Source organism: Portibacter lacus (assembly GCF_021533215.1).
Lineage (GTDB): Bacteria > Bacteroidota > Bacteroidia > Chitinophagales > Saprospiraceae > Portibacter > Portibacter lacus.
Genome location: NZ_JAJNKA010000008.1, coordinates 1 through 115,343, shown reverse-complemented (window position 1 = coordinate 115,343; position 115,343 = coordinate 1). Strand labels below are relative to the sequence as shown.

106 protein-coding genes and 2 pseudogenes (1 of these 108 running past the window's edge) are annotated in these 115,343 nt (G+C 36.0%); 36 read left to right on the top strand and 72 right to left on the bottom strand.

Features of this window, described 5'->3' with window-relative positions; all coding sequences use genetic code 11:
* From L2586_RS14890 to L2586_RS14870, 5 genes are all read right to left on the bottom strand, one after another.
* Nucleotides 1-502, bottom strand: partial view of a FecR family protein gene (locus L2586_RS14890; protein ID WP_235293716.1) — the 5' portion only. It extends 446 nt beyond the left edge of the window; 502 of the gene's 948 nt are visible here — the first part of the coding sequence; it begins with the start codon at nt 500-502; its stop codon lies beyond the left edge, outside the window.
* 67 nt (nt 503-569) lie between these two features.
* Nucleotides 570-3,218 (bottom strand): TonB-dependent receptor, encoded by a 2,649-nt coding sequence (locus L2586_RS14885; protein ID WP_235293715.1) that lies wholly within the window; start codon nt 3,216-3,218, stop codon nt 570-572.
* Nucleotides 3,219-3,231: 13 nt separating this feature from the next.
* On the bottom strand, nt 3,232-4,173 hold the full coding sequence (locus L2586_RS14880; RefSeq protein ID WP_235293714.1) for a FecR family protein: 942 nt from the start codon (nt 4,171-4,173) through the stop codon (nt 3,232-3,234).
* The gene (locus L2586_RS14875) at nt 4,160-4,684 is read right to left on the bottom strand and encodes an RNA polymerase sigma-70 factor (RefSeq protein WP_235293713.1); all 525 of its coding nucleotides are present in this window, start codon (nt 4,682-4,684) and stop codon (nt 4,160-4,162) included. Before L2586_RS14875 ends, L2586_RS14880 begins: the two co-directional genes overlap by 14 nt.
* A 56-nt stretch (nt 4,685-4,740) precedes the next feature.
* Nucleotides 4,741-5,559: a beta/alpha barrel domain-containing protein gene (locus L2586_RS14870; RefSeq protein WP_348535564.1), complete on the bottom strand. Its 819-nt coding sequence runs from the start codon at nt 5,557-5,559 to the stop codon at nt 4,741-4,743.
* Nucleotides 5,560-6,044: 485 nt separating this feature from the next.
* Here L2586_RS14870 and L2586_RS14865 point away from each other — a divergent pair, with 485 nt between their 5' ends.
* Entirely contained in the window at nt 6,045-6,254 is a 210-nt protein-coding gene (locus L2586_RS14865; RefSeq protein WP_235293711.1) for a hypothetical protein, read from the top strand.
* 67 nt (nt 6,255-6,321) lie between these two features.
* Here L2586_RS14865 and L2586_RS14860 read toward each other — a convergent pair whose 3' ends face one another.
* Complete coding sequence (locus L2586_RS14860) at nt 6,322-7,326, bottom strand: glutamine synthetase beta-grasp domain-containing protein (RefSeq protein WP_235293710.1); 1,005 nt, start codon at nt 7,324-7,326, stop codon at nt 6,322-6,324.
* Between the two features lie 218 nt (nt 7,327-7,544).
* Here L2586_RS14860 and L2586_RS14855 point away from each other — a divergent pair, with 218 nt between their 5' ends.
* On the top strand, nt 7,545-9,587 hold the full coding sequence (locus tag L2586_RS14855) for a ComEA family DNA-binding protein (protein WP_235293709.1): 2,043 nt from the start codon (nt 7,545-7,547) through the stop codon (nt 9,585-9,587).
* A gap of 209 nt (nt 9,588-9,796) precedes the next feature.
* On the opposite strand, the gene L2586_RS14850 is transcribed toward L2586_RS14855, so the two are convergent.
* Nucleotides 9,797-11,035 carry an exo-beta-N-acetylmuramidase NamZ family protein gene (locus L2586_RS14850; RefSeq protein WP_235293708.1) on the bottom strand — a complete coding sequence of 413 codons (1,239 nt, stop codon included), beginning with the start codon at nt 11,033-11,035 and terminating at the stop codon, nt 9,797-9,799.
* Nucleotides 11,036-11,088: 53 nt separating this feature from the next.
* On the opposite strand from L2586_RS14850, the gene L2586_RS14845 reads away from it, so the two are divergent.
* Nucleotides 11,089-12,477 (top strand): exonuclease domain-containing protein, encoded by a 1,389-nt coding sequence (locus L2586_RS14845; protein WP_235293707.1) that lies wholly within the window; start codon nt 11,089-11,091, stop codon nt 12,475-12,477.
* Here the strand turns inward: L2586_RS14845 and L2586_RS14840 are convergent.
* The gene (locus L2586_RS14840) at nt 12,474-12,905 is read right to left on the bottom strand and encodes a YybH family protein (RefSeq protein ID WP_235293706.1); all 432 of its coding nucleotides are present in this window, start codon (nt 12,903-12,905) and stop codon (nt 12,474-12,476) included. The two genes, L2586_RS14845 and L2586_RS14840, sit on opposite strands and share 4 nt — an antisense overlap.
* Nucleotides 12,906-12,921: 16 nt before the next feature.
* Here L2586_RS14840 and L2586_RS14835 point away from each other — a divergent pair, with 16 nt between their 5' ends.
* Nucleotides 12,922-13,455, top strand: coding sequence for a GNAT family N-acetyltransferase (locus L2586_RS14835; protein ID WP_235293705.1), 534 nt, complete (start codon nt 12,922-12,924; stop codon nt 13,453-13,455).
* Nucleotides 13,456-13,490: 35 nt separating this feature from the next.
* On the opposite strand, the gene pyrF is transcribed toward L2586_RS14835, so the two are convergent.
* Genes pyrF through L2586_RS14820 form a run of 3 tightly spaced genes read right to left on the bottom strand, consistent with a single transcriptional unit; the run spans nt 13,491 to nt 15,660 of the window.
* Nucleotides 13,491-14,318, bottom strand: coding sequence for an orotidine-5'-phosphate decarboxylase (gene pyrF / locus L2586_RS14830; protein WP_235293704.1), 828 nt, complete (start codon nt 14,316-14,318; stop codon nt 13,491-13,493).
* On the bottom strand, nt 14,305-14,562 hold the full coding sequence (locus L2586_RS14825; RefSeq protein WP_235293703.1) for a NifU family protein: 258 nt from the start codon (nt 14,560-14,562) through the stop codon (nt 14,305-14,307). Before L2586_RS14825 ends, pyrF begins: the two co-directional genes overlap by 14 nt.
* 9 nt (nt 14,563-14,571) lie before the next feature.
* Complete coding sequence (locus tag L2586_RS14820; RefSeq protein WP_235293702.1) at nt 14,572-15,660, bottom strand: Mrp/NBP35 family ATP-binding protein; 1,089 nt, start codon at nt 15,658-15,660, stop codon at nt 14,572-14,574.
* Nucleotides 15,661-15,768: 108 nt separating this feature from the next.
* On the opposite strand from L2586_RS14820, the gene L2586_RS14815 reads away from it, so the two are divergent.
* Nucleotides 15,769-17,751 carry a bifunctional riboflavin kinase/FAD synthetase gene (locus tag L2586_RS14815; RefSeq protein ID WP_235293701.1) on the top strand — a complete coding sequence of 661 codons (1,983 nt, stop codon included), beginning with the start codon at nt 15,769-15,771 and terminating at the stop codon, nt 17,749-17,751.
* Nucleotides 17,748-18,464, top strand: coding sequence for an RluA family pseudouridine synthase (locus L2586_RS14810; protein WP_235293700.1), 717 nt, complete (start codon nt 17,748-17,750; stop codon nt 18,462-18,464). Before L2586_RS14815 ends, L2586_RS14810 begins: the two co-directional genes overlap by 4 nt.
* Here L2586_RS14810 and L2586_RS14805 read toward each other — a convergent pair.
* Genes L2586_RS14805 through L2586_RS14785 form a run of 5 tightly spaced genes read right to left on the bottom strand, consistent with a single transcriptional unit; the run spans nt 18,447 to nt 22,815 of the window.
* Nucleotides 18,447-20,342, bottom strand: a complete 1,896-nt coding sequence (locus L2586_RS14805; protein WP_235293699.1) for an ABC-F family ATP-binding cassette domain-containing protein — start codon at nt 20,340-20,342, stop codon at nt 18,447-18,449. The two genes, L2586_RS14810 and L2586_RS14805, sit on opposite strands and share 18 nt — an antisense overlap.
* A gap of 1 nt (nt 20,343) precedes the next feature.
* A complete protein-coding gene (locus L2586_RS14800) occupies nt 20,344-20,895 on the bottom strand; it encodes a YqgE/AlgH family protein (protein ID WP_235293698.1) in 552 nt (183 codons plus the stop codon).
* A gap of 18 nt (nt 20,896-20,913) precedes the next feature.
* A complete protein-coding gene (fabD, locus tag L2586_RS14795; RefSeq protein WP_235293697.1) occupies nt 20,914-21,789 on the bottom strand; it encodes an ACP S-malonyltransferase in 876 nt (291 codons plus the stop codon).
* Nucleotides 21,790-21,798: 9 nt separating this feature from the next.
* Nucleotides 21,799-22,395 carry a GTP cyclohydrolase I FolE gene (gene folE, locus L2586_RS14790; protein WP_235293696.1) on the bottom strand — a complete coding sequence of 199 codons (597 nt, stop codon included), beginning with the start codon at nt 22,393-22,395 and terminating at the stop codon, nt 21,799-21,801.
* Nucleotides 22,396-22,404: 9 nt separating this feature from the next.
* Nucleotides 22,405-22,815 carry a 6-pyruvoyl trahydropterin synthase family protein gene (locus tag L2586_RS14785; protein WP_235293695.1) on the bottom strand — a complete coding sequence of 137 codons (411 nt, stop codon included), beginning with the start codon at nt 22,813-22,815 and terminating at the stop codon, nt 22,405-22,407.
* A gap of 149 nt (nt 22,816-22,964) precedes the next feature.
* On the opposite strand from L2586_RS14785, the gene L2586_RS14780 reads away from it, so the two are divergent.
* Entirely contained in the window at nt 22,965-24,014 is a 1,050-nt protein-coding gene (locus tag L2586_RS14780) for a sensor histidine kinase (RefSeq protein ID WP_235293694.1), read from the top strand.
* A gap of 10 nt (nt 24,015-24,024) precedes the next feature.
* Nucleotides 24,025-24,741 carry a LytR/AlgR family response regulator transcription factor gene (locus tag L2586_RS14775; RefSeq protein WP_235293693.1) on the top strand — a complete coding sequence of 239 codons (717 nt, stop codon included), beginning with the start codon at nt 24,025-24,027 and terminating at the stop codon, nt 24,739-24,741.
* On the opposite strand, the gene L2586_RS14770 is transcribed toward L2586_RS14775, so the two are convergent.
* Nucleotides 24,738-27,203, bottom strand: coding sequence for an Ig-like domain-containing protein (locus tag L2586_RS14770; RefSeq protein WP_235293692.1), 2,466 nt, complete (start codon nt 27,201-27,203; stop codon nt 24,738-24,740). The two genes, L2586_RS14775 and L2586_RS14770, sit on opposite strands and share 4 nt — an antisense overlap.
* 387 nt (nt 27,204-27,590) lie before the next feature.
* Here L2586_RS14770 and L2586_RS14765 point away from each other — a divergent pair, with 387 nt between their 5' ends.
* The 12 genes from L2586_RS14765 (at nt 27,591) to L2586_RS14710 (ending at nt 40,075) form a co-directional block, all read left to right on the top strand.
* Nucleotides 27,591-29,024, top strand: a complete 1,434-nt coding sequence (locus L2586_RS14765) for an outer membrane protein assembly factor BamD (RefSeq protein WP_235293691.1) — start codon at nt 27,591-27,593, stop codon at nt 29,022-29,024.
* Nucleotides 29,021-30,136, top strand: a complete 1,116-nt coding sequence (locus tag L2586_RS14760; protein ID WP_235293690.1) for an LOG family protein — start codon at nt 29,021-29,023, stop codon at nt 30,134-30,136. Before L2586_RS14765 ends, L2586_RS14760 begins: the two co-directional genes overlap by 4 nt.
* A 443-nt stretch (nt 30,137-30,579) precedes the next feature.
* Entirely contained in the window at nt 30,580-32,712 is a 2,133-nt protein-coding gene (locus L2586_RS14755; RefSeq protein WP_235293689.1) for a nitrite reductase, read from the top strand.
* A 34-nt stretch (nt 32,713-32,746) separates the two neighbouring features.
* Nucleotides 32,747-33,535 (top strand): uroporphyrinogen-III C-methyltransferase, encoded by a 789-nt coding sequence (gene cobA, locus L2586_RS14750; RefSeq protein ID WP_235293688.1) that lies wholly within the window; start codon nt 32,747-32,749, stop codon nt 33,533-33,535.
* On the top strand, nt 33,492-34,094 hold the full coding sequence (locus L2586_RS14745; protein ID WP_235293687.1) for a precorrin-2 dehydrogenase/sirohydrochlorin ferrochelatase family protein: 603 nt from the start codon (nt 33,492-33,494) through the stop codon (nt 34,092-34,094). The genes cobA and L2586_RS14745 overlap by 44 nt, the downstream gene beginning before the upstream one ends.
* Complete coding sequence (locus L2586_RS14740; protein ID WP_235293686.1) at nt 34,094-34,843, top strand: phosphoadenylyl-sulfate reductase; 750 nt, start codon at nt 34,094-34,096, stop codon at nt 34,841-34,843. Before L2586_RS14745 ends, L2586_RS14740 begins: the two co-directional genes overlap by 1 nt.
* Nucleotides 34,830-35,849 (top strand): NAD(P)/FAD-dependent oxidoreductase, encoded by a 1,020-nt coding sequence (locus tag L2586_RS14735; RefSeq protein ID WP_235293685.1) that lies wholly within the window; start codon nt 34,830-34,832, stop codon nt 35,847-35,849. The genes L2586_RS14740 and L2586_RS14735 overlap by 14 nt, the downstream gene beginning before the upstream one ends.
* Before the next feature lie 4 nt (nt 35,850-35,853).
* Nucleotides 35,854-36,180: a 2Fe-2S iron-sulfur cluster-binding protein gene (locus L2586_RS14730; protein WP_235293684.1), complete on the top strand. Its 327-nt coding sequence runs from the start codon at nt 35,854-35,856 to the stop codon at nt 36,178-36,180.
* A 63-nt stretch (nt 36,181-36,243) separates the two neighbouring features.
* Nucleotides 36,244-36,978, top strand: coding sequence for a uroporphyrinogen-III synthase (locus L2586_RS14725; protein WP_235293683.1), 735 nt, complete (start codon nt 36,244-36,246; stop codon nt 36,976-36,978).
* On the top strand, nt 36,962-37,927 hold the full coding sequence (gene hemB / locus L2586_RS14720; protein ID WP_235293682.1) for a porphobilinogen synthase: 966 nt from the start codon (nt 36,962-36,964) through the stop codon (nt 37,925-37,927). The genes L2586_RS14725 and hemB overlap by 17 nt, the downstream gene beginning before the upstream one ends.
* Nucleotide 37,928: 1 nt before the next feature.
* A complete protein-coding gene (locus L2586_RS14715) occupies nt 37,929-39,476 on the top strand; it encodes a sulfatase family protein (protein WP_235293681.1) in 1,548 nt (515 codons plus the stop codon).
* The gene (locus L2586_RS14710; RefSeq protein WP_235293680.1) at nt 39,473-40,075 is read left to right on the top strand and encodes a methyltransferase domain-containing protein; all 603 of its coding nucleotides are present in this window, start codon (nt 39,473-39,475) and stop codon (nt 40,073-40,075) included. Before L2586_RS14715 ends, L2586_RS14710 begins: the two co-directional genes overlap by 4 nt.
* Nucleotides 40,076-40,219: 144 nt before the next feature.
* Here the strand turns inward: L2586_RS14710 and L2586_RS14705 are convergent, their stop codons facing one another.
* Entirely contained in the window at nt 40,220-42,637 is a 2,418-nt protein-coding gene (locus tag L2586_RS14705) for a GDSL-type esterase/lipase family protein (protein WP_235293679.1), read from the bottom strand.
* Between the two features lie 220 nt (nt 42,638-42,857).
* Between L2586_RS14705 and L2586_RS14700 the strand changes: the two genes are divergently transcribed.
* A complete protein-coding gene (locus L2586_RS14700) occupies nt 42,858-43,397 on the top strand; it encodes a pyridoxamine 5'-phosphate oxidase family protein (protein WP_235293678.1) in 540 nt (179 codons plus the stop codon).
* A 67-nt stretch (nt 43,398-43,464) separates the two neighbouring features.
* On the opposite strand, the gene L2586_RS14695 is transcribed toward L2586_RS14700, so the two are convergent.
* Nucleotides 43,465-44,139 (bottom strand): DUF3108 domain-containing protein, encoded by a 675-nt coding sequence (locus tag L2586_RS14695; protein ID WP_235293677.1) that lies wholly within the window; start codon nt 44,137-44,139, stop codon nt 43,465-43,467.
* A 9-nt stretch (nt 44,140-44,148) separates the two neighbouring features.
* Entirely contained in the window at nt 44,149-45,762 is a 1,614-nt protein-coding gene (locus tag L2586_RS14690; RefSeq protein WP_235293676.1) for a tetratricopeptide repeat protein, read from the bottom strand.
* An 87-nt stretch (nt 45,763-45,849) separates the two neighbouring features.
* On the opposite strand from L2586_RS14690, the gene L2586_RS14685 reads away from it, so the two are divergent.
* Both L2586_RS14685 and L2586_RS14680 read left to right on the top strand, forming a co-directional pair.
* Nucleotides 45,850-46,485 carry a hypothetical protein gene (locus L2586_RS14685; RefSeq protein ID WP_235293675.1) on the top strand — a complete coding sequence of 212 codons (636 nt, stop codon included), beginning with the start codon at nt 45,850-45,852 and terminating at the stop codon, nt 46,483-46,485.
* 1 nt (nt 46,486) lies between these two features.
* Nucleotides 46,487-47,062: a peptidoglycan-binding domain-containing protein gene (locus L2586_RS14680; protein ID WP_235293674.1), complete on the top strand. Its 576-nt coding sequence runs from the start codon at nt 46,487-46,489 to the stop codon at nt 47,060-47,062.
* On the opposite strand, the gene L2586_RS14675 is transcribed toward L2586_RS14680, so the two are convergent.
* On the bottom strand, nt 47,054-48,373 hold the full coding sequence (locus L2586_RS14675; protein ID WP_235293673.1) for a cryptochrome/photolyase family protein: 1,320 nt from the start codon (nt 48,371-48,373) through the stop codon (nt 47,054-47,056). The two genes, L2586_RS14680 and L2586_RS14675, sit on opposite strands and share 9 nt — an antisense overlap.
* A 148-nt stretch (nt 48,374-48,521) precedes the next feature.
* Here L2586_RS14675 and L2586_RS14670 point away from each other — a divergent pair, with 148 nt between their 5' ends.
* Nucleotides 48,522-49,400, top strand: a complete 879-nt coding sequence (locus L2586_RS14670) for a tetratricopeptide repeat protein (protein ID WP_235293672.1) — start codon at nt 48,522-48,524, stop codon at nt 49,398-49,400.
* Here the strand turns inward: L2586_RS14670 and L2586_RS14665 are convergent.
* The 4 genes from L2586_RS14665 to L2586_RS14650 form a co-directional block, all read right to left on the bottom strand.
* Nucleotides 49,394-49,855 (bottom strand): hypothetical protein, encoded by a 462-nt coding sequence (locus L2586_RS14665; protein ID WP_235293671.1) that lies wholly within the window; start codon nt 49,853-49,855, stop codon nt 49,394-49,396. The genes L2586_RS14670 and L2586_RS14665 overlap by 7 nt on opposite strands.
* A gap of 54 nt (nt 49,856-49,909) precedes the next feature.
* On the bottom strand, nt 49,910-50,389 hold the full coding sequence (locus tag L2586_RS14660; RefSeq protein WP_235293670.1) for a hypothetical protein: 480 nt from the start codon (nt 50,387-50,389) through the stop codon (nt 49,910-49,912).
* Nucleotides 50,390-50,393: 4 nt separating this feature from the next.
* Complete coding sequence (locus tag L2586_RS14655) at nt 50,394-51,173, bottom strand: (Fe-S)-binding protein (RefSeq protein ID WP_235293669.1); 780 nt, start codon at nt 51,171-51,173, stop codon at nt 50,394-50,396.
* A gap of 69 nt (nt 51,174-51,242) precedes the next feature.
* Entirely contained in the window at nt 51,243-52,595 is a 1,353-nt protein-coding gene (locus tag L2586_RS14650) for a (Fe-S)-binding protein (RefSeq protein ID WP_235293668.1), read from the bottom strand.
* A 137-nt stretch (nt 52,596-52,732) separates the two neighbouring features.
* On the opposite strand from L2586_RS14650, the gene L2586_RS14645 reads away from it, so the two are divergent.
* Entirely contained in the window at nt 52,733-53,227 is a 495-nt protein-coding gene (locus L2586_RS14645) for a phosphoribosyltransferase family protein (RefSeq protein ID WP_235293667.1), read from the top strand.
* Nucleotides 53,228-53,288: 61 nt separating this feature from the next.
* Here the strand turns inward: L2586_RS14645 and L2586_RS14640 are convergent, their stop codons facing one another.
* From L2586_RS14640 to L2586_RS14625, 4 genes are all read right to left on the bottom strand, one after another.
* Nucleotides 53,289-56,126, bottom strand: a complete 2,838-nt coding sequence (locus L2586_RS14640) for a lamin tail domain-containing protein (RefSeq protein ID WP_235293666.1) — start codon at nt 56,124-56,126, stop codon at nt 53,289-53,291.
* Between the two features lie 140 nt (nt 56,127-56,266).
* Nucleotides 56,267-58,906 carry a TonB-dependent receptor gene (locus L2586_RS14635; protein ID WP_235293665.1) on the bottom strand — a complete coding sequence of 880 codons (2,640 nt, stop codon included), beginning with the start codon at nt 58,904-58,906 and terminating at the stop codon, nt 56,267-56,269.
* 180 nt (nt 58,907-59,086) lie between these two features.
* Complete coding sequence (ctlX, locus tag L2586_RS14630) at nt 59,087-59,998, bottom strand: citrulline utilization hydrolase CtlX (protein WP_235293664.1); 912 nt, start codon at nt 59,996-59,998, stop codon at nt 59,087-59,089.
* Nucleotides 59,999-60,028: 30 nt separating this feature from the next.
* Complete coding sequence (locus L2586_RS14625) at nt 60,029-60,808, bottom strand: queuosine precursor transporter (RefSeq protein ID WP_235293663.1); 780 nt, start codon at nt 60,806-60,808, stop codon at nt 60,029-60,031.
* Nucleotides 60,809-61,052: 244 nt separating this feature from the next.
* On the opposite strand from L2586_RS14625, the gene dnaK reads away from it, so the two are divergent.
* The gene (gene dnaK / locus L2586_RS14620; RefSeq protein WP_235293662.1) at nt 61,053-62,894 is read left to right on the top strand and encodes a molecular chaperone DnaK; all 1,842 of its coding nucleotides are present in this window, start codon (nt 61,053-61,055) and stop codon (nt 62,892-62,894) included.
* Nucleotides 62,895-63,692: 798 nt separating this feature from the next.
* Here dnaK and L2586_RS24495 read toward each other — a convergent pair.
* The 5 genes from L2586_RS24495 to L2586_RS14600 form a co-directional block, all read right to left on the bottom strand.
* Entirely contained in the window at nt 63,693-63,821 is a 129-nt protein-coding gene (locus L2586_RS24495; protein WP_262914166.1) for a hypothetical protein, read from the bottom strand.
* A gap of 185 nt (nt 63,822-64,006) precedes the next feature.
* On the bottom strand, nt 64,007-66,280 hold the full coding sequence (locus L2586_RS14615; protein WP_235293661.1) for a T9SS type B sorting domain-containing protein: 2,274 nt from the start codon (nt 66,278-66,280) through the stop codon (nt 64,007-64,009).
* A gap of 112 nt (nt 66,281-66,392) precedes the next feature.
* Nucleotides 66,393-66,617 carry a T9SS type B sorting domain-containing protein gene (locus tag L2586_RS14610; protein WP_235293660.1) on the bottom strand — a complete coding sequence of 75 codons (225 nt, stop codon included), beginning with the start codon at nt 66,615-66,617 and terminating at the stop codon, nt 66,393-66,395.
* Nucleotides 66,614-66,850 carry a hypothetical protein gene (locus L2586_RS14605; RefSeq protein WP_235293659.1) on the bottom strand — a complete coding sequence of 79 codons (237 nt, stop codon included), beginning with the start codon at nt 66,848-66,850 and terminating at the stop codon, nt 66,614-66,616. The genes L2586_RS14610 and L2586_RS14605 overlap by 4 nt, the downstream gene beginning before the upstream one ends.
* Nucleotides 66,851-66,867: 17 nt before the next feature.
* Nucleotides 66,868-68,076: a bifunctional alpha/beta hydrolase/OsmC family protein gene (locus L2586_RS14600; RefSeq protein WP_235293658.1), complete on the bottom strand. Its 1,209-nt coding sequence runs from the start codon at nt 68,074-68,076 to the stop codon at nt 66,868-66,870.
* 415 nt (nt 68,077-68,491) lie between these two features.
* On the opposite strand from L2586_RS14600, the gene L2586_RS14595 reads away from it, so the two are divergent.
* The 4 genes from L2586_RS14595 to L2586_RS14580 all read left to right on the top strand — a co-directional run bounded on the left by L2586_RS14595 (nt 68,492) and on the right by L2586_RS14580 (nt 72,936).
* Nucleotides 68,492-69,094 (top strand): OmpA family protein, encoded by a 603-nt coding sequence (locus L2586_RS14595; protein ID WP_235293657.1) that lies wholly within the window; start codon nt 68,492-68,494, stop codon nt 69,092-69,094.
* Between the two features lie 93 nt (nt 69,095-69,187).
* Nucleotides 69,188-71,002 (top strand): translational GTPase TypA, encoded by a 1,815-nt coding sequence (gene typA, locus L2586_RS14590; protein ID WP_235293656.1) that lies wholly within the window; start codon nt 69,188-69,190, stop codon nt 71,000-71,002.
* Between the two features lie 503 nt (nt 71,003-71,505).
* A complete protein-coding gene (locus L2586_RS14585; RefSeq protein WP_235293655.1) occupies nt 71,506-72,561 on the top strand; it encodes a serine hydrolase domain-containing protein in 1,056 nt (351 codons plus the stop codon).
* 3 nt (nt 72,562-72,564) lie between these two features.
* A complete protein-coding gene (locus tag L2586_RS14580) occupies nt 72,565-72,936 on the top strand; it encodes a translation initiation factor (RefSeq protein WP_235293654.1) in 372 nt (123 codons plus the stop codon).
* A gap of 119 nt (nt 72,937-73,055) precedes the next feature.
* Here the strand turns inward: L2586_RS14580 and prmC are convergent, their stop codons facing one another.
* The 4 genes from prmC to L2586_RS14560 are packed head-to-tail and all read right to left on the bottom strand — an operon-like array spanning nt 73,056 to nt 77,825.
* A complete protein-coding gene (prmC, locus tag L2586_RS14575; protein WP_235293653.1) occupies nt 73,056-73,889 on the bottom strand; it encodes a peptide chain release factor N(5)-glutamine methyltransferase in 834 nt (277 codons plus the stop codon).
* Nucleotides 73,886-74,869 carry a sulfotransferase family protein gene (locus L2586_RS14570; RefSeq protein ID WP_235293652.1) on the bottom strand — a complete coding sequence of 328 codons (984 nt, stop codon included), beginning with the start codon at nt 74,867-74,869 and terminating at the stop codon, nt 73,886-73,888. The genes prmC and L2586_RS14570 overlap by 4 nt, the downstream gene beginning before the upstream one ends.
* 2 nt (nt 74,870-74,871) lie before the next feature.
* Nucleotides 74,872-76,170 (bottom strand): oligosaccharide flippase family protein, encoded by a 1,299-nt coding sequence (locus L2586_RS14565; protein WP_235293651.1) that lies wholly within the window; start codon nt 76,168-76,170, stop codon nt 74,872-74,874.
* Nucleotides 76,167-77,825, bottom strand: coding sequence for an asparagine synthetase B family protein (locus L2586_RS14560; RefSeq protein WP_235293650.1), 1,659 nt, complete (start codon nt 77,823-77,825; stop codon nt 76,167-76,169). Before L2586_RS14560 ends, L2586_RS14565 begins: the two co-directional genes overlap by 4 nt.
* Nucleotides 77,826-77,879: 54 nt before the next feature.
* Between L2586_RS14560 and L2586_RS14555 the strand changes: the two genes are divergently transcribed.
* Entirely contained in the window at nt 77,880-78,371 is a 492-nt protein-coding gene (locus tag L2586_RS14555; protein ID WP_235293649.1) for a cytidine deaminase, read from the top strand.
* Here the strand turns inward: L2586_RS14555 and kdsB are convergent.
* The gene (gene kdsB, locus L2586_RS14550; protein WP_235293648.1) at nt 78,343-79,071 is read right to left on the bottom strand and encodes a 3-deoxy-manno-octulosonate cytidylyltransferase; all 729 of its coding nucleotides are present in this window, start codon (nt 79,069-79,071) and stop codon (nt 78,343-78,345) included. The genes L2586_RS14555 and kdsB overlap by 29 nt on opposite strands.
* A gap of 114 nt (nt 79,072-79,185) precedes the next feature.
* Between kdsB and L2586_RS14545 the strand changes: the two genes are divergently transcribed.
* Complete coding sequence (locus L2586_RS14545; protein ID WP_235293647.1) at nt 79,186-80,379, top strand: LysM peptidoglycan-binding domain-containing protein; 1,194 nt, start codon at nt 79,186-79,188, stop codon at nt 80,377-80,379.
* Nucleotides 80,380-80,413: 34 nt separating this feature from the next.
* On the top strand, nt 80,414-81,772 hold the full coding sequence (locus L2586_RS14540; protein ID WP_235293646.1) for a pyridoxal-phosphate dependent enzyme: 1,359 nt from the start codon (nt 80,414-80,416) through the stop codon (nt 81,770-81,772).
* A 1,942-nt stretch (nt 81,773-83,714) separates the two neighbouring features.
* Here the strand turns inward: L2586_RS14540 and L2586_RS14535 are convergent.
* The 9 genes from L2586_RS14535 to L2586_RS14495 all read right to left on the bottom strand — a co-directional run bounded on the left by L2586_RS14535 (nt 83,715) and on the right by L2586_RS14495 (nt 89,006).
* Complete coding sequence (locus L2586_RS14535; RefSeq protein ID WP_235293645.1) at nt 83,715-84,368, bottom strand: SCO family protein; 654 nt, start codon at nt 84,366-84,368, stop codon at nt 83,715-83,717.
* Entirely contained in the window at nt 84,358-84,966 is a 609-nt protein-coding gene (locus L2586_RS14530) for a toxin-antitoxin system YwqK family antitoxin (RefSeq protein WP_235293644.1), read from the bottom strand. Before L2586_RS14530 ends, L2586_RS14535 begins: the two co-directional genes overlap by 11 nt.
* On the bottom strand, nt 84,953-85,774 hold the full coding sequence (locus L2586_RS14525; RefSeq protein ID WP_235293643.1) for a YHYH protein: 822 nt from the start codon (nt 85,772-85,774) through the stop codon (nt 84,953-84,955). Before L2586_RS14525 ends, L2586_RS14530 begins: the two co-directional genes overlap by 14 nt.
* Before the next feature lie 41 nt (nt 85,775-85,815).
* A complete protein-coding gene (locus L2586_RS14520) occupies nt 85,816-86,295 on the bottom strand; it encodes a hypothetical protein (RefSeq protein WP_235293642.1) in 480 nt (159 codons plus the stop codon).
* Nucleotides 86,295-86,594: a hypothetical protein gene (locus L2586_RS14515; RefSeq protein WP_235293641.1), complete on the bottom strand. Its 300-nt coding sequence runs from the start codon at nt 86,592-86,594 to the stop codon at nt 86,295-86,297. The genes L2586_RS14520 and L2586_RS14515 overlap by 1 nt, the downstream gene beginning before the upstream one ends.
* Before the next feature lie 31 nt (nt 86,595-86,625).
* Nucleotides 86,626-87,171 carry an RNA polymerase sigma factor gene (locus tag L2586_RS14510; protein WP_235293640.1) on the bottom strand — a complete coding sequence of 182 codons (546 nt, stop codon included), beginning with the start codon at nt 87,169-87,171 and terminating at the stop codon, nt 86,626-86,628.
* A 197-nt stretch (nt 87,172-87,368) separates the two neighbouring features.
* Nucleotides 87,369-87,722, bottom strand: coding sequence for a tRNA-binding protein (locus tag L2586_RS14505; protein WP_235293639.1), 354 nt, complete (start codon nt 87,720-87,722; stop codon nt 87,369-87,371).
* 51 nt (nt 87,723-87,773) lie between these two features.
* Nucleotides 87,774-88,157 carry a hypothetical protein gene (locus L2586_RS14500; RefSeq protein WP_235293638.1) on the bottom strand — a complete coding sequence of 128 codons (384 nt, stop codon included), beginning with the start codon at nt 88,155-88,157 and terminating at the stop codon, nt 87,774-87,776.
* A gap of 3 nt (nt 88,158-88,160) precedes the next feature.
* Entirely contained in the window at nt 88,161-89,006 is an 846-nt protein-coding gene (locus L2586_RS14495) for an alpha/beta hydrolase (RefSeq protein WP_235293637.1), read from the bottom strand.
* Nucleotides 89,007-89,179: 173 nt separating this feature from the next.
* Between L2586_RS14495 and L2586_RS14490 the strand changes: the two genes are divergently transcribed.
* Nucleotides 89,180-89,830 (top strand): hypothetical protein, encoded by a 651-nt coding sequence (locus L2586_RS14490; RefSeq protein WP_235293636.1) that lies wholly within the window; start codon nt 89,180-89,182, stop codon nt 89,828-89,830.
* 25 nt (nt 89,831-89,855) lie between these two features.
* Here L2586_RS14490 and L2586_RS14485 read toward each other — a convergent pair whose 3' ends face one another.
* The 9 genes and pseudogenes from L2586_RS14485 to L2586_RS14450 all read right to left on the bottom strand — a co-directional run bounded on the left by L2586_RS14485 (nt 89,856) and on the right by L2586_RS14450 (nt 99,459).
* Complete coding sequence (locus tag L2586_RS14485; protein ID WP_235293635.1) at nt 89,856-90,548, bottom strand: hypothetical protein; 693 nt, start codon at nt 90,546-90,548, stop codon at nt 89,856-89,858.
* Nucleotides 90,549-90,627: 79 nt separating this feature from the next.
* Nucleotides 90,628-90,734, bottom strand: a pseudogene (locus tag L2586_RS24845) (glyoxalase); the annotation flags it as partial.
* Nucleotides 90,735-90,884: 150 nt separating this feature from the next.
* Complete coding sequence (locus L2586_RS14480) at nt 90,885-94,448, bottom strand: choice-of-anchor I family protein (protein ID WP_235293634.1); 3,564 nt, start codon at nt 94,446-94,448, stop codon at nt 90,885-90,887.
* A gap of 285 nt (nt 94,449-94,733) precedes the next feature.
* A complete protein-coding gene (locus L2586_RS14475; RefSeq protein WP_235293633.1) occupies nt 94,734-95,069 on the bottom strand; it encodes a hypothetical protein in 336 nt (111 codons plus the stop codon).
* Nucleotides 95,070-95,107: 38 nt separating this feature from the next.
* Nucleotides 95,108-95,401: an EF-hand domain-containing protein gene (locus L2586_RS14470; protein ID WP_235293632.1), complete on the bottom strand. Its 294-nt coding sequence runs from the start codon at nt 95,399-95,401 to the stop codon at nt 95,108-95,110.
* Between the two features lie 405 nt (nt 95,402-95,806).
* Complete coding sequence (locus L2586_RS14465; protein WP_235293631.1) at nt 95,807-97,510, bottom strand: chondroitinase-B domain-containing protein; 1,704 nt, start codon at nt 97,508-97,510, stop codon at nt 95,807-95,809.
* 176 nt (nt 97,511-97,686) lie between these two features.
* On the bottom strand, nt 97,687-98,247 hold the full coding sequence (locus L2586_RS14460) for a helix-turn-helix domain-containing protein (protein WP_235293630.1): 561 nt from the start codon (nt 98,245-98,247) through the stop codon (nt 97,687-97,689).
* A 7-nt stretch (nt 98,248-98,254) separates the two neighbouring features.
* Complete coding sequence (locus tag L2586_RS14455; RefSeq protein WP_235293629.1) at nt 98,255-98,596, bottom strand: type II toxin-antitoxin system HigB family toxin; 342 nt, start codon at nt 98,594-98,596, stop codon at nt 98,255-98,257.
* 383 nt (nt 98,597-98,979) lie between these two features.
* Entirely contained in the window at nt 98,980-99,459 is a 480-nt protein-coding gene (locus tag L2586_RS14450; RefSeq protein ID WP_235293628.1) for a hypothetical protein, read from the bottom strand.
* 172 nt (nt 99,460-99,631) lie between these two features.
* Between L2586_RS14450 and L2586_RS14445 the strand changes: the two genes are divergently transcribed.
* Nucleotides 99,632-99,817, top strand: coding sequence for a hypothetical protein (locus L2586_RS14445; RefSeq protein WP_235293627.1), 186 nt, complete (start codon nt 99,632-99,634; stop codon nt 99,815-99,817).
* A 51-nt stretch (nt 99,818-99,868) separates the two neighbouring features.
* On the opposite strand, the gene L2586_RS14440 is transcribed toward L2586_RS14445, so the two are convergent.
* The 4 genes from L2586_RS14440 to L2586_RS14425 form a co-directional block, all read right to left on the bottom strand.
* Nucleotides 99,869-100,450, bottom strand: coding sequence for a YdeI/OmpD-associated family protein (locus L2586_RS14440; protein ID WP_235293626.1), 582 nt, complete (start codon nt 100,448-100,450; stop codon nt 99,869-99,871).
* 1 nt (nt 100,451) lies between these two features.
* Nucleotides 100,452-101,423: an alpha/beta fold hydrolase gene (locus L2586_RS14435; protein ID WP_284284456.1), complete on the bottom strand. Its 972-nt coding sequence runs from the start codon at nt 101,421-101,423 to the stop codon at nt 100,452-100,454.
* A gap of 235 nt (nt 101,424-101,658) precedes the next feature.
* Complete coding sequence (locus tag L2586_RS14430) at nt 101,659-102,384, bottom strand: hypothetical protein (RefSeq protein WP_235293625.1); 726 nt, start codon at nt 102,382-102,384, stop codon at nt 101,659-101,661.
* A gap of 477 nt (nt 102,385-102,861) precedes the next feature.
* On the bottom strand, nt 102,862-104,136 hold the full coding sequence (locus tag L2586_RS14425; RefSeq protein WP_235293624.1) for a glucuronyl esterase domain-containing protein: 1,275 nt from the start codon (nt 104,134-104,136) through the stop codon (nt 102,862-102,864).
* A gap of 508 nt (nt 104,137-104,644) precedes the next feature.
* Between L2586_RS14425 and L2586_RS14420 the strand changes: the two genes are divergently transcribed.
* Nucleotides 104,645-107,281, top strand: a complete 2,637-nt coding sequence (locus tag L2586_RS14420; protein ID WP_235293623.1) for a DUF7133 domain-containing protein — start codon at nt 104,645-104,647, stop codon at nt 107,279-107,281.
* 157 nt (nt 107,282-107,438) lie between these two features.
* Here L2586_RS14420 and L2586_RS14415 read toward each other — a convergent pair whose 3' ends face one another.
* The 11 genes and pseudogenes from L2586_RS14415 to L2586_RS14370 all read right to left on the bottom strand — a co-directional run bounded on the left by L2586_RS14415 (nt 107,439) and on the right by L2586_RS14370 (nt 115,145).
* Nucleotides 107,439-107,636, bottom strand: a complete 198-nt coding sequence (locus tag L2586_RS14415; RefSeq protein WP_235293622.1) for a hypothetical protein — start codon at nt 107,634-107,636, stop codon at nt 107,439-107,441.
* A gap of 413 nt (nt 107,637-108,049) precedes the next feature.
* Nucleotides 108,050-108,346, bottom strand: a complete 297-nt coding sequence (locus L2586_RS24840) for a type II toxin-antitoxin system RelE/ParE family toxin (protein ID WP_394804410.1) — start codon at nt 108,344-108,346, stop codon at nt 108,050-108,052.
* On the bottom strand, nt 108,337-108,570 hold the full coding sequence (locus tag L2586_RS14410) for a hypothetical protein (protein ID WP_235293621.1): 234 nt from the start codon (nt 108,568-108,570) through the stop codon (nt 108,337-108,339). Before L2586_RS14410 ends, L2586_RS24840 begins: the two co-directional genes overlap by 10 nt.
* A gap of 351 nt (nt 108,571-108,921) precedes the next feature.
* A complete protein-coding gene (locus L2586_RS14405) occupies nt 108,922-109,392 on the bottom strand; it encodes a helix-turn-helix transcriptional regulator (RefSeq protein ID WP_235293620.1) in 471 nt (156 codons plus the stop codon).
* A 6-nt stretch (nt 109,393-109,398) separates the two neighbouring features.
* The gene (locus L2586_RS14400) at nt 109,399-109,884 is read right to left on the bottom strand and encodes a hypothetical protein (protein WP_235293619.1); all 486 of its coding nucleotides are present in this window, start codon (nt 109,882-109,884) and stop codon (nt 109,399-109,401) included.
* Between the two features lie 331 nt (nt 109,885-110,215).
* Complete coding sequence (locus L2586_RS14395) at nt 110,216-111,214, bottom strand: VOC family protein (protein ID WP_235293618.1); 999 nt, start codon at nt 111,212-111,214, stop codon at nt 110,216-110,218.
* 154 nt (nt 111,215-111,368) lie between these two features.
* Nucleotides 111,369-111,707 carry a toxin-antitoxin system YwqK family antitoxin gene (locus L2586_RS24690; RefSeq protein WP_235293617.1) on the bottom strand — a complete coding sequence of 113 codons (339 nt, stop codon included), beginning with the start codon at nt 111,705-111,707 and terminating at the stop codon, nt 111,369-111,371.
* A gap of 70 nt (nt 111,708-111,777) precedes the next feature.
* Complete coding sequence (locus tag L2586_RS14385; protein WP_235293616.1) at nt 111,778-112,173, bottom strand: VOC family protein; 396 nt, start codon at nt 112,171-112,173, stop codon at nt 111,778-111,780.
* A gap of 177 nt (nt 112,174-112,350) precedes the next feature.
* A complete protein-coding gene (locus L2586_RS14380; protein WP_235293615.1) occupies nt 112,351-113,490 on the bottom strand; it encodes a T9SS type A sorting domain-containing protein in 1,140 nt (379 codons plus the stop codon).
* Nucleotides 113,491-113,809: 319 nt separating this feature from the next.
* A pseudogene (locus tag L2586_RS14375) lies at nt 113,810-114,767 on the bottom strand (NAD(P)-dependent alcohol dehydrogenase).
* Nucleotides 114,768-114,791: 24 nt separating this feature from the next.
* On the bottom strand, nt 114,792-115,145 hold the full coding sequence (locus L2586_RS14370) for a hypothetical protein (protein WP_235293613.1): 354 nt from the start codon (nt 115,143-115,145) through the stop codon (nt 114,792-114,794).
* Between the last annotated feature and the right edge of the window lie 198 nt (nt 115,146-115,343).

Sequence of the window (115,343 nt, the reverse complement as noted above, 5' to 3'; positions counted from 1 at the left end):
GGTGCTGCTTATCATGAGCAACATGTACAAAATAATTTCCTTCTGTAAATAATGCTCTTGACGATTTAGAAAAACCATCAATTTTAATCCTAGAATCATTGGTTAAAAACAACTCCGTACCATCCTCCAAAATCGAAAAACTTTGTTGACTCCCAGTCAAATACTCTGAATTCTCTGCATTCCATTCACCGCCAAAATTTGTATATGTCGTGGCAAACACTAAAAGCAGAATTGCAGCAGCAATCGAGAGCATCCAAGATATTTTCAGCGGTTTTTTCTCAATTCTGTCTTGTAATTTGTCCCAAGCATTAGATTTGTCAAACTGTTTCCAATCTTTTAGATTCTGAACTAATTCTAATAATTGAATCAATTCATCATACAGCTTGACATTTACTTGTGAAGCACCTTTCCATTCATGAAGCATGGCCACCTCCTCCGTGGACGCTTGTCCCGAATGGAATTTATCTATTAAGATATAGGTGCTGTCTTTTAACTTGTTCATGAATTATATACTATCGTTCGCATAATATGACGAATAAAATAATATATACCCCTAAGGCAATTTAACTTTATATCTTCAATCTGACATTTAAATAGGGCAAAATAGGAAAAACACTGATCTGCCTGAGGTTATATTCTTCTGTTCTTGGATTCTGAAACAGGTATATATAGTAGGGATTCTGGCGATTATAAGCATTATATGCACCGACATTCGCATTTAATAAAAACCTTCCTAATCTTTTATTATAATTTAAACTAATATCAAACCTATGATATGATGGCAATCTGAAATTATTCCGCGTATCATAGTTTAATACTTCCTGACCATTGACATCAAAATATCCCTCGATAGGTAAAGTAATCGCATTTCCAGTTCCGTAAATCCAGAGCATACCTAAATTAAATTCTGGATTTAATTTATATACAGCCGATGCACTAATATCATGTTTCCGATCATAACGATAAGGAAATCGAACAGATCTGTTTATATTCTCAAATGTTCTAAAACTCCTACCATAGGTATAGGAGAAACTTCCTGTAAACCTACCCTTTCGCTTTTTTATTTGCGCTTCCCAACCAAATGCCTGGCCTTTTCCAGAATCTACCCTAGATTCCCAGTCCTTAGATTCCACGAAAACAGGAGTCTGCGAGATATCGTTGATTACTGGACTGAACAGATCATAAGCAGAGCTAAATTCTATTAGGTTATTGAAGTCCTTATAATACACTGCTGTATGAAATCTGATTTCATCAGAGAGATCCATATTGTAATTTAGAGCAAACTGGTCAGATGTTTCTGGTCGAAGATCAGCGGTACTCGGTACCCATAAATCGGAAGGTAGACCTAAACCCGGATTCGCTAAGAGATGTATGAACTGATTCATCCTAGAATATGAAATCCCAAAAAATCCGTGCCATGGTAAACCAAGATTCACTGATAGCCTTGGTTGTAAAGAATGATAAACTTCCTGTTCTACGGAATAAGCCGCATAATGTAAGCCTGTATGAATGCTAATATTAGAAAAAGGTCTGTAATAACTCTCAGCGTATAAGGTATATTCTCCGGCATTCGTTGCGATAATATCACCAAAGATTTCTTTAATATTATTCCCAAGTGACTTAGTGGCCTGCTTTACAGCTGGATTATAGGTATGGAGTGTGTAACCACCACCAAACTTAATATCAAGTTTATTAGTCTTAAAATAATCAAAATCTAACTTCACTATTCGATCAAAAATTTGACTTGTCGTCGCAACACTAAAGTTCTTATCCTCTATATCTGGATTCGGATTATTTCCTAACTGATGTTCTACATTGTACAAATAATTATAATCCACAAAACCAACTGTAAGATTAGAAAAAACCTTAGGACCAAGTAGCCTAGACCATCTGATCGACGCCACATCTGTCCCCCAATTCAATTTATTATCAGTCTTCAAATCAAAATTCTCAATTTTCTGCGTCTTATCATTATACGACACATTATCTCGTCCTGAGTAAGCACTAAATGTCAGTGAATTAGTAGACTTAAACTCTCGTTTAATTTTCAAGTTAAAATCCCGATATCCAAATTTAGTACCATCTACATCTAGGAAGTTATTTACTGTCGGCCCAATTAACTCACCGATCCAAGAGGTTCTCCCTGCAATATTGAACGAAGATTTCTCTTTCTGAATAGGCCCTTCTAGATTCATTTTGCCTCCCAGAATACCTAATGTAGCAGATCCTTGGTAATCTTTGTAATTCCCATCCTTTAGTTGGATATCTACTACGGAGGAAAGTCTGCCGCCATATTTAGCTGAAAAATCACTTTTATATAGATTAACATTATTTACTGCATCCTCATTGAATATCGAAACCAAGCCAAATAAATGATTGACTTCGTACAATGGAATACCATCTAACATGATTAAGTTTTGATCTGGGCTTCCTCCTCTGACCAATAAACCACCCTGAGCTTCATTTCCTGATTGGACTCCTGGAAGTAAGGCAATGGACTTAATGATATCTACTTCCCCGAATACAGAAGGTAAGTTCCTGATTTCATCCAGATTTATTTTCTCTCTTCCACGCCATATCATTGAACTGTCTTGGTCGATCACTATAATTTCCTCAATTTCCAAATTGGTCTTTAGGAAAATATCAGAACGTAATCTCTTATTGAGTTGAAAGGTCTTCGATACTGGTTTAAAACCAACAAATGAATAATTCGTTGTTTGTTTACCTTCAGGCATTGTGAAACTATAGTAGCCGAATTCATTGGTTATGGTTCCTCTATTCGTCACTGGATTATATACGGATGCTCCTACCAGCGCCTCACCGGTTTCAGCGTCTTTCACATAACCATTTACCGTGTAATAGTTTCTAGCTCTTAATCTTGAAAATGAAATGTTTTTACTTGGATCTGGGATGACCAATATTTTCTGGCCTCTAGATATTGCTCGAACAGCTTGCTCTTCTAAAAGATAGGAGAACAGTTCCCCACAAATGAAAGAGGTTGTATCTACTTCTTTGACAATTGATATGTCGACAATGCTGGAAGAATAACTAACGATGACATTATTATTCTTTTCAATGTTATCAAAATAGTCCTTTAGGTTTCCTTTAGAAATGTCAATATTTACTTTTTTATCAAGAATATCCTTCTGTGCAGAAATGTTATTGCAGAAAAGTAACATGCACAACAAGGCACATGTTAAGTGAAGGAGTTTATTCATGCAAAGTAGAATTTTACTGTATAACGTATTTTTGTCCTTCTTTATGATATTTTAAACCAGTAATTAAAACTAAAGTTTCTAATACACTTTCGAAATCTTCACCTTCAAAAGTAGCAACAACAGGCTGGTTCATAGCTTTAGAGGAACTCGCAAAGGTCAATTTTTTATTAAAATGTCTCGTCAAGTCTTCTACAACCTTATGTAGCGGAGTTTCAGAAAATTCAAGCTTCCCCGTTTTCCAGCTCAAATAATTTCTTCCAGGTCTTGATAGTTTTGAAATTTTTCCATTGCTACAAGTCACCATTTCATTTTTAGTAAGAATAACTTCTTCGTCACCAGAAACAACTTTTACCTTTCCAGAAGTAACGTAAACATCTACGTAATCACCATGTTCTTCTACGTTAAAGCTAGTTCCTAATACAGTAATTTGTGCATGATCGGTTTCAATCTCGAATGGCTTACTCTCATCTCGAGCAACATCAAAATAAGCTTCACCATCTAGGATAATCGTTCTATTTTCGTTAAAGTTGCTTGCATAATCAAGTCCGGAATTTTTATTCATAAAAATATTAGAACCATCAGGAAGGGTAACATTTTCGATAATACCTGTAGCAGAAATATGGTTAAATCCATCAGGCACACCAGAACTGAAAGTAAATACTGAAACCATAATGATGGTCACAGCTGCAGCTATTCCTGCTGCCCACTTCAAGTTTAAGAATTTTGTTTTTTGAACCGGAGCTTCATCTAATTGATTATCAATTAAATCCCAAGCAGACTTTTTATCAAATTGCTTATAGTCTTTTAGATCAACAGAATTGTTCCAAATGGACTGCATTTCCAAAAGTTCATTTAGATTCGTCTGTGATTCCTGTTTCCAGGATTCGAGGGTGTCCCATTCTTCCTTTGTCGTTTTATTAACTAGGAAGCGTGCAATTAGGTTATTTATTCTCATTGTCCGATCTCATTTTAGTTAGCATGCCTCTCAACAATTTCAATCCTCTTCCTATCTGATTTTCTACAGTTTTCACTGAGAGATTAAGCTCTTCGGCAATTTCTCCGTAAGTTAAGCCATTCATTTTGCTTAACACAAAAATTTGCTGGCATTTTGGAGGCAATTGTCGGATAGACTTATTTAATTGTTCTTTTAAAAGATAGTTATCTGCTTCAACTTCAATTTCATATGATTTCTCACTTTTATATAATTCTTCATTGACATAGTCATTTTTCAGCTTGCTTCTTCGAATGGTTTCGATCGCTTTATTACGGGTAGACTGGAAAAGATAACTCTTTATTCCTGATTTGATATTTATCTGATTTCGCTTCTGCCACATTTGTACAAATACCTCTTGCACAATATCTTCAGCAGCATCAGCGCTGTTCACAAACTTGAACGCAAAATTACACAGAGGATTATAATACTCTTCAAAAACTTCCTTATATTCTTCTTTGGACGAAAAAATCAATTCATTACTTATTTATATTGTTTATCAACTATAAAGCAATAAGGCAAATATTTATTTTACAAAGGAAATATTCCAGCAGACATTTCTAATGCCTTTTCAAAAGCACTATCATTCAAGTTCAAATCTTTTCCTTGCTCTTTAAAATAAGAAAGTACATTCTCTGTTGCCATATTTCCAGTTAAATCATCCTTAGCCATTGGACATCCACCATAACCCTTGATCGCAGAATCAAACCTTTTACAACCCGCAAGATCTGCAGCTTCTACTTTCTCATGCCAGTTATGTGCTTGGGTATGTAGATGTGCTCCAAATTCAACATCTGGATACGGAGGAATAAGATTAGAAAACAAATATTTGATGCTATTAGGATTTGCTACGCCTATCGTATCAGATAATGCAATAATCTTAATATCCATATCAGCTAAAACATCTACCCACTTCTGACATATTTCAACATTCCACGGATCACCATAAGGATTCCCAAAACCCATAGAAATATAAATGACTACAGATTTATTATGCTTCGATGCTAAGGATTGTATTTGTTCTACTCGAACTAAGGATTGCTCTATACTTGAATTCGTATTTCTTTGTTGGAAAGTTTCAGAAATAGAAAAGGGATAACCTAAAAAATCAATTTCTTCAAATGTACATGCATCTCTAGCACCTCTTTCATTCGCAACAATAGCAAGTAACTTAGATTTAGTCTTTTCAAGATCTAACATTCCTAGCACCTCTGCGGTATCTCTCATCTGAGGAATGGCTTTAGGCGACACAAAACTCCCAAAGTCTATGGTGTGATATCCGACCTTCAACAACTGATTTATATACGCTGCCTTTAACTCAGCTGGGATGTAACCCTTCATTCCTTGCATGGCATCTCTCGGACACTCAACTATTTTATACACCTTTTTTGCTTTACTTTTCAAAGTAACGAAATAAGGACTTAAAATCTGATTTATTAAGGAAAAATAAAGATGGAAATTGAATAGTTTTCTAATATAAGCTTGAATAATCGATAGTAGAGCAAGCTAAAATGGTTTTACAGAAATAATATGAATGAAATTCAATGTATTAATGCTCCAAGAAAAATAAGGTTGGAACCCGAATAAAAAACCTGAATGTTAAGCATTCAGGTCTTAAAGATGTTTAGGCAATTACATAGAAAGTGAGCCGTTTTAGAACTGGTACAATAAAATATAAAAGGTGTAAAATTGTATTCGTCCTTTACTCAAAGACACATTATTATCATTGCACCCCTACAACCTATGAAAGTTTTTCATATATGAAATTTTTCATTATGAAATAGAAACTCTATGCTAATAATCATTTAGAGTTTGAAGAAATGTATATTTGCAAAATGAAAAATACGATATTGACAGTAGTAGGGTTCGCCCTAATGATTCTAGGCTTCCTTTCTTTATTATTGATGGGACTTGGCTTGCGCCTCAGCTATCTTTCCTTTATTGACAATCTTGGTAATCTAGCTGGTTTCGTTGTTAGATTAGTAATGATTATGGCAGGAATCATTATTATTTATATGTCAAGAACAAGTATTAAGAACTCATAAAAAAGGGCTTGAGTAAAACCCAAGCCCATTAGTATTAATTAACGTATCTGTACCTTTAATATTAATCTTAACTAGTAACTGTATCAATAATCACAGCTGCCACTTTATATGGATCTGCTGCTGAGTTAGGTCGTCTATCTTCTAAGTATCCACTCCAGTCATGCTCTACTGTATACAATGGAATTCTTATTGAAGCTCCTCTATCAGACACTCCATACGAAAAGTCATGTATAGAAGCTGTTTCATGAAGACCTGTTAACCTCTGTTCATTATCGTGACCGTATACTGCAATATGTTCTTTTACTTTTCCTCTGAACTTCTCACATACTGCGTGGAAAGTTTCTTTAGAATTCGCTGTTCTCAATAATTCATTAGAGAAGTTAGCATGCATTCCTGAACCATTCCAGTCTCCTTTAACTGGCTTACATTCCCAGTTGATCTTTAAACCGTATTTTTCAGCTGTTCTTTCTAACAAATATCTTGCAACCCAAATTTCATCACCTGCTTTCTCTGCACCTTTTGCAAAAATCTGGAATTCCCATTGGCCTGCCATTACTTCAGCATTAATTCCTTCTATATTAAGCCCTGCATCTATGCAGATATCCATATGTTCTTCTACTAACTCTCTTGCTACAGCTTTCCCTGTCCCTACTCCACAGTAGTAAGGTCCTTGTGGTGCTGGATATCCATTTTTAGGAAATCCTACTGGTAATCCAGTCTCCGGATCTTCTATTACATATTCTTGCTCAAAACCGAACCAGAACTCATCACTCTTATCGTTGATCTGCGCTCTACCATTACTTTCATGTGGTGTTCTGTCAGCATTTAATACCTCGCACATTACCAAGTATGCATTCTTTCTATCAGAATCTGGGCATATGTATACTGGTTTCAAAATACAATCAGAAGAACCTCCTTCTGCCTGTTGTGTGGATGATCCATCAAAAGACCAATCTGGACATTCAGATAATTTCCCAGAAAAATCAGAACCAACAATTTTGGTCTTACTTCTCATACCTTGCATCGGTTGGCTTCCATCTAACCAGATATACTCTAACTTAAATCTTGACATTTCTATATTCGTTTTATTAACTAAATCAATTCCAAACAAAAATATAACTATCAATAGTCTATTAATGTGATTATTAACTTTATTTGTTATCCCTAAGATACTTATAAGCAATTTTAACCTCTGTATATCAATAAGATACACACCTTCACTATGCTATGTCAAGCTTGTTGCTAATAAATAAATTGGTGATATATTAAAGAAATAAGTATTTTCAACCCATGTTTCGCATAATACTTTCACTATCCTTATTCTTATTTGTGGCTAATGTCACTTATAGTCAATCTTTAGAAGCCGAAGAATGGGTAGAAAGTATTCTGGCTAATCAAGATGAAGATGCTGAATTAGACCTGAATACTATTCTAGAACAAATCAATGAATACATAGAAAGACCTTTCGATCTAAATAAAATATCCAGACAAGAGCTATCAGATCTATTTTTCTTAAGTGATCTTGAGATATCAGCCATCATTAATCACAGATCTCAGCATGGTGATTTTATAAATATTCTAGAACTACAAAGTGTAGAAGGTCTCCCACTTGAAAAAGTAAGATTGCTTGCTGATCTAGCACGTGTCAGAGATCTAGCTAAACCACAAATTGACCAAGGCATATTAAGAGATCAGAAACACGAAGTCTATATAAAATGGAGACGTGTTCTTGAAAAACAGAAAGGATATACTGATGATGTGAATAGTCCTTACTTAGGTGATCCGAATAAACTGTATGTTCGTTACAAATATGTTGCTGGTAAGAAATTACAACTAGGCCTCACCGCTGAAAAAGATGCTGGAGAAGAATTCTTTACAGGTTCTAATAAAAATGGATTTGACTATTATTCTGGTCATCTTGCTATTAACAATCCAACCTCTTTTATCAAGCAAGCCATCATCGGTGATTATTCGATTAGTTTAGGTCAAGGTCTGATTGCAGCCATGGGTTTTGGTACAGGAAAAAGTACGCAAGTGATGCGTGTTAAGAATAGAACCCGACCACTTAGACCATATACTTCCGTTAACGAATTTAATTTTCTACGTGGTGGCGCCTTAGATCTCAATTTGTCTAAAAATTTAAATCTTTTACTTTATGGTTCTTACCAATTGAGAGATGCTAATTTCTTTTTGGATACCGTGAACAATGATATATTCACACTGTATACTTCGATTCCATCAGATGGTTTTCACAGAAATGTGAATGAGATCAGAAAAGAAAAGCAACTTGGTTTCACGGATGCTGGAACATCATTAAGATTCCGAAGAAAGTCACTTTCTGTCAATGCGAACTTAATGTATTCAGCTTTTGGTAGTTCATTAAATACCTCGCCTGACTTATATCAGTTATTCAGCGTTCTTCAGCAGAAGTATATTAATGGTAGCGTCGATTATGGATACATATGGAATAACTTTAATTTCTTTGGTGAAATGTCCTCGGACAAGGAAGGCGATCTTGGCTTTGTCAATGGTGTAATTCTGGGACTCGATAAGAATTTCGAAGTAGCAGTAGTCTATAGAAATATTGCGAAGAATTATCAATCTATTTACGCGAATACATTTACCGAATCCAGCAATGCTCAGAATGAAGAAGGTATCTATGCCTCAGCTTTGCTTAGACTAAACAAACAGTTCCATATAGAAGGATACGCAGATTTCTTTCGCCATCCATGGTTAAAATTCAGAGTTGATTCTCCTTCTAATGGGCAAGAATTCTATCTCAAATTCCTCTACCATAAAAAAAGGAAGGCCGATTTCTATATCCAGTACTTCTATGAAACGAAGGAGCAAAATGCAAGTGAAAGTCTAAAGACTACGAATGTTGCTCAGCTCAATAGACAACGATTAAGGTTTCATAATGCCTATAAAATCAATCCAACATTTGAAATAAGAAATAGAGTAGAATTTAGTTTATTTACGAAGGATGATCAAGTTTCTAGAGGTTTCATGATATACCAAGACATCATTTTCAAACCTAAGAAATTGCCTTTATCAGCAACTATGCGTTATGCTATTTTCGATACCGATGATTACGACAGTCGTATCTATACTTACGAGAATGATCTTTTGTATGAATTTAGTATTCCAGCATTCGCAAATAGAGGATTCAGAACTTACGCTAATCTAAGATACCGAGTGAATAGATTCTTAACCGCTGAATTCAGAGTTTCTCGAACTTACCTGAACAATCAGTCGACCATCGGTAGTGCCTTAGAGGAAATCAATGGCAATAGAAGAACTGACCTTAAAGCTCAACTAAGATTTAAGTTTTAAGGTAACATTTAGTATTCTTTTCATTGTCAATGTTTGAACATGAACATCGAGTTTATTCCTAGAATGACATAAAACCTTCTGCCACCATTAAATAGCTATTTGTTCAAATCTTGCCTCACTCTACCCTACCTGAACTGGCGTAAAAGAAAAATACTATAACTAGAAATATTGCAATCCATAACCTAGCTCTAACATTGACCTAAAAAGAATTACTTTTCAGCATACATTAAGTACTTCTTTCTAATCGTCTTATACTCAGATAGTCTAGGTTCCCAGCTTGCTCTTATCTCTTCTTCACTCTTACCAGCTATCAGTTGCTTTCTCAATTGATCACCACCTGCCAACTTATCAAAAAATCCAGCATCTTTGATGAAGAAATTTTCCTTATCTGGATATGCATTGTAGATTTCTATTAGCCACTTCAGGTTTAATTTTGCATTACCTTTAAGGTAATCTACAGAAAACTGGGTAAGATCTAACCCATAAGACAATTCGCCTTTCAGTTTCGGACTAGTTGCACCTGGCATAGGTTCAGGAGTGAATGAAAACTCATAATTTTTGAGTGATGGGTGACCGATAACTTGAAATTGCTTATTTGTTCCTCGTCCGATACTAACATTCGTTCCTTCGAAATAGCAGATCGACGGATAAAGCAGAATGGATCTTAGATTAGGTAAATTCGGAGAAGGCTTAATCGGAAGATCATAAGTCATATTATGCGTATAATTTCCGCAAGGAATCACCTCTAAGTCACACTTAAGACCATCTGGCAACCATCCTTCGCCGTTGATCATTTTAGCATATTCGCCCACGGTCATACCATGGACAACTGGAATTTCATGCATTCCTACGAAAGATGTAAACTTAGGATCAAGAACAGGACCATCTACATAGAAACCATTAGGATTCGGTCGATCAAGAACGATCACTGGAATATCCGCTTCAGCGCAAGCTTCCATAATATAATGAAGCGTAGAGATATAAGTATAAAATCTTACACCAACATCTTGAATATCAAAAATGACCACATCGATACCTTCTAAGTGTTCCGGTTTCGGCTTTCTATTTGCTCCATATACAGAGATAATATCTATACCTGTTTCCGCATCTTTACCGGAGTCAATATGCGACCCAGCATCAGCTTTCCCTCTGAATCCGTGCTCTGGTGCGAATATGGCTTTTATATTTGTATTTAACTCTAAGAGTGTATCTACTAGATGTCGATTAGCAACTGTACTGCTTTGGTTAACGACAAGTCCTACCGATTTCCCTTTAATCATCGGATAGTAAAGTGCTAATTGTTCTGCCCCCATCGTAATGGATTTCTCTCCACCACTCATAAACTTGGCAGAACCTTCTTGGTAATCAGCTGTTAATTTACTAGCGCTTTCTTCACAAGATGCTAAGCCTAAAAATACACATGTCAAAAAGTAGATATACTTAATCATTTAATTTCTTTTAAATTTGTTTTTCATTGTAAATGCTTAAACGGTCAAAGTTAGTGAAAAAATATGCCATTATTGATATAGAAACTACTGGAGGCATGGCCAAAAGGGATAAAATTACGGAAATCGGAATCGTAATTCATGATGGTGAAAAGATAACTGATAAGTTCGAATCCTTAATAAATCCAGGTAGATCCATTCCGCCTAACATTACTAGAATTACTGGAATTACAGATGAAATGGTTGCCGATGCTCCCCACTTTTATGAGATCGCAAAAAAAATAGTGGAAATGACAGAAGGTGCAATTTTCGTTGCACACAATGTAAGATTCGATTATACTTTCATAAAGGAAGCTTTCAAAGATTTAGGCTATACTTTTAGCAAAAGGCAACTGGACACGGTGAGACTTGCTAGAAAAACTTTCCCTGGCCTAAAATCATATAGTCTTGGAAACCTAATCAAGCATTTTAATATTAAGGTTAATGCGAGACACCGTGCATTAGAAGATGCCGTCGCTACGACGGAATTACTAGAATTAATATTTGCTAAGGAAGACTCGGAAGACAATATCAAAATGTACATCAATCATGGTCTGCGTGAATCTCAGCTTCCGAAATCGATCACAATGGAAAGACTGCATGAACTTCCTGAGGAATGTGGAGTCTATTATTTTTATAACGAATATGGCAAAGTTGTATACATCGGTAAAAGTATCAATATTAAAAAGCGCGTCGTTCAGCACTTCGTGAAAACAACGAAGAAAGCTGAAAACATGCAACGACAAGTGCATTCTATAGATTTCGAACTTACTGGTTCTGAGCTTATTTCCTTATTGCACGAGTCTAGAGAAATAAAAATCCACCAGCCAGAGATCAATAAGATTCAAAAGAATGCGCACTTTCCTTACTTCATCCACCACTTCAAGGATGAACTTGGTTATACACGATTAAGAATTGAGAAAACGTCGAAGAAACGGAGGTTGAATAAAGAAATACTGTCTGATTATTCCAGCTTAGCAGGAGCAAAATCACATGTCAAAAATATTTCTAAAGAGTTTGGATTGTGTCTAAAGCTGAATGATCTAGAAACCAATGATGGACCGTGCTTCGATTACAAAATCCATAATTGCCTTGGCGCCTGCATCTTAGAAGAGGATTGCGAAAGTTATAATGAAAGAGCCGATCTTGCCATTCTTCACATGTCTAGACTCTTCAAAGACAATTTCATTTTAATCGAACAAGGAAGAACCAAAGATGAACATTCAGTTATCTTAGTAGAAGATGGATATTATCGAGGATTCGGATATGCGACCTCGGAGGATCTAAATCAAGGTGTGGAGGAAATAAAAGAAACTATAAAATACGTAGAGGAAAATCCAGAAACCAATAATATCGTTCGGAATCACATCCTAGATCATCCCCAATCGAAAATAATTTCCTTTTAATTAGAGCAAGTCATATCAGAAATAATTTTCCACTCTCCATCTATTTTGCGAAAGATAAGGGTAAAGAATCCACTTAAGTCTTCGTCAGATCGAGTAAGATAAAACGAACCAGTCAAAGCGGCTGATTTTTCTTCCACAGGATATATATCAAATATTTCAAATTTCAATTTGCCCATTTTCTCTATCGTCGGATATCCTTTTTTATAACCATCTAAAGTCTTTTGCCATCCCATGCTCGTCCTTCCAGAACTTGTAAATCGGAGTTCCTCTGATTTCCAGTAACCCGCCATGAAAGTCTCTAAATCTCCTACGTTCCATGCATCTTGTTGCAATGCCATAACTTGTCTAATCGCATCCTGATCCTCTTGTGATTGTGAAAAGGATAGAAATGGCATGGCTCCGATCAATAAAATAATTGTAAATTTCATTTCTAAATCAATATAAATGGTTACAGAATTTAAGCAAGATAATATTTTCGATACAGAAAGGCTTTTAGTCCGAAGATTAATATCCACTGACATCGGTCCATTTCATGAAATGCAGGGTAATATCGAAGTAATGAAATATGCAGGAGGAAAAGCCAATTCCATGGAAGAAGATATCAAAGACTTAGCATATGTTATGGGATGTTATGATAAGCCCGACAATGATTTCTGGGTTTGGGCGGCAGTAGATAAAGGCCGTGAGGAATGCATCGGAACGATTGCATTAGTTAAAGACAAAGAGGAAAATTGGGAAATTGGGTTTAGGCTTCCTCAGTCCCAATGGGGAAAAGGATATGCTACAGAGCTTGTAGAAGGTCTCATCAAACTTTGTGAATCGATAGATGGTTTAGACAACATTATTGCTTACGTCGACCTCAGAAATGTGGGTTCGCAAAAAGTATTAAGTAAAACTGGATTCGTGAATCTGGGAATTAAGTATAATGACGAGGAAGATTGCGAAGATTATATTTATTCTGTAAGTACACGTGGATAGGGAGCTGGATGAGTGTATCACATATAGACAAAAATCTATAGATATTCCCTTTCGATTAGAACCTTCTCCATCTGGGATTGTAGTTCTTTAGCTTTCTCTCGAGCAACTGACGCAAAATCCTCACCTGACGAAGCAAATATAATTCCTCTGCTAGAATTGACTAGCAATCCAACTTCCTTATTCAGCCCATATCTACTGACATCCTCGATCGTTCCACCCTGAGCTCCCACTCCTGGAACTAAGAAGAAATTATGAGGCGCTATCGATCTTATTTTTTCAAAAGCTTCAGGATGAGTTGCTCCTATCACAAACATCAGTTGGTCTGGATCAGACCATTCCTGAGCACGTTCCAGTACTAATTCATGAAGTTTCTTTCCAGAAATATCACAAAAGTGCTGAAAGTCATCACTACCTTTATTAGAAGTTAATCCTAGTAAAATGACATATTTTCCTTCGAAACTAAGAAATGGTTTTACTGAATCTTCGCCCATATACGGAGCTATGGTAACACTATCGAACTCATAGGTTTCGAAAAAAGTCTTTGCATATTGTAAAGAGGTGTTTCCTATATCTCCTCGCTTAGCATCGGCTATCGTGAAAATATCATCTGGAATATATTCCAATGTCTTTCGGAGACTCTCCCACCCTGATGCCCCAAGAGATTCGTAGAATGCAATATTAGGTTTATATGCAACGCACAGATCTTTTGTTGCGTCTATAATTGCTTTATTGAATTCGAAAATCGGATCTTCTAATGTTAACAAGTGCTTAGGAATTCTGCTAATATCAGAATCTAGGCCAACACATAAATAAGACCGTTTTGCTAGAATTTGCTTAAATAAAAGTTGATTATTGAATGCCATTTACTGCGTGTACTCCGTTAATCTGTGGGATTCTTGATTTGATTGCCTGTTCTACTCCAGCTTTCATGGTCATACTTGACATGGTGCACATTTCGCAATTGCCTAACCATTTGATTTGGACCATAAGTTCATCTGTAACATCAAGAACTTCAATATTTCCTCCGTCTACCGCTAAATGAGGTCGAATCTCTTCAAGTGCCACATCTACACGATCTATCCATTCTTGTTTTTCTTTATCAGACATATTACAAAATTACGTATTTATTTTAACAATCTGTGTAGGTGCCATCGCTTCATTTCGAAGATTAACTTGCTCGAGTGTTCTTTCTGCCATTGACATAAAATAAGGATACGCTGGATGATCTGGATTCAATACTGCTGGTTCCCCACCATCACCTGCTTCACGTACACTTTGAATCAATGGAATCTGGCCTAACAACGTCGTTTTCGATTCTTTAACCAGTCTTTTTCCAGCTCCCTTCCCGAAAATATAATATTTATTATTTGGCAATTCTTCTGGTGTAAACCAAGACATATTTTCCACTACGCCGATTATTGGAACATTGACATTAGAAAGCTGAAACATATTCATTGCCTTCAGCGCATCTACATAAGCTAATTCCTGTGGAGTTGTTACCATTACAGCACCTGTTACGGGCACGGTCTGAACCATCGTAAGTTGGATATCACCAGTCCCAGGAGGCAGATCGATGATCAAAAAATCTAGTTCTGGCCATAAGCAATCGTTGATGAACTGCTTAATGATACCACCTAGTCGAGGACCTCTTAATACCACAGCTTGCTCAGGTTCAATGATAAAACCAATAGAAATGGTATAAATCCCATACTTTTCTAAAGGTCTCATTTTAGCCTGACCATAAAGTTTTTCTAACTTAGGTCGCTCACCTTGCATTCCTAGTAACGTTGGAACAGAAGGACCATATAGATCTGCATCCATTAACCCTACTTTCGCGCCCATCTTCTTAAGTGCCAATGCTAAATTCACGGCAACGGTAGACTTACCTACTCCACCTTTTCCACTTCCGACCGCTATGATGTTTTTAATCTGCGGAAGATTATCAGCCTTCCCGCCAGCTTCACTTCCAGCCATGTGAACATGAACTTGTGCCTCAGGATATACTTCTTGAATAGCAGCCATACAAGCGAAGTTTAATTCACTTTTTATCGCTGCATCACTCGGAGGAACTTTTAATGTAAACGTTACATTATTTCCATCTATCTTTAGACCATCCACCATTTTAGAGCGAATAATATTCAGTCCTGTTTTAGGATTCAATATGGTAGAAAGTGCTGTTACTATTTTATTATTGTCAATGGACATTTATCTCTTTTTTATGCAAATGTAAAACATTTAAAACTCAATAATGTTCCAGACGATCAACAAGAGCGTTATTTTATTACTTTTGCATAAAATTTTAGTCCCTTATAGATGAGAATATATCGCAGGCTGGAGGATATTTCCGAAATTGAGAAAGCGGTGGTGACCATAGGTTCATTTGACGGAGTACATCGCGGTCATCAGAAAATAATTTCGAGAATCAACCAACTCGCTAATGAAATAGGCGGCGAAAGTGTTATTATAACGTTCGATCCGCATCCTAGAAGTGTGATTTATCCAAAGGATACTTCGCTGACTTTGCTTAATTCTTTAGACGAAAAGATCAAATTACTTGAAAAATTTGGAGTTGATCATCTCGTCATTGTGCCATTTTCTATAGAATTCTCACAAATGCATCCCCGAGAATATGTAGAAAATTTTCTTTTAAAATATTTTAAGCCAAGTTATCTAGCCATCGGATATGACCATCGTTTTGGTCTTAATCGAGAAGGAAATATCGATCTTCTTAGAGAATACGAAAAAACACATGATTTCAAAGTCATAGAAATCGAAGTGCAAGAAATAGAAGAAATTACCATTTCAAGTACCAAAATCAGGAAAGCTATCCAGCAATCTGAAATGGCCACTGCACATAAATTTCTCAATTATCATTATATCATTTCTGGTGAAGTTGTACACGGTGAAAAAATCGGTAAAGAACTCGGTTTTCCAACGGCAAATATTCAGGTTTCAGAACCAAAAAAACTGATTCCGCCCGACGGCGTCTATGCAGTGTTTGTAGAAGTGGATGGGCAGAATCTAAAAGGAATGCTCTACATTGGCAATAGGCCAACACTGAAAGGTCAGCCAGAACAGCGAGTAGAAGTAAATATTTTCGACTTCAATGAAGATATTTATGGAAAAGAAATAACGGTTCGAGTTGCCATGTTCATAAGAGATGACATGAAATTCTCCAACCTTCAGGAACTTAAAGTTCAGCTTCATGAAGACGAGCAAGAAACAAGATTAGTCTTACATGAGTATGAAAAAAGAGAGCATGTAGAAGTGCCCATATGCACTATTGCCATTATTAATTACAATGGCTCAGACTATCTAGAATCATACTTACCATCGATATTATATAGTAGCAACGATTTAGTGGACTATTTAGTAATCGATAACGCTTCTACCGATGATTCGATCGACTACCTTAAGGAATGGCATCCTGAGGTTAATATTCTTCCATTTACTGAAAATTATGGTTTTGCAGATGGATACAATCGATCTATGAAGGATATAACATCAGAGTTTACTGTATTACTAAACAATGATGTTTTAGTTACAGAAAACTGGTTAGATCCGATTTTAGAGATCATGAAAGCCGATCCTACAATTGCAGCTTGCCAGCCGAAAATACGGTCTTTAGTAGCGCCAAAGAAGTTTGAACATGCAGGAGCAGCAGGAGGTTACTTAGATGCTTTAAGTTATGCTTATTGTAAGGGCCGAATTTTCGATGAAGTAGAAATTGATGAAGGCCAGTACGATGGTACGCACGAGATATTTTGGGCATCAGGTGCAGCGATGGTGGTTCGGACAGAAGTTTTCAATAATCTCGGTGGTTTCGATGGCAATTACTTTGCACATTACGAAGAAATCGATCTTTGCTGGAGAATGAAACGAGCGGGATATAAAATTCTGGCAGTAAATGAAAGTATCGTTTATCACTTAGGTGGCGGAACACTACCCTACCAGAGTACTAGAAAGATTTATTTAAATTTCAGAAACAGTCTGAGAACTTTGCTCAAGAATGAGCGAGGCATGATCAAGTATCTGAAGTTCTTCCTCAGGCTTATTCTGGATGGAGCAGCAGCATCAATGCTATTTATAAAAGGTCAATGGAATGCCATTCCTACCGTTATCAAAGCGCACTTTTCTATTTATGGTAATTTTCGTCAGATTAACAAGACCAGAAAGAAGTACGATGCGCTTATTAATAAATATCGAATCGGTCCAGAGAATAGAACTGGGAAATCAAGCAAAATAATTCCTGTTTCATTTTATCTATTGGGCAAGAAGAAGTATAACGAGCTATGAAAAAGAGCTATGACATCATATTCGAAGACACAGAAATCCTAGTAGTCAATAAAGCTGCAGGTGTTCCTGTCATTCCTGGAAGGACTTCTGAAATGGATTTTTCATTGAAATATTTATTCAAGAAAAAGTATGGCGACATCTTTATCGTTCACCGTATAGATGCAGAAACGAGCGGCATTGTTATTTTAGCAAAAGATGCGGAAACTCATCGTCGGTTGAATACGATGTTTCAGAACAGACAAATTGAGAAGCAATACTTATTACTTACTAGAGGAATTCCAAGGCCCGATGAGGGAGAAATAGAGCTTAGTCTAAAGAAACTTAATAATCAGAATAAGAGTGTGGTTTCGAAAGAAGGAAAAGCGGCTTTGAGCACTTACAAGGTCTTGAAAAAGTACCAAAACATTGCTTTATGTGAAGCTGAAATTAAAACAGGAAGACATCATCAGCTCAGAGTGCACTTTAAGGCTATCAATACTCCGCTTTTGGTTGATCCAATTTATGGAGATCCTGGCTTCTATTTATCAGAAATCAAGGCTAAGAAATACAACAAGAATAAGGATGCTGTCGAACGTCCGCTAATGAATAGGTTATCTCTGCATGCTAATAAGCTATCGTTTCTTCATCCAACCTCGGGAGAGAAGATGAGCTTCGAAGCAGCATTGCCTAAAGATCTTAGGGCCGTTATTAATCAGCTAGACAAAAGCGTCTAATTCTTCGGCTTTAAGCTCCCATTCTTTCATCTTATCTTCAAGTTCTTTCTTGAGATCTCCGTGCTTAGCAAGGATTTTATCTTTTTCCGGATCCTGGTAGAATTCTGGATCGTACATTTTATTTTGCAATTTCAGAATAGACTCTTCTAACTTCTCTATATCTCTTTCCAGATATTGAACTTTCCTCTTCATTTTCTTTAAGTCATCACTGCTAATTTCTTTCTTCGCTGCTTTTTCTTTGATCACTTCCACCTGCTCCACGTCTCTCATATTATCAAGTGCTCGCTTATCTAAGAAGTAATTAACATCTCCTAAGTATTCGATGATTTTATTGTCTCTGAATTCAAATGTCTTATCCGTAAGACCATTCAAGAAATCTCTATCGTGCGAAACAATAATACAAGTCCCTTCATAATTCATGACGGTATCTTTCAGAACAGCTTTTGCTTGAATATCTAGGTGATTCGTAGGCTCATCCAGAATTAATAAATTGAATTCTCTTAGCACCATAATCGCAAGTGCAAGCCTCGCTCTTTCTCCACCAGATAGTACGCTAACTTTCTTATCCACATCTTCGCCGCTGAATAAAAAACTACCTAAAATGCTTCGCAATTTGGGTCGCTGTTCTGGCGAAGCATTGTCCTCCATGGTTTCCAGAAGGGTTTTATTTCGGTCTAACTCTTCCGCTTGGTTTTGCGCGTAATAGCCGATCTCTACATTATGTCCTAGTTCTATCTTTCCAGATGTCGCTTCTATATTTCCTACTATTAACTTCGCTAAAGTGGACTTACCTTGACCATTCTGTCCAACGAAAGCAACTTTCTGACCTCGTTCAAGTTCAAAATGAATGTCTTCTAAGACTTTGATCGGACCGTAGTTTTTACTGCAGTTAGCATCGACCACTAATCTACCAGAGCGCTGAGGTTTTGGAAACCTCAAATCCATATCTTTAAGGTTAAATGCATCGATAGAAATTCGTTCTACTTTATCCAATTGCTTTTGCATGGATTGAGCCATTTTGGTTTTTGTAGCCTTGGCCATGAACTTCTTAATGATCTTTTCTTTCTGCTCTATATCTTTCTGCTGATTCTTGTATGCAGCTTCCTGGATGGTTATTCTTTCTTCTCTAAGCGCAATGTACTTGTAATACGATGCCTTATATTCATAGAAAACACCATTATCTATTTCTATTGTTTTATTACAAATGGTATCTAGAAACTGAGTATCATGCGAAATCAGTATAATGTTACCTTCGTAATTTTTCAGATACTTTTCAAGCCATATAATCGACTCTATATCTAAGTGATTCGTAGGCTCATCAAGTAGTAAAACCTCTGGTTTACGCAATAGCAATTTGGCAATTTCCACCCTCATCTGCCAGCCACCACTAAATTCGCTAAGTTTTCTATTTAGATCTTTAGATTTAAATCCTAGTCCAAGTAAAATTTTCTCCGCTTCACTCTCGAGCGTATTTCCTCCTAGAATATCTATCCTAGTAAATAAATCAGCTTGTTTTTCAAGTAATTTATGAAGAAGATCCATATCCTCGATCCCTGTTTCCAGTTCTTGATTAATCTCTTCTAACTCGTCTTTCAGTTTATTAACCTGCTCAAAGGCTTTCTTGGCTTCATCTAAGATAGGTGTATCATAATTTAGATCCAAATCTTGTTCTAGGTAACCAAGTGAAACACCATTCTGAATATTGATGCTCCCTTCATCAGGTGAAAATTTGCCACAAAGTAGTTTGAGCAGACTGGATTTCCCAGCGCCATTTCTTCCGATTAGGGCAATTTTTTCATTTTTTTCAATGGTTAAACTAGGGCGGTTAAATAAAACCCGATCCCCATATTGAATATAAAGTCCTTGAACGTTTATCATATTAATTCAGTCGATGTGATTCTGGAATCTGACCGATAACTCCGAAGGAACTACCTTTATTCTCCAAAACTTTTTTCCATAAAACATTTTCGTCTTTGTGGAATAAATAATTTGAATCCATTTCTGCAGCGATCCATGATCCAGTTTTCAACTCATCTGCGAGTTGTTCTTCAGACCAACCTGAATATCCTACAAAAAATTGGATGTTACTCTCTTTGATTAATTTGGCTTCAATCAAAAACTTTAAGCGTTCAAAATCTCCTCCCCAATAAATCCCGCGATATACTTCGACACTATCTTCTAGTAAGTCACCTTTATCGTGAATATAATGAATTGTATCAGTTGCTACAGGTCCACCGAAGTAAACGGTGGAATCTATCTCTGGAAAATTGCTGATCAAATCTTGAACTTTCATATGCAGCGGCTTATTTAAAATAAAACCTAATGATCCTCTAGTCGTATCATGTTCACATAATAATACAACAGAACGCTTAAAATTAGGATCAAGCATAAATGGTTGTGCCAATAAGAGTTTTCCAGCTTTTACTTCCATAAATACCTCTAAGATAGGTTACAAAACTTCACACGGAATTTTTCGATCTACTTTTTTTACCAAGCCAATTAAAACTTTACCAGTTCCACCCACTTCTACGAATGATTCAACACCAGCTGAAATCATATTCTGCATGGTCTGAGTCCAAAGTACTGGGGCTGTTAATTGTTTGATTAGATTTTCCTTAATGATCGCAGGGTCCGATTGTGGTTTACCGTCAACGTTCTGAAAAACAGGTACAGATGGTTGATTAATATTACTAACATTAATCGCTTTTTCAAGATCTTCCCTTGCAGGTTCCATAAGTGGTGAGTGAAAAGCGCCACCTACATTTAATATTAAAGCTCTTCTCGCTCCTGCCTCTGTACATTGATCAACAGCTTTCTGAATTCCAGCCATAGAGCCAGAAATAACTAACTGACCCGGGCAATTATAATTCGCAGGAACAACAAGCTCATCTATTCCGTTACAGATATCTTCGACTACTTGATCTTCAAGTCCTAAGATTGCTGCCATCGTAGACTGCTCTAATTCACATGCTTTTTGCATAGCAATTGCTCTTTTGCTTACGAGACTTAATCCATCTTCGAATGATAACGCTCCTGCAGCTGTCAGCGCAGAAAACTCACCCAAACTGTGTCCAGCAACAAAGTCTGGTTTGAATTGGTCTCCAGCTAAACGAGCTTTGATAACCGAGTGTAAGAATACAGCTGGTTGTGTTACTTTAGTTTCTTTTAGATCTTCTCCACTTCCGGATTTCATAATTTCAGCAATATCAAATCCTAAGATTTCACGTGCTTCATCAAATAACTTCACAGCTTGATCAGATAATAATAAATCTGATGCCATTCCTTCAAATTGTGCTCCTTGACCTGGAAAAATATATCCTACCATAAAAAAAAATTATACTCTATTAGATAAAAGTAATTTTAAAAATTCGTTTCTAGTTTCTGTTTTTCTGAATTCACCTGTAAATGCTGAAGTCGTTGTAATAGAATTTTGCTTCTCTACCCCTCTCATCATCATACACATATGTCTTGCTTCTATTACCACTGCTGCTCCTAATGGTTTTAATGTATCCTGAATACAATCTAAAACTTGGTGCGTAAGTCGTTCTTGAACTTGCAATCTTCTAGCGAACACATCCACCACCCTCGGTATTTTACTTAAGCCTACTACATGCCCATTAGGAATATATGCAACATGAGCTTTTCCGAAGAAAGGTAATATATGATGTTCACACATTGAATACACTTCTATATCCTTTACAATTACGATTTCACTATACTCTTCTGGGAATAAAGCGGATGTTAAAATTTCTTTTGCATCTAAATCATAACCTTGCGTAAGAAACTGCATTGCCTTAGCAGCTCTTTCAGGTGTTTTGATAAGTCCCTCTCGAGAAGGATCTTCTCCTAATTGTTCTATAATAGAAGTATAATTTTTAATTAATACCTCAGTAGTTTCTGGATTGTACGATTCTTTCTTGTTGTATGACATAGTTATTTTTTATTCACCAAAATATTCTGCATAAATGGTGTCTGTTTCTACTAGTTTCACAGAATGTAATTTACAACTATCGAGATGGGGTTCTAGTTCATTCCAAAATAAAATTACTAAATTTTCAGTAGTAGGCATTAATTCGCTCGGGATGAAATCAACATCCAGATTAAGATTAGAATGGTCTACTTTATCTACGATCGTCTCTTTGATAAGTACACTTAATCTTTTCGCATCAATCACAAAACCTGTTATGGGATCAGGTTCCCCCTTCACCGTTACGACTAGCTTATAGTTATGTCCATGCCAATTTTTATTTGCACATTTCCCAAAAACCGCAAGGTTCTTTTCTTCACTCCAGTCTTTCACCCAAAGCTTATGTGCAGCATTAAACTTCTCTATTCTCGTTAAATAAACCATTACTCCCAATTTAAGCTGCGAAAATACGAATAAGCTTTTAAAGATTATTAATTTATCTTTATTCTATTATTTATCGATCAGTTAGACCCTTTCATCTAAAAATCAATTTATGGCAAACCTATTTGTAAAAATTTCAATTAGTAGGACTAATGAGCTTAAAGACAGATTTTAAAATTAATATTCCTGATTGGGCGAAAAGGGATACCCTTTTTCATGCACTTTTCTGGGTAGGTTTGTATGTAGCGCTCATTATTATAGATCAGAATCCGACTAGTGTTTTCACTTTGATCATAGAGCTCGTTAATCTGGTTTTTTATATGATCATCGTTTACTTCAATTTATACTTTCTGATTCCCAATTATCTTAGAAAGAATAGTGGCATCAATTACGCCATAGCACTTGTTCTAACTGCGATTATCCTTACACCTATTAAAACGATTTTATTCTATTTATTATTTACGGATCAACCAGGTGTTCAGAGTTATTTTATAGCTAAACAAGGTATCATATTCTTCCAAATGCTTTTTTACGGATCTATTTCTACCATTTTCCAAATCATCTTAGACTGGCAGAAAGGAAGTGTAGAGAAAATGGAGTTACACCATAAGAACACAGAAACGGAATTAAACTTTTTAAAATCTCAGATCAATCCTCATTTTTTATTCAACACTCTGAATAACCTCTATGCGCTTACCTTAAAGAAGTCCGACCAAGCACCAGAAATTGTCTTAAAACTTTCAGAAATGATGAGATACATGCTTTATGAATGTAATGAAGAGCGTGTTCCTCTTAGAAAAGAAGTAAATTACTTGGAGAATTACCTAGAATTAGAAAAGCTCAGACAAAAAAAACATATTAAAATTGACTTCTTAGTTTCCGGATTAATCAAAGATCAGAAAATTGCACCACTAATGTTTATTCCGTTCTTGGAAAACAGTTTTAAGCATGGACTTAATAATCAATTAGGAGAAGGGTATGTCAAAATATTACTTAAGATCATGGAAGATGAGATTCACTTTTCCATTGACAATAGTAAAACAGAGACTGCACCTAAACCTCATGGTAAGAAAAGTGGAGGTATAGGATTGGTAAATGTTAAAAGAAGACTTGACCTACTCTACCCTAACAGCCATGAACTCAACCTTAAAGAAAGCCCAACAAATTATTACATTGACTTAAAAATTAAATTAAACAACTAACTTTATAAATATGATTAACGTAATTATAGTAGACGACGAACCGCTTGCATTAGATGTTTTAGAAACATTTATCAACCAACTTCCAAATATAAATCTTTTACAAAAATGTGAGAATGCCTTCGAAGCGAATGAAGCCATTAAAAAACATGATGTTGACCTTTTATTCTTAGATATTCAGATGCCTCAGCTAACGGGAATTGATTTTTATAAATCACTAACTAATCCACCAGAAGTTATTTTCACAACTGCTTATTCTAATTATGCAGTGGAAGGTTTCGAAATGGATGCAATTGATTATTTAGTAAAGCCGATTTCACTTGATCGTTTCATGAAAGCTGTAAATAAAGCTACAGAGAAAATAGGGAACAAATCTGAAGTACATGTTGGAAGTGATGACGAAGACTTTATTTTCGTCAAGGCTGATAAGAAGTTAGTCAAAGTAAACTATAACGACATCTTATATATAGAAGGCTTAAAAGACTATGTGATTATTCGAATGAAGACTGGTAGAGTAATTACTTTACAAACCATGAAGAGTCTAGAAAGTAAACTTCCAGAAAGATTCTTTAAGAGAATACATCGCTCATACATCTTAGGCCTTAATCAAATCCAAGCGATAGTAGGAAACACAGTAGAGATCATTGAAAATGGCAAGACAAAGCAGTTGCCAATAGGAAAAAATTATAGAGAAGAATTACTAGAAATTGTTAATCAGAATCGACTTTAGAATACTTCGAATTTATTGATTCTTACTCCAGATGTAGTATTGGCTTTTACGATGTAAAGGCCATTATTATAATTGGAAATATTTACACTTTCAGAGCGCCCATTTAATGAAGTATTTTGATCCATTAACTGGCCGGTTATTGAATAAATCTCATAAGAAATAATATCATGGCCTCCATTCATGTGGAGGTTAATTTCTTCTGAAGCTGGATTAGGGAAGACAAGCATTGGAGATGCTTCTTCTGTATTCGATCTTTTCTTAAGACTTAGATAAACAACACCTTCAGCAGAAGGTAAGCTATAAAGCTGACCATTAGAAGACATCACTTGAGCATCTGTTAATTGTACTTCCACTGGAATTACACCTTCACTTCCTACTCTAAATCCTCCGACTACATCTTCTTCAACTATAAAGTCTAACTTACCTAATTTTCCTGCACCACTTTTAGCATTTACACCTAATCTAGATACAGCCGTTTCTATAAATCCTGGTCTAACTTGCTGAAAAATACCAATTACTTTCTCATCTACACCAAACCACGAGTCTGAGTAGTATTCTAAATTGACTGATGCGGAATCAACTAAAGCACTTGAAAATCCTAAATTATAAACTAGACCATTAACATCTAAAGCTAAATTCTGATCGTTTCCGATTCCGATTTCAAATGAGATTATATCACCAGCAAATACTGTATCCTGTGTAGGAACGATACTAAATGGGTATGACTTATTATTCAACGTTTGTGGTGGGATCAAAGCATGATTTTGATTATAATTTTCATATATCGCATCAAAATCTAATTCATCTACAATCCCATTTCCATCTGCATCTGCAAACTTTGCATTTACTCCATTCAATGAGTTATCTAACCAGTCACTTGTTTTCCTACCGATCCATCCGTTTGCACCATTCCACTCTGTTTCTGCTCCAGAACTACCGATAGCATATGCTGCAGTAATTAAATCTGAAGAATTTACAACTCCATCATTATTAGCATCTCCTGACCATACACAACCTGTAAAACACTTACAATCTGAAAGTTCATTAGGAATTACATTTACACTAATGCTAATGTATTTACACTTTCCATCTACGCAATACTTAATTCGGAAATCATCTTCACCAGTATAATTCCAAGATGGCTCATAAAGGATAAGATTTCTTCCTGAAATAATTTCGCATCCAACATCAATCATAGAATTTCCACTATTTACAACTAGTGAACCATGATCCGGCTGGCTTACGATACTAAAGGAATAATTTTCAATAGGAATATTGTAATCAATAACCAGGGCTGAATTTCCAACCGTCGTAAAGTTGTATTCAACAGAAGTGATAGGATTAAAATTGTTTACATGAATGGTGACTGTTCCTGTTTCAGAATCGTAACCATTGTAAACCGTATATTCTAGGTCTTTTGTTCCAGTAAAATATTTAGATGGTGAATAAGTAAACTCACCTTCGTCTCCTCCTGGAATTAGATCTGATGAATGATCTATGATTGTTTGATTCTGGATATAATCATTATCAGTAACATTTAATGTAACTGGAGTACCTTTAGATGTATATCTTACATCATCAACTACCCAACTATTCGCTTCTTCTTTCTCTACTAACCTGAAATAAACTTCGCGCGTTATATTTCCATTGGTAAATACAATAGTTTCACTAGCTGTTGTATTCTGATAAGGTGTATATTTCTGTACCCCACTTAAAGATTCAAATTTTCCATACTGAGGTTGTGTAGTTGGTACAAATCCATCAAAAGGAAAATCTAATTCAACAGATTCACCACCATAGCTTACCACACTTATTTCATCTGTACTTAATATCTTACTGTAATCTAAAACTTTTATTTTCAATACTCCAGTACCTGACTTACCTACAGCATCCTTAACAGAATAGTAAACAAATGCATCTCCTTCAAAGTTAGGTGATGGAATAAAACTTATTTTACCATTAGCTATACTTGCAATCCCTCCTTCTGAATACAAAATTTCAGATAATGTAAGTGGACCATCAGATCGGGAATCATTCTCTAAAACATTAATGAATGAAATAGGACCATTCTTCTGAATAGTTTCTCTATCATCTCCACAACTAATAATAGATTTCGTGATGGTAAAAAAGATGGTTGTATAATCAGGAACTGTTAATCCAGTTTCACTATCTATTTTGTAATATTCTATTACTGCTTTAGAACTCCCCTCCTCTACACCAGGCTGATATGAGTAGGTGTAAGTATTTAAACCAGTTGGTGAAGGAATGATCTGGAAATTTCCAAATTCAGGATTAGAAATAACCGAAGGTACGGCCGCAGAACTTATATAGCCTTGATGATAATCTGATCCAATAATGTCTCGATATTGAAAGTGAGCATTATTTTGGCTAACTCCCAATACAGGCAACAGTAGTACGAATACAACTAACAAACAAAGCGACTTGAATATCACTCTTATCATGGGAACTGCTATTAATTTAATTTTTCAAACGCTAAGATAATAAGAAAAAAATAGAAAACTATTATATATAATAATATTTAATATGAAATCTTATCACTTACAGATTGATTCAGAGCCCATTTTATATATAAATAATTTAATACAAAGTATTTACATATAGTATATATCTTTAATGTATTGTAAAATAATTTACTATAATTACTAAAAATAGTTAAAAAAAACATACTTCTATCTGGATCATCTCTCCCACACTATTTCAAGCTAAAAACTACACTAAATGAAAACCGAAATAAAGACACCGAAAGGAACAATTTGTGTTATTTAAGAGTCCAGATTTTACTTCAGCAAGCTAAATAGTATATTTACATTCATTCTATAATGAACGTTATGCAAAATCTCAAAATTCTTAAAGCCTTAAAAAGACTGTCTATTTATGACTTGAACAGGTTTAAGAAATTTGTCCACTCTCCGTATTTTAATCAGAATGAAAATTTAGAGCAGCTCTTTGACTTCTACTATGATAAAATAAAGAAGCAAAAGTTCGATGATTTAGAAAAGGAGAATATTTGGAAGTCTGTTTTTAAAGGGCTAAAATTTAATGATTCGAAGTATAGAAAATATAACACAGATCTTCTAAGTCTACTTGGAGAGTTTCTATCGGTGGAACAGTTTAAGGCTCAGCCACTTCAGGAATCAACTAACCTACTAGAAGCAGTGATTGACAATAAAATGCCTGAATTATACAACTCCGTTTTAAAGACAACAGAAAGACTTTCTGAAAGGCACTTAGAACGTAACGCTACATATTACTTCTATCAGTATATGGCTGAAAAGCACAGGTTCAATCTTACAAGCGAATTTGAAAAAAAATCAGCTTCCAAAACCAAAATTCAGTTCTATAATATTCAAGATATTAATGACAACTTAGATTACTTCTTCGTGGCTGAAAAGCTTCGCTATTACTGTTCTATGCTTTCTTGGAAAAATGTCATAAAACATGACGTGGAACTACTATTTATAGATGATATCGTCGAATTAGTAAAGCAAAAGAAATATTACAATATCCCCACGATCGGTATCTACTACCAGATCTATCTGACTACGATAGAGCCCGAGGATCCAACACATTATTATAAGCTAAAGGAATTAATCCATAAAAACCTTAGTCTCTTTCCACAACAAGAAGCGAAGCACATATTTGATGCCGCTCTTAATTACTGTGTACGTAAGGTTAATAAAGGAAAGAAGGAATTTAATAATGAGCTGCTTAATATCTACAACGAAGGATTAGAGCAAGAAGTTTTATTGGTCAATGGTGAAATTACGCCAACTTCATTTAGAAACATCTGTATCATAGGCTTGCGACTCGGAGACATTAAATGGGTAGAAGATTTCATCAAAGAATATTCTATTAAGATCAATCAGAAATATAGAGACAATGCCATTAAATTCAATAAAGCAAGGGTTGCTTTATTCAAAAAGGACTACGATGGTTTAATCGATTTACTGAACGAAGTAGAATTCGATGATTTCGTCTATACATTAGATTCTAAGCTGATGCTTATCATTGCTTTTTATGAATTAGACAATAAAGATCTAGCAATTTCATCTGTGAATGCTTTTAAGGTATTCTTAGTTAGACACAAGAATATTCCAGATCAATACAAGCTAATATTTGGTAATTTCAATAGTTTCCTAGAGAAAATAGTTAAGTTGTCATACGATAAGAAAAAATTGGAAAAATTAAAGATCGACCTCCTTAATGAAAAGAGTGTTGCTTCTAAGAATTGGTTAACAGAAAAAATAGAAGAATTACTGTGAAAGTAGAAAAATGGATAACGTCGAAGGAAAAATTTGCTTTGTTAAGTAAAGGAAGTGGAAAACTTAAAGATTTCACTTTTCAAAACATTGACTTCACCACAGAAAAAATTGATTGGTCAAATTTTATAATTTGTTCTACAACATTGTTAGGCTGTAAGTTAAAGGAAGAAGACGAAATTCATCTTCTCCGAAAAGGAGCGCTGATACTGCCTGATTATAATGAACTTCCCTTTAATCCTTACCGAGAACACCTATATACGTGGCAGGAACTAGAGGCTATTTCTACCAATGAAAAATCACTTGACTTAAATATATACGAGCATTTCTATGAGACGAGATATTCTCCTAGTATCAATGATTCTCTCTGGCAAAGAATACATGACCATGCCATCGATACTTCATTAAGACACCTACTTACTCCGCTTAGAAATGGTGACTATAAGAAGAAGATCGTTGGATTCATGGGTGGACATGGGACCTTAAGAACAGATCCATATTATACGAAGACCGCATTTACCGCTAAAGCTATTTCAGAATATGGATATTTTGTAGCTTCTGGAGGCGGTCCAGGAATTATGGAAGCCACTAATTTAGGTGCATATTTTAGCGGCAGGTCAGACAAAGAGCTTCAAAAAGCGATAGAAATGTTATCTATCGCTCCGCATTTTACTGACGAAGGCTTTATGGAGATCTCTAAAGAGGTCATTCAGTTATTCCCAGAAGGTCAGGAAAGTTTAGCCATTCCAACCTGGTTTTATGGACATGAACCGAGTAATGTATTTGCTTCACATATTGCCAAATACTTTTCTAATAGCATAAGAGAAGACACTTTACTCGCTATCTGCTTACATGGTATCATATATGCACCTGGAAGTGCAGGAACAACTCAAGAAATCTTTATGGATGCTGCTCAAAATCATTATGGCACTTTCGGATATGTGAGTCCTATGGTATTTCTAGGTAAAGAACGGTATGAAATGAATACCATGTTATTTCCAGTATTAAAGCAACTTGCTAAAGGAAAAGCCTATCAAAAAATGCTTTTTCTAACGGATGATCCCGAACAAGCCATCCAATTTATCGAGAAAAACCCTCCAAAAAAAATAAAATAGAAAAGGCAAATTTTTCATCACTCTTGTAAATTAAGTTTAGACTAATCTAAATTTAAGCCATTAAGCATCTCTCTTCTTTTGCTCCTGAGGTCAACGAGTGCAACACTTCCACGCCATTCATGAAATTATAACATGTTGATTAACAACATAATAACATGTGAACATATGGTCATATATCAACATTAAAAATTTTGTTAAATTCTTTTAGATTCCTTTGTTTTATGGATTAAATGGCACAGTTTTGTCATAATAATAAAGTATTAAAATAAATGAATCTTAGATTGATGACTAGAAACGTAAATACAAGGATGATGGGTTGTTGTTGCTGTATGATGGGTATTTCGTCTTGTCTGGATCTATAGAGAAAAATATAAAAACATTCCTAAAAGTCCCTACAAGATATTTGTTCTTGCAGGGATTTTTTTTTGACCAAAATTTAAATAATGTCAGTTACGAGTAGAACACAATCACAATTTATCGCAGATGCACAAGCAGATGTAGAAGAATTAAAATATAAAATTGATCTTTTCAAAAAAGGTCAAATAAATGAGGACAAGTTCAAGCATTATAGATTGACTCGTGGTGTTTATGGTCAACGTCAATTAGGTGTTCACATGTTTAGAACTAAGATTCCTTTTGGTTATGTATCTGCCGACCAACTTTATAGACTTGCAGACATTTCTGATGCTTATGCAACTGGAAATCTACACATAACAACAAGACAAAACATACAATTTCATTATGTCAAACTAGCTAATTCTCCTAAAGTATGGGAATTGATGGCTGAAGTAGGCATGAATGCAAGAGAAGCTTGTGGTAACACAGTAAGAAATATCACTGCATCTTCTAATGCTGGAATTGACCCAGAAGAACTTTTTGACATTACACCATATGTCGTAGGAGTTTATAACTACTTTTTAAGAAATCCTATTTGCCAGGAGATGGGTAGAAAGATTAAAATTGCTTTCTCATCAAGTGATGCAGATTCGGCATTTTGCTACTTCCATGATTTTGGCTTTATTCCAAGAATAGAAAATGGCGTAAAAGGTTTCAAATTATTGCTTGCAGGTGGATTAGGTGCACAATCAATGGAAGCGGTCACCGTAACTGAATTTATTCCTACAGATGAAATCATTCCATTTATGGAAGCGGCAATAAGAGTCTTCGACCGATATGGCGAAAGAGAAAAAAGATTCAAAGCGAGAATGAAATTTTTGCTAAAGAGTTTTGGTCAAGAGACGCTTACAGCTATGATCTATGATGAATTAGCATCCTTACCAAATAAAAAGGTTCACATTGCTGAAACAGTATGGAAGGCTCCTGAACCAATAAGAGAAGTGACATCATCTATATTAGAAACAACTGAGGACAAAGAATTTGAGCTTTGGAAACAGACCAACTTGAAAGAAATTAAAGATACTGGATATTACTCTGTGAACATAAAAGTAAGATTGGGTGATATCTCTTCAGGTAGAGCCAGAGCACTGGCACAATTGGTGAAAAAATACTTTGCAGATGATATTCGATTCACTGTTCACCAAGGTATTCTTCTAAGATATGCAGCTGCAAATGATATAGAAAAAATATATAAAGAACTTAAAATAATAGGTCTTGCTGATTATGGCGCAGAAACGATCTTAGATGTAACTGCTTGTCCTGGTACAGACACTTGTAATCTCGGCGTTACGAACTCTACATCACTTGCAGAAGAAATAGAGCTTCACATCAAAAAGCAACATCAGAATTATTTGACCAATGAAGACATCAGCATAAAAATAAGCGGGTGTATGAATGCATGTGGCCAGCATATGGCGGCTAGTATCGGTCTTCACGGAAGTTCTATCAAAATCAATGGTAGAGTGCTACCAGCTATGCAGATTGTTCTAGGTGGTGGTGTTGTTCAACATAAAACTTATATCGCAGAAAAAATCATAAAAATTGGCACAAAAAGAATCCCTCAAGCAATCACCTTACTTCTAGAGGATTACGAAGGAGGCGCTAATATCGACGAGCATTTTACAGAATATGTGGTTCGTCAAGGCAAAAAGTACTTTTACGATCTACTAAAAGGTCTTGCAGATAAAAAGAGCCTAACAGACGCTGATTTCCTAGACTGGGGACATCAAGAAGATTATGTGCAAGCAATAGGTGTAGGAGAATGTGCAGGAGTTGCATTTGATATGTTGTCGGCAATTGTAAAGGATGCTGATGAAAAAGTAGAAAGTGCTATTGCGAAGTTTAAATATGGTGAATATGGAGAGGCGATCTACCATGCATACACCTCTTTTATCGTAGGCGCTAAAGCAATGTTATTATCTGCGGATGTAAAATGTAATACACATATAAAAATACTTGATGACTTTAATGAAGTTTTCGGAAAAGAAGAGCGATTTCAAAATGAAGTGCCTTTTACAGAATATGTATTAAGAATGAAAACGGAGGAAGCAAGTAAAGAATTTGCTGCAAAATACATTGAGGATGCATCTGCTTTCAATCAGAAGGTACACGAGGCGAGAAACGAAACTACAAGCAAAGCAGAAGATCAACTAGTTACTTCTAGTTACTATAATGCATAAGACTAGTTATCAATAGATAAGCTAAAAGAAAGGAATGAAACAAGAAATATTAAATAAAATAACCTTAGTGGGTGCAGGACCTGGAGATCCAGACTTAATCACCTTAAGAGGGCTTAAAGCGATCCAGGCAGCAGACGTTGTCTTATATGATGCTTTAGTACATCCATCTTTAGTGGATGAAGCACCTTCGCATGCGCTTAAAATTTATGTAGGTAAGCGAGCGGCTCATCACTATGCTACACAAGATGAAATCAATGAAAAACTAATTGATTTTGTAAAGCTCGGACATGTAGTTAGATTGAAAGGAGGTGATCCTTTTGTTTTCGGTAGAGGATTCGAAGAATTGGTGCATGCTGAAAAGTTAAATATTCCAGTTGAAATCATTCCTGGCCTATCTAGTGCAACGGCAGTAAGTGCATGGAATGGACTTCCTATTACCCTAAGAAACGTAAGTAGAAGTTTTCACGTCGTAACCGCTGTTGGTAAAAATGGCAAACTGAGTAATGACCTAAAACAAGCTGTGCATCTCGATGGAACAGTAGTCATCCTTATGGGACTTGGGAAATTAGATGAAATTGTACAACAATACATTGACATAAATAAAGAAGATCTAGGAATTGCAGTTATTCAAAATGGAACGCTGTCTCATCAGAAGGCGGTCTATGGTAAAATAAGTGAAATTCAAGATAAAGTTAGCAACGCAAGTATTGCCACTCCTGCGATAATCTATATCGGAGAAGTGGTTAATGCTTTTTTAGAACATACAAAATCGATCAACAATGCAACAGAAAAATCAGTTATTTCCGGTGTTTTTCAGGCTTGACAAACTAAAGGTTTTAGTAGTCGGAGCAGGTGAAGTAGGATATGAAAAGTTGTTTTTCATGTTAAAAAGCAGCCCGATAACACATGTTAAGGTGGTCGCTCCAGAAATTAATAACAACATCTGGGCGATGATGGAAGGTTATTACGAAACGAGTTTTAAAATAGATCAAAAGCCTTTCGAAGCTTCGGACATCGATGGATACGATCTTGTTATTGCTGCTACAAATATTAGATCTCTGAATGAAGAAGTCTGGAAAGAAGCAAAAGCTAAAGGGAAATTGATCAATGTTGCAGATACTCCTGAACTTTGTGACTTCTATTTAGGTTCTATCGTGACGAAAGGAAACTTGAAAATAGCGATTTCGACGAATGGCAAGTCCCCTACTCTAGCAAAGCGCTTACGTCAGGTTTTCGAAGAAGTATTCCCTGAAGACACTAATCAACTATTACAAAACTTACATACATTCCGTAAAAAGTTAAAAAAGAACTTCGAAGAAAAAGTTCGAATTTTAAATGACTTAACGAAGAGTATGATTGAAGTAAATGAATATAAAAATTAATGGCATCTACAGATAACAAAGACTTTCTAGTTACAGATAAAATAGATTTTAAAAATTTTAATTCCTCAGAATACAATGCAATTTTTCAAGACCTATCGCCGATTCAGCGTTTAGAGAAACTATACGAGTACTTTACTCCAGATGAAATCTTATTCACTTCCTCTTTTGGGACGAATTCGGCTTACTTACTCTTTTTGCTCAGCAAGGTTAATCCAAGTCAGAAGGTGTATTTTATTAATACGGGTTACCTTTTCGAGGAAACCATAAAGTATAAGAATGAATTGTCTGAATTATATGGTCTTGATATTGTAGAAATTCAACCGTTGGCTCAGGAACATCAAATGACAGAGGAAGAAGAATGGTGGACAGATCATCCAAAAATGTGCTGTGCAATCAATAAAATAGCTCCATTAGACAAGGTCAAAGTGGGGAAAAAGATTTGGGTTTCAGGAGTTTTAGGATTTCAGACGGAATTTAGATCAGATTTAGGTATTTTTGCGCCGCATGGTGATTTGTACAAATTTCACCCATTAATTGATATGGAGGAAGGTCAATTTTTATACGAGCTAAATTATCACGGTTTGCCGAAACATCCATTGGCAGATTTTGGTTATGGTTCTGTAGGTTGCACTCATTGTACAGTGAAGGGAGATGGAAGGGATGGCCGATGGGCAGATTCTGAAAAAACAGAGTGTGGATTACACACACATTATTTTACAAATAAAAAAGAATTAAATGAGTCAAAATAGTGTCGATACTGACTTGCTAATCATTGGTGCTGGACCTGTGGGTCTGTTCACCGTTTTCGAAGCTGGATTATTGAAAATGCGTTGCCATCTTATCGATGCTTTGCCGATTCCAGGTGGTCAGTGCGCTGAGATCTATCCTAAGAAGCCGATCTACGATATCCCAGGCTATCCTTCTGTATTAGCAGGTGAACTGATCGATAATCTAATGAAGCAGATCGAACCGTTCAAGCCGACATTTACATTCGGAGAAAGGGCGCAAGCACTTCAGAAATTGGACGATGGAAGTTTTATTGTTACATCTTCTAGAGGAACAACGATTAAAGCTAAGGCTGTCGCAATTGCTGCAGGGTTAGGCTGTTTTGAGCCAAGAAAACCTGCGCTTGAAAACTTGGAAAAATTCGAAGATAAAGGAGTCGATTATATTATTAGAGACCCTGAAGTTTATAGAGATAAAAAAGTTGTTATTGCTGGAGGTGGAGATTCTGCTTTAGACTGGACCATATTTTTATCTGATATTGCTGAAGAAGTTACACTCGTTCATAGAAGGAATAGTTTCAGAGGTGCTTTAGATAGTGCAGAAAAAGTAGCTGCTTTAGCAGAACAAGGAAAAGTGAATCTATTAACAGATACAGAGGCGAAAAGTCTTAACGGAAATGGTGTGCTGAAAGGTGTTACTCTAAAGCATAAAACTCAAGGTGAAATTAATCTTCAGGCTGACAACTTTATTCCACTATTCGGATTATCGCCGAAACTTGGACCTATTGCTGATTTCGGATTGAATATCGATAAAAATGCAATTGAAGTTGATACGACGGATTATTCAACTAATATTCCAGGAATTTATGCTATCGGTGACATCAATACCTACCCAGGAAAATTAAAATTAATTTTATGTGGCTTTCATGAAGGAACTTTAGCAGTCCAATCTGCATTCAAATATATGTTCCCTGATAAAAAATTAAGCTTTAAATATACAACGGTACAGGGAGTGAACGGATTCGAATAAATACATGGAAGATATTACAATTTACATTACAGATAGAGAAGGAAAGACTCACGATATAGAAATTCCTTTAGAGATTGATTTAAATTTAATGGAAGTTTGCAAAGCATCTGAATTAGATGTGGATGGTACATGTGGCGGTATGGCGTTATGCGCGAGCTGCCACATGTATGTTGAGAGTGACCACGAACTTCCTGAAGCTTCAGAAGATGAAGAAATCATGCTTGATCAAGTTCTTTTTGTGGAAGACAATAGCCGACTTGGCTGTCAGATAAAAGTCACAGAAGAGATTAATGGACTTAGGGTTAAGCTAGCTAATCTAGGTTCTGAGTAGTTTCTTTTAGGTCAATTTCATAGTCATCTTATCAGGTAATTCTCATATAAAAAAGCAATTATTATGGCACCTCTAAGTGTAGTACTTACTAGAACAGAATCTGACGCTCATCATCTATCGGAGCAATATCCACAATTTAACTGGATTGAATTCCCACTGATAAAATTTGAGTATCAAGCTTTAAGTGAAGACTTGTTCGATGAGATTAATGATAATTATGATTGGCTGGTGTTTACCTCTCAAAATGGAGTTAAGGCATTTTTTGAACAGAATCAGAATTTAGAAAACAAATACATCGCATGTGTCGGCCCTAAAACAGCAGGATTGGTGCAAGACTACGGACATGAGGTCAATTTTGTTCCTTCAGTTTACACATCGCTCACATTAGCAAATGAATTACCCTTATCAGAAAACGAAAGCGTGGTTTACATTGGTGGCAATCTAAGTAATTATGAGACGCTCGGTATCCTAAAAGAAAAATCCAAGCATTTTATGCAGGTAGAATCTTACCATACCGTTTCGCATCATTACAATGAAGCAGAATGGAAGAAATTTTTAAGTCAAAATTTAAGCTTAATCAGTTTCGCAAGTCCATCTGCTGTTACTTCGTTTGTATCCCAACTAGAAAAATATCATTTAGATATTCCTCAGGATATAAAATATGCAGCTATTGGAACTACGACTCAAGCTGCCATAAAAGATGACCTTGACATGACAGCAATCATAGGCGAAAAACATACCTTTGCGTCAATGATTGAAAAAATTGTAATGACGTTATCCAATGATAAGAAGACCTAGAAGATTAAGAACCAGTTCATCCATTAGAAAATATACGCAAGAACATACTGTTCAGGCTCATGATTTAATCTTTCCACTATTTGTTGTTTCTGGTGAAAACCGGAAAATCGAGATTTCATCCATGCCTGGTATTCACAAAATGAGTATTGATAACATTCTCCTTGAAATAGAAGAATGTGTTAGCCTAGGAATAGAAGCCTTCATCCTCTTCGGAACACCAGACACTAAAGACGCATTAGCTAGTAGTGCTTATGCAGACGGGAACATCATCGAAATAGCAAGCAAAGCAATTAAAGCTAAATTTCCTGAAGTATGGTTAATTGCAGATATATGTGTTTGTAGTTATACAGACCATGGTCACTGTGGAGTTCTGAAAAATGGAAAGATCGATAATGATCTTTCACTAGATTTATTAGCTAAGATGGCAGTTTCATGTGCGAAAGCAGGCATTGACACTGTGGCTCCAAGTGCCATGATGGATGGCCAGATAGAAGCTTTACGAAGTGCACTAGATAAAGAAAATCTGGTCGAAACTTCTGTGATGTCCTACTCTGCCAAGTATTTCTCCTCATTCTATGGTCCGTTCAGAGAAGCAGCAGATTCTGCACCTCAAGAAGGCGATCGATCTACTTATCAGATGGATCCTGCGAATAGCAAAGAAGCAATCGTAGAAACGGAGCTCGATGTAGCTCAAGGAGCTGACTTCATTATGGTAAAACCAGCCATGAGTTATATGGACATCATCTCTAAATTAAATGACGCGTTCGATATTCCACTAGTCGCATATAATGTAAGTGGTGAATATTCCATGATTAAAGCCGCAGCTGAAAAAGGTTGGGTCGATGAAAAGAAAATTGTATCAGAATTATTATTGAGTTTCAAAAGAGCTGGAGCAAACCTAATAATTACTTACTTTGCGAAAGATTTTCTAAATTCATCAAAATCTTAACATGAAGCTTTATTTTCTACCTTTCCTTTTCCTTGCCATTTACTCATGCAAGGAAGCAGAACCTGCATCTACTCCTCCAAATATCATTTATATTCTTGCTGATGACTTAGGCATCGGAGATATTGGAGCTTTTAATGATTCAAGTAAGATAAAAACGCCACATCTTGATCAACTGGCGAATGAAGGCATGAAATTTACAGATGCACACACTTCCTCTTCCGTCTGTACGCCGACTCGATACGGCATCATTACCGGGAGATATAACTGGAGAAGTACCTTAAAGAATGGCGTTCTAACAGGTATATCCGAGGCTTTGATTCCAGACGACAGAACGACTATTGCTGATGTATTAGGTGATAATGGCTATCATACTGGATTCATTGGAAAATGGCATCTCGGTTGGAACTGGGGCACGATCCAAGATTCTATTATCAGAGGCGAAGGTTGGGATGCGAAAGACACCGACAACATTGATTTCACAAAAGAAGTTACTCATACACCTAATGACTTAGGTTTCGATTATGCGTATGGACATTCTGGATCACTGGACATGGCACCATATGTCTACATAGAAAATGGAAAAGCAACCGCAATACCAGATAGTGTAACTGTTAATACAGGAAAATATTCTTGGTGGCGTAAAGGTCCTACTTCACCAGATTTCGAGCATGAACAAGTCACTCCTAATTTTTTCAATAGAGGAATTAAATATATAAGTGAGAATGCTAAAAATGAAAAGCCTTACTTTCTTTACTTAGCACTTCCCTCACCTCATACACCTATTCTGCCTACAGAAGAATGGCAAGACAAGAGTGGACTGAATCCGTATGCAGACTTCATGATGATGATCGATGATTATGTTGGAAAATTAGTAGCAGAGGTCAATGCAAGTGGAGAAGGAGACAATACCATCATCATATTTACTAGTGACAATGGCTTCTCTCCTGCTGCTAAGAAAAAGGAGTTAGAAGATAAAGGTCACTTCCCAAGTTATATCTACCGAGGTCATAAAGCTGATATTTTCGAAGGTGGCCACCGTGTTCCATTTATTGTTAAATGGCCGAAAGAAATAAAAGCTGGAAGAAGTTCTGACCAGATCATTTGTACTACAGATTTTATTGCTACTTGTGCTGATATTGTTGGTACGACATTAAATGCTAACGAAGGAGAGGATAGTTACAGTTTTCTTCCAATTCTAAAAAGTGCTGAAGGTAAAACAGCAAGAGAATCAATTATTCATCACTCTATTAATGGAAGTTTTGCACTTCGTAAAGAAGAATGGAAACTCATTCTGTGTCCTGGATCTGGTGGATGGAGTAACCCAAGGCCCAATAGTAAAGGAATCGACACACTACCATCGTATCAATTGTATAACCTAGCTGAAAATCCAGAGGAAACCAAGAACCTAATCACTGAATATCCACAAATAGCTTTAGATCTTAAAAAGGAGTTAGTAGAAATCATTGATAACGGTCGAAGTACAGCAGGACCAAAACAAGAAAATGACTTGGGGCCTAAGGCTTGGAGCCAATTAGAAAAAATAAGATGATCGATAAATCAGACGGCCAATTCTGGACAGATAGATATCTTACTGGCAGTACGGGCTGGGATATTGGTGCAGCCTCTACCCCACTCGTTAAGTATTTCGATCAATTAGACAATAAGGATAGTCGAATTTTAATTCCTGGTGCGGGAAATGCTCACGAAGCGGAATACTTATTTAAAAAGGGATTTACGAACGTTCATGTGCTGGACATTTCTGAGCAACCACTTGCATCTCTTAAAAAACGTGTCCCTGAATTCCCAACTGATCATCTGATAAATGCTGACTTTTTTAAACATGAAGGAAAGTATGACTTAATCATAGAGCAAACCTTCTTTTGCTCCTTCGAACCTAGTTTGGAAAATCGAAGTAAATATGCACAAAAGATGTACGATTTGTTGGATCTTGGTGGCAAGCTTATTGGTCTCTGGTTCAAGCATCTATTAATAAAGGAAGGTGGATCAAGACCATTTGGTGGAAGCAAAGAAGAATATCTTGGCTATTTAGATCCTTACTTTGATGTCATCGTATTTGATGATTGTTATAATTCGATAAAACCGAGGTTAGGAAATGAATTATTTGGGATCTTTTCAAAGAAGAAATAATTACAAGGTAAGGTAGATATATTTTCATTATGAATAACATCACCGAGAGTGCTGTCATCTTACACCTTCATCTATTTCTCACAAATAAAAAATCCCCAATCAATTTAGATTGATTGAGGATTATTAAGGTGTATAAATATGTATCTATTGTTGCTTAACTAACGTAACAACTTTGGATGATTTTCCATTCTTAGCATCTAGAATAACCTGCAAGTGGACCATTGACATTGAATTAGAAAGATTGCCTAGTTCATGAATCGTGATATTCTGATTTCCAACTTGAGTAACTCGATGCTGTTTCTCTGCTATTTTTCGACCTAGATTATCAAAAAGCAATATCGTAGCATTCCCAAAGTCTGTCGCATCAAAGGAGACATTAATCTCATCTTTAAACGGATTCGGGAAAACGTCAAGCCTTGAAATATCTCGATTTGGAAGATCATAAATACTTACAATACTTGAACAAGCCGAAGTATCTATCTGCTTATCTACCACTTGTTTAAATAGTGCAAAGTGTCCTGAATTATTGACATGAATTCCATCTCCTGAATCAAGCTCATCTAATATGGTTGTATCTGCAGCAACTAGAACACTCCAGAAATCTATTGCATTCTCTCCATATATTGACAAAATAGAATCCGCCACATCAGACTGAATATCTAACTGATCTTTATTTGAAAAATTTCGAGGTTGAGTTGTACAGATAAATGTATTCGCTCCGCCTGCTACACCTGCATCATAAAGTGTTTTAAAATTTGCCAGTTGCATTTCCACTCCGAAACCACTAGAAGCATCATTCGAAGGCATATTAACGATTATAGTAGAAGGAGAATAACTAAGAGCTTTAGTCATGTTTCTCTCTTCATCAATGTTGGTACTTACACCATCTGGAATCTCAGAACCATCTGGAAGGATGTGGAAGGTATTGTAGCCTCCTTTCCCAAGATTGATAACATTAAACTTCGTATTCTGCTGACTTAAGTGACTAGCGAATCTATTCACCCAAGAACTATCCCTAGGAGAAGAGCCTGCACCTTCAGCTGTAGAAGATCCTAAAATGACGATATTACAATTAGTCGTATCATCTGTAATGGTAAATGTTCCTGCACTCATCTCTACATGCTCTCCTGAAGAAATTCTCACTAATGCCTCTTCCGTTGGCTCGTTAGGCACTTCCCATTCTGCACCTTGATCTATTCCTGGATAAGAACCGATTTCATTCCATGCATTTCCGTTATCTGTAGAATATTCAACTAAGACCGTTGGATTATTTTTACTATCCCATTTTATTCTAGGTGTCTTTCCTACTTGCCACGATTCACCTCCTACTGGTGAAAGTAATGTAAGCTCAGAAGTAAAGACCTGGTCTGCATCATAGATTACTTTCATTGCTCCTAAATAGTAAAAACCCGACCCATTTGTATTGTTTGGACCTGTAGAAACCAGAATATCTATAGTTCCATCTTCTTTAGGCAATACAGTGGCAATGGCTAATTGATCAGTATTCGAAGCAGCATCTAATAATAAAGTATCGGAAGTTGATCCTTGGACTACATATTGTGTCTCTCTATTATCCGAAGCATTTCTAGAAGCAAAAATATTGATTTCGACTGGCTTTGTAAAATCAAAATTAGAAAGTCTTAACCCTGCAGTAGGTTGCTCTACACCGTTAAAAACAGCCACATTTCCATAGAAACTATCACCAGATGCGGTAACAGGAATACCAAGTGCAGAATCTGGTGTAGTCGTTCCAGCTGTGTTCACACCATTAAAGTCGTCAAAAATAACGATACTTCTATCAGATGAAAAACCAGAAGTCAAAATCAGATCATCTATTTGCCCAGCTCTAGTATCAGAAATATTATTCCAAGGAGCTGCACTTGGTGTATCACCGAAGTCAATTAGAATCGTATCAAGTGTCACAACTGGCTCGTTTTCATATGCTATAATCATCCCACCTAAGTAGTAGAAATTAGAACCATTCGTATTGTTAGGACCTGGGCCAACATTAACAGTAATCTTACCAGCTGCATCAGGCATCATATTCACGACTACGACTACACTATCATTGGAAGCAGCATCTAAATAAGCTGTATCTTGTGAGATTCCATTCACAATGTATTCACCTTCTCGATTATCAGATGCAACTCTGGAAGCGAAAAAGGAAAGAGAATACGTTGTAGCTGGATTTAAGTTCGAAATTTCTAATGCAGCGGTAGGTTGTTCTTGTCCACCAAAAGTAGCTACATTCCCAAAAAAGCTATCCCCTGTTGCGGTCGCAGGAAAAGGTATACTAGGAGAAGGTGTTTCTGTTCCTGCTTGATTTATGTTATTAAAATCGTCAATAATTGTAATCGATACGGATGAAAATTCACTCCTCTGATTCAATAAGTTATCCACAAAACCTGTATCAGGATTCGTAATGTTATTCCAAGGAGCCTCACTTAGAATGTCTCCAAAATCAATTAGCAGCGAATCAACCTGTGAAAAACTACTAAAGGAAATTAGACAGAAAACCAATAAGGCTGAAAATCTTTGTTTAAAAGGCATGTCTCGTTTCATGTGTTAATTTATATTTTAATGATTAAGTTTTACAAAACAATATATTGCATTGGAGTCATACTCCCACACAAATCACTCAATAAATTACTTCTACGTTATCTGATTTCACCTCACAATAAACTCATCATATTAAAGTTAAGTGTAATATGTCTTATTAATTACTAAGAATTATAGTGATTAGTTTATCTTTAATCATCTGTATAATATAAACTATTGAATCATGGCGAAGCAATTTGAAAGTCTTAGCGAAGCGCATATTAATTTTATTAAAGAACAAAAGATATTTTTTATAGGAACTGCCGCAGAATCGGGAAGAGTAAATGTTTCTCCTAAAGGCATGGATACTTTAAGAGTTCTAAGTCCCAATAAAGTTATCTGGTTAAATCTAACAGGCAGCGGAAATGAAACGGCTGCCCACATTAATCAGGTCAATAGAATGACGATTATGTTTTGCGCTTTCGATGGCAAGCCTTTAATCTTAAGACTATACGGACATGCAAAAATATATCATGAGCGAGACCCAGAATTTAATGAATGGGTTCCTCAATTTGGCGAGACAGAAGGTGCGAGGCAAATATTCGAATTAGAAATCGACCTCGTTCAGACTTCTTGTGGGTTTGCCGTTCCATTAATGGATTTTGTAGAAGAACGTAGTATTCTTAGAGATTGGGCAAAAAATAAAGGCAAAGATAAGATCAAAGATTACTGGGAAGAAAAAAACCAAAAAAGCATCGATGGTTTTGAAACTGGAATCTTCTAAACGCATACTCGACACCTTGATTTTCATCTGATCTCGAACTCTAACATTGACCTAAGTAATCTGTGTACTACTTCTTGAATGCCGTTAACATCGAGCTACTGGTTACTTTTCCTTTCTTATTATAATCTTCTTGTTTGACCATGCCTACTCCTTCAGCAATCCATTGCTTGGCACTTCCCTTCTTTTCCAGTCCCATTTTAATCTTAGACTGATATTCGATAACTATACAATCGAAAGTTCCAGCGGGTGTTGTTACGGACTCTTTCCCTACCACTTTTCGATCTAACATCATCACATCTATATTCATATTGATGCCACCCATATTGACACTGATAAACATTTCCGCATCTGGTAACTCATCACCTTTCTTCATATTATTAGGAAGGACAACATCAGATCCAGATATCGTTGTTTCCATGTCTTTGTACTGCGTAAGTAGCTGTGGATTAGCCATTGACTTGATATCTATTTCGACACCATCTCCAGTGCAGATAATATCAAACTCTGATTCCGTAATCAACTCTCCCTTGCTATCCACCATTCGATTAATTATCGTTGCCTTCTTATCAGTTGATGCTTTAACCGTATATTCTATTACAGCGGCCACTTTACCTTTCTTGTCATAGGAAGTAATTTCTGAAACTGTCCCTTGTGTGAATGGATAATACTTACTGCATGCACTCTGCCCATAAACCATATTCATTGCGAATAGTAATAAAGCAGATAATAATAACTTGTTCATAATTTTAGTTTATATAGAGGTCAATGATTTAATTTCATGAAATTCAGCAAGTTGATCATCGATTGATTTCACTTCTTCTTGATCACCTGTTTGAACATATACTTTCTTTAATCCTAATAGTGCATTCCGACGATTGGGAGCTCTTTCGAGACTTTTCTTAAATTGCGCTATCGCTTTTTCATGCTCCCCATTTTCAGCAAGCCAATATCCATACATTTCAAAACTTGGAAGTGAAATATCAACAGGTCCAAACGAATATTCAGAACTTCCTTCTAATTGCACAGCATTTTTCATATGTTCTTCTACACGACCATCATCAGCCGCAACTGCTATCATGGCATCGATTTGGCTGAGAACTACTTTAGCCTTAATGACTGCATCTTCATTCGGTGCATATCTAGACGGACCAGCGCTACACATCGCTGCCTTATCTTCTGAAATATAAAGCTCGCCTTTTTCTATTTCCTTGTTTAATTCAGCTCTAACAGCTTTCATCTCTACTAAGTCATTAAATGCCATTTGGGCTTTGAATAAAGCAGATCTCATTTGCGAACCAAGCCCAAGATCAGATTTCTCCACTTCTAGCACTTCTAAGCCATCTGGCCATTCACCCGTTTCGAATAATTGCGCCGCTTGCATCGAGATAATATATGAGCGAATTCCTTTAGACTGTGTATTTCCGTAATAAGTCGCAATATCTTCTAGTAACTTAGTTGCATCCGCTACTCTACCCTGTTGGAGATAAGCATAATGTAACCAAGCATAAGAATGATAACCTCTTGCATCATCATCTAAGCCTAACTTCTCCATCCTTTTCACACTTGCCGCATATGAAACCTCATTAGAATTCACCACTTCTTGCCACATGCCCATCGCTAAGAAAATATGAGAAGGCATATGTAATGCGTGAGCAGCATCTGGTGCTACTTTCGAATACTTATAAGCTGCGTTCATGGCGCCATCCGCTAGCACTGGATTATCATAGGCATGAATCGTGTAGTGCAACGCTCCAGGATGCATAGGGTTCTCCGCTAGAATACCAGCTGCTATTCTTGCAGATTCTTTTCCTACTTCCATTTTATCATCATCTCGATCATTATCCCACATCAAACTGAGTGCATAAAAGGCTGCAGCCTCTTGATTCTTAGGATATTTTTCGCTCAATGTTTTCATATGAGCATTAAAAGATGCGTTTCTTTCCTTCAGGCTTCCATCACCATATAAGATTTCCACTCCTTGCCAAAAGTCTTTTTCAAGTGGGTCTGATATCCTAGCCAATCGATCTTCCTTCGTCTCCCCGAGTTGTTCCATCACTTCATATCCAGCACGTTTATCTTGCAATCCCCATAATGCTTTGTAATGAGACATCGCCTCCCCCCAATAATTCATAATTTCAGTGGAATCTTTCAATTTGCCAGCTTGGAATGCTGCATTCGCGTCATCGTATTCGAAGCTATGAATTAGCAGCAATCCTTTATCAAAATCTTCTTTTGCTACATCACTGATTTTAAATTCATATTCTAAGACGCCTAATTCGGTTGTATTTTGATCAATCTGTTCTTCTTGTGAAGTACAGAAAGTGAGCAAAAAAGGTATGGATAAATAAAGGGCAATTTTTCTCATTTGGTCAATTTCTAAGTAAATTATAAAATTTGATTATATAAAGTACTAAGTTTGTGAAACTTAATTCAATAACACATACACTTTGTCTTGCGGTACAACTTATACTTTATACTTACGATATACTTTTTAAACAGCTGTTCGATAAGTAAAAAAACACATCAAGAACGTTTTGGCAACTTAGAAAAAACTGGTGAATTCGATTCCATAAATAACCTTGAATGTGAAACGCTTTGTAATAAACTTCAACCAAGAAAGAACGGCAATTTAATTTTTGTTTATAATGGTACATCAGCCTACAATCCATATGTTGTAAGTGCAACACTAGAAATACCAAGTGAAGAAAAAGTCTGGGCTAAGCAATATAGCGATGAACACAGGGATTCTATTTGGTGTCTAGTGTATCCAAATCCGCAAATCATACAATATCAAGCGGTAATAGACACCCACAAAGTTAAAGATTTTGAAATCTACAATGACAAGTTGGAATTTGAGCAAATTGAAGTCAGTCTACCTACAATTTGCGACGAAGATCAAACCGAATATTTCTATTATCAACTTTCACTCAAACTTTATAAGGAGGGCTATTTGTCAGATAAACATATTTATACTAAAATGCTGCCTTCTATAAAACTTGCACTGACTAATTACCAATTAGATAACAATCTGTGTTCAGGCGCTATCAATATGGAAACATTAACTGTACTTGATCTAAAATCATATTAACATGTCTCTTTTAAAGCGCTATTTTTTTACCTTCATTTCTTTGATCATTCTAAATCATGTCAGTGGTCAACGTAACGAAAAAAATGATGACTTCCCACCAGCTGAACCTGGCAAGTGTTATGCAAAATGCTTAATAGAAGATCAAATAATCTTTAAAACAGATAGCATAGATCTTATAATTTACGCTGGTTCAAAAAAAGATAATCCGTACGTACAAGAAGAATCAATATTAATTAACGAAGCAAATAAACTTACTTACACTTTCCTATCCGTTATCGATACCACACAGGAAAAAGATTTTATCATCCACAGGCAAGCCATAAAATGGATCGAAGATGTTATAGCAGGAGGCTACACTGAATGGCAAGAGGTTGTATGTGAAGAGGATATCACTCCCACTCTTGTCGCTGAATTAAGAAAAAAATTATATCTGAAGGGTTATGGGCAGCAAAGTGAGCTTAAGGAAGGGAGTGTAGACAGCAATCTTAAAGCCGCCTTGGTTAATTATCAAAAAAATAACGGACTTCCTATCGGATCATTCGATATTAAGACACTTGCATCTTTAGACTTAATTTGATTCGGCTAATGCCTTCTTATATGTTTCTAGGCATCTTTCTCTTGCAGCTTTGTGTTCCACAATCTCTTTTGGGTATGAATCAGTGTTGTGCTCTGGGACCCATTGATTGATATACTTTAAATCTTTATCAAACTTTGTTACCTGAGTGTAAGGATTAAAAATCCTAAAATATGGAGCTGCATCTGTACCGCTTCCTGCTGCCCATTGCCATCCGCCATTATTACTTGCTAGATCGTAATCCAATAATTTTGAAGCAAAATATGCCTCTCCCCAACGCCAATCAATCAACAAGTGCTTTGTTAAGAAACTAGCAACGATCATCCTGACCCGATTATGCATGAATCCCGTATTATTCAATTCACGCATTCCAGCATCGACGATTTTATATCCGGTCCTTCCTTCACACCATGCTTGAAACTCCTCTTCGTTATTCCTCCATTCTATCGCATCGTATTTTATACGAAAAGACCTTTCTGCAACATGTGGGAATTGTGCCAATATCTGAGCGTAGAAATCTCTCCATATCAGCTCACTAATGTAAGTTTTGTTTAAGTCCCAAGCCTTCCTCGCCTTCTCCCGAATGCTGATCGTTCCAAAGCGAAAATGCACTCCTAATCTAGAGGTACCTTCTAAAGCAGGAAAATTTCGACGCTCATCATATTCTTTGATGGTTTTCTGATTGATAACTTTTGAGGGAATTTCAATGTCTGTTCTTTGAAAGCCCATTTCCTCTAGTTTCATTAGATCAAATTCGATGTCTTTATTAAAACTAGCATAGTACTTTTCACATGGGTAAGACTTCAAATAAAAATCGCTCGGTCCATCATCTATTTTCTCTAACCACTTTTTCATGTACGGTGTAAAGACTACATATGGGTCGCCATCACTCTTAAGTATTTCATTTGTTTCAAAAATCACATGATCCTTAAAGGATTGAAAAGTGCCACCTTCCGCTTCTATTAATTCTTTTATTGCTGAATCTCTTTTTTCAGCATATGGCTCATAGTCTCTATTTGTATAAATCGAGTTGATTTCATATGCTGATAGGAGATCTTTCCAGATTTCAAGGGGTTCTCCATATTTGACCATTAGGTCTGAACCAAATGCTTTAAGTTGTTTTTTTAATTCAGAAATGCTATCATAAATGAATTCAACTCTTGCATCTTTTTCATGTTCTAATTTATCCAGAATCGATTTATCAAAAATAAATAGAGGAATCACATTATCCTCATTTTTTAAAATATGATACAATCCTGCATTATCAGAAATTCTGAGATCTCTCCTAAACCAAAAAAAGTTAACCTTATTCATTTAATATCTTTCTTTTATAAGTAATCCAAATTCGAAGATGTTCACCATAAGAGCAAATTTGTTTCGGAACACCTCAACTAAATAGCAAATAGGTTGTAAAGTTTAATAAGGAAGAGTATTTTTGTAGCCGAACAAATCTAATGCGCACATGTATCGTTTCTTAATCCTTTTTTCAGTTATATTTTTGATTCAATGTAGTCCTGATCAAAAAGGCAAGTCTAATTTTTCAGCTTTAGAAGAAAAAGCAAAAGCAGAACCTACGCCAGAGAATGTAGGTCTATTGCTTAAAGCTTATAACACCCACCTAAAGGATAATCAGGATGATCTAGAAGTATATGAAAAAGCATATTTTCTTGCGAAAGAAAATCAAAGTCCTGCTGCCTCAAGTTACTTGACCAATTTAATCTCAAAAAGCGATCCTGGAAGCAAGAAAAGCTCTGATTGGCTATATGAGTTAGCTGGGAGCCTAGAAAAGCAAAATAAGCAAGAAGCTGCGCTAGTTATTTATGGCAATCTGATCAAAAGATTCCCAGCTTATCCTAAATTAAATGAGATTAAAGAAAAATTAGGCGATAATACTCCAGCAAGTATCATAGAAAGGTTAACACAATCTCGATTAGAGAATCCTGATCAATTTGGAATCAACAGAAATGAAGCATTCAAATATGTAGATGCGTGCGAAGCTTACGCTTTATCAGCTCCTGAAGATCCAAAATCTCCTGAATATCTATTTAATGCTGCTGAGATTGCAAAATTATTAAAGACTTATAATAAAGCGCTTTCTTTATATGATCGATTAATCGAAGGCTATCCTGATTATAAAAAGACACCGTCTGCGTTATTTATCAAAGCATTCACACTGGAGAATGAATTAGGAAATGAGGAAGAAGCAAGAAAAGCTTATACGCTTTTTCTAGAAAAATATCCAGAAGATAATTTTGCTGATGATGCTAAATTTTCATTGGAGAATTTAGGAAAGACTCCAGATGAAGTATTAAAGGCAATCGAAGCTAAGAGCAATCAATAAAAATTAATCACTTTCTTAGCAATTGGATGAAGTGCAGTTCCTGGAACTTTAGCTTCTACTTCTATGCGGTATACTGATTTTGCGCCCTTTATCATTTTAGCTAGTGCTACAGGACCACGTAGAAGAAGATTTCTTCCCATGTTATCCATTTCGGAGGTCTTTGGATTAAACAGGAGCTTAAAGTCAAGTTTTAATTGCCCATTAGCTTTAATGACTAATTCATCATTAATTTCCAAAGTGCCGAGTTTGTACTCATTGATCAACTTACTCTTTCCTCTACCTCTAGAGTATTTCTCAATGAGTTCCACTTTTAGTTTCGTGACTTTTTTATCAGTCATGCTTTGAAACAAAATAGACCCTTTGACGATTCCATCCATCAATTTAATCTTCTCGGGAGTTTCAATTTCCATTTTAACTCCTTCTATACCTAGCCAACTTTTTACTTTTCCTAACATACCTTATAAACTACAGAAAAACGGTTTCTGTTCCATCTTGAATCAAAAAATCGATTAAACCATTCTTTTCATCCAGCTATCGCCTAATGGAACCAACCAGTGATTTATAAATTGATCTTTATTTTTCACCAATGGATCAAAAAATAAGGTCTCATCATTAATCTCTCCAGAGAGATAGAGTTCTTTAAGTTTTGCTTTTTTAGCTGTATAAACTTCGTCGTCTATGATATATGAAAATATCATTCTATCGAAAAAATCAACATTATAATGTGCTCCCAGGTCCTTAATAAACCGAACAGAAGAATCTATAGAGCAACCACTAGCTCCAGCCTGAGATTCATCTACAAACAAGCACAGCAAGCGATTATGAAAGATATTTCCATACGCTTTTAACTCCCTACTGTGGCTCACCCACTGACTTACGAAATTAAAAATATGTTGTTTTATTTCAGGTATCTTCTCTTCAGGAATGACATCTGAACAGTGATATATCCATACCTTAGAGCCTTCATCGAGCGCTATTAAATCAGTCATTTATTTACCATTGATTATTCGTAACAATTAATTCTGCAAGATCGTAAACCATGATATCATCTTGTTTTTCCACAGCTTTGATTCCATCTTGTAGCATCGTCAGGCAAAATGGGCAATTTGCAGCAACTATGGTAGCATCTGACGCTAAAATGTCCTCCGTTCGCTCTGTATTTATTCTTTTATCACCTGGTTCATCCTCTTTGAACATCTGAGCACCTCCTGCTCCGCAGCATAAACCCTTAGTTTTGCAACGCTTTAATTCCACAAGATCGCCATCTAAAGCTTCTAAGACTTTCCTTGGCGCCATATACTCCCCATTAACTCTTCCAAGGTAGCAAGAATCGTGATATGTTATTTTCTTTCCTTTGAAACTACCTCCTTCTACTTTCAGCTTGCCTTCATCTATTAACTCTTGCAATAACTGAGTATGATGGATGACTTCATAGTTCCCACCTAAGGCCGGATATTCATTTTTTAATGTATTAAAGCAATGTGGACATGCCGTAACGATTTTCTTCACTTCATACATGTTCAGCATTTCGATATTTTGCAGTGCAGACATCTGAAATACAAATTCATTTCCTGCTCTTCTCGCTGGATCTCCAGTGCATGATTCTTCGTTTCCTAGAATGGCAAAATCGATCTCTACATTCGTTAATATCGTAGCCAATGCCTTAGTCACTCGTTGAGCTCTAGCATCAAAACTTCCAGCGCAACCGACCCAAAAAAGTATTTCTGGTTTCCTTCCCTCCGCTGCGAGGTCTGACATTATTGGTACATTCATATATTTATAATTCTATTGATGTCAATAAATGGAATGTTAGTCTCCATTCATCAACTAATATGCTTTAATTTATTCCTTAGTCCAGGCGTCTCTATCATCTGCTAATTGCCATACTGCTCCGCCATTTTCAATTGCGGTAAACATTGGTGTCCAATCAGCCGGACCTGCAGATTCTGTTAATATCTCATACCTCCTCATCTTTAAAATTGGCTCCAATGGGTCTATCATGATTGGACAAGCTTCTACACATGCATTACAAGTTGTACAAGCGTGTATTTCTTCTCGTGTGATATAATCAAATAATGATTTCCCATCATCATAATTATCTTTCGTCAATACTGTTCCTTCTTTCCGCTTCTCTTCATTTATAAATTTCACATCACCTGTTTCTAGATTCTTACTGACTTCCGTCACTCGATCTCGGATATCCATCATAATCTTTCGCGGTGATAATTTCTTTCCCGTAATATTCGCTGGACATTGAGCTGTACATCGCCCACATTCTGTACAAGAATATGCACCTAAAATGTTCTTCCATGATAAGTCAAAGACATCATTAGCTCCGAACTCAGGTATTTCATCCGTCATTTCTGCTTCAGGTGCAAGTCCCATCATCGATTTCACCTCGTTCATGATTTCTGGCATATTTTCCATTTCGCCTCTTGATTTCAATTTGGCATAATAAACATTAGGAAAAGCAAACATGATGTGCAAGTGCTTAGACTTAGGCAGGTAATTCAGAAAAACATAAACGGTAAGAATATGCAACCACCAGCCAAACCGCTCTATCACCACCAATACACCTTCAGGAAGACCATCAAAAATAAATGGTGAGAAAGTACTACTAATAGCCAAGTAACCAGTATCTGGATAATGAGCAGGATCTAGTTTTTGTAAGGCAACATCCGCTCCATTCATACTAAAAATACCGATTAGCAAAGCTAACTCACCGAATAAAATCAAATTAGCATCTAACTTAGGCCATCCATTCATTTCTGATTTTACAAACCTTGGAATTTTCAATAAATTCCTTCTTGCCAAAAAGACAATGGTAGCAACAAACGCAAGTACTGAAAGCACTTCTATGAAATTAATCAGAAATGTATACAGCCCTCCGAGATACGGAGCGAAAAAACGATGTACTCCGAAAATTCCATCAATTAGAATCTCTACTAACTCAACTTGAGTTAGTAAAAATGCTGCATATATAAAGAAATGAAAAACTGCTGGGATCAGATTCTTGAACATCTTTTTCTGACCAAAGGCAACAAGAAAAACATTCTTCCACCTCTGACTCTCGTCTCCTTCAGTGGTTTCGGGCTTTCCCAAAAAAATATTAGCTCTCAATTTCGAAAATTGCTTATACGCTAAATAGAAAGCAGCAAATGTAATGATGATAAATATAATTTGTCCTAAACCCATAGTATAGAATATAAAATTTGACTCTGAGTCAAAAATGCATATTTAATTCGATAACTTAAAAATAAATCTCTTTAAAGTTAAAAGATTTTCACGATGAAACTACGTTTTCTGTACATTTGTCCATAATCTTTTAGAAAATGAATGTATTAGATAACGTACAGGTTCAGCAAAAAATCAAGCGAGTAGCTATAGAAATTCTAGAGTACAATTTTGATGAAAAAGAAATCATACTGCTCGGTATGAATAACAATGGTTATACGCTAGCAGAATTGCTCAAGGCCGAAATGGCATTAATCTACCCTAATCCTATCTCCATTCGAAGAATTACCCTAGATCCAAAGTATCCTAATAAAGAGGAAGCTATTATAGAAGAAGGTGTTCAGAACCTAAAAGGGAAAGTTATCATCATTATAGACGATGTTGCCAATACTGGTCGTTCACTATTTTACGCATTCAAACCCTTACTAAATATCTTACCTAAGAGAGTCCAAGTAATGGTTTTAGTCAATAGGAAACACAAAAGCTTCCCTGTAAAAGTTGACTACATGGGTTTAGAACTTGCGACCACTGTGAAAGAACACATTAAAGTTGATATCAAGAACAAAGGTAATTATAGCGTTGACCTCGAGTAAATAAAAAAAGGTCCTGTTGTTTCCAACAGAACCTTTATTGTATCTATAAAGTTAACGATTGTTAAATCTTAATAAGCTCTTTTTGTACTACGCCATCTGCAGTAATGAAGTGTAACACGTATTGACCTGCAGTAAAACTTGTTGCATTAATTACACCTTGCGCTGGACTTCCCTCCCAAACTTTCATGCCTAAGAAATTATAAACTACTACTTTTTCTAGGTCAATATTCGTTTCGAATAAGATGTTACTCTTAACTGGGTTAGGATATACTTTTACTAAATTTTCATCTAAGTAAAGTTCTTCCGTTCCACTAATCATTACCACATCATCATTATACCTAGGAAACAATTGGTAACCATCTAAGTAAGGCTCACTGCTATCAAACTGGCCTCCTAAACCTGTAACTTTTAATGTATTTCCTGGCAATGATTGCTCAGCAAGTTCTGTATCCGCATCGATTCTAACCGTAACAATCGTTCCATCTCCAGTTTCCATGTCTACATTAAAGGTACTTCCGTCTCCTTTCCATTCTGTAGGATCTATAACTGTAAGACTGTTGAAAACGACTAATTGAGACTCTGTATCTTCACTTAATTCGCTAGAAACGGTAGGCTCTACCAAATCATTCCCACTACTAATTAGTAAAATAGAATCCGCATTAATCTGAAGCAAGCCACTAAATTGACTAATCGAACCTCGAACAGTAATCATGTCTCCTTCATTATATGTATAACCTAGATCACCATCATTTAAGAACAAGCCAATTCCATCATTATCTTCATCAATTAATGTGAATTGTAGTCCACCAGGTCTAAAATTAATTCCATAAGTAACACCAGTAATTTGAACTTGAGAACCAACTGCAGTACCCACTCCATTTTCATCAATCTGCGTAACTTCACCAATAGTCTTCGTTGGGAAAGTTTCTACGAATTCATTAAATGGATCTATATCCGCTTTGTATCTAGGGAATAATTGGTATCCATCTAAATAAGGATCAGAATTATCAAATTGCCCTCCGATTCCAGTTACATTAAATGTTCCTTCTGGATACGAACTACCATAAAGATCGGCAACATCCGCGTCAATTCTTAAAGCAAAAGTCTCCGTACCGTTAGTTACATCAACATTGAATCCTGAACCTGTACCTGTCCATTGTGATGGATCTACTAAGGTTACATCCTTAATAGTTACCAAACTAGATTCTGTCATTTCACTTAAAGTCTCAACTGTATCAGCAGCAATTAATGTATTTCCCGCACTTACAAAATGAACTGTATCCAAATATACCTGAGCTAATCCATTGAATTGACCAATTTCTCCTTCTACTCTAATCTTGTCACCTTCCACTACAGAATATCCATAATCGGAAGATGCACTAAAAACACCGATTCCTTCATTCGTGTCGTCAATAATAGTAAACTGCAAGCCTCCAGGTCTGAAATTAATACCATAAACTGTTCCTTCTAGAATAGTAGAAACACCTTCATTTAATATTACACCATTTTCATCAATAGCCGATGCTTCAGCAATACTGATCTCGCAACTATTTAATGCACCTGGATTAGCGAAAATAAATTTACCATCTTCATATTCTCTTGCTGTCGCTGTATTAGATGCTTGCCAATTAGATGCCAGCTCATTATCAGAGTTAACATCACAAAGAGAAAGGGAACTTCCAAGACCATCCGCAATTTCTGGCCAGTCTCCACTATCACCATATAAAACATAATCTATAACTGCTCCATCAGCAGATGTAATCGTAACAGCATCTGAATTATTACCAAGTCCTCCGTTCGTGAATGGAATAGTTAACAAACCAAGGTCATTGATAAAACCAGAATACATTTTCTGTATAATCAAAAACTCTCCAGCAGGAAGTGTTGAATCAGGAAGTGTATAATTAATAACATTAGAAGAAAAGACCATTCCTCCTAGAAATACGTCAGAATCTCCAGCATTGTATACCTCTACGAACTCTAGACTATCGACATCATCAGATGAAGGATCATTATACATAATCTCAGTAATAACCAGATTCGGTAGGTCATTTACAACCGTTACGCTTCCTGTCATTCCTACACTTGAATGCGGATCACACTGATAATTATAAACACCTACTTTCGTAAATGTATATGAAAACTCCCAAGGAGCTGAAGCTGCATCTCCACTTAGAAAACCTTCAGGGTTATCTGGGAAAGTTGCTAGTGAGCCATTCACGTTATGAAAACCATCTTCGTTTTTCCAAATCACGGTTTCTCCAGCATTAATCGTAATATCAGCTGGTGAAAATGCTGTTCCAGACAAGGTTACTGTTACATCTCCTCCAGAGCCACACATCGCTGTATTAGCTGTTCCTGGTGTTCCCTTGAACTCGAGTGAGTTAATAAATACGCCACTTGCAGCAGTCGATGCTTTCCAGTTTTCTCCGATGCTATTGTCTGATTCTACAATGCAAAATTCTATAGATGCTCCCCCACCTGCAGCACCTTCGCTGTTGATCGGCCAGGGTCTTTCTGTCTGAAAGTCAACTTTGTTAACTTCCATAGAATCAGCATCTTGTAAGATAATCGGTTCTCCGCCATTACTTAAAGCACCTGCATCCCACTCCATCGCATTAATCCCTATTGCACTTTCGAATGCATCTGTATCTTTCACCAATAGAAAGTATGCTTTCGATGCAATTGTGGTATCAGGAAACAAGAACTCTACGCCTTGTTGAAAACTATAACCATTCACATTCACACCTTCGTCTCCTGCATTATAAATTTCAATGTATTCTAACGAATCTGTCCCACTTTCAGGTGGATTATACATAATTTCAGAAATAACTAATTGTGCATTTGATGCTGCACAAACACCTATAAATAGGGTAAAAAGTAACAATATCTTTTTCATTATAAATTAAATTTTTACAGTTTTAATTCAAATTTTCTTAAATATCAAAAATAGCAATATATAACTGAATCCTACATTTGTATTTAACAAAAAAAGTCCGCTTGAAAAGACAAGCGGACTTTTATATCATTTCTTTGTGTTTAGAAAGAGTACTTCAAACTTACGTTCCAAGTTCTTGTTTTTCCAAATTGAACAAAGTTAGATTTATTAACACCATTCCAGTTTTCACTTTCTACAGAAGAAGCCTCAACTGAAGAAGTCGCTCTAGAAATATATTCTGTTCCTAATAAATTATAGATATTTCCTCTTAACGTTAATAACTGACCATTAGCTAAGTCTACATTGTATCTAACGCCTAAGTCTAATAATCCAAAATCAGGTAATAATAATGAAGTAGTACCTACTCCGATATTAGAATAAAGATTGTTATAGTAGTTATACTTTAATGAAACGAAAAGTGGTTTGATTGGCTTCACATCAAGACCTAGACCAAAAGTTGTCTGGGCAGCACCACCTACTCTTACTCCATCTACATCGTCACCATCAGTTTGATATACCAATTCTCTGTTCACATCAAAATATTGACTATTCAGACTTCCTTGATAAGCCCAATCTCCTATAGAAGTATAACCTCTAACGGAAGCCATTTTGTTAATTTTATAAGAAAAATCTAACTCAACACCCGAGTGTAATTGATTTTGTAATGTGTTTCTAAATCCTTCACTTATAATAATGAAACCATTCGGTAATTCATCACCATCATTTAACGTTCTAGTTGTCGCTCGATCTTTCCAAGAAGTTCTATAAGCATTAAGGTTTAATGCAAAATTTTGATTTGCAAATTTATACCCAGCTTCTATTCCGAAAACTTTTTCTGGAACTGCTACAGGGTTTACAAAATTGCTAAAGTTCAAGTAGATATTATCGTGAAAAGGTTGTCTCTGGTAGAAACCAGTATTAAAGAAAATCGTGTTGTTCGTATTAATACTATATGAAGCACCACCCTTTACATTATAACCTAAATTATTCACATTTTCTGATTTTTCCTCTGCTTCAGTGTTGTTATGTAATTCAAATCTTACATGAGATTGATTAGAAATTGCACCTTGTAAAAAAGCAGAAATTCTACTATTGGTATATTCAAATTGAGAGAATGCTCCAGCATAAGAAATGGTTTCATCATTTCTATAATCGATAGATTCCGCAAGTGAAGCATTTTTGTACATCGCTGTCCAAGGATTAGCTGGGAATGTTTCAGAAACAATGTGGTTGTTAAATCTTGCTTTGTCAGATTCGTCAAACCCATTTAATCCTAAAAGATCCACTAATTCACGGTAGTGTGAACCATGGTAAGTTCTTAGATCTGCTCCAATGCTGAAATTCAGATTTTGGTTTAATTTTTTGCTATAGTTAGAAACTAAACCGTACCAAGCGTGATTATTTCTAGATCCTCTGATCGCTGTTCCTAAATACTGTCTATTCACATTATTAAGACCGATTCCTCCATCAACTTGTGCATTAGCAGCAATAACATTATCAAAGTCGATATGTCCATCAGCTGTATTATATCCATCTATTCGAGTATCACCATATGGTCCTGTTCCTCCGCCATTACCCCAAGAAGCATATGCAACGGTAGACAATGAAGATTGGTTATCGAACTTAAGATCCCAGTTAAGATTTGCTACCGGTTTGTGGTAATAGTTTCTTCTCATACTCAAGTATTCACCATCAAGTGTACCATAGTTGTTGTTAAACTTGATATTAAACTCATCAGGATTAGCTGGATCATTATAATGATCGCTTATTCGCTTATTAAAATTCTGATCATGGTATTGAGGAGCTCCAGTAATCAAAAAGTTAATCTTATTTCTATTATTGATTTTATAACCAGCGCTTATAAAATAATTTTGACCAGCTCCTTTAGTACCTTCTGCCCAACCATCACCTTGCCAGTGTGTTAAAAGAAAAGATACTCCGAATTTGTCATTAATCATGCCTGAGCTATAAGAAGCAGTTGCCTTCAAGTAGTTATCGTTACCATAAAGGATACTAGCATTACCACCTTTAGCAATATCAGTTGCCTTCATGATAATATTTATCGTTCCTCCAACTGAAGAAATTGCTAATTTAGAAGAACCTAAACCTCTCTGAATCTGAACTGCAGTTGCTACATCAGTCATTCCTGACCAGTTAGACCAATACATTTTGCCATCTTCCATTCCATTGATCGGCTGACCATTTAAAAGGAAGGCAGTATTCGTTTGGTCAAATCCTCTTGTAAAAATCTCAGAGTCTCCATATCCACCAGATTGTCCAGCAACATAGATAGAAGGTGTATTCTTCATCAATTCTGGGAATTCAACATTTCCAGAGTTAGCTTGAATTTCAGCAACTGAAATCGTAGAAACAGCAACCGGAGTTCTTCTGTCTTTCACGATATCCATCGTTCCTGTAATTGTTACTTCTTCAAGTCCCATTGCATTAGAACTTAACTCAACATTTCCTAAATCGATACTTCCAGTTTTCCCTGTTAAGTCAATTTCAGAGTCATTAAATCCAAGAAAAGTTAGTAGTAATACTGGATTACCTTCTCTTAAAGCTAGTGTGAAAGATCCATCAATATCGGTAATCGTACCATTAGATGTCCCCTTTTGTTGAACAACAGCACCAATTAATGGCTCAGCCGTTTCCTGATCTACTATTACCCCTGTAACAGTTTGGGCATTCATTGCAAACGCAAATAATGCAAAAATAGTGAGTGTGAAAAATTTTTTCATTCTAATTTGATTTGGTTAAATTTTTCACAAAAGTACTATTATATATCCAACATATTGAAATAATTAATATAAATTAATTGTAAATAAATATTTGACTTGAATTCAGAATAAAAAGCAAGTTTCTTCAGCTAACTGATTAAGAATCAATTATTCGATGTAGGTAAATTTAATGTTAACAAATTAAAATAGCTCAGCAATCATACATCGGGCACTTCCTCCACCATATTTTTCTATGGTATATAAAGGAGCATGAATGATTTGACTGTGGTTTTCAATTTTGCTTATTTGACTTTGATTCAAAGATTTGTAGGCTTGTTCTGACATCACTAAATAATGATAGCCTTCTTTGTTTTTCACTTCCAGCATATTACCCGCAAAGTGATTCATCTGATTTTCCGAAATTTCTATTATTTCTTTCTCCGATCCTTTTAAATGATCTACAACTTCTTTCTTTTCCCTTTCATCTTTGATGGTATCGAGACAAATAATAGCATACTCTTCTCCAAGTGCCATCATCACATTCGTATGATAGATTTCTAAGCCATTATCGTCCTTAGCGTAAAAGAAAACTTTCTTGTAATTCATAAGTATAGAAAACTTCTCCAGAAGTTCGACATTTGTCCGTTCACTTAGACAAGCATAGATGATTCGGTTATCTCTATCAAGGATCATACTGCCAGTCCCTTCTAGAAACTTATTTTCTGATTCGTAGTGCTCGAAGAAATACTGTCTATGATAAGAAAACTTTTCTTTGAGATCATTAATTATATCTTCACGTCTTTCCGTTCTTCTGCTTTCAGCAAACATTGGATAAGTAATTAATACCTCACCTCTATGCGTGGAGATCCAATTATTCGGAAAGATCGCATCCTTTTTTACTGGGTTATCTGAATCTTCATAAACGATTACTTCGATTCCTTTTTCCCTAAGCTTCTCCACTAATCCATCGAATTCTACCTTCGCCATTTCACTAATCTCCTCCTGTGATTGCACTCCTGAATTATCCTGAAATGCGTTATTCTCAGCAGTCTCATGATTAAAACCAAAATGAGCTGGTCTGACCATAAATACTTTATCTGTTATCGTTTCCATTTTCTTAATTATCGCGCAAATCTAATCATTTTACGAATGCATAGCTTGTTTTTTAATGCGTTCTGCATCTTTTTTTCCTAGATATTTCTCAATTATAAAATGCGCAAAATAAATTGCTGGCGTTAATACAATCGCCATTACAAACTTGTATAAATAATTAACCGTACCTATCGCCAGAACCCGAACCAAGTCCCAGTCGCCTCCAATATAAAATGCAATGATAAGAACCACGAAGCTATCTATGAATTGCGAAATAAGCGTTGAACCCGTTGCTCTAAGCCATATCTTACCTTCTCCTGTAATCTTCTTAATCTTATGAAATACGAAGACATCTATAACCTGGCCTACTAGAAAGGCCACCAAGGAACCTACTATTATCCAGAGACCCTGACCGAAAACTTTCCGAAATGCTAAGTCCATATCAGACACCTCATTACCGACCAAGGTCCCACTCACATCCCTCCACCAAAGATCCGGACTAATCCATATGGCAAAAAACACCATAACAAAAGCGTAACTTATCAACCCAACCGTTAAATAAGACAGAAACTTCACACCTTTCTGACCATAATATTCATTAATTACGTCTGTCATTACAAAAACCACGGGCCACAGCAGAACACCCGCAGTTAGACTAAACCCTAGACCATCTACTCCAAACAATGACAGATTCATCGGCTCCAAACCCAAGGTCCGTTCTAAAGAAAAAATCTTAATACCGATGAATTCAGCGACAATCGCATTAGCAACAAAAAAACCTCCCAGAATTAAAAAGAGTTTGTTGACTTTATTGGAAAGAAAGTGAGCCATTTATATTTGAGTTTGAGAAATTAAATATAAGCATTTCGTAATTGTTCAATGTTCCAGACAAGTAGTCCATTATTATAGTTGCCTTTCCATGAATTGCCATAACTTTCTAATATTCTTCTATTTTTTCCTTGGTTAAGAAGCTGAATTAGTTCATAAATAAAAATCATTTATCATTAAAGTCCATTCTACTAAACAATTATGGGTCTAAATCATTTGATATATTTGCACCAAATTAAGAAATACAATGGCTAAAATACCAATAAATCTTTCCACTGGAACAGTAGAGAAAAATGATGATTTGATCGTAGGAATAGATCTAGGAACGACTAATAGTCTGGTTGCACATATAGAAAATGGTACTGCAAAAGCAGTAAAAGATGAAAATGGCAAGCGCACACTTGTACCATCCATCATTCATTTCGATGATTCTGGGATCTTGGTTGGAGATCTTGCTAAAGAAAAACTGATTACTCAGCCTGAGAGAACGATATATTCTGTGAAAAGGTTGATGGGGAAATCCTATAATGATGTTAATGATTTCGAAAACTACCTTTCATATAAGATTATTGATCAAGATGAAAATGCATTGGTAAAGATTCAAGTTGGAGAACAGTTTTATTCTCCAATAGAACTTTCTGCAGAAATCTTGAAAGCACTTAAACTGAGAATAGAAAATAGGCTTGGACAAACGGTACAAAAAGCGGTAATTACCGTTCCTGCATACTTTAATGATACCCAAAGACAGGCGACTAGAGATGCGGGAAAACTGGCAGGGCTAGATGTTCTAAGAATCATTAATGAACCTACAGCTGCTTCTCTAGCATATGGAATAGGTGTTGATCCGAATGATGAAAAGACGGTAGCCGTTTATGATTTAGGTGGTGGAACTTTTGATGTTTCTATTTTACAGATTCAGCAAGGTATCTTTGAGGTATTGTCTACTAATGGAGATACTTTCTTAGGTGGTGATGACTTTGATCGTAAAATCATTGACTTTTGGATAAATGAAGGCTCCGTCGACGCTAGGAAATTTAACGAGGATAAGTCATTTAAGCAAGAAATTAGGCTTCAAGCAGAAGAAGCTAAGCAAGCTTTATCGAGTAATGATTCTTATACTAATAATGGTTTATCTATTTCTTTAGGTCAATTTAATAGCCTCATTCAACCGTTAATTGACCGGACAATCGATTCGTGCAGAAAAGCACTTTCAGATGCTAACTTAACATCTTCAGATATTTCAAATGTAATACTTGTAGGTGGATCCACAAGGGTTCCTCTTGTAAAAACTGCGGTTTCTGAATTTTTCGGGAAGACAGTAGAAGACAAAATTAACCCTGATGAAGTGGTTGCCCTTGGTGCTGCTATTCAAGGAGATATTCTTGCAGGGAATCAAAAAGGTATGTTGCTGCTAGATGTTACGCCATTATCACTTGGTATCGAAACCGTAGGTGGACTGATGGATTCGATTATTCCTAGAAATAACAAGATTCCAGCGAAGGTTGGTCGAAATTACACCACTTCAGTTGATGGACAGAAAAACTTAAAAGTTAGTGTTTACCAGGGAGAGCGTGACATGGTAGAAGACAATCGAAAACTTGGTGAATTTATCTTAAGTGGTATTCCTCCCATGCCAGCAGGTATTCCGAAGATCGAAATCCAATTTATTTTGGATGCTGATGGAATTCTAGTCGTTAAAGCATCAGAACTAAGATCAGGGATTGCGCAGAAAATAGAAATCAGGTCTCAGTATTCATTGAGTGAAGAAGAAATGGGAAAGATGTTGTTGGATTCGTTTACCCATGCGGAAGGTGATCTAGCGAAAAGAGCGCTTTTAGAGGCTCGAAACGAAGCGAACAATGTGATTTTATCTTCTAAGAAATTCATAGATCACAATAAGAACTTGTTTACCAAGGAAGAAATCGAACAGCTAATATCCATGACGAAGGAATTAGAGGTTGCAGCGAAGGGAGATGATAAGGATGCGATTAATAGCTCTATGGAAAAATTAAATGTTTATTCTAGACCTTTAGCTGAGAAAGCCTTGGATTATGCGATAAGTGATGCATTGAAGGGAAAGGAATTGTGATTTGTCTAAATGCTATGTAGACCTGCAAGCTTCCTGTTTTCTTCGGAATAAAGTTCAAGCTTCTTTAGACAGATTATCATTCAAGTTTTGCGAGCATAGGACCTCGTACTTCAGAACGAAATAATTAAGATCAATTTCGATGAGAAACCTTTAAATGAGCAACAAGAGTAGAGATTGGAAGTGTTGTAGTTGTTTTGCACACGAATTAAACCGCATTCAGCTCAGCAATCCTTGCACTCGCTCGAATACTTCCCGCGGCTTACTGGTCTAAATGCTATGTAGACCTGCAAGCTACTTGTTTTTCTCGGACTAAAGTCCAAGCTCCTTTAGAAAGTTCATCTTTAAAGTCATACGAGCATAGGACCTCGTACTTCAGAACGAAATAATTAAGATCAATTTCGAGGAGAAACCTTTAAATGAGCAACAAGAGTGTTGATGGAAAGTGTTGTAGTTGTTTTGCACGCGAATTAAACCGCATTCAGCCCAGCAGTCCTTGCACTCGCTCGAATACTTCCCGCGGCTTACTGGTCTAAATGCTATGTAGACCTGCAAGCTTCTTGTTTTGCTCGGACTAAAGTCCAAGCTCCTTTAGACAGTTTATCATTCAAGTCTTGCGACCACTGGACCTCGTACTTCAGTGCGAGATTATTGAGAATAATTTCGATGAGATACCTTTAAATGAGCAATAAGAGTAGAGATTGGAAGTGTTGTAGTTGATTTGTACGCGAATTAAACCGCATTCAGCTCAGCAGTCCTTGCACTCGCTCGAATACTTCCCGCGGCTTACTGGTCTAAATGCTATGTATACCAGCAAGCTTCTTGTTTTTCTCGGACTAAAGTCCAAGCTCCTTTAGAAAGTTCATCATTCAAGTCTTGCGACCATAGGACCTCGTACTTCAGAACGAAATAATTAAGATCAATTTCCATGCGATACCTTTAAATGAGCAACAAGAGTGTTGAAGGAAAGTGTTGTAGTTGATTTGCACTCGAATTAAACCGCATTAAGCTCAGCAGTCCTTGCACTCGCTCGAATACTTCCCGCGGCTTACTGGTCTAAATGCTATGTAGTCCTGCAAGCTTCTATTTGCAGTCTTAAGACTAATGTTCATTGCCTACCTTAACAACGTCACTGTACCTAGAACATCCTCTTCATAGACATCACCATTCTCTCGAAATCCTGAAACATGTAATTCATAAAAGTAAACATCAGAAATAGCGATCTTCCCATGAAACTGACCATCCCACCCTATCGTTTCATCCATACTTTCATACACAATTTCTCCCCAACGATCCTTGACCAATAGGCTAAAAGACGTTATATCATGTCCTTCTATTCTCCATATATCATTAATACCATCATCATTAGGTGAAAAAACATTAGGAATGAAAAATTCTGTAGGGCAACGTTCTTCCATAGAAATATTTACTTCCTGAAAACACCCGAATTCATTCGAAACGGTTACTGCATAAAATCCATCTCCATCAACAAGGAATTCTTGATCTGAAGTACCATCATGCCATTGATAAGTTTCAAAATCACCCGGATTCAGAAAAATCTCAGTCCTTAAATTGCAATAGAAAACGTCTTGGTTGAAATCTGGATTGGGTAACGGAAAAATATCAACATTAGAAATAGATGGATAAGTAGCACATCCTGAGACAATACCCACAACTGAATATTGACCATTGTGACTAAGTTCAGATTCTGATATTTCTGGAAACTGTTCTTCTGAAAGGAATCCATTGGGTCCTGTCCACAAATAGCTCGCATTTGCCACATCAGTGGCTCCTAATTCAAAACGCTCTTCCTCACAAACCATTACATCTCCAATGGTCTCCACGCCTTGTCTTAAACTTATAACAATATCCTTATTAAAAGTATCGACCGTTCCTATACAATCATCTGTTATAATCAACATCGCAGGGAAACTACCTAACTCATCATAGTACATTTCAAAGCTTCGATCTGTCCGAATAATATCATTCCCAAGATCCCACAGAAAAGAATAACGCTCTTCTGGTAAATTGGCATCAAAAAACACCGTATCATTTAAGCAACCTCCATCTGGTATAGGGTTAACATTGATCGTATTAAAACTTGCCCCTCCACTATATGCGTAGGATTCCGCTGGTCCATAACCATAAGCTGAAGCGATAACGCCGCAGCCTTCTGAAATTATCGTATGCGCACCAGCCCTAACTTCTAATCTAATAAAACTATATAAACCATCCGCCCCCACAGCCTCTATTTCAGCCGAATTAGGGATGCCTCCTCCATCCACGGTTATCAGTGGTATATCACTGGTAAATGCAATAATATTGATATAATTTTCTTGAATATCTTGTAGTCTAGAGTTAAACAGCGTCACCGTATCTCTTGTCTGTGTTACACTATTTAACATGAGCATAGATGGATCACCTATACTATAGCCGCCGCAATCAGACCCAACTATAAAATGCCCAACTTGAATTGGTTTATTCGCTTCAATCAACTTTGCACTTGAATATCTTTTTTCAACAAACTTCCCCTTACTTAAGATTATATTTTCAACATTTCCATTGCTGCTTTCTATGCTTATCTGTGTATTGTTTTCTGCTGCCATAATTCTAAAAATATCAAAAGACATTTTAGCACTAGGAACTGTGACAAATTTCTTCCCCCAGGTACCTACCGCATACATCTGCTCCATTAAATTATCTCTAGCATTACATCCATTCGGCACTTCTGTCCATGAATTCCCAGAAAAGAATGCAAAATTTTTATCTCCTTTAATATATGTTCCTGATAAATCCCCAGAAGCATTAGCTGCCTGAACTTGATAAGTTTCTCCTTTATCCAATGTAATATTAATCTTCTCACCAGCAGCTTTACCACTTTTTATTCGATCACTCAGCTCTATTTCAATAATCGTTTCATCTGCTACAGCAACTATCAGAAATTCAGATGGATAGTCTTGCCCTTGGTTATAAACGCCTTGGTACGTCATGGCGAAATAAGAACTGCCTATAGAATTCACAGGCAAAACAACGGACGCTTCTGACCTAAATTGGTGATACTGATGAATGTATACAGAGACTGGCAAATCAGAAACAACTTGAACCCCTGTATTATCAAATGACTCCGACCCGATATTTTCAGTTAAATCTGGAAGGGTAATGACGATTACTTGGCCCGCTGCAACGGTGTAAGTTTCTGTCCAATTTCGATTCGGTATGCTTACTCGCCCACTGGTATTGAACTTCGAGGTAATCATCACTACTTTCTCATTATTATTGATATCGATGTGTTCCATAAACCCAAACCAAAATTCATTCCCTTCGTTCGTCTGACTTGAAAGAGAAAGACATAAAAAAAGAAGACTGATTATTCCTAAAGCTTTCAACATTGGTTAATTAATGGATTGTTAAGTCAAGATAAATGTTAAAACTAACATTTTCTACCAGTGTTATAACGGCTTTACTTTAAAATTGTATGGAAGTTCAATAATTATCATTCAATTACCTGAGCAAAGTTATGGTACCCAAATATTGATCTTCTTGAATAGCTCCTTCTTCAATGTTGCTTTTAATGTTTACTTGGTAAAAATAAACACCTGGTGCTGCCTTTTCTCCTAGAAATTCGCCATCCCATCTAGGATCTGCATCCTCACTAAAAAAGACTACCTCACCCCATCGACTTTTGACAATCACAGACATCTCGATAATTTCATTCCCAAAGATCAAACGTCAATGTAATTTGTAACTAAATCAATAGAACCTGTAAAAGACTTCTGTAAACCTGGAATTTCAACAATTCCTGAAGTTTCGTATCTAGAAGTAATGATGACTATATTTCTTCCATCGTTAACATAGTCATAAACATACGACCCTAACCAAAATTCAGTCCCTTCGTTGGTCTGACTATGAAGCGGTAAACAAAAAAAGAAAAGAAATATGATTCCTAAAGTTTTCTTCATGGGCGGAACTTAATTTCCTACTCAAGATACGTATTAAAACTAACATTTTCCGCTAGCGTCTTATGCACAGGGCACTTATCAGCAATTTCCAGTAATCGAGTTCGCTGCTCATCGCTCAAGTCACCTTCTAGTGCAATACATACATCGATGTGGCTGATTTTACTTTTTGGATTTGAGCAATCAGCGCAATCGTCTGCATATTTCCGATCAAAGGAAAGATGAACATTAACGGTTTCAAGCGGCCACTTTTTTCTACGCGCATACATCTGAAGGGTCATTGCCGTGCACGCTCCGAGCGCTGCATTTAATAATTCGTATGGAGAGGGGCCAAAATCATTCCCTCCTAAATTCTCTGATTCATCAGCAACAAGTCCATGTCTACCAGCCATTATCTCCGTTGTGAAACCTTCATTTTCTAGCTTCACCATAACTTGCTTCGTTGTGGTTAGCTTCACTTCTTCTTTCTGTGTTACATATCTCTGAACCCATGATCCTATGACACGGCCGGCGTAGAATGAATCACTTTTATTATTGAGCATGTGATTCGCCCCATTCAAGGTAACGAAACTTTTAGGATGTTTTGCTGCATGGTATATTTGAGCTGCGTTTTCGATTTCTACTACTCGATCTTGAGGTGAATGTAAAATTAACAGCGCTTTGTCAAAATCTTTAATGATTTCAAGAGTATCTTTTCGAGAAAGGTCTTCTATAAATTGACGTCTTATGGTAAATTCTCTGTTATCTACAGAAATGATTGCCGCACCTTTTTCATTGATTTCTTCTATAGAATCACCGATTAAATTTTTCACATGTTCTGGTTGGAAGGGCGCACCTATCGTCGCCACGGCTTTCACAGATTCCATTTCTGCTCCAGCATAAAGTGCAGCTGCACCTCCAAGTGAATGACCAATTATAATGCTTGGTGATTCATAATTTTCACTGAGATACTTAGCGGCGGCTTTGATATCATCCACATTTGTTGAAAAGTTTGTGTGACTAAAGTCTCCCTCACTTTCTCCTAATCCTGTAAAATCAAATCTGAGCACAGCAATACCTTCTAAATTCAAAGCACGACTAATATGTCTTGCTGCTTTTAAATTTTTATTTCCTGTAAAAACGTGGGCAAAAATGGCGTATGGGTATGGTTTCTTTATCATCGGAAGCTCGAGCTTTCCGCTTAATAACTTCCCATTAGCATTTAAAAATGAAACTTTCTGTGATGGCATCTTAAACAATATTAATTTGCCAAATATAACATTTAGTGAGCTCTTCTATATAGGCCTAATGACTTAAATAGGTACAATAGAACCCGATGTAAACTCCCGGACGAAGTATTCTTCCTCTTAATCCTGATAGGAGGTCTTTTATGAATGGCCTTAATTTTAATTTCAGAATGAGGCATATTGTAACTTTTATTTAATTTGTTCATTTTTATAACTATTGTCAATAGTCTTTTGTTTGATGACACCTAAAATTTAGATTATCCTTAACATTAAGACGGTAATGGAAGCCATTTGTCACAAATTGAAAATTTTTAACATTTGTCCGCATTTGGTAAAAATTAATTTATTATTGGACTTAGTGATTTATCATGACTATATTGTAATAGAAATAAAATAAAATCAGTTATTAGATCATATTATGAAACTTGCACCCCAGATAACTAAATTCTATGTACTATACTTGCTGATGGCTGGTATCTTACTTAGTAGTTGTGACTTCACGCAAAAAGAGATCATTTCTGATTCCAATATCAGAACCATAGAACTTGAACCAGAAACTCCTGATGTTCCTACTCTCGAATTAAATGCAACCAGAGAAGAACTCAGCCAATATGATTGTGATTTAAACTGGATCCTATTTGACTACAATTCTGATTTACTTTCTAATACTGCAAAACTTGAACTTGAGAAAGTGGCTTTAATAATTGACCAAAATTCAAACTTCAAAGCTAGGATTAGAGCATTTACAGATAGTAAAGGTCGCAGAGAATACAATGAGAAACTTTCTGCTAGAAGAGCAAATCAAGCAAAACAGTATCTAATATCAGAAGGGATCTCCGTAAGAAATATCAGTATCGATTCCTATGCCGATTCGAAACCAATCGCCCTAAACACCGAAGATGATACTGGAAGAAGGTATAATCGAAGAATAGAATTGTTCGTATTGGACAATCTAAACAATACTGTATGCCGCTCGCATCCTCCTGAAATCCCAAAGTCATTAAAAGTTGAGGTTCAATAAGTTATCTATTCGTTAATTAATCATTTATTTTTACAGTATTTAGTTTTATTGACGAAAAAAAGCGTACTTTTGCGGCATAATTCGCAAGAACATATGAATAAAATTAGAAATGTGGCGGTAATCGCTCACGTAGATCACGGAAAAACAACGTTAACTGACAAGATGATTCACTACTGTCAGGATATCGGAGAAAAACTTCCGGAAGGAGATTTAATTCTTGATAACAATGATCAAGAAAGAGAACGTGGTATAACCATTTTCGCAAAAAACATTACTGTTAACTATAAAGGTTATAAGATCAATTTGATCGACACTCCTGGTCACGCCGATTTCGGTGGTGAAGTAGAGCGTGTACTTAATATGGCTGATGGAGTTCTTATTTTAGTTGATGCATTCGAAGGAGCAATGCCTCAGACTAGATATGTAACACAGAAAGCACTTGAGTTAGGACTAAAACCTATCGTTGTAGTTAATAAAGTAGACAAAGAAAACTGTAGACCTGACGAAGTACAGGAAGATGTTTTCGAACTGATGTTTAACTTAGATGCAACAGAAGAACAGTTAGATTTTGAAACTGTATATGGATCAGCTAAACATAATTGGATGGGAGCAGAATGGGATAAACCTGCGGATGATATCTCATACTTGTTAGATAAAATTATTGAAGTTATTCCTGAACCTCCAGTAAATGAAGGACCTCTTCAGATGCAAATTACAACTATCGACTATTCTTCATATGTTGGCCGAATTGCAATAGGTAGAGTTCATAGAGGAGAAATCAATATGACAATGCCTATATCTTTAGTAAAAAGAGATGGTTCAGTTGTAAGATCAAAAATCAAAGAAATATTTGTTTTTAATGGTCTTGGGAAACAAAAAGTAGAAAAAGTAGAATGTGGTGACCTTTGTGCAATTACTGGTATCGCTGATTTTGAAATCGGAGATACGATTTGTCACTTTGAACATCCTGAAGCATTACCAGCTATCACAATTGATGAACCTACGATGAGTATGTTGTTCACGATTAACAATAGTCCGATGTTCGGTAAAGAAGGAGATTTCGTTACTTCTCGTCACATTAAAGAAAGATTAGAAAAGGAAACTGAAAGAAATCTTGCCTTAAGAGTTGAGCAAGGTGCTACTCCAGAAGCATTTATCGTTTATGGAAGAGGTATCATGCACTTATCTGTTGTTATAGAAACAATGAGAAGAGAAGGATATGAACTTCAAGTAGGTAAGCCTAGAGTTATCATCAAAGAAATTGATGGTGTAAAATGCGAACCAGTTGAGGCATTAACAATCGACGTTCCTGAAGAATTTAGCGGGAAAGTAATCGAAGCAATCACAAGAAGAAAAGGTGATTTATTAATTATGGAACCTAAAGGTGACTTAATTCACCTTGAATTCGAAATTCCTTCTAGAGGATTAATCGGAGTAAGAACTGTGTTAATGAACTTATCTGCTGGTGAAGCGATAATTGCACACAGATTCGATAGATTCGAACCATGGAAAGGTGATATCCCTTCTAGAAACAAAGGAGTACTAGTTTCAATGGAGCAAGGAAATGCTTTTGCTTATGCAATGGATAAATTACAAGACAGAGGTAAGTTCTTTATATCTCCTCAGTCAGAAGTTTATGAAGGAATGATCGTAGGTGAGCACACTAGAGATAGTGACTTATGTGTGAATTTAACAAAAGCTAAGAAGATGAGTAATATGCGTTCTTCTGGAGCTGATGATAAAACTAAATTAGCACCGCCAACAGTCTTCTCTCTTGAAGAATGCATGGAGTATATTGCTGAAGATGAGTATGTAGAGGTTACACCGAAATCAATTAGATTGAGAAAGATCTTATTGAAAGAGAATGAGAGAAAAAGAGCTACTTCTCCGAGCATGGCAATTAGCTAAATATTAAAATATATAAAATATTTCATATATTTAAAGTATAAAAGACGAAGACGAAGGGTCATACAACGGGGATTGTGTGGCCCTTCTTTGTTTATGCAAGGTCTTTAGCTATATTTTAGATTTCGTGAGAATCAAGCATGTCGGTGCAGTCACTATGTTTCTCTTCGTGCTTATCGATCCATACTTATTATAATATAGGAATGAGAAAATCCCATATCCTTTCTCGGACTGAAGTCCAAGGTCCTATAATTGCTAATTACGATCAATAAGTCTTTAGGAGCGAACAGAATTTAATTAATCATCATTCTTCTTTAATCTTTTATCCTAAGTTCTAGCTCTAAGTACATTGATAGGATGACTGGAGGTCAGATTATCAAGTTCTTAGCAAAAAACTAAAACAAATACGAACCTCTCTTCCATCTTTAAACTCTCCTTAAAGACCTTTTGTCCACTTGGCTTCGTTGTATCTTTGTATATTATTCAATAAATATTTCATTTGCATAATGAAAACTTTTACACTCTTCTTCTTTCTATTTTTAGGTCAATTTTTGCAGGGCCAGAAAGCTGAATTATTTAGGGAAATAGATAAGATTATTCGATTTGATACAGACATCGTTTATCCAATAGAGAAAAGTTTTGTAATCGGTGTTATCATAGAAGACTCAACCTATGTACTGAACTTTGGACCAGAGCATATCGATTCTTTCGACTTGTTTGAAATAGGTGGTATAACAAAAGTATTCACCTCTACCCTAGCAAGCCAACTTGATCTAAAAAACTTAATCAAACTTGACACAACCATCAATAGTTTCTTGCCTGAAAAATATCAAAATAAGTATCTAGAGGACTATACGCTAGAAGACTTAATGATGCACAAGATTGGTTTTCCCAAAAGACCGTCGAACCTTTCTTCTAAAGAATATAATTTCAGCAACCCATACGCTTATTATACGAAGGAAGATGTCTTGTATTATTATGCCAATTTTAAACCTCAGAAAGCAAATTGGTTCCGACCTTCATTAAAATATTCCCACATCAATTATGCATTGCTTGAGATTATTCTTGAAGCTAAAATGAACATGCCACTCGAAGATTTATTCCATTTCTACCTATTCCAAGACCTTAAGCTTTATAATACTTCATTGGCTATGCCAGATCAAAAACTAAAAATTGGTTACGATCGGTCTAATATGATTCCAGAGCCTTGGAGCTATCAGAGTTTTGCTGGATCTGAAGGCCTAGTATCTTGCTTGAATGATTTGATCAAGTTTACTAAGCAATCAATGGACGATCGCACGGAATCATTAGTAGAAGCCCAAAAAGTTAGGAAAAATTCAAAGATTAATAATAAATTGTCACTGACTTATGCATGGTACATTCTGAATTCCAAGCAAACTGGGCGAATATTCACGCACTCCGGAACGACTGAACGACATAAAGCATATATCCATTATAAGAAGGAGTCCCGAACAGGTGTAATTATATTATGTCAATCTAGTGAAGGCGTTGGGGAACTTGGAATGCTTATTTTGCGTATGATTAATAATAATTGGAATTAAAACATGGGAAAGAAAAGTAAAGGGTCTAATCCGAATATAGGTAGTTTGGTATTTACGACGGGAACAGAAGGTAATAGTTTCTTTGATGGTTTGTCTATCGAACCTGTAAATGGGGACGATTTAGCGCCTGAAAACTTAAACCTGCGAGTCTATCGAGATAAGAAAATGCGGAGAGGTAAAGTAGCCACCATCATCACTGGTTATCGAGGTAATCTGAACACACTTAAAGAGTTAGGTAAGACACTAAAGAAAGAATGTGGCGTAGGTGGAACCGTAAAAGACAACGAAATCTTGATCCAAGGTGATTTTAGAGACCAATTAGTCAAGTCTCTAATTGAGAAAGGTTATAAGAAGACAAAACCTACTGGTGGGTAGAGGTTTTGAAGTAAGTAAAATCTCTATAATTTATTATTGCATGCTAGAAGTATATTTCATTGAAGGCGCCCCTAAAGGATTGCCATTAGTAATCCAATACAAGTAATATCATCAGAAGTTTATGAACAGGCCTTCAGCATCCTATCCTTCCCTTGCATATCTTTCAGCAAATTCACTTGGCTATAACCACTGTGCTCGAAAATCTCCTTGACCCCAGCCGCATTAAATTCATTGCATTCTAAGAATATACTTCCACTTTCATTCATGTGAGTTTTGCCAAATTCCGCAATCTGTCTATAAAAGATGAATTCATCATCAGATTCTGGAAACAATGCCATTTCCGGTTCATAAGCTAGCGTACTTGCAGACATTCTATCTTTTTCTGAAACTGGAATGTAAGGCGGATTACTTACGATTAAATCATACTTTTCTAACACTTGCCACGCAGCTCGATCTAAAAAATCCAAACATTTAAAATCAATCCCTAATTCATATTTTTCTGCATTGCGCTTCGCTACCTTTAGTGCTCCTTCACTTAAATCAATAGCAGTCATCTTGAAGTCTACTCGTTTAGATTTTAGTGCAACTGGAATGCAGCCCGACCCAGTTCCAATATCCAAAACCGAAGCGCCTACCGCAACTTTTGCATTTAATATTTCATAGACTAACTCTTCCGTCTCTGGTCTCGGGATTAGTACTTTTTCATTGACCATTAAGCGAAGGTTATAAAAATCCGAGATGCCCGTGACATATTGAATCGGCATTCCTTGTTCTAACTTTTTAAGAGCTGATTCGAATGTTTCTATTTCTTGAGTGTGCAAGTGCCGATCTATGCCATTCCGATATCCGAATAAATCTTCCCAAAAAATGGCTGCAATCTGTTTAGATTCTCTTTCGTCATACAATTCAGAAAGTCCCTTTTGTAATTTGATATTTGCATTGGAAATTTTCATACTCTGAACATTACTGGATATTTCGATAACTTAGAAGGATAGCCTCTTATAATTCTGGTCAGATGATCTCGACTTTTATCTATATTTAACTGAAATATATTCATAAATCCGCCATCGTCATAATGTGCGAAGTCCATCAAGTCACAGATCCCTGGGATGTCTACTATGTCGCATCCGAATTCTTTCGCATAGAAAGGAGTCAGCCGAAGTGAATTCACTGTGTAAATAATTTCTTCCTGCACGAATCTGGAGACCTTGTTAAATGTCCCTATGCTTTCATCTGTAATTCTACCGTGCTCGCTTAGTCCCCATGAATCTATATCTTCATCAAATCCTGCAGCGGTCTCCACTAGCATGGATGGTTCGAATGCTATCCCTAGCAAATCGCAGACTTTCTTTAATTCTTGTGATGGATGAGTTACCAAGTCTTCATAGACCACTGGAATATAGTGTTTTTCATTCCGCATAGCTAGTCCTACACAAGTATTGACCAAATATAAACACGTGGCGTAATAGATACTAAATCCTCTCCTATTCAGCGAAGCAATCGTATCATATGGATTCCGAATCGTATGAATTAAAAAGCAATTTGGAAAGTGATCTAGCAAGTACTTAAAGCCATAAACGTTAGATGGTGTCTTCTCTATCCAATATGATTTTCCATGTTTGCTCGCTACCGTTCTAAAGAATTCTTCTGCAAATTCCTCGATAAAATTTGAGTAACTGACTAATTCTTGCAACTTTTCCCACTCCCACTCGTAGGCTTCATTGAGCAATTCAACCTTCGAATACATATGCCAGGGAAAGGATTTTAACTTGCCGTCTAATAAGTCAGCCTTACTGTCTTTCCAGTTCGTAAAGAGTTGATGTTTTGTAAATAGATAAGACTCCGGCCCACAAAATACCTCGGAATGCCTATTCAACACATTGGCCAAAACCGAACTCCCTGTACTTCCAGAACCTCCTATAAAACATCGCATACTTAGTATAAATAATAAGTGGAAAGGTAATAACTAATCAACAAAACGGAAAGCCAAGCCGCATAGGTTTTTAGGTCAATGTAGGCAGATGGCTTAATTGCATACTTTCTCCAAGCAACCGTAAGCAGGATCAATTTGTTAACCAAATAAGCGATCACCGTTGCCCATGCAATCCCAATCATTCCATAATACTTCAACAATAACAAACTTAAGCCAATATTTACAATTAACTCTATAAGCGCACTAATCATTAAAGTAACATTTTCATGCTTTGCAAATAATACAACTTGCGGCATGAATAACCTACTGCTAATCACTAACAAATACACGTTAAAGAGCTGGGCAGAAATCAAATAATCATTACTATAAACCATTGGAAAAACCAGCGGACTAATCAACATTAATACCATACTAATCGGAAAGAGAAAATTCATTAGCCTCTTGATCTTCTGCTTCACCTCTGATAGCGCATCTGCCATATTATTAACAGCAACGGGAATTAAAGCGGTCGAAACTGCTCCTACTAGTATGGTGACTAATGGCAATTCACGCGCTCCATATCGGAACTGTGCAAATGCAGTTTCATCGTAAAAAACATTGACCAAAAAACCATCCACATACTCCATTCCATTCCCAAGCAACATCTGAAAAATCAACGGTAATGAAAAGATTAGAAAGACGTATTGGAGTTTAAAATCTAACTTTAACTTCTCCTTCCTGATGATCAATTGAGCAAACCAAACAAACTTAAACAAAGCCCAGCCAACCATCAATTTTAATAAGTTCTCAATGGAAAAATCTAGCATTACACCACTTATGATCAAGATCAGCTGCAACGCAAAGATAACCATTCCATATATGATGATTTTACTAGACTGACCTTTCAGTAAGTAGGTATACTCCGTAAAATTAGCAGGTGCAGAAAGTATCATATAGATGATCAGGTAGCCCAGATAATCGACCTTTCCCACCATTTCAAATACCGCATGTCTAGCAAGATACAATATCAACCCAGCGATAAATCCCAAGGCTAAAAGAAGAATTGCAATATTGAATAGCATCAACTGCTTCTTCTCCTCTGTTAGACTCGGATAGTAGCTCATTAATCCATTATTCAAGCCCATCACCCAGAAGAAGCTCACCACATTGGCCAGAAAAAAGAATAATTCGTAAACTCCTATTTCATCGGTTGAATAACCAGTTTTGACTAAGATGATACCGATTAAAATCAACACGGAAAACCGCATGACTTGAAATGCTTGGAGCGCACTTACATTGTTGATATAAGATCTTAATTTCACTTACTCATAACTTTATGCCAGATCGCAAAGCTAATGAATTTGAAAATCTTATAGTTTTCCTGGGCATCCGATTCATCTATAGCTTCGCCCAACAATTTCTTCATTTTCTCCACATCGAAAAACGGAGATAAATCTTCTGTAAAATAGGAAAGCAATAAGTCCTTGTGTTTCTTCATCCAATAATTATTCGGAGCTACAAGTCCCATTTTATCTTTACGCCTTAAGACCTCCTGAGGCAAGATATCTGAATATGCATTTCTCAAAACGTACTTAGAAAAGCCATTTTTAATTTTTAATTCTTGCGGAATTGCCAATGCATATTCAAAAATTTGCGAATACTCAGAGAAAATAGAATGATTCATTACTCCGAAATGCCGTCCGATTCGATCATTAAACCTCAACAAGTTTGCAACCGCGCCGTCGTAGAATTCATATGCTAAAAAAGAATTCAAATTTTTCATTGACCCAGGTAAAGTAGATGCCACTTCTAGGTCTAGCAAATCCGAATTTAGACCGAGTAATAATGGATTAATCTTTACGTCGAGTTTACGTTTATTTTGAGGATTCACACGTGGAAAATAATGGTATTTCAGCAAATTCTTGATGTAAAATTTCATTGAATTTTCACCCAATTTGCTTTCGGTCATTTGCTGAACAAATGCGCTAACCTTTCCTTTTCTAATTAAGGAATTCCAGTAGATAGCTAAGTGATAATAATGACCTGCGAATAAAGCATCTGCTCCCGTTCCATCTAGCACCTCGTTAATCCCTTTATATTTGCAAAAGCGCATCATTTCATATTGCAGAAAACTCCCTAGCGAAGTAGTAGGTAGCTCCATTGCAACATGCAAGTTCTCTATTTCACTTTCGATATTCTGAGCGACTACTTGATGCCATTCCGTTATCCCTAGTTTCTTAACCACCTCTTCGGCATATTCGACTTCGTTCAGTGATTCATCAGACGTCATTGCCGTTATAAATGGAATACGATCTTGCTTTTCGTTCAGTGCCAATGTTGCAGCAATAACAGAACTATCGATTCCTCCACTTAAAAAAGCACCTAATTCGGCGCTGTCTGCTTCTATTTGCTGAATCACCTTACTAATTCTATCTCTTATCTGTTCTGATATCTCTTCTATACTTTCTTCACTTGGCGTGTTTTCTGCTCGATTAAAATAAGACTTCGTGCTGTAAGTGAGACTAGAAAAACTAAACGTCAGCATTTCTCCTGCTCCTAATTCATGGACACCTTCTATTAAACCGCTCGTCTTTCCTGAAAAGAAAAATTCATGAGCTCCTTGTTTAGAAACCTTGAAAGGAACGAATGGAAATTGTAACAAACCTTTTATTTCATTCGCAAAGGCGAAATGATTTTCATCTTCCCAATAATAGATAGAACGAACACCAATGCGATCTCTTGACAATATAAGTTCATTCTCAAGAATTTCACATACTGACCACGATCCATTATATCGGTCTATGTGAGCATGCGAGAAAGAATCTTCCCCTGGAATATACCCATCGAAGGCTATTGCTTCGTTAGATTGCAAGTAGAAATGGTCATTAATTTTGGAAAATTGATTGCTAAGTGCAGCAACTTCTACTTGATTTTTAAAGATAACCCCGCTATATCGATTCTGCTGCTTTATCGGCATTCCAATTTATTTGGCTTAAATATTGATTGTAAATTTAAGATAATATCCCACTAGATGAAAATAAAGAACATTCATCAGGAATTAAAACTCTATAAAAATTTAGAAGAGCTCAAAGACTTCGAGCAACAGCTGATTAAAAAAGCTGTCGATTTTCTAGATCTATCTTATGCGCCATACTCCAACTTTAATGTTGCGACGGCTATTTTGTTGGAAAATGGAGAGATTATTTCAGGTGCTAATCAAGAAAATGCATCATATCCGCTATGTATATGTGCTGAACGTGTAGCCTTGCATCATGCTGCAATGCGTTTCCCGAAGATGAAAATTAAGTTAATGGCCATAACCGCCAGAAATAATGCACGGACTGACTTAGGTCCTATCCCACCCTGTGGGGCTTGCAGGCAGGTTATTGCTGAATATGAAGACTTGCTCGATTGCAATATTCGGATTCTTATGAAAGGAAACCTAGACGAAGTGCTCGAATTAGAATCTATAAAACAAGTCCTACCTCTTGGGTTTAATAGCGATTTTTTAGAAAATTCCTAGCTTCTTTAAGATCATCTGGAGTATCCACACCGATAGAAGTTCCTTGAATTTCTAAAGCATAGATATTGTATCCATTTTCTAACCATCGCAACTGCTCTAAACTTTCTGTGTTTTCAAGCATAGAAGGTTTCAATTTTGCCAATTTCAACAATACATCTTTTCTAAAGGCATATATCCCTACATGTTTGTAATAAGGGTTATCCTGTTCATTACGCTTGTAAGGAATGACAGCTCTGGAGAAATACAATACTTTTTGATCAATTGTTTTGGTCAATTTTACATTCGAAGGATTAAGTATTTCCGAAGCTGCGCTTATTTCATGATATAAAGTAAGAATATCGATCTCAGGGTTCTCATAAAGGTAGCTATTCATTGCCTCTAGGTGATTTGGGTCAATGAATGGCTCGTCGCCTTGAACATTAATAATGTAATCACAATCTAGATTTTCTGCCACTTCTGCACATCGATCTGTACCGCTTTTATGATCTTCAGAAGTCATGATTGCATCTGCTCCAAAGCTTTTTGCGGTGTTAAATACCAGTTCGTGGTCAGTCGCCAAAATTACTTGATCAACATTTTTTACTTTTTTACAAGCTTCGAAAACCCACTGAATTAGGGGCTTTCCATTAATATCTGCCAATGCTTTGCCTGGAAGTCTAGTAGATGCGTATCTAGCTGGTATAATTATTGCAGTAGTCATATTACATATTATAATTAAACGTAATTTGTAATAAATTTATCTAGAGATGATTAAATATTATTAAATTTCGTTATATTTTTGTTTAACCGATTTATTCAGCAAATTTAAAGAACCATGAACAGGTTTATCATGCTTTTCGCTTTTATTTTGATTTTAACTCAAGCGGCAGACGCACAATCTCCTATTTTTAGTCCTGGGGACCGAGTTATTGTTCAGATTTCTCCTAACTATGGAAAGGTCTACGTCCACGAAATGGCACCTAAGCAAACGGTGTACACGCTGGCTAAGACATTTGATCAAAGAATGTCAGATGTAAAATCAGTTAATCCAGGGATTGATTTCAATTCTATGAATGCTGGACAAAAAATTCGAGTTCCCTTTTTAGCGGCTTCTCTTATTAAGCATCCATCGGAATTAGCAACTGGAGGTGATTACGTTCCAGTTTTCTATATGGTAAGACCTAAAGATAACTTATATAGAATATCTAAAGTTTACTTTGATCAAACGATCGAAAATTTATTAGCCATTAATAATATCAAGACTTTCGATTTGAAAATTGATCAAATCATTCAAGTAGGTTGGTTAAATATTGGAGATAAAACACAAGCACCGACTGTTACCGACATGGTTACAAAGCCTGTAATTGCAAAACAAGAAGTAGCTCCTAAGCCTACGATTACTCAAGAAACTACACCTGCTCCGCTCGTTGCTGAAAATACCAGCGAAAAAGAACACAAAAGTAGAGTTGTTTCAAGAGAATCAAGAAAAAAGAAGAAACAAGGTTTCTTTTCTAAGATTTTCGGAAAGAAAAAGGATAAAGAGATCAAAGAAGTTGTGCAACTTTCAGACCAGCTAGAAAAGAAAGAAACTACTGTTGTACCTCAGGAAAGAACACTAATTCAGGAAGTTCCAGCAGAAAATATTACGAATGAACAACCATCTTTCGAGGGGATTGTGTCTGCACCTGCACAAAGTGAAGAATTAATTACGCCTCCTTTAGTTAATGAATCGACGGAAATAGAAACAGTTCCGACTTACAAATTCAAAAGTGAAAAAGGTATTGCTATATGGAATCAAACATCTACTAATTCAAAAAACATGTTTGCACTCCACCCTACTGCAGTTGTAGGTAGTTACATAGAAATTACGAATCCAATGCTTAACAAAACAGTTCAAGCAAAAGTCATCGGAAATATTCCACCGAGAACTTATACAGATGATGTTTCTATCGTTGTTTCACCACGAGTTGCAAAACTATTAGGTGTCGTAGATCAAAGATTTATGGTAAAAGTTAAATACAGAGAGTAAAAATCTAATTACCTTTGCTGAAAATTAAGAAGCATTGGACTATTATAATAATATACTGGAAACTATCGGAAACACGCCGATGGTCAAATTAAATAAAATAACATCAGATGTACCGGCCTTAGTTCTCGCTAAGGTCGAGTCATTTAATCCCGGAAATTCGATTAAAGATCGGATGGCATTAAAAATGGTGGAAGACGCTGAAAAATCTGGTTTGCTTAAACCAGGTGGCACTATTATCGAATGTACTTCAGGTAACACTGGAATGGGAATTGCGCTAGCCGCAGTCGTGAAAGGTTACAAGTGTATTTTCACATCAAGTGATAAACAATCCAAAGAAAAATTTGATATTCTAAGGGCCATGGGCGCTGAAGTAATTGTATGTCCTACGAATGTTACGCCAGATGATCCACGCTCCTACTACTCGGTAGCTGAGAAATTAAGCAAGGAAATTCCGAATTCTTTCTGGGCTAACCAATATGATAATCATTCGAACACAGTTGCTCATTACGAATCGACTGGACCAGAAATATGGGAACAGACTGAGGGAAAGATTACACACTTAGTGGTCGGTGTTGGAACAGGAGGAACGATCAGTGGAACTGGGAAATATCTCAAAGAAAAAAATCCTAACATTAAAATCTGGGGAGTGGACACTTATGGTTCCGTTTTCAAGAAGTATCATGAAACGGGTGAATTTGATGAAAAGGAGATTTATCCATACATCACAGAAGGAATAGGTGAAGACATTCTTCCTAAGAATGTGGATTTCGGAGTAATTGATTATTTCGAAAAGGTATCGGATAAGGATGCAGCGGTACTTGCTAGAAGATTGGCAAAAGAAGAAGGTCTGTTTATGGGATATTCCGCGGGTTCTGCAATTGGCGGTGTATTGCAATTGAAAGATAAACTGACCAAAGATGATGTTGTGGTTGTGATATTGCATGATCACGGGAGTCGGTATGTAGGAAAAATCTACAATGATGACTGGATGAGAGATAGAGGATTTTTAGAATCTGATTTCACGATTGCTGATTTAATCCGTAGAAAAGATGCAGAACCGTTTATTTCTATTGAAGTAAGTGACACGGTGAAGAAAGCGATGCAGATGATGAAGGAAAGCGACATTTCTCAGATGCCTGTGATGGAAAACAATGAGATCGTTGGTTCTATTAATGAAAGTCAGGTGTTGAGTTTCATACTGGAGAATCCTGTAAATAATGCAGATAAGTCTGTGAAAGAAATTATGGGGAAACCGTTTCCGATTGTAGATAGTCAACTTTCTGCACGAGAATTGAATAAGTATATTTCCAAGGATGTGCCTGCCGTTGTAAGTAAGTCGAATACGGGAGATTTTCATATAGTAACGCAGTATGATTTGATTCAGGCGCTTTAACGAATAATGGAGAGTTCTTGTATGTTTTATGGACTTGCGCGGTAGATCAGGGAAATCATGTTTGGATCGTGATTTAGTTTAGTGGTGTTGTGAGGATAACTAATTCTAATACGACCCACATTCAGTTAATGAACGAATGTTCCGTTGGAATTATAGCAGAGCAAATATAAGGAGTGAAACAAAAGCATACCTTTCGGCCGCGGATGACATGAGCCGTAGTGGATTCCTAAGACTCAATTTTAACCACATTCAGCTCACCAATCCTTGCTAACGCACATCTCATCCCGTGGCTTACCGATCTAAATGTTATAGGGAATTTCTGGGCTTAACGATTTGTTGTTTCTAGGTACAGCGTACCGACTTTGTTTGTAACCTAAGCGTAGAAAGTATAAGAGAGGTACAGCGTACCGGCTTTGTGAGGATTTTTATTTCTCATATGAACTCACATTCAGCTTACCAATCCTTGCTATCGCTCACCGCCTCCCGCGGCTTACCGATCTAAATGTTATCGGGAATTTCTGGGCTTAACGATTTGCTGTTTATAGGTACGGCGTACCGACATTGTTTGTAACCTAAGCGTAGAAAGTATAAGAGAGGTACAGCGTACCGGCTTTGCGAGGTTTACTATTTCTCATATGACCCCACATTCAGCTTACCAATCCTTGCTATCGCTCACCGCCTCCCGCGGCTTACCGATCTAAATGTTATCGGGAATTTCTGGGCTTAACGATTTGCTGTTTATAGGTACGGCGTACCGACATTGTTTGTAACCTAAGCGTAGAAAGTATAAGAGAGGTACAGCGTACCGGCTTTGTGAGGATTTTTATTTCTCATATGAACTCACATTCAGTTAATGAACGAATGTTCCGTAGGAATTATAGCAGAGCAAATATAAGGAGCGAAACGAAAGCATACCTTTCGGCTGCGGATGACATGAGCCGTAGTGGATTCCTGATACTCAATTTTAACCACATTCAGCTCAGCAATCCTTGCTAACACACATCGCCTCCCGCGGCTTATCGATCTAAATGTTATAGGGAATTTCTGGGCTTAACGATTTGCTGTTTATAGGTACAGCGTACCGGCTTTGTTTGTAACCTAATCGTAGAAAGTAAATATAGGTACAGCGTACCGGCTTTGCGAGGTTTACTATTTCTCATATGAACTCACATTCAGCTCACCAATCCTTGCTAGCGCTCACCGCCTCCTGCGGCTTACCGATCTAAATGTTATCGGGAATTTCAAGACTTAACGATTTGCTGTTTATAGGTACGGCGTACCGACTTTGTTTGTAACCTAAGCGTAGAAAGTATAAGAGAGGTACAGCGTACCGGCTTTGTGAGGATTTTTTTTTCTCATATAAACCCACATTCAGTTAATGAACGAATGATCCGTAGGAATTATAGCAGAGCAAAAATAAGGAGCGAAACGAAAGCATACCTTTCGGCTGCGGATGACATGAGCCGTAGTGGATTCCTGATACTCAATTTTAACCACATTCAGCTCACCAATCCTTGCTATCGCTCACCGCCTCCTGCGGCTTACCGATCTATATGTTATCGGGAATTTCTGGGCTTAACGATTTGCTGTTTATAGCTACGGCGTACCGACTTTGTTTGTAACCTAATCGTAGAAAGTATAAGAGAGGTACAGCGTACCGGCTTTGTGAGGATTTTTATTTCTCATATGACCCCACATTCAGCTTACCAATCCTTGCTATCGCTCACCGCCTCCCGCGGCTTACCGATCTAAATGTTATCGGGAATGTCAAGACTTAACGATTTGATGTTTCTAGGTACAGCGTACCGGCTTTGTGAGGTTTACTATTTCTCATATGACCCCACATTCAGCTTACCAATCCTTGCTATCGCTCACCGCCTCCCGCGGCTTACCGATCTTAATGTTATCAGGAATTTTTGGGCTTAACGATTTGCTGGAAAAATTACCTATTATTCTTCAGTGTCTTCACATCAGCTATAAGCTGATTTACAGACGCTTTATTTAATCCATTATAGATACCTCTAATATGCCGATGTTCATCCACCAACACAAAATTTTCAGTATGTAAAAATTCCTCAGGTTCTTTCTGAAGCCCTAAGTCCTCCTCTACAAAATAATCCTGCCTACCCAGTTTATAAATTTCTTCCCTAGCTCCAGTAACCAAAGACCACTTCTTCGAATCCACACCTTTATTCTCTGCATATTCCTTCAGTACAGGTACCGAATCATATCCAGGAGTTACAGAATGAGAAAGCAAAAACACATCATCATCCTCCATGAATACTTCTTGAAGAATGGCCATATTATCCGTCATCTTAGGACAAATTCCAGGACAGGTAGTGAAGAAAAAGTCAGTAATATAAATTTTCCCTTCATACGTTTGCTCTGTAATCGTATCTCCTTCTTGATTTACAAACTTGAAAGGAGATACCTGGTGAAAATCTGCTAATTCAGCATCATCCGCAGTCAGCCAATGAGGCGTAAAAGTAGCTTCACTATAATAGGGAAGCGTCTCCACCCTACTCTCTTTCTCCTGGGTTTCACTACAGCCAACAATAAAAATTGTAAGCATCAGAAAAACGAATTTAATCTTCATATTGAACAATTTCATTATCCAGTTGAAAACAAAGACTGGCACGCTTCAAACCAAAAATGCGGCCATTCTTTGCTTCATAATTATTATATAGTTTGCCATTCTCTCTCCAGGATTGTTGTAATCCATCCTCTTTCCCCATTGACAAATTCATTTTCTTAAACTTATTACCCGAAATATAATACTGGTACTGAATTCCGTCGGGTACTCCATCCTTATAGTTTGAATCTGATCTTAGATTTCCATTACTCCACCATGTTGCTGTCCGTCCTTCTTGATAACCATCTACATATTTACTTTCGAAACTCAACATCCCATTCTCGAACCATTTTCTATAGTATCCATGCTTCTTACCTTCGACATAATCCTTAGCAACTGATAAGTATCCATTCTCATAATACCTTACGGCTCTTCCACTAAATAGCCCATCACGATAAAAAACCAACCCTTTATCAGCATTTAAAATAAGTGAGTCTTCATGAACACTTACCATAGAAAGTGCTACTTCTCGATCACTCCCGCTTTCTTCACTACTTGCTTTTTGGCAAGCGGTGAAAGAAAGTAAGAGTAATAAAATGGATATGATGTTATTGAATTGCATTCGGTGTTCCTTGATAATCTCCAGGGAATAAAATATAGTATGCATTCAAGTACAATTCATTCTGAATATGGTAGTGATATTCAGCATCTGTAGCATGTTGTGTCGTACTTGTATGCCCACCTGATTCATCTAGATCTGTTGGATAAGTGCCTGTAGAATTACATTTTCTTCCATACAGAAAGAAACCATCAGAAATGACTCCTATTAATGCTTCGTCATCATTAGACCAAGCTTTAGTTTCTAAGTGGTAGTGGTAACTTTGTGGCCCTGTATGTGCTGCAGTATAATCTAAAGATCCCACTGCATCATCTAAAGGAACATTAGGTCCTTCTTCATCATTATAAATCATAGAACCACTAACCGCAATTCCTATTGCTCCTAAACCAGTAGAACTGGAAGAAGAAGCCAATACAGGATTTGCTGGAATTCTTAAAGTATAACTACCATTAAAATCATCAATATTCCCTGGCGCCATTTGCGCATAAGAAGTTACTGTAGGTTCAACAAATAAGGCATGATTTTCAGAAGCAGCTTCAGTTGTCAAGGAATTCCCCATCGGATCGATTACATTTCTTTCCGTGGTATTCGACCAATAAGGTGATGTGTGATTAGGTAATCCATTAGATTCTAAGACTACTTCATCTCCATCCAAATAAATTGAGAAATTGTCATTATCAAATTCTTCAAAAGCTGGATGTAACGTTGCCTCGGTTTCTTCCATATCTTCAGTGTTATCATCTTTCTGACATGAAACAAATACGGATGTCAATCCAAGAACTATCAAAAGGAAAAAAACAAAATACTTCATTGTTATATTTTTTAGTTATTTCCCTTTTAGACAAAGGCTTTTTACTTTTCCTTCGGTGGTGGACCTTTTTTATTTTCATTGAGTAGAATAAACACTAGCGCTTTTCTCTTAAACTCTTCGAAATCAGCATATTGCTCCTCCTTTAAAGTACCTTTTATTTCTTCAAAATGATTGTAAGTTGACTCGATTTTCTGCTTTTCAAGACTTAATATCATCTCCATCACTTCCTCTTTATTAGTCTGTTCAGACGAATGACTTACCAATTCAAAGTAAGCTCTTAACTGCTTTCTTTGATTCTTATTAAGGGATTGCATTTGCTCTTTATGCTTATCTGCAAACATAATAAACTGTTCATCTTGATCACCGCTTAGGTTCATGATGTCTCTTGCAGATTTAACCATTCCTTTATTTCCTCGATTAGGTGGTGGCCCATGTCGAGTTATAAGGAAAAAAGTAATCATTGCCACATTAACAAGCAATAATGCTATGGTGCTTATCTTGTAAAAATTCAATGCTTTCATTACTCGTAAATTTTATAATCAGAAACAAGCATGTAATTATCCGAATCACTAGAACTCACTTCGCTCAAATCGGAATATCTACTTTGAGATATTTGCTGGACAGCAAATACATTGCCCATAATCAATAACGCGGCAACGGCAGCAATTCTGCTCCAATGCGGCATCGTTAATACTTGTGTCTCTGGGCGATCAATCTCCTGTAATATTTGGTCGAAAAGTTCAGGACTAGGCTTAGCTCGCCTGCTTCCTTCCATACTATTCAGAACATCATTTACCCATTTTTCTTTGTCATTTTTCATTTTTTAGGATGCTTTATTACATATTAGACATTCATTTCTTTGATTTCCTGCGGTTAGGATAAATATTTTCTAAATTTTTTCTCAAATTGGACTTTCCTCTCTGCAAAAGTGATTCCACAGACTTTAATGTAACCTCCATCACATCCGCCACTTCTTGCCGTGGTAACTCTTCTATATAACTCAATATAAACGCTGTTTTCTGAGACTCCGGTAACTTATCGATCGCCTTAAACAAGCTTGCCGAGTGCTCCTTTTGTTCCATTAAAGCACCAGGATGCTCAAAATCAGGAACATCATATTCCTGCTCTCCAAACTTAAGGAAAGAAAATCGTTTACCCTTCTTAATTTTATTGAGTGACGTATTAACCGTTATTCTATAAATCCATGTACTAACTTCAGAATTACCTTGAAATTTTGAAGCATTTCGAAATACACTGGTGAAGACATCTTGAGCTACTTCTTCTGCATCGCTACTGTTATGTGTGTAACTGATCGCAGTGTTATAGACTTTTTCACTGAACAATTGATACAGCTTCTGGAAGGCATCTCGATCACCTTCTCCTATAAGTTTTATCAATTCGTTTGCTTTGCCCAAAAATTTATTTCTATGATTGAAAGAGATGCTTTACCTATTCAAAGGTAAAACTATGCATTTAAAAAGGACATTCTAGAATAATTTATTGTGTAAGCTTGGAAATTTGTAGTTCTCCATACACTCGAAAATCAACAAATTGAACATTGCACATTCAGAGATAATGGATCAAAAATTGACCATTACCCTACCCTCATTCCATTCTCCACTTTCTTTCCGGGTTTTATAAGCGTTACTTCTTTACCATCAACCGCGCCCATCACTAAACATTCACTCATGATATTAGCAATCTGCTTCGGCGGAAAATTAACAACAGCAATCACTTGCTGGCCTACCAGTTCTTCAGGGGAATACAGTTTGGTAATCTGCGCTGAAGTTTTTCGCGTTCCCAGTGGACCAAAATCAACAATTAATTTATAAGCAGGATTTCTCACCTCTGGAAAGCCTTCCGCTGAAATGATGGTTCCAACACGCATTTCTACCTTCATGAATTCCTTCCACGAGAGCGTTTCTTGAACTGAATTTTCATTATTCATATGGCGTATATTTTATTTAGGTCAATGTATAAAAAATCAAATTATCAAATTTCACTTTTCATTGGCTTTCTTCCATTCTAGTCTGGCCAGACCAACAACAATAATAATTTCTACAATGAAATATAAGTATCCAAGATAAGTAAGACTTCTGCTATAAATGATCATCAATGTTAGCGTCAGGATACAATATAAAATATTAGCAATAGCTATAGCTTTTAGGTAAGGTTGCCAATTTTTAAGATTCGAAAAATAACATATCAATGAATAGACCGCGAAAAAGCAAGCTGGAATAGCGAGTTCAATTAATACCTTACGCGGCATGCCAATTAAGGATTCAAATTGACTTAAAATAAGTCCTAAAAACGATGCAGAAATAATCGCTCCGATTCCATCCACCAGAAAAAATTGTCTAGAATTTAGATTAGATAAATCCATAGATTATTCCTTAAAATATGGATCTCCGGATGGTACTGCTTTGATAAAACCAAGTGAACTTAAAAATTGATCCGCTTCCCAGACCGTATCTTTAAAAAGCGCAAGATTTTTGTAATTGAAAAATCCATGCTTCTCACCTTCGTAAAGTTTCAACTTACATTGGCTACCTACCTTATTCATTACCATTTCGAAATATTTCATACTCTCCAATGTGGTCGTGTAATCTACGGTTCCAAAGAAAAATATAGTCGGCGGATCTCCTTTCTGTACATTGTGCAATGGCGAAAAATCCTTGTACGCCTCGCCTATTCTTTCGAAACCATAACCAGCAGGCCCATTATCAATTACAGGATTAAAAAGCACCAAAGCATTAGGTACACAGCTAACGGCAAGATCATCCGTTTCCTCATTATATAGCTCAATCATTCCAGTAGCGGCTGCTAAATGTCCTCCGGCTGAACCACCAGAAGCAATCAGTTTCGAAGGATCGATCGAAAACTTTTCCGCATTTTTACGAATAAAGCGAACGGCAGATTTTGCATCTTTCACACATTCGAATGGCGAAACTCCATCGCTTTTCTTCGTCCGATAATCTGCAAGAAAACAAACAATCCCTCTTTTCGCAAAGTAGTTCGCTTGCTCATAAAATTGATTTCGATTTCCACCATTCCATCCACCACCAAAAAAGAAAACCATGGCTGGATAAGTTTTTTCCCGGTCAAAATTATCAGGATAGCGCAATTCTAAATACAACTTGGCAGTATCCACTTGCTTATAGAGCACCAATTCCTGGGCTGCACAAATGGAAATAAATAGTAAAAATAAGGCTGAAGTGATAATCGCTTTCATGCTGATCTTGATCAAATTTTAATAATAATGATAAAAATAGAATAAGAAATGGATTACTTCATTGTATTCTTCCCTTAATGTACTTTTATTATTTATAAGCTTAGTAGATATATGAGATCGCGATATTTAATATTTATTCCTAACTTTAAATGACCAATACAAAAAGTCAAATAATGCAAGAACAGACTAAAAAAATTACAGAAGCGGTTATAGATCAGAAATTGGCAGAAAAAATTGCCAACATCAAAAAGGAGAAAGCGCTGGATTATCTTGCAAAACTTCAAAAACATCAGCACACTTTAAATACGCTACATTTCTACGGTACAACACTTGAAGAAGTGAATATTCATAAATCAGATGAATACTTTTCTACTTGGTTTCAGGACGCAAATAATGGTGACATCCATGCCATGCATAGTATCTTAGACCACTTCGAGCCTTTAGAAATTATTACGAATATGGGGCACAATTACAGATCGAGGTTTTCCGAAAATTCAGCTGAAATCATTTTAGATTTCCGTCCAGATCAAGTTACTCCTCAATTCCATTATGAATTAGACGGTGCTGATTTGTTAAAAAGACCTTTAACCCTTGAGGAGAGAAAAGAAAATATCAAACCATATCTTTATAGTTGCATCTTAAGAATCGCTAAGGAGTTAATGCTATACTTTCCGCTTAATAAAATTTCTTTTTTGGTAAATTGTCCAACAATAAAGATGGATAAGAAAGTACTTTCCGTTACTAGTGAGCAAGTGCAATATTTTCTCGAAAACAAATATGGAGATACATTCATAAAAACATTCGAAAGTACAGTCTTGAATTAAAAAGCCTTTTTATAGGCTAACGTAACTAATCACTAAAAATAAAGTATCCCAAACCGCCAGGATCTCTGATGATAACGTTATCAACAATTCCATCCTTATTGAAAGCGGTGATTTCTTCTGTAAATGGGATATTCAGTGTTCTAATATTTTGTATGACATCCAGATTATCAGTTCCATTAAAATAAGTCAAGGATGGATTAAAAAATAAATGTGGACAGGCATTCGCTCCCATTAGACTGATCGTAAATCCATCGTCATTTTTGATAGACATCCATCCAGCAGTTTCATCTCCCATCGTCTTTTCAAAGCCCAAAATCTTCCATATCTTATTCATCTGTGCAATTGAGATTCCCTCTAGACTCAAGCCAGCAATACTCCCTAATCCAGATTGTTTCTCCAGAACCACTGGAATTCCCACACCCTCCATACTTTCCACGAGGTAGATCCACATTCCCGTAAAATCAGCCAGTAAGTAGCCATTATCTATTCTAATAACCTCTGTTAATGTGCGCAATTGCCTCACTGTATCGAGCCAATCCTTCTTGAAAAATTTTAATCCCGCTCTCGCATGTTTAGAAGAATCCAGCTCAATAATATATTCCTTATCTGCTACATATTGACGTCCTTCCGATTCGAATTCGAAAAAATTTAAACGCCTATAGAAATCTAAAGATTTTTTTAAATCTGGAGCTGGAGAAACAATTAGCGATTTTTTCATAATTCTATTTTTGAATAACAAAAGACAGAATACCAAATTACTTATTTTATTTGAAATTCAACTACTTTACATAAGAACCTTACGAATAAGTTAACTCATAACTATGGATGTATATTTCAAACACTATTCCGGATAGATCTTCTACCACATTTTAAATGGTTTATCTTCTGGATAATATTCTCTAATCGATATCAACTCAGTAAAAGAGGAGAATCTCTCGAACATATTTTAAGAAGTTTGGACAAATGGGGGGAGGAGGACTGAAAACATTGACCTATAAAAAAGCCATCTCAAAACGTAATGAGATGGCTTTCTTACCCTAGTTATAAATACTAATTATTCAATAATTAACTTGGCCTTCTTTCCATCATTAGTTACCACAATATAGTGGCCACTTGCTATTCCTGAAAGATCAACAAATGCTTTATTTTCTGCATTTATAATTCTGACACCTGACATGTCATAAATTGTAAAGGTAGTCGGTTGATCGAAGAAAATCTTAGACGCAGTAGGGTTCGGGTAAATATGAAGTTCATCAAAATTCAGCTTCGCCAAGTTTTCCGTAGACGAAACCTCGTTACTCACATTCTTCAAGTAATATATACTTATTGTAGAACTTACCTCATTCGCGACAACAACCATTGCCGTATCAATCGGACTAGACGCTGGTGTTATATAAATAATACCCTCTGGACCTAGGTCGCCTCCCTCGTCATCACCTAATTGCCTGCTATTGATGTAGGTTTCAAAAAATGCTGCCGTTGGATCCGTAATATCGTAAACCATCACACCACCAGTTCTTTCTAGGGTGATAAAAGCATAAAATTTCTCACCTATTGTTGCAATTGTAACACCTTCAGGCTCAGGACCTTTATTGTCACTTCTATTTTTAAAATTATTATTCGAATTACTGGCATTAAATAATTCACCATATACAGAATCATTGGCCGTAATTTTCTCAAAATCACTACCACTATCGTATTCAAGAGCACCAGTACTTGAATTCCAAATACTGAATGATCTCCCACCAAACACATATATTTCATCAAAATCTCCATCTCCATCAGTATCTCCTGAATAAGGTGAAACTGCTAATCGTCCAAGCACATAATCCTTCTTCATAATTTCTGCATGTGGGAAAGCTTCAGTATCAAGAATATAACTACCATCGCCTATGCTAACGTCTTCATCTATAACTCCATACTCGCGCTGATCACCTTCATTAGCAGTTACAATATAAGTAACACCATCCACCGTATAATTAGCAATAGCATCTGGCATAAATAGTCCTTTTACTGGGTGGGTTGAAAATATAATATCATCTGTATCATCAGAAACGTCTAAGACATTAGCTGGCAGAGAATGGTCTTTCGCTCCTAGTGGAAAAAACTTTTCTATAGTTTTAGTTTCCAGATTAAGAACCGCAATGGCATTGTTTTCTTGTAGACTTATCCAAGCATATGAACCATCATCTGAAATGGTAATAAATTCAGGTTCTAAGTCCTGAGAAACAGAAGATCCTAATCCAAAAATACGAACACCAGCATTTACTAAGGCCAATGAATCTTGATCGAAAGCATTAAAATTAATATTCAAAACATCTTCCTGAGTAACGTTTTCGATATCTGCGGAAATATCAATCATAGATATACTTCCTTCAGGGTCTACGCTATATTCATCAGCTGGCTGCCCTTCATTGGCAATAAGAATATAATCGCCCGCAGGAGTGAAAGTCACCATGTCGGGTAAATTCCCTACTAACAAATTCGTGATTTCAATTCCATTTATATCAAACAAAACCACAACGCCATCAGCATCAGGCCCATTTTCCACTGTCGCTGCAACAATACCGTCGTGGACAGCCACACTGGTAGCGCCTGCACCATAATTAGACATATCTAATTCAGCGATTTCTGTTATATTTAATGGATCACTAAAATCTAAAACTTCGACTTTTACAGCTTCTGAATTTAAAACAAATAGTCGCTGTGAAGAACTATCATATGCAACTATTTCGGCAGTTCCCTCTACATCTACTAAATAACTGCCCACATATTCCATCCCTAAAGTGTTTGCACCTACTGGAGCACTTTCTTCATCATCAAGAATATATCCTACGAAATCAGTATTTCCACCTAAAAGGCAGTTTTCAGCATCACTTAAACTTAGAACAATCATCTTATCCATCTCTTCTAATGAGTTGTCATTCAGCGTTATACTTATCGTTTGGATTAAATCTCCTTCAGGTAAAAAAGTAATCACCGTATCTGCGAATACATAGTCAGTAACCGATGCATTGGTAAGGTTTTCAATTAAAGTTACACTCACCCGTGCTGTATCTTCAGTGGAATCAGTAAGTCCAACATCAACTAAAAAAACACCTCCATTCTCACTTTGCGAAACAAATTGTTCTGTAAAAGAAACCGTTGCTACCACAACTGGTGTGTACATTCCTGGCGATGCGAAAATATCCACACCATCTACATTTTTCACTAAGGTTGTGGATGCTTTCCAGTTACTGCCATCATTCGCTTCAAGATCTGGATTAATCAGTTCAAGAGAAGGTCCTGATCCGTCTGCAGATGCATCCCATAGATCAGCATCATCGTATTCTACTTCGAATAAAACTTCATCATTCGTATTGATGATCTGCAATAATTCGCCCCCATTTCCTAGCATGTTGCCTGAATTAGCAACCATATCGATAAATTCCGCATTATAAAATGTATCTGCAACTTCTTTATTGGTAGCTAACAATACGGTAGCTCCTGGTGCAAGGATCATTTCTGGAAAAGTAAATACAAAGTTTCCTTCGTCCTTTACAATTATTCCTCCCAATTGCGCTTCATCATCACCATTATTTAAAATTTCCAGAAATTCCACATCATCATCAAAATCAACAGGTACATTGTACATGATCTCCGTAATAAGCAATTCCGGAGATGAAGTATTTAAGAAAAATCCTTCACTAGTATAGACTGAAGTCATTTTGTTGCCACTGGTATCTTCCAAATTTGATATTTCCAATACGGTTGAAATCCCATTGAATAAGCCTTCATGACTAATCGTAACAGCCTTGGTTTCATCATCATAAATGACCTCTGAAATTCCAATATTTGGAGTGAAAACATAATTTTCTAGATGAGTTGCAGAAATTTCAGTTAAAGCTTCAGAAAAATATACATTTAATATTGAAGAAGAAATCACCTCAATATCCAAAACATAAGGAGGTGTCACATCTGTATCTGAAAATATAAATGCTTCTGTACTGAAAGGAAGATCTGGAGCAACAGCATCATTGTGATCATTATCATCATCTGTATCCTGAATATCCCAATTTTCCATATCATTGATATATGAAAAATAGCCATTGGCATCGATACCTGATCTTGGACCGCTATATGCTGCTACATCAGCTGTTTCAGTTAAAACAATTGCTGTGAATCCTAATTTCAATCCAGTTCCAGTCAAGTCGCCGAATCCAGATGAGATATTAGAAATCGCAGATAAAAAGGTACTTGGTTGACGAATGTCTGTGCCGATATAGGCAAAAAGCGCATCACCATTCTTGGAAAGACCAGTACCTCCACTGACACTACCATGGTTAACTTCAATTTCTCCGTCTAGATGATTAATCTGAATAATTGTTCCAGCAAGAATATCTTGGTCTCCAGAAATCCATATAACATCATTTTCATCATCCCCAAAGGAGTCTCCATTCCATTCAGAATCACAAAAATAAATCGTTGTATTAGCAGGAATATCGCTAAAAGCAACAAATGCAATATCATCATCTCCATCAGCATTAAAGCCTGTAAATGCTATATCTGCAGTCTGCAATTGACTGAACCCAGGAGCAATTAAAATGACAAATAAAAGGTAAGTAAATACTGTTTTCATTATAATTTAGTTTCATATTATTAAAACCACGAATGTAAAATCAGTATGTTATTAGCAAGTTAAATCTAGTTTAAGTCTGACTTAAGAAGTCTGATCTATAGTCATTATCGATGTAAAATTAAATGCGCATTGAAAGATTGTGATGGCTAATTATAACAACTTAAATTACAATGAAAGTTTGTTACTAAATATGATCAATCTTAGGATCAAATATTTCCAGCGATCACAAAAAAAACTGGATGATCGGTTAATCATCCAGCCTCTAAACTTGCAGTAAATGCAAAATTAAGGATTACTTTTCTTAGCAGCCTTTGCACAAGTTTTAGCACAAGATGAAATTTTTGCGCTACTGGCTTCACTTTCTGAAACTGTCACTGCACTCGCTTCCGAACGCTCCATTTTCACGGATGCAACTTTAGTTGTTCCAGTCTTAGCTTTACACTTGGCAGCTTCTTCCTTAGTACAAAGACCTGCAGTTACCATAGCAGCACAGGCCACAGGATCACAGCTGGCCGGCTTAGACGTAGCTTTTTCAACTGTTGGTTGAACAGCACTAGTACTCGTTACGGTTTGGGCTTGCATGATCAAGTGCCTGTACCAACCAAAAGATACAAAGCACACTATCCATCATTATTTAAGTTATCCTTTACAACCGCTAGTTAGTTTTGACGTGGCCCCTGTCCTCTCTGTGGTTTAGGCGCTTTATCTAATTCTGCTTTAGTGATAAAACCATCGTGATTACTATCAATTTTTGCAAAATCATTTTGAAGCGGACCCTTTACTTCTGATTTTGCAAGTTTGCCGTATTTATTAGCATCCATTTCAGCTAATAATTGAGATGAATTGGGCGGTCCTCCTCTTTCATTATTGTTCGAAGTATTTTTCTGGGTTCCACATGCTACTGCAGTCAAAAGAACTGAAGCTAACACGATTCTTTTTACGATATTTTTCATTTATTATGTTTTGTTAGACTCCATGAACACCATTCTCAGTGAACATAAAAATGTGTATGGAAGCTTATTAACACCTCGAACGGCATTCATAAAGTCTATAAGTTTTTGAAAATTGTTTTTAAGACTTGAGCTATTTTTTAACTCTAGATTTTACTTTGTTAAATCAAATTTGACTGTCAACTTCCTTTTAGACCTTCAGTTTTTAAAAATCCTTCGCGAGACGTTAACTTTTTTTCTATGTCAATGTTGATTTACTCGAATCAAACAACATAAATCACTCATAAACAGTAATTTGCAAGTAAGAATAAAGTTTGAAAATATCTTTAAAATTATACGATTAAGACCGAATCAGTCATTCGTTAAATAAAAAGTGTCGTTCTAGGCGATACTCGTCTTAAGGGTGTATTAAGATTTAATAAATTGCAGAGTTTGAATGCTTTCAAGTCCATCATTAGGTTCTTGGCTACTTACTCTAATACTGTACATCCCAGGTGGCACATCTTCTAAATTTTCCGATATCGTATGTTTTCCAGGTAAAATAATCTGTGCTGGAACACTCTTCACTATTCTACCTTCTGAATTGACAATATCCATCCTAAGATTAATCTTACGCTGATTAAGGATCGTAATGTTGACTTGTTTCGAAACCGGATTCGGGTGGATCTCAATTTGCTCAATATCCATGATTACTTCTTCTTCTAAACTTGAAATCATCGAAGTATTGTAACTCGGACCTGTATTTTCCTCGGTCGCTATAGGGCTTATCAAAATGTCATGAGGATATTCGTTACTTCCCAAGTCTTTTTCCTCAATCGCTGCGGGTCTATTCTGCCTCATTAAGTCAAATAATATTTCTGTATCGACCTCTTCCATGCCTTCATATTGTGGTAAGGATGCATACCCAGAATGGGCAGCGTTAATAGCCGGACTGCCTTCACCCAAACCAAAAAAACCTTCATTATTCTCTTCGAGAACTGGATCAACAATGGTCATCCCACTTGATGGCACTTGGATTCCCAGATTCCCAAAAACAATATTTCCTATCCATTTTTCATTTCCAGTTTCATCCTCAAATATTTCGTCATCCGGATCAGAAAATATATTATTAGAAATCGTGACATTAGTCGGTTTATTATCGCCATCTCCTCCCAGTATAACTTCTGAGCAATCCACGATGGTATTAAAAGCAATATTGATATTATCCAATGGATCTGAATCTTCATTCTGCAGATAAATGGCTCTATCATCGAGATTATAAAAGTAATTATTGCAGATAAAGTGGTCTTGACCTTCTCTTACCCTTACACCACCTTTTCCGTTCAAGAAAAAATTGCCATAAACGATTGATTCCGAACCATGTCGAAGCACCAATTCCGCTTTAGGATTATTCTCAAAAGTATTGTATCGATAGATATTCTGTCTTGCCTTGCTGGAGATAAGCTCGCCATCACCGTTGCATTGCGTAAAATAACAGAACTCGACTAAGGTCCGACTGATGAATTCAGCTTGTGTGCTTACCCCAATTCTGATCGGCTCTATACCTAAGTCATTACCTGTTCCATCAAAGTTCTTAAAGGAACAATATTGTATTTTATGGTAGCCAGGATTTACATCATCCACCAGAATAGACAGTATATTTTGGTCATCTAGATTCAGTCTATTTTCGAAATTACAATAAGTGATTTCACAATATTGACTTTCTTCTCGAACCCTTAAATATTTATAACTTTTATAAGCTCTGATGTTAAGCTGGGTAAATATATTATGACTTCCTCTCACATTGATCACATCTTTACTTCCAATATCACCATCCAGGAACTGGAAACCCTGAAGCGTAACATAATCTCCCATCACTTCCACTCTTGAATTTCCTGTAAAAATTACTCTTCCTAGGTTTTCAGCCCCGATAAACAGATGGTTTTTTTCAATCTCCATATAAATATCTAAGTACCTTCCTGACTCCCATATGATCGAATCATTCATTGCCGCACTGTCTTGCGCGTCATTGAATTCTTGTTGAGAAGAGACTCGAATAATTTCAGCTTTCAGACTTGAGGATACAAGCAGAATGAAGATGAGCAAAGTGGCAATAACTGCTGATGATTTCATTGAATCCTATTGGTAGTGAATAGTATGAATGAGTGCATTTAATCATTGTAGGTCAATTTTTATCTTGGAACTGTAATTTAACATTGACCGTAAAAATGAAAAACACTAACGTGATAGCCGCATCCGGAGTCCGACCGAAGGAAGGTTTATGTAACCGCGGCATGTTAGTAAGCGTTCTAATCTTTGGATAATACTAAATCATTCTCATCCAATTTAAGCTTTTCATTATTTAATTCATCCAAAACCGAATTTATCTTTTCGATCATATCAGTTTCGATAAATGTTGGCATTAGTTGATCCAGTTTAATTTTTAAAAGTCGATGAATAATTACAAGATCATTTTTTGAAAAAGGTCGTACACCGTTTATTAATTCTGAGATATAATTTTTCCTATGACCCAATATTTTGCCTAAATCTTGTTGATTGAGTCCAAGTTTTTTAAGTTTTTTCTTAATTATCAATTTGCGTTGATATATAAATTCTTCTTCTTTCTCAATTAATTTTTCGGCAATATCGCTTTCTTCAATTTGTCGTTCTGAAATAGCATCATCGTTATTCCAGTTTACCTTTTCATATTTTAGAATTAATTCCTTTATATGTTGACGTTTAGGTTCTAAAGAAGGATCGTCTTTAACCATCCATCTTAGTTTTTTATAGATTGACAATGCTTTTTCATATTCAAGCTCTGATTCCAGAATTGATATGTTGACAATCGTGCTAATATTAATATCCTTCATTTGAATTCTATTTTATTTCATTATTACTTCTGAGCCATTTTTCAATTGTTTTCTTATTATTTCGAAATTTGGAAGTGTAATCATCATGGGAACCTGCCCAAATTACTCTTGCCTCATATTGATCAATTGAAATAAGAATCATCGTTCTATGTATGTGAATGTCGAAGAAGTAAAACCCATCATTGTGAACTCTATCGGCGTCAGGTCTATCTATTTGGATGTCGCTTTCGTTTTTCCAATTTGCCTTTTCAATTTGTTGTATTAATTTATCTATAGATTTAACAAGTCTGTTATTCCCGATATTTTTATTCTTGAGTTTTACGAGCGTTTTCTTATTTATAAGATCCACACACTATTCTTTACAAAATAAAGATATTAAAAGTTCCATAATATATAGAACATATAGATTTGTATATTTTCAATTTGGAATTGAATTCACTATAATCTTAGGATTTTGAATGCTTACTAACTAGCCTATATCTGTATGAATATCGGCCTTGTAATATACTAAATTGAAGAGACTGACGAATTACAATTATAAAAATTAGAACTGAAACTATTTACTATATTTTCTTCCTGATACCTCTGCAACTGCCATAGCAGAATATATTAAATTAAATAGTCCGCTAATGAAAATACTTGCTAACAACAATTCTATGGAACTTATAAAATATGAAAGTAATAATATAGCTAAATTCAAAAGAAAGCAACATTTGATCCAACCTTTATCAGTTACCAAATCATAGTGACATCTCTTCGTCCAAGAAAATTAGGTAGGACCCACGTACCAGTCATCGGTAATCCGTTTTTATAATCCTGTTTTACTGAGCTGTTACTGCAATGTGCAATTTGGAATTCTGCTTGTGCTTTCGCTACACTTTCTGCAAGTAACAACTGTTCTTCTGGAGGTAAGGATGTGCAATAAGTCGTTGTAAATTGTTTCATCGCTACTAAGAATTCCGTCCTCGGTATAACGAAACTTGAATCAGCTGGATAACATGGTTGGTTACTATTAGGAAAAGTAGAATAAAGGCGACCTTTCGAATCTATACCTACTTGAATCAAATCAAATGCTTCAAGGGCTTTAGACTGATCTGCTGTCAATTTTGAAGCAGCATCTGAATTAATATTAGGTGGCTGCTCATTATTTCCTGGGCCGTTATTGCAGGACCATAGCAGAAAAGAAAAAACGATTAATAATATGAACTTCATAACTGATGGTTGATCTTGATATGGACTAGGTTAATAAACATACTTTATTTAATCCATTCTATTTCTTGATTAAATGTAAGAATTTAGCACTACATAAATATAGACGATGTTCTAAAAAACTAATTAAAATTAGAGAAATAGTCCTATCTTTAGATAGAATAAATCAGCAAAAATGAACACTAAAGTAAAATGGTATAACGATCCACAAATGGTTGGCGGGCTATTGATTTTTTGGCCGCCACTTGGAATCTATGGAGTTTATAAAAGTGAGACCATAGAGCCAAAATGGAAAAAATTAACTTACGGAACGATTGTTCTCGTTTGTGTGCTTTTCATAATTATGTACTTAAGACGATAGCTAGTTGTGTCTTTCTCTTACTTCGGAGTTTAGTTTTGGTCAATACATTATTTACTTAAATTGATTAGGGATCAATCCTTTTGCTGCTGATTCAACGATCTCATTAATTCTCTTCGTTCTTGTTTCAATTCTTTTTGCCATTACCACCCAATACAGCATCATCTTTTTAGTGGATTTGGTCTGACTTTGATAGAAATCCATTGCACCTTCTTTTTTACCTAGTGCAAGATTTAAATCGTCAGGAATGATCAATTTTTCGACATCATCCATCAGTGACCAATTCCCATTTTGCTTGGCAGTCTTTATTACTTCAAGTCCTGCTTTGGCCATTAGATTGTTTCGAATAAGGAAGTCTACTTTTTCTTTATTGATTAGAGACCACGTGCTACTAGGCTTTCTTTTGCTAAAATATTGCATGTACCTCTCTTCATCAATCGTCTTCTTTGTGCTATCAATCCACCCAAAGCATATGGCTTCGTCCACTGCTTCGCTCCAAGTTATCGAAGCAACATCTGAAGATGTCCTATAGTAAACCAGCCAAACAGAATGTTTAGTCTGATGATTCTTTTCTAACCAGTTTCTCCATTCTGTTCGGCTTTTAGGAGTGTGTTTTTCTACTTCCTTTTTACTCATACTAATTGCTTTGCCCCACAATATCCTGCTTTTCCAGCCAATTCAAAATCGATTGGTTAGTTTCTTCTGGCATTTCTTGTTGGATCCAATGACCGCAATCCAACGTAATCACCTCTACTTGGGGCACAAACTCGGGTAATTGTTCGAACTTTGGAATCATATCCTGACCTCCATAAATCATGAGTGTAGGCTGTTGAATGATCGGATTCACCTCCGCTAGAAAATGCCAATTACGGTCAAGGTTTCTATACCAATTTATCCCACCTGTAAATCCTGATCCCTCAAAAGCAGAAACATATACTGATAGATCATGATCACTCATTACGGGATCACCGAGAGGTTTTTCTGCTTGCGCAAGATTAATCATGGACATCCCTGGCTCAGGCGCTTGGAGTGGAACATTCTTGCGATAAATGTTACGGAGGAAATTAAATTTATTTTCATCCATAATTTTATCTGCAACTCCTGGCTGTCGATTAAAATGTACAAAATAGAAGTCCATACCAAAAACTTCTTCCATCCACTCGATCCACGGTTTTTCTCCGCGTACTTGATAAGGCAAGCTCAGATTGATCACTTTATTAACTCGGGTTGGATGCAATAAAGTCAGAGACCAGACCACATTTGCTCCCCAATCATGACCTACAAAAGTCGCATCTTTATATCCATAATAATCTAGCAGTCCAAGCAGATCTCCCGTCAAGTGTTCGATATCATATTCTGTTACGACAGTCGGACAGGATGAATTACCATAACCTCTCTGGTTCGGAATAATAACATGGTAACCTGCTTTTACTAGCGCAGGAACTTGATATCGCCAAGAATAGGCATGTTCTGGAAATCCATGACAAAGCACAATTGGTTTACCTACATTCTCTCGGCCTGCTTCGAAAACTTCTAGTTGGACACCATTGACAGCAATCATCGTGGGGTTAGGAAAGTCATTTAGATCAGCATTCGATTTTCTTTTCATTTTACATTCTTTAAAATTTAATCAATGCCACAAAAATATTCTCGCGCAATGACAACCCTATGTCAAGGGTCAGTAAAATAAATGAAATGGATAAGAAATATTTGGAAATTCAGCCTATTTAATACTCTTTCAATTCTGATTTAAGGTATGATTGAATCGAATGATATAAGTAAATCTTTTCTTCTTGCTCACAAACTTCATCCTAGTGATTACTTCTAGATCTAATTTTCAATGGTTAAAAGTCAGCTTCGTATCCGTGACCGTTTTTACCATAGAATATGAGCCATTTTGCAACGGAATAAACAATGTGTAGCTTATTTGCGATCGCATTTGAATCATCGTCAGGAGCGTTTCTTTGTGTTTTAAGATGTTCCAGATTATGCTTCTTTGCTATTTCATCAGCAGCATTTGATAATCTTCTTCCATAATCTAATGTCTCGTCTGCAAGCTTCGTCCCCCAAGCTTCTGCTACTAGTTCTTTACCTATTATATCTACACATCCTCTTAAAAATTCACCTCTTAAGACATTTTCATCTTGTCCAAACGCTTTATAAATTGGAACACCATCTTTCTCCTTCGCTAACTCGATGACATAATAGTCTTTCTGCTCTGCCATAAATTCTTCTAATGAGATCTTATGTACGGTTTCATCATAATTCTTCTTCATCCATTCATCAGCTTCTTGATCTCGTCCTACTTTGGGTGCCTTGATAGTTTCGTATGATTGAATCTGATTAGCAAACCATTCTTGCAATAATTCATCTTTTGATTTGAGCTTCTTACCTTTCAGTTTATCAAAAATGCTTAATTCTTGTTTTTCTTTACCTGATACGATGTTAAAGATTTGAGTGTATCTTTTTTCAAAGCCTTTTTTGGGTTTCCCCATCGGTCTCATGTCTAATCCCATTTCACTATAATTTTTATTTACGGTTGTTTCTAGCCATTTCCTGTAAATCCTCATCTGAAAAAGAAGTTTGACGATATCTCACGCCAGATATTCTTCGTTTAATAAATTTCCTTCATTTTCACAAATCTCAGATGTTGAAGAAAAAAAGCTAAATTCAATATAGACTATTTCATTCATTTTGTAAAGTGCTGTATGACCAACTGTTTACTAGCTTACTAGTTCGTATTATTTCATTAATGGTCAATGCTAAATAACTGACAGGAAGACATTAAAATCGGATCGAAAATTACTCTGAATTGTAATCGCCAAGTTTCGGATCAAATAAAAACCAATCAACACGATTTTCTCAATGCAATTGTAATTATCTAGCTTAAATTATAGAAGCTCTAAATAAAAGCTGCTCCTACTCTACTTACTTCGTTTACGCTAATATTTTCAATTAAAATGTATCACTAATTCGCCAATAATAATTTCAACATTGATCAGCATGTAATTTAACAGTTAGAACTATATTTCTTTTGCCCACACTATTTAATAATTAAAGTGTTTCTTGGCAAATTTGATGAATTGATCCCAATCATAATCTGTCACATCGTGCTTTCCCGTTCGCACATGATAACCAATCGAGTTATGGATGGATTCGTTTGTTTCAGGAAACTCCAATTCAGGCAATCCTTTCTTCCCGTACAAATTATAAACAGGGCTCGCATGATAACCAGATAGATATTCACCTTTGGGATCAGCCCATTTATCCTCTTCGGCACTTGCAATGTAAACTGGCCTTGGAGCAACCAAAGCAACTAGCATGTGTTGATCTATGGATAAAGCGTCTTCATTGTTACTGTATTTTTTGAAATTTGCATTAAACCAATGAGGGAAATTCGCATTAATTATAGCAGCTGTTTCACCGAATTTCCTTTTAAAAAGTGCTGCTCCACCGCTCCCAGAATCATTAGATATTACGATATCAAACCTAGTATCAAGGGCTCCTGCCCACAAGGAGGTTTTACCTAAGCGAGAATGGCCGAACACTATAAATTTGGAATCAGTCAGTAGCCTATCAGTTTTCAAATAATCCAAAACCTTAGAATAGCCCCAAGCCCATGCTGAGATTGAGCCCCACTCATCCGTCTTAGGTTTGCTCATGCCTTCTTCATAGAAAAAAGGATGTATCCCATCCGAAAAATCATTCTTGTCAGGATCGACATCTCCATAATAAATCGTTGCGATACCAAAACCCTCATCAATGATTTTTTGAATTGGCCATCGGGAATTTCTTTTCCCTCTTGATTCCTCTGTGGCTCGATTTTCAACAATACCATAATCAGTATTATTCCGAACCCATGAATCGGTAAATATAACATGCTGGTCAGTAGTCGTGGTTTGATTTCCATAAAAATTATACCCAACAAAGACTGGTGGAGATTCGATGTTTTTAGGCAAGTAAACCAAAATATTTATCGTAATTTCCCTTTCTCCAGATGAAAATACCATCGAAATTTGTTCTCTTATCGCACTATTATTCAATGCCATATCACTTTGCTCAATTATTTCTTCAGAGGTTGGTTTCAAGTCCAAATCTGGAATTCTCCCATAAACTTCAGATTTAAAAAGGTCGAATATTTCTTCCCTTCTCTTATGCTCCCATTCTTCAACACTCTTGACTTCTTGTCCATTACTAAGAACTAAAAGTTCAGGTAGAACATAAGGTTTAATGGCCTTTTCATCATAGTTGACCTTAGGCTGAGAATAGACACTTAAGCTCCAGACAAAACCTATAATTATGGAAATCAATCTAAAGTTCATAGTTGTATTTAATGTTAAACTTGTGATGTGTGGTGGTTTTTAGAGTAAGATAGTATCCGTTTACCACTTATTCAAATATCAATATTCACATTCTAATTCCTTCTACAAGATGAGCAGAAAATTGGAAGACCTACCTAGCTTACTAAGATCTTAATGAGCTACCCTTATTGCCCTTAAGAAGGTTTACGAATTCTATGCTCATTGAAAAACAACTCACCGCTATCATATTTATCATATCTTTACCAAAATATGTAGTGACATTCTCATAAAAAGCAGTCCTGCATCGCATTACGTTCGATTTACCTTCCTTTTATTGCTCAATTTTTATTACCCTTTGTATTGAAACTATTTTGGTTCCTAAAATGATGAAGTAAATCGCCAGATTAAATGCGTAGAAATACGAATACCTGTTTTGACTGAGCACCCTTCCTATATTTTTGAAGTACATTTAAAAAAAACTGTATATTCAACGCTTATTATTAGCTCAAAGTGCATACTCAAAAATATTATGTTTAAAAATCATTTAGTCCTCTTATGTCTCGTAATGCTATTTTCTTGTTCTCAAGATAAAACTGTGGATCTAGAAGAATTGACTGCTTATTATAATCCAGCCGATTTTGCCCCAGATAGTTTTAGACCTGATAGCACTGCTTTAATTATGGAGAATATCGCGGGACCAGATGTCGTTCCTAGTCCTGCATGTCTAGCAGTTCTACCTACAGGGGAGGTTTTTGTAGGTGTTGACATGATGGGTTCTTTAGGGAAAGAGCCTGGAAAAGGAAGCATTGTCAAACTAATTGATGCCAATAATGACGGAGTTTATGAGCAACATACCACCTTTACGAAAGTAGATAATCCTAGAGGAATCATGGCAGTGGGAAACCAAGTTTTCGTTCTGCATACCGTTTTTAGTGAGCGTACTGGAGAAGCGGAAGGTATGGACTTGGTGGTTTTTGAAGACAATAATCAAGATGGGATGGCCGATGGATCCTCTAAGCCAATCATTAAAAATATATCCTCACCTGCTTCACTAAGAAGCAGAGGGACTGACCACTCCACTAACGGTATTCGCATGGGAATAGATGGTTGGATTTATATTGCAGTAGGAGACTTTGGTTTTCATAATGCTGAAGATGCTTCTGTTAAAAAAATGACCATGCTTGGAGGTGGGATCGTTCGAGTAAGGCCTGATGGTACCGAGATGGAAGTTTACGCCCACGGCACACGTAATATTTATGATGTTGCCATTGATCCTTTCATGAATGTTTTCACTCGTGGTAATACGAACGATGGTGGAGGATGGAACATTCGATTTATTCATTACCAGCAGAGTGGTGAATTTGGATATCCAACCTTGTTTAAAAACTTTACAGACGAAATTATTCCAGCGCTTAAAGATTTAGGAGGAGGATCAGGTACCGGTAGCTATTTCATGGATGATGATAGATGGCCAGTAGCCTATAATCATGTGCCAATGATGGCAGATTGGGGTAAAAGCCAATTGTATATTCACAGGGTAAGCATGGACGGACCGACTTTTACCCAGCGTGATGAAGAATTTATCAAGCTGCCTCAAATTTCTGATGTAGATGTAGATGCGTCTGGAAGAATGTTCCTCGCTGCCTGGGATGGAGCAGGTTACAAAGGAAGTCCAGATAAAGGGTATGTTGTGAAAGTAGTTCCTAAAGATTGGACTTATGAAGCTTTTCCAGATTTGAAAAAGGCATCCGTAGAGGAATTAGGTGAACTATTAAAGGCTGGAAATTCTGTTTCACGTTTTCATGCGCAGCAAGAAATGCTCAAGAGACCAGCCAGAGATGCTGCTCCCGTAGCACTTAAGATTGCTAGTGATCAAACTTTACCATTACAAAATCGGGTTGCAGGTATTTATACTTTTGCCCAAGCCACCTGTGGTGATGGTGTATCAGAATTGTTAAATTTAAGCCTTGAAGATAATATGCGCGAATTTGCTTTAAAGGCCTTGGCAGATAGAAAGACGTGCATGGATGACGTACCGGTGAAACCGTTTATTGATGCTTTACAAGATGCGAATCCTCGTGTACAAGCTGCCGCTGTTATTGCTTTAGGTAGACTAGGCAAAAGTGAAGCTTCAGAGGCTTTATTGACCATTCAAGCGCCAGCTTCGGCTAAGATACCAGAAACAGGCACCGAAGGCCCACATGCCACACCAAACTCAGACATCATATTACCACATTTGGCTGTGCGCTCATTGGTGAGTTTAAATGCTGTAGATGAGACATTGGAGGCTTTGAAGACCAATCCTAAATTAGCACTTTGGACCTTAAGATATATACATGACACCAAGGCTGTAGATGGTCTGATCTCTGCATATAAAGATTCAGAAGATAAAGAAGAGGTGCTCAGCACACTTGCGAGACTTTACCATAAAGAAGCACCCTATGACGGTAGCTGGTGGTGGAGTACTAGGCCAGACACTCATGGTCCATATTATAAAGCAGTAGAATGGGAAGGTTCTGATGCCATAAAGACATTTTTACTTCAAGAAATGACAGCTGGAGGAGCAGATAAAAAGGCTTTCTTTGCTTGGCTTAATGAGCGCAATAGACTGGGTATTGAAGAACTTGGAAGTACTATATCTAAAGAGTTTGAAGAAAAAGAAAACGTTGTCGATTTTGAGGCTATTAAAAATAAGAAAGGCCAGGTTGGTGAGGCGTCTATAGAAGATGTAATATTGGCCATGGGAGAAATAAAAGGTGATGCATCTAAAGGAAAAATTCTATTTGCAAGTCAAGGTTGTGTGGCCTGTCATAGCATAGAGAAAGAGCCTGTAATGAAGGGGCCATTTATGGGGCAGATCGGTTCTATCATGAATAGAGACCAGATTACGGAATCCATTCTAAAACCTAATGCGTCAATCTCTCAGGGATTTGCTTCCTTCTTGATCGAAACCAAAGATGACAAAAGTTACATGGGATTCATCACTTCGGAATCTGCAAGTGAACTAACCATTAGAGACATCGCCGGCAATGCAACCAAAATAGCTAAGTCAAATATTAAAAACCGAGAAGAAATGGAAAACTCGATGATGCCTGCGGGATTAGCCAATTCACTTTCGTATGAAGAATTAGCATCATTGGTTACTTTTTTACAAAATCAGAAGTAGTAAGGTGAATAGAGGTTATTTCTTTTGGATGGTAAATTTTTAAAGGAATCAGTTAGTTTAGTAGCATCATCATACGCATTTGTATAAGGGAGATGTAGCTACCTAATAAACGATTATTTCAATTAATTGGACGATAAAGCCAATTTTGAATTTCTACTTACGATCCAGTTTTGCTTTTTTTTTTCGAATCATAAATCCCTTTAATCATTAAGAGAAATCCAATGAGAGCCATTAAGCCAGAAAGGATATTTAGATATATACCTAAATCATAAGTGTCAGTTGCTATTTTCACACCAACTGAAAGCATAACTAGAATGAATCCGAATTGGAAATTTTTATTATTCTGAAAACTCATGTTTATCGCAGTTTAAAAGGCTTATTAAATTATTTTTCGCTGTAAGAAAGATTAGCTTCCTTATAAAGAATTTCACCATGTTTGATAATTTCTGTAGAATAACTTTCTTCTTTATACTTGCCATAGGCTAGTAAACAAAAATAAGGTTTGCTGTGAACATGGAATGAGATTGAAGTATTGAATCGTCCTCTAATTTGTTGACCGATTGTAGTACTTTTTCTTTAAGAGTTTGAGAAGCCATTCTCTTTGATTTTATTTATAAAGATACATATAGATATTATTTAAACAGTATTACTATTCTATTGTGCAAAGAACTCATTTTTTCAATTTAATCAGGGCCTAACGTGATAGGTATAAGAGGCCTGACCGTAGGGAGGATTATGCGATCGAGGCATGTTATCTCTTGTTCTAAACTAGTACTTCTTTTTCTTTGGTTTTTGTCTTATATCAAAAAAGTTTAACAATATTATTTCTTCCTCAGTAAGCCTATAAAACAATCTATTATGTTTGGATATTAGTATACCACGAATATTTTTGGCCTTTAATTCTAAACTGCCAAGGTTTGGATTTTCGGATAGCTGCTCGATTATATTGTAAGATCGTACTACAAAAGATTTGGCTGTCTGTTCTCCAAAAGAATGCTCCAAATAATCCAGTATTTTGTTAAAATTGTTTAAGGCTCTTTTATTCCATATAATTTTTAGAGCCATTTCGAATGTTCTCGTTTTACTTTGGAATGTTGTATTAAGTTATTACTGTCAAAACTTTCATCATAGGAGAACTGTAATTCTTCCTTTTGTTCTTTAGTAAGACTTTTGAAAAGTTGACCTTGTTGTTCATTTCTTAAACTAGTAATTAGACTAAGAAACCCATTGAGTGTTTGCTCGTCTTCAATCTCTTCAATGATTTTATGTATTTTTTCTTTTACTAACATTTTGATCAATTTTCATTACAATTATAACGATTAATATATGATATAAGTTTGGATAAATATTTTTTCACAATCAACTTTATTTGCATTTTTTGAACATTATAAGTTGATATAGCAGATATAACTCTAGATAATAGTTAAAATTCAACAGTTTATGTATTTGAAATTAATAAATATATTTGATTTTTTTCGGTAGAATTTAATATTTTACTCATATAGAGAGTAACTATGATATATCTAACCATCTAAATTTGCAAGACTGAAAATGAGTGAGTATGTGTAGTATATAAGAAGAGGTAACGGCCAAGTGCATGAGGAGTTCCGACGGTAGGAGGAATTACTTCATGCATACTGTTACCCCTCGTAGACTAAGTCTTTGATTGTGTATTTTTTGAATTTTTTTCGATTTAATTTCTCAAGTTGAGCTAATTGATTTTTAGTTTGCAGTGCAATCCATAATTCAGCTTTAATATCAAAGAGATTTTCAAAAATGAGGGCTTGTTCCATATTTATTTTCCGCTCTCCTTTAAGTAGTTTGCTGAGATTGGGGCTTTTTAAGTCAATGTATTTTGCGAAAGTTTTGTGCTTAATATTTAATTGGGAAAGTGCTTTTTTGACAAAATGGCCAACTGGTATGATGTTTTCATCTTCAGAATTTAGATAATCTTCCATCTGAAATTTCAAACCTAGCATTTTGATTTTGATCTTTTCTTCTAAAGTAGCACTTTGTACTTTTGCCTTAATTAGGAGTTGAAAGTCTTTAAATTCTTGGGTGCTTGTATCCATTGGTTGAACCTGTAATCCTGTATCTTCATAATTTGCCATTTCAACTTACTTTTTGTGATTTAAATATTTTGAAATCAAGTTGATTCCTTGTTCTGGAGAGATATACATTTTATTTCTAAAAGTTTGGGTTGCTCCATATTTCTCCTTGTATATATCAATCAAAACCGTTTTTGATTCAAAAGTTAAATATCCTTCATATTCGTTATCTAGCTTAAATGATTCTCTACATCCAAAAGCAATTAAACAACCAGAAACAAAGTCAAATTTTTTGTCCTTGCCTCGATTACTTGGATGAACTTCAATCAATTCCATACTTATCATACCGTTAAGCAAAACCAATTGAATAACTCCTTGGACAGTTTTGTCTTTATCTTTTTTAAGTCTTAGAATGTATATTTCTGAATCCGCCTTTTTAAAGGCAATTCTCCAATTAAAATTCCAACCATCTTTTTTTAGTGGCAAATCGTTACTTCTGGCTTTAACAATTTCAGCTTCCTTTAACAAACCACTTTCGACTTGAAATACAAACATTCAACAACTTATCATTTAAACGTCAAATATACTAAATTAGTTGTCAAAATTTGATACTTATAGTATCGAGATGAAAATTATGAGGGGTAACTCACCTTTATCCCTGCAATTCGATATTAATCACTCCAACTTTCTCAATACTTCTACAAGATCTAATGGTGTCCTTAAACTTTGTTATTAGTTGATCATTAAAACATTGACCATTATAAAATCTATACTCCATATCCTTCATCGAATTTATAGATCTTCTTGAGAAATAAAGTCTAATAAAGGGTTTCAGATAGCGACGTAGTAATAAAGGAATCATCTTCGTCTTCGCTGATTATTAGCCTTAGTTTTCTTTGTATTTCCAAATAAGTTCAAGAATCACCCCACCATATTTATCAGTATCCATATACATAAATTCACCTGAACCTGGTTTATTTTCATCTCCCCACGCGCCTTCAGAAATTATATCAATTTCTTGTTTCTTGAAATATCTTAATACAGGCTCTATTTCCTTTATGTCAAAACCTAAATGATGGAAACCTTCTCCATGTTTTTGAATATGATCCATGTGTATGGTTGGTAGCTTTTTAGGAATTACCCATTCATATGGAATCGCTCCATGCAATTGCCATCCTAAATTAACTTTAAAGTCTGTTCTTTCATTGTGATAAACTGTCTTTCTCAGAGAAATTGGAGAAGAAGTAATTCTAGGAAGGCCCAATTTATGCCAATAATTTGAAATCTGAGTCTCGTCTTCTATTGCAAAGGCATATTGTGAGAGTACTAAATTGTTAGAATTCTCATTTGATAGAAGGCTAAAATAGTTTTGATCTAATTCATTACATGATAACCCAAGAACATACTTACCTTTTTGGTAGGTATCCAAAAACACATAATAAATAACGCCTTTTGAAGTTGTTATGGTGATTTCATCAAGTTTACTAACTCCAAGCACATTAAGCCTCGAAATTTCGCGATTCAATTCATATTGACCATTTAAACGGTGAACTATGCTCATTACGCCATCTCCATATTCTTTGAGAAATTCAGCAAATATGGAATTTTGATCTAAAGGTTGAATCCATGTAATTTGCGCACCTCCCAAATTTGCTTTTGCACATAAAGCTTTGAAAGAGGCCTTATCATTTCCAGAGTGAACAGAAACGGTATCAAATTTAGTTACTTCATCAAATCCAAAATTTTTCCAACCATTTATTGTACGATCCAAATTATTAACTACCCATATCAACTGGTCAACGTTTTTGTATTGATCAGGGACTGTTTGAGCAGCAACCTCTTGAATTGAGAAGAAAATTAAAATTATAAAAAAGGCATTTTTCATTGAATTGTTTTTTTTAGTCTAGCGGTTCTGTGATATGTGGCGGATTTGACGATAGCCTATCTGCCATCCTCATCACTTATTGTAGCCAGTTTTTTTCTAATCTTGATTTCCTCCAGGTATTTAATTTCATACGAGAATTTGTTCCATTCTTTTTTTATTTAAAAATTTGCTCCTTTAGAAGCTTTCCACTCTCATCATAGACTTTCCAAATTCCTTTCTTTTTACCGTGTTCGAAACGACCTTCGTCCCACAGTTCACCATTCTTATGATATCTTCTCCATTCACCGTGTTTATTTTCATCACTATTGAAGCTGCCTGTTGCTCTTGGCTTTCCATTTTTGAAAAACCACTCCCAACTTCCAACAATCTTACCATTTTCATAATTTCCTGATGATTGTAATTGTCCATTATTGAGAAAGTATTTCCATATTCCTGATTTTTTCCCATTTTTAAATTCACCCTGACAAGAGACAAGACCGTTTTTGAAAAGCACCTTGAATGGGCCATTCTTGGGATTGCCGTTTTCATCAATTCCTTAGATATCTTTCATTGTCATTATTTTATTAAAGGTTTTCAACAAGTTGAATATTGTTTCCACACGTGTCGTTAAAAACTGCAAATTTTACTGTTCCCATTTCAGTGGGTTTCACACTAAATTTTACATCAAGCTTTGTCAGTCTTTCATATTCGGCCTCAACATTTTCAACGTCAAATTGTGTATATGGAATTCCTGCTTCCATTAACGCATCTTGATATACTCTTGAAGGTTCAAAATGATTAGGTGCAGGTTCCAATAATAATTCTGGCCCATCTTGCCATTCTGGCGAAACAAGAGTCAGCCATCTATTTCCTCCTTCTAAAGGAGCATCTTTTTTTATTATGAAGCCTAATTTTTCGGTATAAAATTTTGAAGCTTTTTCTTGGTCTGTTACAGGAATACTAATTAATGTTACTTTCATCTTTTTTGATTTTAATTTGATGCACAAATTTCAAGAATCAACTTTAAATTGACGTTGTTAAAATTGCTCTTTTTGAAAATCAGTTGGTCATAATGAAGCGCATCGGACACATTGCTCATGTGGAGGGTGATCTAAGAGAAGATTCCATCATGTGCATTGCATTTGGCTGCATTATTTCTATTTTTCTATAATTATTTTCCGATAAGTTGATTTTACTTTATCTCCGACTTTAACAATGTACATTCCTGTGTTCAAATCAGATAAATCAAAAATCAAATTATTCTCTCCACTTAAAACTTGTTTTGTTTGATTAACCATATATTTTCCTGATAAATCAAAAACAGAAACTGTTAATTCAGCACCAAATTCAGCACTATAATCCAAATTCAAAAATCCAGATTTACTCGGATTAGGATAAAATTCTCCAGCCTCTCCATTTTCGTCTTTAAAATTTACACTAATTACTTTGCTATATTCAAATTGTCCATCAAAATCAATTTGTTTTAAACGAAAATAAGAAATGCCTTTTCTTGGATCTTTAACTTCAAAATAATAATTCTGCTCTTCAGTAGTCGTGCCTTTTCCTTCAATCTCTCCGATTTTTTGAAACCCTATTCCATCAAAGCTTGCTTCTATTTCAAATTTTTTATTATTGAGTTCTGAAGCAGATTTCCACGTTAATTTTACATTTGTATCTTCCGTTCTTCCGTTAAAAGTAATTAATTCAATAGGTATTACTGCTTCTCCCCATTGAAATGCATCTAGTGCTATATAGTCTGCGTTACCAGTTGTAGAGATTATCAGTTCATCTACGTTTAGGATAGAATTATTAGCACCTCCTTCCGTCGTGAAATCTATAAAAGTGAAACCATTATTTGGAGTAAAGTTAGCACCATCAATTATTCCAGCACTCTTTGTTATTGTATATACAGTCGCCCCATCTTTTTTTCCATTGATTGTTATTGTAGTCGATACTCCAGTTGTCAAATTCCTTTTGGAAACAAATAAGTACAAATTTGTTATTGTAATATCTGTGCCATCAGTTGTAGATATAGTAAAAGAACTACCATCATTTGTTGGTGGAGTCCCACTAGAGTTATCAATAAACTTGTCGTCTGGTGAAGAACCATTCCATCCACCACTTGCAAAAAATTCAATATCATATGTAGATTCTCCAGAACCATTTATTATTGTAAAATCTTGGCCATTATCGGTAAATGTAGTTGCTCCAGTAGTTTCTGTTTCAAAATCTTCTGTAGATTGTGAATAAGCAATAGTGGATATAAAAAGTAAATAAAAGAGGTAATGCTTTTTCATATTTTTAATTTTTCATGGTTTGGTTTGTAAATATAATTATTTGTTATGTTGCTACCAAAGGTTCTGATGCATCCAGAGTACAAGCGATAGATAACAGTATTCAGAGATCGCATCCTGTTATCTATCGCATTTTGATTTTGCGTAAGTTACAATCCAAATCAGGTTCTAAAATTAACAGTCCTATATAACTTAGATGTTCTTCGCCTTCTTTGATAGCTATTTTCATCAAAGTACCATCATATGTTCCTCCATTTTTTTCATATGATTCAATTTGAAACTTCTTTAGTTTTTCAAAGACTGATTGCAATTTATCATATTTCTAATCAATTGTAATTACAACATTCCCTTTCTTATGTCCTTTATCCACATATCTGTGGGCATCTACAATATTTTCTAAAGGATATTTTTTTGTCAATTACTGCCTGAATACGATTAGCTTTAATGAGTGCACTTAATTTTGATAAATAGTCCATTTCTATTTTTAATAACTCGTCATCAACTGATACATACTTTCCGTTTTGTGTAAGTGATTTTTTACAAGCCACTTTTAAGTAGGAGGTTTTATTTTTTCCAACTGCATCTAATATAAAATCGTATTCTTCTAATTGATTAACAGCATCTTTCTTTTTGTAATCAAGCATTATAGCTGAACCGAGTGAGGCAACTAATTTGAAATTTTCCTCACTACAAACAGCCGTAACAATTGCTCCATGGTGTTTTGCTAATTGAATAGCTGCTGTACCTATTGCACCTGATGCACCATAAATAAGTACTTTCTGTCCATTTTTAATGTCTGCATTTCTCATGAAATGTATTGCTAATATTCCTCCATAAATTATGGCTACGGCTTCTTCATGATTTGCGTTATTAGGTTTTAAAAATATTTCTCCTGCCTTGATTTCTTTATTGGAAACACATTTGTATTCTGCATAAGCACCTCTACTTTGCCCCGTAAATCCAAATACTTCATCTCCCTTGTTGAAAGTTTTGATATTCTTTCCTGTTTCCTCTATCGTTCCTGAAAACACCAAACCGAGGATAGGATTTCTTGGCTTAGTGAATCCAATAAACAACCGCATAGCGAAACGCATTAATTGTTTTAATGGGAATTGGTGACCTCCTGGTGTTTTTAATGCTCGAATTACACAATCACTAGCAGTAACTGCTGTAGCATGTATTTTTACTAAGACCTCATTATCATTAGGAAGCGTTTTCATTACTTCGCTCAATTGAAGAACATTTGGTTTTCCATATTTTGTACAAATAACAGCTTTCATTTTTGTCATTGTGATTTTTTTGTTCTATTTATATTCAATAAAATTTTCATAGTTTCTCCCAAGTATATAGTAATCAAAAACATATTTCCAAGGAGTAAACAAAAACGGTATCACTAAAATCAGAAATGTAAAAGTCCATTCTTCATATATGCTCCCTATAAGTTGGTTATTAGTCCAAAGCGGATAGGCTACAACTATTAACCAAAGTCCTTTATAAAAAAACATAAATAACATGATTGGTAGCATCCTAAGTGTATGAAAAATACCAATCCCTGATAAGGTGGTATATGCTGCTATTGCACACCAAGCAACGGCAACTTCAGGTTGCCATGACCCTTCATGTTGAAGGATTTTTGTCCAAGAATCTTTTCCTGCCATAAAAAACATCAAGATAAAAAAGAGTCTTAGCACATAGATTTTTATTGGCAAAATGCCAAAATACTTCTGAGATTGCATATTCCTGCACCTTTGACCCCTCGATTCCTATCGGTTTGACCCCTCTGATTCTTGAGGTTTGACCCCTCAAAAGTAGAAGAATGTTAATAACATTCTTACGGTTTGACCCCCTAAGAATGT

What these genes read in the sequence shown, in the direction of transcription:
- L2586_RS14885 (WP_235293715.1), bottom strand. Translation starts at nt 3,218, where the DNA reads ATGAATAAACTCCTTCACTTAACATGTGCCTTGTTGTGCATGTTACTT.
- L2586_RS14880 (WP_235293714.1), bottom strand. Translation starts at nt 4,173, where the DNA reads ATGAGAATAAATAACCTAATTGCACGCTTCCTAGTTAATAAAACGACA.
- L2586_RS14870 (WP_348535564.1), bottom strand. Translation starts at nt 5,559, where the DNA reads ATGCAAGGAATGAAGGGTTACATCCCAGCTGAGTTAAAGGCAGCGTAT.
- L2586_RS14865 (WP_235293711.1), top strand. Translation starts at nt 6,045, where the DNA reads ATGAAAAATACGATATTGACAGTAGTAGGGTTCGCCCTAATGATTCTA.
- L2586_RS14860 (WP_235293710.1), bottom strand. Translation starts at nt 7,326, where the DNA reads ATGTCAAGATTTAAGTTAGAGTATATCTGGTTAGATGGAAGCCAACCG.
- L2586_RS14855 (WP_235293709.1), top strand. Translation starts at nt 7,545, where the DNA reads ATGTTTCGCATAATACTTTCACTATCCTTATTCTTATTTGTGGCTAAT.
- L2586_RS14850 (WP_235293708.1), bottom strand. Translation starts at nt 11,035, where the DNA reads ATGATTAAGTATATCTACTTTTTGACATGTGTATTTTTAGGCTTAGCA.
- L2586_RS14840 (WP_235293706.1), bottom strand. Translation starts at nt 12,905, where the DNA reads ATGAAATTTACAATTATTTTATTGATCGGAGCCATGCCATTTCTATCC.
- L2586_RS14835 (WP_235293705.1), top strand. Translation starts at nt 12,922, where the DNA reads ATGGTTACAGAATTTAAGCAAGATAATATTTTCGATACAGAAAGGCTT.
- pyrF (WP_235293704.1), bottom strand. Translation starts at nt 14,318, where the DNA reads ATGGCATTCAATAATCAACTTTTATTTAAGCAAATTCTAGCAAAACGG.
- L2586_RS14825 (WP_235293703.1), bottom strand. Translation starts at nt 14,562, where the DNA reads ATGTCTGATAAAGAAAAACAAGAATGGATAGATCGTGTAGATGTGGCA.
- L2586_RS14820 (WP_235293702.1), bottom strand. Translation starts at nt 15,660, where the DNA reads ATGTCCATTGACAATAATAAAATAGTAACAGCACTTTCTACCATATTG.
- L2586_RS14815 (WP_235293701.1), top strand. Translation starts at nt 15,769, where the DNA reads ATGAGAATATATCGCAGGCTGGAGGATATTTCCGAAATTGAGAAAGCG.
- L2586_RS14810 (WP_235293700.1), top strand. Translation starts at nt 17,748, where the DNA reads ATGAAAAAGAGCTATGACATCATATTCGAAGACACAGAAATCCTAGTA.
- L2586_RS14805 (WP_235293699.1), bottom strand. Translation starts at nt 20,342, where the DNA reads ATGATAAACGTTCAAGGACTTTATATTCAATATGGGGATCGGGTTTTA.
- L2586_RS14800 (WP_235293698.1), bottom strand. Translation starts at nt 20,895, where the DNA reads ATGGAAGTAAAAGCTGGAAAACTCTTATTGGCACAACCATTTATGCTT.
- fabD (WP_235293697.1), bottom strand. Translation starts at nt 21,789, where the DNA reads ATGGTAGGATATATTTTTCCAGGTCAAGGAGCACAATTTGAAGGAATG.
- folE (WP_235293696.1), bottom strand. Translation starts at nt 22,395, where the DNA reads ATGTCATACAACAAGAAAGAATCGTACAATCCAGAAACTACTGAGGTA.
- L2586_RS14785 (WP_235293695.1), bottom strand. Translation starts at nt 22,815, where the DNA reads ATGGTTTATTTAACGAGAATAGAGAAGTTTAATGCTGCACATAAGCTT.
- L2586_RS14780 (WP_235293694.1), top strand. Translation starts at nt 22,965, where the DNA reads ATGAGCTTAAAGACAGATTTTAAAATTAATATTCCTGATTGGGCGAAA.
- L2586_RS14775 (WP_235293693.1), top strand. Translation starts at nt 24,025, where the DNA reads ATGATTAACGTAATTATAGTAGACGACGAACCGCTTGCATTAGATGTT.
- L2586_RS14770 (WP_235293692.1), bottom strand. Translation starts at nt 27,203, where the DNA reads ATGATAAGAGTGATATTCAAGTCGCTTTGTTTGTTAGTTGTATTCGTA.
- L2586_RS14765 (WP_235293691.1), top strand. Translation starts at nt 27,591, where the DNA reads ATGCAAAATCTCAAAATTCTTAAAGCCTTAAAAAGACTGTCTATTTAT.
- L2586_RS14755 (WP_235293689.1), top strand. Translation starts at nt 30,580, where the DNA reads ATGTCAGTTACGAGTAGAACACAATCACAATTTATCGCAGATGCACAA.
- cobA (WP_235293688.1), top strand. Translation starts at nt 32,747, where the DNA reads ATGAAACAAGAAATATTAAATAAAATAACCTTAGTGGGTGCAGGACCT.
- L2586_RS14745 (WP_235293687.1), top strand. Translation starts at nt 33,492, where the DNA reads ATGCAACAGAAAAATCAGTTATTTCCGGTGTTTTTCAGGCTTGACAAA.
- L2586_RS14740 (WP_235293686.1), top strand. Translation starts at nt 34,094, where the DNA reads ATGGCATCTACAGATAACAAAGACTTTCTAGTTACAGATAAAATAGAT.
- L2586_RS14735 (WP_235293685.1), top strand. Translation starts at nt 34,830, where the DNA reads ATGAGTCAAAATAGTGTCGATACTGACTTGCTAATCATTGGTGCTGGA.
- L2586_RS14730 (WP_235293684.1), top strand. Translation starts at nt 35,854, where the DNA reads ATGGAAGATATTACAATTTACATTACAGATAGAGAAGGAAAGACTCAC.
- L2586_RS14725 (WP_235293683.1), top strand. Translation starts at nt 36,244, where the DNA reads ATGGCACCTCTAAGTGTAGTACTTACTAGAACAGAATCTGACGCTCAT.
- hemB (WP_235293682.1), top strand. Translation starts at nt 36,962, where the DNA reads ATGATAAGAAGACCTAGAAGATTAAGAACCAGTTCATCCATTAGAAAA.
- L2586_RS14715 (WP_235293681.1), top strand. Translation starts at nt 37,929, where the DNA reads ATGAAGCTTTATTTTCTACCTTTCCTTTTCCTTGCCATTTACTCATGC.
- L2586_RS14710 (WP_235293680.1), top strand. Translation starts at nt 39,473, where the DNA reads ATGATCGATAAATCAGACGGCCAATTCTGGACAGATAGATATCTTACT.
- L2586_RS14705 (WP_235293679.1), bottom strand. Translation starts at nt 42,637, where the DNA reads ATGAAACGAGACATGCCTTTTAAACAAAGATTTTCAGCCTTATTGGTT.
- L2586_RS14700 (WP_235293678.1), top strand. Translation starts at nt 42,858, where the DNA reads ATGGCGAAGCAATTTGAAAGTCTTAGCGAAGCGCATATTAATTTTATT.
- L2586_RS14695 (WP_235293677.1), bottom strand. Translation starts at nt 44,139, where the DNA reads ATGAACAAGTTATTATTATCTGCTTTATTACTATTCGCAATGAATATG.
- L2586_RS14690 (WP_235293676.1), bottom strand. Translation starts at nt 45,762, where the DNA reads ATGAGAAAAATTGCCCTTTATTTATCCATACCTTTTTTGCTCACTTTC.
- L2586_RS14680 (WP_235293674.1), top strand. Translation starts at nt 46,487, where the DNA reads ATGTCTCTTTTAAAGCGCTATTTTTTTACCTTCATTTCTTTGATCATT.
- L2586_RS14675 (WP_235293673.1), bottom strand. Translation starts at nt 48,373, where the DNA reads ATGAATAAGGTTAACTTTTTTTGGTTTAGGAGAGATCTCAGAATTTCT.
- L2586_RS14670 (WP_235293672.1), top strand. Translation starts at nt 48,522, where the DNA reads ATGTATCGTTTCTTAATCCTTTTTTCAGTTATATTTTTGATTCAATGT.
- L2586_RS14665 (WP_235293671.1), bottom strand. Translation starts at nt 49,855, where the DNA reads ATGTTAGGAAAAGTAAAAAGTTGGCTAGGTATAGAAGGAGTTAAAATG.
- L2586_RS14660 (WP_235293670.1), bottom strand. Translation starts at nt 50,389, where the DNA reads ATGACTGATTTAATAGCGCTCGATGAAGGCTCTAAGGTATGGATATAT.
- L2586_RS14655 (WP_235293669.1), bottom strand. Translation starts at nt 51,173, where the DNA reads ATGAATGTACCAATAATGTCAGACCTCGCAGCGGAGGGAAGGAAACCA.
- L2586_RS14650 (WP_235293668.1), bottom strand. Translation starts at nt 52,595, where the DNA reads ATGGGTTTAGGACAAATTATATTTATCATCATTACATTTGCTGCTTTC.
- L2586_RS14645 (WP_235293667.1), top strand. Translation starts at nt 52,733, where the DNA reads ATGAATGTATTAGATAACGTACAGGTTCAGCAAAAAATCAAGCGAGTA.
- L2586_RS14640 (WP_235293666.1), bottom strand. Translation starts at nt 56,126, where the DNA reads ATGAAAAAGATATTGTTACTTTTTACCCTATTTATAGGTGTTTGTGCA.
- L2586_RS14635 (WP_235293665.1), bottom strand. Translation starts at nt 58,906, where the DNA reads ATGAAAAAATTTTTCACACTCACTATTTTTGCATTATTTGCGTTTGCA.
- ctlX (WP_235293664.1), bottom strand. Translation starts at nt 59,998, where the DNA reads ATGGAAACGATAACAGATAAAGTATTTATGGTCAGACCAGCTCATTTT.
- L2586_RS14625 (WP_235293663.1), bottom strand. Translation starts at nt 60,808, where the DNA reads ATGGCTCACTTTCTTTCCAATAAAGTCAACAAACTCTTTTTAATTCTG.
- dnaK (WP_235293662.1), top strand. Translation starts at nt 61,053, where the DNA reads ATGGCTAAAATACCAATAAATCTTTCCACTGGAACAGTAGAGAAAAAT.
- L2586_RS24495 (WP_262914166.1), bottom strand. Translation starts at nt 63,821, where the DNA reads ATGGAAATTGATCTTAATTATTTCGTTCTGAAGTACGAGGTCCTATGG.
- L2586_RS14615 (WP_235293661.1), bottom strand. Translation starts at nt 66,280, where the DNA reads ATGTTGAAAGCTTTAGGAATAATCAGTCTTCTTTTTTTATGTCTTTCT.
- L2586_RS14605 (WP_235293659.1), bottom strand. Translation starts at nt 66,850, where the DNA reads ATGAAGAAAACTTTAGGAATCATATTTCTTTTCTTTTTTTGTTTACCG.
- L2586_RS14600 (WP_235293658.1), bottom strand. Translation starts at nt 68,076, where the DNA reads ATGCCATCACAGAAAGTTTCATTTTTAAATGCTAATGGGAAGTTATTA.
- L2586_RS14595 (WP_235293657.1), top strand. Translation starts at nt 68,492, where the DNA reads ATGAAACTTGCACCCCAGATAACTAAATTCTATGTACTATACTTGCTG.
- typA (WP_235293656.1), top strand. Translation starts at nt 69,188, where the DNA reads ATGAATAAAATTAGAAATGTGGCGGTAATCGCTCACGTAGATCACGGA.
- L2586_RS14585 (WP_235293655.1), top strand. Translation starts at nt 71,506, where the DNA reads ATGAAAACTTTTACACTCTTCTTCTTTCTATTTTTAGGTCAATTTTTG.
- L2586_RS14580 (WP_235293654.1), top strand. Translation starts at nt 72,565, where the DNA reads ATGGGAAAGAAAAGTAAAGGGTCTAATCCGAATATAGGTAGTTTGGTA.
- prmC (WP_235293653.1), bottom strand. Translation starts at nt 73,889, where the DNA reads ATGAAAATTTCCAATGCAAATATCAAATTACAAAAGGGACTTTCTGAA.
- L2586_RS14570 (WP_235293652.1), bottom strand. Translation starts at nt 74,869, where the DNA reads ATGCGATGTTTTATAGGAGGTTCTGGAAGTACAGGGAGTTCGGTTTTG.
- L2586_RS14560 (WP_235293650.1), bottom strand. Translation starts at nt 77,825, where the DNA reads ATGCCGATAAAGCAGCAGAATCGATATAGCGGGGTTATCTTTAAAAAT.
- L2586_RS14555 (WP_235293649.1), top strand. Translation starts at nt 77,880, where the DNA reads ATGAAAATAAAGAACATTCATCAGGAATTAAAACTCTATAAAAATTTA.
- kdsB (WP_235293648.1), bottom strand. Translation starts at nt 79,071, where the DNA reads ATGACTACTGCAATAATTATACCAGCTAGATACGCATCTACTAGACTT.
- L2586_RS14545 (WP_235293647.1), top strand. Translation starts at nt 79,186, where the DNA reads ATGAACAGGTTTATCATGCTTTTCGCTTTTATTTTGATTTTAACTCAA.
- L2586_RS14535 (WP_235293645.1), bottom strand. Translation starts at nt 84,368, where the DNA reads ATGAAGATTAAATTCGTTTTTCTGATGCTTACAATTTTTATTGTTGGC.
- L2586_RS14530 (WP_235293644.1), bottom strand. Translation starts at nt 84,966, where the DNA reads ATGCAATTCAATAACATCATATCCATTTTATTACTCTTACTTTCTTTC.
- L2586_RS14525 (WP_235293643.1), bottom strand. Translation starts at nt 85,774, where the DNA reads ATGAAGTATTTTGTTTTTTTCCTTTTGATAGTTCTTGGATTGACATCC.
- L2586_RS14520 (WP_235293642.1), bottom strand. Translation starts at nt 86,295, where the DNA reads ATGAAAGCATTGAATTTTTACAAGATAAGCACCATAGCATTATTGCTT.
- L2586_RS14515 (WP_235293641.1), bottom strand. Translation starts at nt 86,594, where the DNA reads ATGAAAAATGACAAAGAAAAATGGGTAAATGATGTTCTGAATAGTATG.
- L2586_RS14505 (WP_235293639.1), bottom strand. Translation starts at nt 87,722, where the DNA reads ATGAATAATGAAAATTCAGTTCAAGAAACGCTCTCGTGGAAGGAATTC.
- L2586_RS14500 (WP_235293638.1), bottom strand. Translation starts at nt 88,157, where the DNA reads ATGGATTTATCTAATCTAAATTCTAGACAATTTTTTCTGGTGGATGGA.
- L2586_RS14495 (WP_235293637.1), bottom strand. Translation starts at nt 89,006, where the DNA reads ATGAAAGCGATTATCACTTCAGCCTTATTTTTACTATTTATTTCCATT.
- L2586_RS14490 (WP_235293636.1), top strand. Translation starts at nt 89,180, where the DNA reads ATGCAAGAACAGACTAAAAAAATTACAGAAGCGGTTATAGATCAGAAA.
- L2586_RS14485 (WP_235293635.1), bottom strand. Translation starts at nt 90,548, where the DNA reads ATGAAAAAATCGCTAATTGTTTCTCCAGCTCCAGATTTAAAAAAATCT.
- L2586_RS14480 (WP_235293634.1), bottom strand. Translation starts at nt 94,448, where the DNA reads ATGAAAACAGTATTTACTTACCTTTTATTTGTCATTTTAATTGCTCCT.
- L2586_RS14470 (WP_235293632.1), bottom strand. Translation starts at nt 95,401, where the DNA reads ATGAAAAATATCGTAAAAAGAATCGTGTTAGCTTCAGTTCTTTTGACT.
- L2586_RS14465 (WP_235293631.1), bottom strand. Translation starts at nt 97,510, where the DNA reads ATGAAATCATCAGCAGTTATTGCCACTTTGCTCATCTTCATTCTGCTT.
- L2586_RS14460 (WP_235293630.1), bottom strand. Translation starts at nt 98,247, where the DNA reads ATGAAGGATATTAATATTAGCACGATTGTCAACATATCAATTCTGGAA.
- L2586_RS14450 (WP_235293628.1), bottom strand. Translation starts at nt 99,459, where the DNA reads ATGAAGTTCATATTATTAATCGTTTTTTCTTTTCTGCTATGGTCCTGC.
- L2586_RS14445 (WP_235293627.1), top strand. Translation starts at nt 99,632, where the DNA reads ATGAACACTAAAGTAAAATGGTATAACGATCCACAAATGGTTGGCGGG.
- L2586_RS14440 (WP_235293626.1), bottom strand. Translation starts at nt 100,450, where the DNA reads ATGAGTAAAAAGGAAGTAGAAAAACACACTCCTAAAAGCCGAACAGAA.
- L2586_RS14435 (WP_284284456.1), bottom strand. Translation starts at nt 101,423, where the DNA reads ATGAAAAGAAAATCGAATGCTGATCTAAATGACTTTCCTAACCCCACG.
- L2586_RS14430 (WP_235293625.1), bottom strand. Translation starts at nt 102,384, where the DNA reads ATGAGGATTTACAGGAAATGGCTAGAAACAACCGTAAATAAAAATTAT.
- L2586_RS14425 (WP_235293624.1), bottom strand. Translation starts at nt 104,136, where the DNA reads ATGAACTTTAGATTGATTTCCATAATTATAGGTTTTGTCTGGAGCTTA.
- L2586_RS14420 (WP_235293623.1), top strand. Translation starts at nt 104,645, where the DNA reads ATGTTTAAAAATCATTTAGTCCTCTTATGTCTCGTAATGCTATTTTCT.
- L2586_RS14415 (WP_235293622.1), bottom strand. Translation starts at nt 107,636, where the DNA reads ATGAGTTTTCAGAATAATAAAAATTTCCAATTCGGATTCATTCTAGTT.
- L2586_RS24840 (WP_394804410.1), bottom strand. Translation starts at nt 108,346, where the DNA reads ATGGCTCTAAAAATTATATGGAATAAAAGAGCCTTAAACAATTTTAAC.
- L2586_RS14410 (WP_235293621.1), bottom strand. Translation starts at nt 108,570, where the DNA reads ATGTTAGTAAAAGAAAAAATACATAAAATCATTGAAGAGATTGAAGAC.
- L2586_RS14405 (WP_235293620.1), bottom strand. Translation starts at nt 109,392, where the DNA reads ATGGCAAATTATGAAGATACAGGATTACAGGTTCAACCAATGGATACA.
- L2586_RS14400 (WP_235293619.1), bottom strand. Translation starts at nt 109,884, where the DNA reads ATGTTTGTATTTCAAGTCGAAAGTGGTTTGTTAAAGGAAGCTGAAATT.
- L2586_RS14395 (WP_235293618.1), bottom strand. Translation starts at nt 111,214, where the DNA reads ATGAAAAATGCCTTTTTTATAATTTTAATTTTCTTCTCAATTCAAGAG.
- L2586_RS14385 (WP_235293616.1), bottom strand. Translation starts at nt 112,173, where the DNA reads ATGAAAGTAACATTAATTAGTATTCCTGTAACAGACCAAGAAAAAGCT.
- L2586_RS14380 (WP_235293615.1), bottom strand. Translation starts at nt 113,490, where the DNA reads ATGAAAAAGCATTACCTCTTTTATTTACTTTTTATATCCACTATTGCT.
- L2586_RS14370 (WP_235293613.1), bottom strand. Translation starts at nt 115,145, where the DNA reads ATGGCAGGAAAAGATTCTTGGACAAAAATCCTTCAACATGAAGGGTCA.